At 72.1% G+C, this 112,659-nt stretch carries 97 protein-coding genes and 31 pseudogenes (2 of these 128 only partly in view); 74 read left to right on the forward strand and 54 right to left on the reverse strand.

Translation table 11 applies throughout. The annotated features are described in order from the left end of the window. The 3 genes in view from WKH84_RS14030 to WKH84_RS14040 are tightly spaced (at most 5 nt apart) and all read right to left on the reverse strand, a layout consistent with a single transcriptional unit that may run on beyond the window. Positions 1-393: the 5' portion of an ABC transporter ATP-binding protein gene (locus tag WKH84_RS14030; RefSeq protein ID WP_341854101.1), read on the reverse strand. 360 nt of this gene lie to the left of the window's left edge; 393 of the gene's 753 nt are visible here — the first part of the coding sequence; it begins with the start codon at positions 391-393; its stop codon lies off the left edge, out of view. 5 nt (positions 394-398) lie between these two features. Beyond that, complete coding sequence (locus WKH84_RS14035; protein WP_341854102.1) at positions 399-821, reverse strand: ABC transporter permease; 423 nt, start codon at positions 819-821, stop codon at positions 399-401. Continuing rightward, positions 818-1,423: a hypothetical protein gene (locus WKH84_RS14040; RefSeq protein ID WP_341854103.1), complete on the reverse strand. Its 606-nt coding sequence runs from the start codon at positions 1,421-1,423 to the stop codon at positions 818-820. The genes WKH84_RS14035 and WKH84_RS14040 overlap by 4 nt, the downstream gene beginning before the upstream one ends. A gap of 395 nt (positions 1,424-1,818) precedes the next feature. Between WKH84_RS14040 and WKH84_RS14045 the strand changes: the two genes are divergently transcribed. The 3 genes and pseudogenes from WKH84_RS14045 to WKH84_RS14055 all read left to right on the forward strand — a co-directional run bounded on the left by WKH84_RS14045 (position 1,819) and on the right by WKH84_RS14055 (position 3,722). Further along, entirely contained in the window at positions 1,819-2,598 is a 780-nt protein-coding gene (locus WKH84_RS14045; RefSeq protein WP_341854104.1) for a histidine kinase, read from the forward strand. Beyond that, positions 2,595-3,008 carry a hypothetical protein gene (locus WKH84_RS14050; RefSeq protein ID WP_341854105.1) on the forward strand — a complete coding sequence of 138 codons (414 nt, stop codon included), beginning with the start codon at positions 2,595-2,597 and terminating at the stop codon, positions 3,006-3,008. The genes WKH84_RS14045 and WKH84_RS14050 overlap by 4 nt, the downstream gene beginning before the upstream one ends. Positions 3,009-3,081: 73 nt before the next feature. Beyond that, a pseudogene (locus tag WKH84_RS14055) lies at positions 3,082-3,722 on the forward strand (response regulator transcription factor). A gap of 84 nt (positions 3,723-3,806) precedes the next feature. On the opposite strand, the gene WKH84_RS14060 reads toward WKH84_RS14055, so the two are convergent. After that, positions 3,807-4,355 (reverse strand): hypothetical protein, encoded by a 549-nt coding sequence (locus tag WKH84_RS14060; protein ID WP_341854106.1) that lies wholly within the window; start codon positions 4,353-4,355, stop codon positions 3,807-3,809. Between the two features lie 274 nt (positions 4,356-4,629). Here WKH84_RS14060 and WKH84_RS14065 point away from each other — a divergent pair, with 274 nt between their 5' ends. Next, positions 4,630-5,034, forward strand: coding sequence for a flavodoxin domain-containing protein (locus WKH84_RS14065; RefSeq protein ID WP_341854107.1), 405 nt, complete (start codon positions 4,630-4,632; stop codon positions 5,032-5,034). Positions 5,035-5,445: 411 nt separating this feature from the next. After that, complete coding sequence (locus WKH84_RS14070; protein WP_341854108.1) at positions 5,446-5,847, forward strand: PIN domain-containing protein; 402 nt, start codon at positions 5,446-5,448, stop codon at positions 5,845-5,847. 25 nt (positions 5,848-5,872) lie between these two features. Here WKH84_RS14070 and pdxT read toward each other — a convergent pair whose 3' ends face one another. Together pdxT and pdxS are read right to left on the reverse strand one after the other, a co-directional pair. Then, positions 5,873-6,493, reverse strand: coding sequence for a pyridoxal 5'-phosphate synthase glutaminase subunit PdxT (gene pdxT, locus WKH84_RS14075; protein WP_341854109.1), 621 nt, complete (start codon positions 6,491-6,493; stop codon positions 5,873-5,875). Then, positions 6,490-7,410: pseudogene (gene pdxS / locus WKH84_RS14080) on the reverse strand (pyridoxal 5'-phosphate synthase lyase subunit PdxS). The gene pdxT and the pseudogene pdxS overlap by 4 nt, the downstream one beginning before the upstream one ends. Before the next feature lie 288 nt (positions 7,411-7,698). Between pdxS and WKH84_RS14085 the strand changes: the two are divergent. Beyond that, positions 7,699-9,202, forward strand: a pseudogene (locus tag WKH84_RS14085) (aminotransferase class I/II-fold pyridoxal phosphate-dependent enzyme). 113 nt (positions 9,203-9,315) lie between these two features. Here WKH84_RS14085 and WKH84_RS14090 read toward each other — a convergent pair. From WKH84_RS14090 to WKH84_RS14100, 3 genes are all read right to left on the reverse strand, one after another. Next, complete coding sequence (locus tag WKH84_RS14090) at positions 9,316-9,756, reverse strand: hypothetical protein (RefSeq protein ID WP_341854110.1); 441 nt, start codon at positions 9,754-9,756, stop codon at positions 9,316-9,318. 263 nt (positions 9,757-10,019) lie between these two features. Continuing rightward, positions 10,020-10,487, reverse strand: coding sequence for a MarR family transcriptional regulator (locus tag WKH84_RS14095; protein WP_341854111.1), 468 nt, complete (start codon positions 10,485-10,487; stop codon positions 10,020-10,022). A gap of 77 nt (positions 10,488-10,564) precedes the next feature. Further along, positions 10,565-10,864: a hypothetical protein gene (locus WKH84_RS14100; protein ID WP_341854112.1), complete on the reverse strand. Its 300-nt coding sequence runs from the start codon at positions 10,862-10,864 to the stop codon at positions 10,565-10,567. Positions 10,865-11,792: 928 nt separating this feature from the next. Between WKH84_RS14100 and WKH84_RS14105 the strand changes: the two genes are divergently transcribed. From WKH84_RS14105 to WKH84_RS14120, 4 genes are all read left to right on the forward strand, one after another. Continuing rightward, positions 11,793-12,356 carry a Gfo/Idh/MocA family oxidoreductase gene (locus WKH84_RS14105; protein ID WP_341854113.1) on the forward strand — a complete coding sequence of 188 codons (564 nt, stop codon included), beginning with the start codon at positions 11,793-11,795 and terminating at the stop codon, positions 12,354-12,356. After that, positions 12,350-12,832 (forward strand): hypothetical protein, encoded by a 483-nt coding sequence (locus tag WKH84_RS14110; RefSeq protein ID WP_341856897.1) that lies wholly within the window; start codon positions 12,350-12,352, stop codon positions 12,830-12,832. Before WKH84_RS14105 ends, WKH84_RS14110 begins: the two co-directional genes overlap by 7 nt. Next, positions 12,826-13,854: a Gfo/Idh/MocA family oxidoreductase gene (locus WKH84_RS14115; RefSeq protein WP_341854114.1), complete on the forward strand. Its 1,029-nt coding sequence runs from the start codon at positions 12,826-12,828 to the stop codon at positions 13,852-13,854. Before WKH84_RS14110 ends, WKH84_RS14115 begins: the two co-directional genes overlap by 7 nt. A gap of 244 nt (positions 13,855-14,098) precedes the next feature. Then, positions 14,099-14,812, forward strand: coding sequence for a GntR family transcriptional regulator (locus WKH84_RS14120; protein WP_341854115.1), 714 nt, complete (start codon positions 14,099-14,101; stop codon positions 14,810-14,812). Positions 14,813-14,955: 143 nt separating this feature from the next. Here WKH84_RS14120 and WKH84_RS14125 read toward each other — a convergent pair whose 3' ends face one another. Further along, positions 14,956-15,489: a hypothetical protein gene (locus WKH84_RS14125; RefSeq protein ID WP_341854116.1), complete on the reverse strand. Its 534-nt coding sequence runs from the start codon at positions 15,487-15,489 to the stop codon at positions 14,956-14,958. A 59-nt stretch (positions 15,490-15,548) separates the two neighbouring features. Between WKH84_RS14125 and WKH84_RS14130 the strand changes: the two genes are divergently transcribed. Further along, positions 15,549-16,037 (forward strand): hypothetical protein, encoded by a 489-nt coding sequence (locus tag WKH84_RS14130; protein ID WP_341854117.1) that lies wholly within the window; start codon positions 15,549-15,551, stop codon positions 16,035-16,037. A 96-nt stretch (positions 16,038-16,133) separates the two neighbouring features. Here WKH84_RS14130 and WKH84_RS14135 read toward each other — a convergent pair whose 3' ends face one another. The 5 genes and pseudogenes from WKH84_RS14135 to WKH84_RS14155 all read right to left on the reverse strand — a co-directional run bounded on the left by WKH84_RS14135 (position 16,134) and on the right by WKH84_RS14155 (position 19,806). Continuing rightward, positions 16,134-16,700, reverse strand: coding sequence for a triose-phosphate isomerase (locus WKH84_RS14135; protein ID WP_341854118.1), 567 nt, complete (start codon positions 16,698-16,700; stop codon positions 16,134-16,136). A 430-nt stretch (positions 16,701-17,130) separates the two neighbouring features. Beyond that, positions 17,131-17,598: a ribose-5-phosphate isomerase gene (locus tag WKH84_RS14140; protein ID WP_341856898.1), complete on the reverse strand. Its 468-nt coding sequence runs from the start codon at positions 17,596-17,598 to the stop codon at positions 17,131-17,133. Between the two features lie 283 nt (positions 17,599-17,881). Next, positions 17,882-19,117 (reverse strand): annotated as a pseudogene (locus tag WKH84_RS14145) (dihydroxyacetone kinase subunit DhaK); the annotation flags it as partial. Between the two features lie 70 nt (positions 19,118-19,187). Next, positions 19,188-19,490 (reverse strand): annotated as a pseudogene (locus WKH84_RS14150) (dihydroxyacetone kinase subunit DhaK); the annotation flags it as partial. Positions 19,491-19,587: 97 nt separating this feature from the next. Beyond that, positions 19,588-19,806, reverse strand: a complete 219-nt coding sequence (locus tag WKH84_RS14155; RefSeq protein WP_341854119.1) for a hypothetical protein — start codon at positions 19,804-19,806, stop codon at positions 19,588-19,590. Between the two features lie 719 nt (positions 19,807-20,525). Here WKH84_RS14155 and WKH84_RS14160 point away from each other — a divergent pair. The 3 genes and pseudogenes from WKH84_RS14160 (at position 20,526) to WKH84_RS14170 (ending at position 22,080) form a co-directional block, all read left to right on the forward strand. Continuing rightward, positions 20,526-20,657: a hypothetical protein gene (locus WKH84_RS14160; RefSeq protein ID WP_341854120.1), complete on the forward strand. Its 132-nt coding sequence runs from the start codon at positions 20,526-20,528 to the stop codon at positions 20,655-20,657. Next, a complete protein-coding gene (locus tag WKH84_RS14165) occupies positions 20,654-21,241 on the forward strand; it encodes a TIM barrel protein (protein ID WP_341854121.1) in 588 nt (195 codons plus the stop codon). The genes WKH84_RS14160 and WKH84_RS14165 overlap by 4 nt, the downstream gene beginning before the upstream one ends. A 35-nt stretch (positions 21,242-21,276) precedes the next feature. After that, positions 21,277-22,080: pseudogene (locus WKH84_RS14170) on the forward strand (SDR family NAD(P)-dependent oxidoreductase). A gap of 82 nt (positions 22,081-22,162) precedes the next feature. Here the strand turns inward: WKH84_RS14170 and WKH84_RS14175 are convergent. Then, the gene (locus tag WKH84_RS14175; protein ID WP_341857027.1) at positions 22,163-22,408 is read right to left on the reverse strand and encodes a hypothetical protein; all 246 of its coding nucleotides are present in this window, start codon (positions 22,406-22,408) and stop codon (positions 22,163-22,165) included. Between WKH84_RS14175 and WKH84_RS14180 the strand changes: the two are divergent. The 8 genes and pseudogenes from WKH84_RS14180 (at position 22,296) to WKH84_RS14215 (ending at position 29,727) form a co-directional block, all read left to right on the forward strand. Beyond that, a pseudogene (locus tag WKH84_RS14180) lies at positions 22,296-23,268 on the forward strand (3-hydroxyacyl-CoA dehydrogenase family protein). The gene WKH84_RS14175 and the pseudogene WKH84_RS14180 sit on opposite strands and share 113 nt — an antisense overlap. 251 nt (positions 23,269-23,519) lie before the next feature. Then, positions 23,520-24,921, forward strand: a pseudogene (locus WKH84_RS14185) (GntP family permease). A 224-nt stretch (positions 24,922-25,145) separates the two neighbouring features. Continuing rightward, a pseudogene (locus tag WKH84_RS14190) lies at positions 25,146-25,745 on the forward strand (four-carbon acid sugar kinase family protein); the annotation flags it as partial. After that, a complete protein-coding gene (locus WKH84_RS14195; RefSeq protein ID WP_341856899.1) occupies positions 25,675-26,418 on the forward strand; it encodes a nucleotide-binding domain containing protein in 744 nt (247 codons plus the stop codon). The pseudogene WKH84_RS14190 and the gene WKH84_RS14195, both read left to right, overlap by 71 nt. A 49-nt stretch (positions 26,419-26,467) precedes the next feature. After that, positions 26,468-27,361 (forward strand): NAD(P)-dependent oxidoreductase, encoded by an 894-nt coding sequence (locus tag WKH84_RS14200; RefSeq protein ID WP_341854122.1) that lies wholly within the window; start codon positions 26,468-26,470, stop codon positions 27,359-27,361. A gap of 64 nt (positions 27,362-27,425) precedes the next feature. Next, on the forward strand, positions 27,426-28,727 hold the full coding sequence (locus tag WKH84_RS14205; RefSeq protein ID WP_341854123.1) for an alpha-hydroxy acid oxidase: 1,302 nt from the start codon (positions 27,426-27,428) through the stop codon (positions 28,725-28,727). Continuing rightward, positions 28,724-29,329, forward strand: coding sequence for a hypothetical protein (locus WKH84_RS14210; protein WP_341854124.1), 606 nt, complete (start codon positions 28,724-28,726; stop codon positions 29,327-29,329). The genes WKH84_RS14205 and WKH84_RS14210 overlap by 4 nt, the downstream gene beginning before the upstream one ends. After that, complete coding sequence (locus WKH84_RS14215; RefSeq protein ID WP_341856900.1) at positions 29,254-29,727, forward strand: NAD(P)-dependent oxidoreductase; 474 nt, start codon at positions 29,254-29,256, stop codon at positions 29,725-29,727. The genes WKH84_RS14210 and WKH84_RS14215 overlap by 76 nt, the downstream gene beginning before the upstream one ends. A gap of 8 nt (positions 29,728-29,735) precedes the next feature. Here the strand turns inward: WKH84_RS14215 and WKH84_RS14220 are convergent, their stop codons facing one another. Then, on the reverse strand, positions 29,736-30,029 hold the full coding sequence (locus WKH84_RS14220; protein ID WP_341854125.1) for a hypothetical protein: 294 nt from the start codon (positions 30,027-30,029) through the stop codon (positions 29,736-29,738). A gap of 118 nt (positions 30,030-30,147) precedes the next feature. Between WKH84_RS14220 and WKH84_RS14225 the strand changes: the two genes are divergently transcribed. Then, positions 30,148-30,519 (forward strand): SDR family oxidoreductase, encoded by a 372-nt coding sequence (locus WKH84_RS14225; protein WP_341854126.1) that lies wholly within the window; start codon positions 30,148-30,150, stop codon positions 30,517-30,519. 55 nt (positions 30,520-30,574) lie between these two features. On the opposite strand, the gene WKH84_RS14230 is transcribed toward WKH84_RS14225, so the two are convergent. Beyond that, positions 30,575-30,907, reverse strand: coding sequence for an FCD domain-containing protein (locus WKH84_RS14230; protein WP_341856901.1), 333 nt, complete (start codon positions 30,905-30,907; stop codon positions 30,575-30,577). A gap of 6 nt (positions 30,908-30,913) precedes the next feature. Here WKH84_RS14230 and WKH84_RS14235 point away from each other — a divergent pair, with 6 nt between their 5' ends. After that, on the forward strand, positions 30,914-31,198 hold the full coding sequence (locus WKH84_RS14235) for a hypothetical protein (protein WP_341857028.1): 285 nt from the start codon (positions 30,914-30,916) through the stop codon (positions 31,196-31,198). A 195-nt stretch (positions 31,199-31,393) separates the two neighbouring features. Here the strand turns inward: WKH84_RS14235 and WKH84_RS14240 are convergent, their stop codons facing one another. From WKH84_RS14240 to WKH84_RS14275, 8 genes and pseudogenes are all read right to left on the reverse strand, one after another. After that, entirely contained in the window at positions 31,394-31,837 is a 444-nt protein-coding gene (locus WKH84_RS14240; protein WP_341856902.1) for a TRAP transporter large permease subunit, read from the reverse strand. Between the two features lie 70 nt (positions 31,838-31,907). Further along, positions 31,908-32,615 (reverse strand): annotated as a pseudogene (locus tag WKH84_RS14245) (TRAP transporter large permease subunit); the annotation flags it as partial. A gap of 62 nt (positions 32,616-32,677) precedes the next feature. Next, complete coding sequence (locus tag WKH84_RS14250; protein ID WP_341854127.1) at positions 32,678-33,283, reverse strand: TRAP transporter small permease; 606 nt, start codon at positions 33,281-33,283, stop codon at positions 32,678-32,680. After that, complete coding sequence (locus WKH84_RS14255; protein WP_341854128.1) at positions 33,280-34,314, reverse strand: DctP family TRAP transporter solute-binding subunit; 1,035 nt, start codon at positions 34,312-34,314, stop codon at positions 33,280-33,282. The genes WKH84_RS14250 and WKH84_RS14255 overlap by 4 nt, the downstream gene beginning before the upstream one ends. Continuing rightward, on the reverse strand, positions 34,311-34,820 hold the full coding sequence (locus WKH84_RS14260; protein ID WP_341854129.1) for an Ldh family oxidoreductase: 510 nt from the start codon (positions 34,818-34,820) through the stop codon (positions 34,311-34,313). The genes WKH84_RS14255 and WKH84_RS14260 overlap by 4 nt, the downstream gene beginning before the upstream one ends. Continuing rightward, positions 34,756-36,474 (reverse strand): annotated as a pseudogene (locus tag WKH84_RS14265) (Ldh family oxidoreductase); the annotation flags it as partial. The gene WKH84_RS14260 and the pseudogene WKH84_RS14265, both read right to left, overlap by 65 nt. A 287-nt stretch (positions 36,475-36,761) precedes the next feature. Further along, a complete protein-coding gene (locus WKH84_RS14270) occupies positions 36,762-37,838 on the reverse strand; it encodes a 2-keto-3-deoxygluconate permease (protein WP_341854130.1) in 1,077 nt (358 codons plus the stop codon). Positions 37,839-37,963: 125 nt separating this feature from the next. Then, entirely contained in the window at positions 37,964-38,695 is a 732-nt protein-coding gene (locus WKH84_RS14275) for a LysR family transcriptional regulator substrate-binding protein (protein WP_341854131.1), read from the reverse strand. Positions 38,696-39,244: 549 nt separating this feature from the next. On the opposite strand from WKH84_RS14275, the gene WKH84_RS14280 reads away from it, so the two are divergent. From WKH84_RS14280 to WKH84_RS14305, 6 genes and pseudogenes are all read left to right on the forward strand, one after another. Then, positions 39,245-40,351 (forward strand): tripartite tricarboxylate transporter substrate binding protein, encoded by a 1,107-nt coding sequence (locus WKH84_RS14280; protein ID WP_341854132.1) that lies wholly within the window; start codon positions 39,245-39,247, stop codon positions 40,349-40,351. A gap of 71 nt (positions 40,352-40,422) precedes the next feature. After that, on the forward strand, positions 40,423-40,974 hold the full coding sequence (locus WKH84_RS14285) for a hypothetical protein (RefSeq protein ID WP_341854133.1): 552 nt from the start codon (positions 40,423-40,425) through the stop codon (positions 40,972-40,974). A gap of 15 nt (positions 40,975-40,989) precedes the next feature. After that, positions 40,990-41,322: pseudogene (locus WKH84_RS14290) on the forward strand (tripartite tricarboxylate transporter permease); the annotation flags it as partial. A gap of 64 nt (positions 41,323-41,386) precedes the next feature. Continuing rightward, positions 41,387-41,593 (forward strand): annotated as a pseudogene (locus WKH84_RS14295) (tripartite tricarboxylate transporter permease); the annotation flags it as partial. Positions 41,594-41,675: 82 nt separating this feature from the next. Next, a pseudogene (locus WKH84_RS14300) lies at positions 41,676-41,816 on the forward strand (hypothetical protein); the annotation flags it as partial. Positions 41,817-41,901: 85 nt separating this feature from the next. Continuing rightward, entirely contained in the window at positions 41,902-42,546 is a 645-nt protein-coding gene (locus WKH84_RS14305; protein WP_341856903.1) for a tripartite tricarboxylate transporter permease, read from the forward strand. Between the two features lie 177 nt (positions 42,547-42,723). Here WKH84_RS14305 and WKH84_RS14310 read toward each other — a convergent pair. Then, positions 42,724-43,484, reverse strand: a pseudogene (locus tag WKH84_RS14310) (SDR family oxidoreductase). Positions 43,485-43,898: 414 nt separating this feature from the next. On the opposite strand from WKH84_RS14310, the gene WKH84_RS14315 reads away from it, so the two are divergent. The 4 genes and pseudogenes from WKH84_RS14315 (at position 43,899) to WKH84_RS14330 (ending at position 47,088) form a co-directional block, all read left to right on the forward strand. Next, positions 43,899-44,948: a zinc-binding dehydrogenase gene (locus tag WKH84_RS14315; protein ID WP_341854134.1), complete on the forward strand. Its 1,050-nt coding sequence runs from the start codon at positions 43,899-43,901 to the stop codon at positions 44,946-44,948. After that, positions 44,945-45,601: a hypothetical protein gene (locus WKH84_RS14320; protein WP_341854135.1), complete on the forward strand. Its 657-nt coding sequence runs from the start codon at positions 44,945-44,947 to the stop codon at positions 45,599-45,601. Before WKH84_RS14315 ends, WKH84_RS14320 begins: the two co-directional genes overlap by 4 nt. Before the next feature lie 108 nt (positions 45,602-45,709). Beyond that, entirely contained in the window at positions 45,710-46,129 is a 420-nt protein-coding gene (locus WKH84_RS14325) for an enolase C-terminal domain-like protein (RefSeq protein ID WP_341856904.1), read from the forward strand. A 108-nt stretch (positions 46,130-46,237) separates the two neighbouring features. Next, a pseudogene (locus tag WKH84_RS14330) lies at positions 46,238-47,088 on the forward strand (fumarylacetoacetate hydrolase family protein). 81 nt (positions 47,089-47,169) lie between these two features. Here WKH84_RS14330 and WKH84_RS14335 read toward each other — a convergent pair. The 3 genes from WKH84_RS14335 to WKH84_RS14345 all read right to left on the reverse strand — a co-directional run bounded on the left by WKH84_RS14335 (position 47,170) and on the right by WKH84_RS14345 (position 49,128). Further along, positions 47,170-47,301 (reverse strand): hypothetical protein, encoded by a 132-nt coding sequence (locus tag WKH84_RS14335; RefSeq protein WP_341854136.1) that lies wholly within the window; start codon positions 47,299-47,301, stop codon positions 47,170-47,172. Positions 47,302-47,647: 346 nt separating this feature from the next. Beyond that, positions 47,648-48,625: an Nramp family divalent metal transporter gene (locus WKH84_RS14340; RefSeq protein ID WP_341854137.1), complete on the reverse strand. Its 978-nt coding sequence runs from the start codon at positions 48,623-48,625 to the stop codon at positions 47,648-47,650. Further along, positions 48,592-49,128 (reverse strand): hypothetical protein, encoded by a 537-nt coding sequence (locus WKH84_RS14345; protein ID WP_341854138.1) that lies wholly within the window; start codon positions 49,126-49,128, stop codon positions 48,592-48,594. The genes WKH84_RS14340 and WKH84_RS14345 overlap by 34 nt, the downstream gene beginning before the upstream one ends. 471 nt (positions 49,129-49,599) lie before the next feature. Between WKH84_RS14345 and WKH84_RS14350 the strand changes: the two genes are divergently transcribed. Further along, positions 49,600-50,568, forward strand: coding sequence for a C-terminal binding protein (locus WKH84_RS14350; RefSeq protein WP_341854139.1), 969 nt, complete (start codon positions 49,600-49,602; stop codon positions 50,566-50,568). 13 nt (positions 50,569-50,581) lie between these two features. On the opposite strand, the pseudogene WKH84_RS14355 reads toward WKH84_RS14350, so the two are convergent. Further along, a pseudogene (locus tag WKH84_RS14355) lies at positions 50,582-52,164 on the reverse strand (SDR family NAD(P)-dependent oxidoreductase). A 130-nt stretch (positions 52,165-52,294) separates the two neighbouring features. On the opposite strand from WKH84_RS14355, the gene WKH84_RS14360 reads away from it, so the two are divergent. From WKH84_RS14360 to WKH84_RS14390, 7 genes and pseudogenes are all read left to right on the forward strand, one after another. Further along, complete coding sequence (locus tag WKH84_RS14360; RefSeq protein WP_341854140.1) at positions 52,295-52,462, forward strand: hypothetical protein; 168 nt, start codon at positions 52,295-52,297, stop codon at positions 52,460-52,462. A gap of 249 nt (positions 52,463-52,711) precedes the next feature. After that, positions 52,712-54,034, forward strand: a pseudogene (locus WKH84_RS14365) (dihydroxy-acid dehydratase); the annotation flags it as partial. Between the two features lie 91 nt (positions 54,035-54,125). Then, a complete protein-coding gene (locus WKH84_RS14370; protein WP_341856905.1) occupies positions 54,126-54,362 on the forward strand; it encodes a dihydroxy-acid dehydratase in 237 nt (78 codons plus the stop codon). Positions 54,363-54,701: 339 nt separating this feature from the next. Beyond that, entirely contained in the window at positions 54,702-56,102 is a 1,401-nt protein-coding gene (locus WKH84_RS14375; RefSeq protein WP_341854141.1) for an enolase C-terminal domain-like protein, read from the forward strand. 27 nt (positions 56,103-56,129) lie between these two features. Then, on the forward strand, positions 56,130-56,468 hold the full coding sequence (locus WKH84_RS14380; protein ID WP_341854142.1) for an L-rhamnose mutarotase: 339 nt from the start codon (positions 56,130-56,132) through the stop codon (positions 56,466-56,468). A 133-nt stretch (positions 56,469-56,601) separates the two neighbouring features. Then, positions 56,602-57,462: an aldo/keto reductase gene (locus WKH84_RS14385; protein WP_341856906.1), complete on the forward strand. Its 861-nt coding sequence runs from the start codon at positions 56,602-56,604 to the stop codon at positions 57,460-57,462. A 39-nt stretch (positions 57,463-57,501) separates the two neighbouring features. Continuing rightward, positions 57,502-58,338, forward strand: a pseudogene (locus WKH84_RS14390) (amidohydrolase family protein); the annotation flags it as partial. Between the two features lie 19 nt (positions 58,339-58,357). On the opposite strand, the gene WKH84_RS14395 reads toward WKH84_RS14390, so the two are convergent. Together WKH84_RS14395 and WKH84_RS14400 are read right to left on the reverse strand one after the other, a co-directional pair. After that, entirely contained in the window at positions 58,358-58,804 is a 447-nt protein-coding gene (locus WKH84_RS14395; protein ID WP_341854143.1) for an FCD domain-containing protein, read from the reverse strand. 103 nt (positions 58,805-58,907) lie between these two features. After that, a pseudogene (locus WKH84_RS14400) lies at positions 58,908-59,051 on the reverse strand (GntR family transcriptional regulator); the annotation flags it as partial. Between the two features lie 355 nt (positions 59,052-59,406). Here WKH84_RS14400 and WKH84_RS14405 point away from each other — a divergent pair. The 4 genes and pseudogenes from WKH84_RS14405 to WKH84_RS14420 form a co-directional block, all read left to right on the forward strand. Further along, on the forward strand, positions 59,407-60,666 hold the full coding sequence (locus WKH84_RS14405; RefSeq protein ID WP_341854144.1) for a sugar ABC transporter substrate-binding protein: 1,260 nt from the start codon (positions 59,407-59,409) through the stop codon (positions 60,664-60,666). Continuing rightward, positions 60,663-61,613, forward strand: coding sequence for a sugar ABC transporter permease (locus WKH84_RS14410; RefSeq protein WP_341854145.1), 951 nt, complete (start codon positions 60,663-60,665; stop codon positions 61,611-61,613). The genes WKH84_RS14405 and WKH84_RS14410 overlap by 4 nt, the downstream gene beginning before the upstream one ends. Continuing rightward, the gene (locus WKH84_RS14415) at positions 61,603-62,466 is read left to right on the forward strand and encodes a carbohydrate ABC transporter permease (RefSeq protein ID WP_341854146.1); all 864 of its coding nucleotides are present in this window, start codon (positions 61,603-61,605) and stop codon (positions 62,464-62,466) included. Before WKH84_RS14410 ends, WKH84_RS14415 begins: the two co-directional genes overlap by 11 nt. Before the next feature lie 125 nt (positions 62,467-62,591). Then, positions 62,592-63,488: pseudogene (locus WKH84_RS14420) on the forward strand (alpha-L-fucosidase); the annotation flags it as partial. A 467-nt stretch (positions 63,489-63,955) separates the two neighbouring features. On the opposite strand, the gene WKH84_RS14425 reads toward WKH84_RS14420, so the two are convergent. The 5 genes and pseudogenes from WKH84_RS14425 to iolD form a co-directional block, all read right to left on the reverse strand. Continuing rightward, a complete protein-coding gene (locus WKH84_RS14425; RefSeq protein ID WP_341854147.1) occupies positions 63,956-65,131 on the reverse strand; it encodes a Gfo/Idh/MocA family oxidoreductase in 1,176 nt (391 codons plus the stop codon). Further along, entirely contained in the window at positions 65,124-66,005 is an 882-nt protein-coding gene (locus WKH84_RS14430) for a sugar phosphate isomerase/epimerase (RefSeq protein WP_341854148.1), read from the reverse strand. Before WKH84_RS14430 ends, WKH84_RS14425 begins: the two co-directional genes overlap by 8 nt. Before the next feature lie 66 nt (positions 66,006-66,071). Beyond that, entirely contained in the window at positions 66,072-67,028 is a 957-nt protein-coding gene (locus WKH84_RS14435) for a TIM barrel protein (protein ID WP_341854149.1), read from the reverse strand. 371 nt (positions 67,029-67,399) lie between these two features. Continuing rightward, on the reverse strand, positions 67,400-68,896 hold the full coding sequence (locus WKH84_RS14440) for a CoA-acylating methylmalonate-semialdehyde dehydrogenase (protein WP_341854150.1): 1,497 nt from the start codon (positions 68,894-68,896) through the stop codon (positions 67,400-67,402). Positions 68,897-69,051: 155 nt separating this feature from the next. After that, positions 69,052-71,035, reverse strand: a pseudogene (gene iolD, locus WKH84_RS14445) (3D-(3,5/4)-trihydroxycyclohexane-1,2-dione acylhydrolase (decyclizing)). A 458-nt stretch (positions 71,036-71,493) separates the two neighbouring features. Between iolD and WKH84_RS14450 the strand changes: the two are divergent. The 13 genes and pseudogenes from WKH84_RS14450 (at position 71,494) to WKH84_RS14510 (ending at position 81,261) form a co-directional block, all read left to right on the forward strand. Next, on the forward strand, positions 71,494-71,979 hold the full coding sequence (locus WKH84_RS14450) for an MFS transporter (protein ID WP_341854151.1): 486 nt from the start codon (positions 71,494-71,496) through the stop codon (positions 71,977-71,979). Beyond that, on the forward strand, positions 71,973-72,659 hold the full coding sequence (locus WKH84_RS14455) for an MFS transporter (RefSeq protein ID WP_341854152.1): 687 nt from the start codon (positions 71,973-71,975) through the stop codon (positions 72,657-72,659). The genes WKH84_RS14450 and WKH84_RS14455 overlap by 7 nt, the downstream gene beginning before the upstream one ends. Continuing rightward, the gene (locus WKH84_RS14460) at positions 72,647-73,108 is read left to right on the forward strand and encodes an MFS transporter (protein ID WP_341854153.1); all 462 of its coding nucleotides are present in this window, start codon (positions 72,647-72,649) and stop codon (positions 73,106-73,108) included. Before WKH84_RS14455 ends, WKH84_RS14460 begins: the two co-directional genes overlap by 13 nt. Before the next feature lie 199 nt (positions 73,109-73,307). After that, complete coding sequence (locus WKH84_RS14465) at positions 73,308-74,618, forward strand: Gfo/Idh/MocA family oxidoreductase (protein WP_341854154.1); 1,311 nt, start codon at positions 73,308-73,310, stop codon at positions 74,616-74,618. Beyond that, positions 74,531-74,743: a hypothetical protein gene (locus WKH84_RS14470; protein ID WP_341854155.1), complete on the forward strand. Its 213-nt coding sequence runs from the start codon at positions 74,531-74,533 to the stop codon at positions 74,741-74,743. The genes WKH84_RS14465 and WKH84_RS14470 overlap by 88 nt, the downstream gene beginning before the upstream one ends. After that, the gene (locus WKH84_RS14475) at positions 74,734-75,564 is read left to right on the forward strand and encodes a sugar phosphate isomerase/epimerase (protein ID WP_341854156.1); all 831 of its coding nucleotides are present in this window, start codon (positions 74,734-74,736) and stop codon (positions 75,562-75,564) included. The genes WKH84_RS14470 and WKH84_RS14475 overlap by 10 nt, the downstream gene beginning before the upstream one ends. A gap of 120 nt (positions 75,565-75,684) precedes the next feature. Then, positions 75,685-76,074 carry a tautomerase family protein gene (locus WKH84_RS14480; protein WP_341854157.1) on the forward strand — a complete coding sequence of 130 codons (390 nt, stop codon included), beginning with the start codon at positions 75,685-75,687 and terminating at the stop codon, positions 76,072-76,074. A 253-nt stretch (positions 76,075-76,327) separates the two neighbouring features. Continuing rightward, positions 76,328-77,366: pseudogene (iolC, locus tag WKH84_RS14485) on the forward strand (5-dehydro-2-deoxygluconokinase). Beyond that, positions 77,363-78,298 (forward strand): deoxyribose-phosphate aldolase, encoded by a 936-nt coding sequence (locus WKH84_RS14490; protein WP_341854158.1) that lies wholly within the window; start codon positions 77,363-77,365, stop codon positions 78,296-78,298. The pseudogene iolC and the gene WKH84_RS14490 overlap by 4 nt, the downstream one beginning before the upstream one ends. A gap of 37 nt (positions 78,299-78,335) precedes the next feature. Beyond that, positions 78,336-78,518, forward strand: a complete 183-nt coding sequence (locus WKH84_RS14495) for a hypothetical protein (RefSeq protein WP_341854159.1) — start codon at positions 78,336-78,338, stop codon at positions 78,516-78,518. Next, positions 78,509-79,228 (forward strand): 5-deoxy-glucuronate isomerase, encoded by a 720-nt coding sequence (iolB, locus tag WKH84_RS14500; RefSeq protein WP_341854160.1) that lies wholly within the window; start codon positions 78,509-78,511, stop codon positions 79,226-79,228. The genes WKH84_RS14495 and iolB overlap by 10 nt, the downstream gene beginning before the upstream one ends. Then, positions 79,225-80,274 carry a Gfo/Idh/MocA family oxidoreductase gene (locus tag WKH84_RS14505; RefSeq protein WP_341854161.1) on the forward strand — a complete coding sequence of 350 codons (1,050 nt, stop codon included), beginning with the start codon at positions 79,225-79,227 and terminating at the stop codon, positions 80,272-80,274. The genes iolB and WKH84_RS14505 overlap by 4 nt, the downstream gene beginning before the upstream one ends. Before the next feature lie 402 nt (positions 80,275-80,676). Further along, complete coding sequence (locus WKH84_RS14510; RefSeq protein ID WP_341856907.1) at positions 80,677-81,261, forward strand: GntR family transcriptional regulator; 585 nt, start codon at positions 80,677-80,679, stop codon at positions 81,259-81,261. 64 nt (positions 81,262-81,325) lie between these two features. Here the strand turns inward: WKH84_RS14510 and WKH84_RS14515 are convergent, their stop codons facing one another. The 3 genes from WKH84_RS14515 to WKH84_RS14525 all read right to left on the reverse strand — a co-directional run bounded on the left by WKH84_RS14515 (position 81,326) and on the right by WKH84_RS14525 (position 84,076). Further along, the gene (locus WKH84_RS14515; RefSeq protein WP_341854162.1) at positions 81,326-82,372 is read right to left on the reverse strand and encodes a hypothetical protein; all 1,047 of its coding nucleotides are present in this window, start codon (positions 82,370-82,372) and stop codon (positions 81,326-81,328) included. A gap of 187 nt (positions 82,373-82,559) precedes the next feature. Continuing rightward, complete coding sequence (locus WKH84_RS14520) at positions 82,560-82,874, reverse strand: MlrC C-terminal domain-containing protein (protein ID WP_341854163.1); 315 nt, start codon at positions 82,872-82,874, stop codon at positions 82,560-82,562. Beyond that, positions 82,844-84,076 carry a M81 family metallopeptidase gene (locus WKH84_RS14525; RefSeq protein ID WP_341854164.1) on the reverse strand — a complete coding sequence of 411 codons (1,233 nt, stop codon included), beginning with the start codon at positions 84,074-84,076 and terminating at the stop codon, positions 82,844-82,846. The genes WKH84_RS14520 and WKH84_RS14525 overlap by 31 nt, the downstream gene beginning before the upstream one ends. A gap of 180 nt (positions 84,077-84,256) precedes the next feature. On the opposite strand from WKH84_RS14525, the gene WKH84_RS14530 reads away from it, so the two are divergent. Then, complete coding sequence (locus WKH84_RS14530) at positions 84,257-85,669, forward strand: alpha-L-fucosidase (protein ID WP_341854165.1); 1,413 nt, start codon at positions 84,257-84,259, stop codon at positions 85,667-85,669. Positions 85,670-85,795: 126 nt separating this feature from the next. On the opposite strand, the gene WKH84_RS14535 is transcribed toward WKH84_RS14530, so the two are convergent. Beyond that, positions 85,796-86,305, reverse strand: coding sequence for a hypothetical protein (locus WKH84_RS14535; RefSeq protein WP_341854166.1), 510 nt, complete (start codon positions 86,303-86,305; stop codon positions 85,796-85,798). Positions 86,306-87,014: 709 nt separating this feature from the next. Between WKH84_RS14535 and WKH84_RS14540 the strand changes: the two are divergent. Beyond that, positions 87,015-87,847 (forward strand): annotated as a pseudogene (locus WKH84_RS14540) (aldo/keto reductase). 332 nt (positions 87,848-88,179) lie between these two features. On the opposite strand, the gene WKH84_RS14545 reads toward WKH84_RS14540, so the two are convergent. The 3 genes and pseudogenes from WKH84_RS14545 to WKH84_RS14555 form a co-directional block, all read right to left on the reverse strand. Next, a complete protein-coding gene (locus WKH84_RS14545) occupies positions 88,180-88,446 on the reverse strand; it encodes a hypothetical protein (RefSeq protein WP_341854167.1) in 267 nt (88 codons plus the stop codon). Continuing rightward, complete coding sequence (locus WKH84_RS14550; protein WP_341856908.1) at positions 88,362-89,171, reverse strand: hypothetical protein; 810 nt, start codon at positions 89,169-89,171, stop codon at positions 88,362-88,364. Before WKH84_RS14550 ends, WKH84_RS14545 begins: the two co-directional genes overlap by 85 nt. Before the next feature lie 39 nt (positions 89,172-89,210). Continuing rightward, positions 89,211-90,538 (reverse strand): annotated as a pseudogene (locus WKH84_RS14555) (DeoR family transcriptional regulator); the annotation flags it as partial. An 85-nt stretch (positions 90,539-90,623) separates the two neighbouring features. Between WKH84_RS14555 and WKH84_RS14560 the strand changes: the two are divergent. From WKH84_RS14560 to WKH84_RS14585, 6 genes and pseudogenes are all read left to right on the forward strand, one after another. Continuing rightward, positions 90,624-91,568, forward strand: a complete 945-nt coding sequence (locus tag WKH84_RS14560) for an extracellular solute-binding protein (RefSeq protein ID WP_341854168.1) — start codon at positions 90,624-90,626, stop codon at positions 91,566-91,568. Continuing rightward, positions 91,568-91,990: a hypothetical protein gene (locus WKH84_RS14565; protein ID WP_341854169.1), complete on the forward strand. Its 423-nt coding sequence runs from the start codon at positions 91,568-91,570 to the stop codon at positions 91,988-91,990. Before WKH84_RS14560 ends, WKH84_RS14565 begins: the two co-directional genes overlap by 1 nt. Before the next feature lie 193 nt (positions 91,991-92,183). Continuing rightward, positions 92,184-93,049: pseudogene (locus WKH84_RS14570) on the forward strand (sugar ABC transporter permease). Continuing rightward, positions 93,046-93,847, forward strand: a pseudogene (locus WKH84_RS14575) (carbohydrate ABC transporter permease). The pseudogenes WKH84_RS14570 and WKH84_RS14575 overlap by 4 nt, the downstream one beginning before the upstream one ends. Then, positions 93,847-95,105 (forward strand): annotated as a pseudogene (locus tag WKH84_RS14580) (PfkB family carbohydrate kinase). The pseudogenes WKH84_RS14575 and WKH84_RS14580 overlap by 1 nt, the downstream one beginning before the upstream one ends. A 235-nt stretch (positions 95,106-95,340) precedes the next feature. Beyond that, positions 95,341-97,962 (forward strand): sugar-binding protein, encoded by a 2,622-nt coding sequence (locus tag WKH84_RS14585; RefSeq protein WP_341856909.1) that lies wholly within the window; start codon positions 95,341-95,343, stop codon positions 97,960-97,962. A gap of 15 nt (positions 97,963-97,977) precedes the next feature. Here the strand turns inward: WKH84_RS14585 and WKH84_RS14590 are convergent, their stop codons facing one another. From WKH84_RS14590 to WKH84_RS14600, 3 genes are all read right to left on the reverse strand, one after another. Then, the gene (locus WKH84_RS14590) at positions 97,978-99,372 is read right to left on the reverse strand and encodes a toxic anion resistance protein (protein WP_341854170.1); all 1,395 of its coding nucleotides are present in this window, start codon (positions 99,370-99,372) and stop codon (positions 97,978-97,980) included. A 136-nt stretch (positions 99,373-99,508) separates the two neighbouring features. Continuing rightward, positions 99,509-99,808: a hypothetical protein gene (locus WKH84_RS14595; RefSeq protein WP_341854171.1), complete on the reverse strand. Its 300-nt coding sequence runs from the start codon at positions 99,806-99,808 to the stop codon at positions 99,509-99,511. Further along, a complete protein-coding gene (locus WKH84_RS14600) occupies positions 99,784-100,218 on the reverse strand; it encodes a hypothetical protein (protein ID WP_341854172.1) in 435 nt (144 codons plus the stop codon). Before WKH84_RS14600 ends, WKH84_RS14595 begins: the two co-directional genes overlap by 25 nt. 1,051 nt (positions 100,219-101,269) lie before the next feature. Between WKH84_RS14600 and WKH84_RS14605 the strand changes: the two genes are divergently transcribed. From WKH84_RS14605 to WKH84_RS14625, 5 genes and pseudogenes are all read left to right on the forward strand, one after another. Further along, on the forward strand, positions 101,270-101,452 hold the full coding sequence (locus WKH84_RS14605) for a hypothetical protein (protein WP_341854173.1): 183 nt from the start codon (positions 101,270-101,272) through the stop codon (positions 101,450-101,452). 113 nt (positions 101,453-101,565) lie between these two features. Continuing rightward, positions 101,566-102,362 (forward strand): annotated as a pseudogene (locus WKH84_RS14610) (SDR family oxidoreductase). A 338-nt stretch (positions 102,363-102,700) separates the two neighbouring features. Next, positions 102,701-103,648 (forward strand): annotated as a pseudogene (locus WKH84_RS14615) (NINE protein); the annotation flags it as partial. Between the two features lie 350 nt (positions 103,649-103,998). Beyond that, positions 103,999-104,067 carry an excalibur calcium-binding domain-containing protein gene (locus WKH84_RS14620; protein ID WP_341856910.1) on the forward strand — a complete coding sequence of 23 codons (69 nt, stop codon included), beginning with the start codon at positions 103,999-104,001 and terminating at the stop codon, positions 104,065-104,067. Positions 104,068-104,305: 238 nt separating this feature from the next. After that, complete coding sequence (locus WKH84_RS14625; protein ID WP_341854174.1) at positions 104,306-105,244, forward strand: hypothetical protein; 939 nt, start codon at positions 104,306-104,308, stop codon at positions 105,242-105,244. Positions 105,245-105,529: 285 nt separating this feature from the next. Here WKH84_RS14625 and WKH84_RS14630 read toward each other — a convergent pair whose 3' ends face one another. Beyond that, positions 105,530-106,096, reverse strand: coding sequence for a class I SAM-dependent methyltransferase (locus tag WKH84_RS14630; protein ID WP_341854175.1), 567 nt, complete (start codon positions 106,094-106,096; stop codon positions 105,530-105,532). Between the two features lie 151 nt (positions 106,097-106,247). Here WKH84_RS14630 and WKH84_RS14635 point away from each other — a divergent pair. Continuing rightward, positions 106,248-106,835, forward strand: a pseudogene (locus WKH84_RS14635) (acyltransferase family protein); the annotation flags it as partial. Positions 106,836-106,914: 79 nt separating this feature from the next. Continuing rightward, positions 106,915-107,559, forward strand: coding sequence for a hypothetical protein (locus tag WKH84_RS14640; RefSeq protein WP_341857029.1), 645 nt, complete (start codon positions 106,915-106,917; stop codon positions 107,557-107,559). 27 nt (positions 107,560-107,586) lie between these two features. On the opposite strand, the gene WKH84_RS14645 is transcribed toward WKH84_RS14640, so the two are convergent. The 5 genes in view from WKH84_RS14645 to WKH84_RS14665 are tightly spaced (at most 33 nt apart) and all read right to left on the reverse strand, a layout consistent with a single transcriptional unit that may run on beyond the window. Beyond that, a complete protein-coding gene (locus WKH84_RS14645) occupies positions 107,587-107,835 on the reverse strand; it encodes a hypothetical protein (RefSeq protein ID WP_341854176.1) in 249 nt (82 codons plus the stop codon). A 33-nt stretch (positions 107,836-107,868) separates the two neighbouring features. Beyond that, positions 107,869-109,509, reverse strand: a complete 1,641-nt coding sequence (locus tag WKH84_RS14650; RefSeq protein WP_341854177.1) for a hypothetical protein — start codon at positions 109,507-109,509, stop codon at positions 107,869-107,871. Next, positions 109,437-111,401 (reverse strand): hypothetical protein, encoded by a 1,965-nt coding sequence (locus tag WKH84_RS14655; RefSeq protein ID WP_341854178.1) that lies wholly within the window; start codon positions 111,399-111,401, stop codon positions 109,437-109,439. Before WKH84_RS14655 ends, WKH84_RS14650 begins: the two co-directional genes overlap by 73 nt. Positions 111,402-111,411: 10 nt before the next feature. After that, positions 111,412-112,386, reverse strand: coding sequence for a PD-(D/E)XK motif protein (locus WKH84_RS14660; protein WP_341854179.1), 975 nt, complete (start codon positions 112,384-112,386; stop codon positions 111,412-111,414). Then, positions 112,386-112,659: the 3' end of a hypothetical protein gene (locus WKH84_RS14665; RefSeq protein ID WP_341854180.1), read on the reverse strand. The gene runs 2,441 nt beyond the window's last position; the window shows 274 of its 2,715 coding nt (coding positions 2,442-2,715); the start codon falls outside the window, past its right edge; the stop codon is at positions 112,386-112,388. Before WKH84_RS14665 ends, WKH84_RS14660 begins: the two co-directional genes overlap by 1 nt.

A 112,659-nucleotide genomic window follows, 5' to 3' on the forward strand; every position in this document is an offset into this window, starting at 1 on the left:
CTTCGTGACCAGCGGCTGGTCGCGCACGGTGAGGGCGGGCAGCAGGTTCGGTCGCTGGAAGACCACGCTGATCCGATCCCGGCGCATCGCGGTGCGGCGCTTCTCGTCCAGCGCGGTGAGGTCCGTGCCCTCGATCAGGACCCTGCCGGAGCCCGGGACGACGAGCCCCGCGGCGACGCTGAGCAGGGTGGACTTGCCCGAGCCAGAGGGGCCGAGGATCACCGCGAACTCGCCGCGGGCCACGTCGAGGCTCGCCTGGTGCAGGACGGTGTTCAGGCGCTCGCTGCCGTCGGGGTTCCTGCCGTCGGGGTAGGGGACGGTGACGTCCCGCGCGGAGAGCGCGGGGGCGGTCGTCGTGGTGTCGGGGGCGGTGATGGTGGCGGTGGTGGTCATGGGGTTCAGTTCCCTCCGAGGGCGAGCAGCGGATCGACACGGGTGACGCGCCGGGTGGCGAGGACGGAGCCGAGCGGCCCGATCACGAGCACCCCGGCGACGGGCAGCAGCACGGTCACCGCCGAGGACTCGAACGGGGCGACGGTCGCGAGCGCCGCACCGCCGGCCCCGCCGACGACCCCGCCGACCGCCGCGCCGACGGCGAGCAGGATCGCGGCCTGGCCGACGGTGTCGCGCAGGACGTAGCGGGCGGTCGCGCCGAGGGCGCGCGCGACGGCGATGTCGCGGGTGCGCTGGATCGTCCAGACGGACAGGAAGGCGATCGTGACCAGCGCGGAGATGCCGTAGAGGAAGCCCTGGATGAGGGTCAGCGAGCCGTTCTCCGAGGAGTAGGAGGGCAGGGCGGCGAGTGAGTCGGAGACGCTCACTGCGCGGGTGCCGGAGTCCCAGGCGGCCTGCTCGACGACGGCGTCGTCCGGTCCGGCGCCGTGGACCAGCAGGGCGGAGCCCGCGGTGTCCTCAGCCTGATGGGCGAGGTCCTTGAAGGTGGTGACGTCGACGTAGCCGACGGGGGAGTGGGAGTACCAGGAGGTCGGGGCGGTGCCGACGACGGTGAGGTCCTGGCCGTTGACCTGCACGGTGTCCCCGGGTGTGACGCCGAGGTCCGCGGCGACGTCCTCGGGCAGCAGCGCCTCGCCCGGGGCGGGCGCCGAGGGCGCGCCTGCGCGGCCTCGCCGTCGGGGGCGATGCCGAACAGGGCCAGCGAGGTCACCGCCTCGCCGGCCTCGATGCGCATCTGGCCGACGGACAGCGGCTCGGCGGTGATCCCGTCGGCCGCCTTCCAGGTCGCGGCCTGCTCGGTCGAGACCTGCGAGTCGGACCAGGAGATCTCGTCGCCGAGGGTGGGGGTGAGCACGACCGCGTCGGCCGGCAGGTCCTCGATGGCGGAGATGTTCTGGTGGGCGAGACCGCGGGTGAGGCCGGTCAGCGGCACCAGCAGCAGCGTGAGCAGGGCGATCACCCCGATCATGAGGGTGAATCGACCCTTGGCGTGGACGATGTCTTTCAGCGCGACGAACATGGCTCCATGCCATCGCGGATCCCGCCCGGCGACATCGCCTGTGCGGGATGGTCCCCGCTGACCCGAAGGACGAGCGCGGAGTCGTCCTTTCGGACGATGCCGTGAGCGGGGGTGCGCGGCGGGCCTGCCCCTAGAGTGTCGAGGGTGAACGCAGAGCCAGTCCCGGAGCAGGAGTCGGACCGTCCCCGGATCGGGGAGGACCGGGCGCCGACCGGCACGCCCGTGTCGTCGGCCCGGCCCGCGCCTGCGGTCGAGCCCGCACCGGGGGCCTCGCACCGGCCGGCGGACGATCCCACGCCGACGGGCGACACCTCCACCGCGCTCGCCGCGACGCGCGCGGCGCGATGCACGTCGCGTTCCTGGTGTCGCCGGTGGTGGGCGCGGTCCGCGCGGTCACGGCCGACGGGGTCCCCGCGCCGCTCGCGATCCTGTGCGCCGCCGTGCTCGCCGTGATCTACCTGCTCGGCTCGCAGCGGGCCCTGCGCCGCGGCGAGGCCGGACGCGCGGACACCACCGACCTGTTGCTCCCGTCGGCGCCGTGGGTGCTCGCGCTGACCGCCGCCTGGATGGCGACCACCTTCGTCTCCCCGTCGTTCGTGTGGATCGCGTTCACGCTGTTCTTCCTGGTCCTGTTCGCGCTGGGACCCGTCGGCGGGCCCCTCGCGCTCGCGCTGGTGACCCTGTGGGCGATCGTCTCCCCGGTGCTCGGGCGGGACGAGGCCCTGCTGGGCGTCGGCGAGATCCTCGGACCGCTGATCGGCGCCGTGTTCTCCCTGGTCGCGCACGCCGTCTACCGGCGCCTCTCGCGCGAGACGGATCGCAGCCGGGTGCTGGTCGCGCATCTCCGCGCCGCCCAGGCCGAGCTCGCCGACTCCGAGCGGCGGAAGGGCGTGGCCGAGGAGCGGCGGCGCCTGGCCAGCGACATCCACGACTCCCTCGCCCAGGGCCTGAACTCGATCGTGATGCTCTCCCGCGCCGCGGGCGCCGCTCACCCGTCGGCCGCCGAGGAGTTCTCCCGCATCGAGCGCACCGCCCGCGAGAACCTCGCCGACGCACGCGGCCTGGTCCGCGATCTCGCGGACCGCGCCCCGCGCACCACCCTCGAGCAGGCGCGCGCGAGGTGATCGCCCGTGTCGAGGCGCTCGGCGGGCCCACCCGCTGGGAGCCGCGGATCGACGGGACCCCGATGGAGCTCGCGCCCGAGCAGGTCGAGACGCCGCACCGGGCCGCGCAGTCCCTGGTCGCGAACGTGCAGCGGCATGCCCAGGCGCGGCGCTGCGTGCTCACGCTGGCCTGGTGGCCGGACCGGGTGAGCCTCGACGTGGTCGACGACGGGCGCGGCTTCGACCCGTCGGCCGTGGGTCGGGCGGCCGACGGCGCCGCCGCCGGCGACGCCGCGCGCACCAGTGGTGGCGCGCGCATCGCCCCCGCCGCCGGGCCGGCCGTCGACGCCCCTGCCCTCGATCGTGCCGAGGGCGGCGACGGGTCTGCGTCTCGTCGCGCGCCCGGATGGACCGGGCCGGGGGTACCGTGACGATCGACTCGACCCCGGGGGAGGGCACCGCCGTCGGCTTGACCCTTCGGCTGCGCGACCAGGAGGTCCGATCGTGAGCATCCGACTGATGATGGTCGACGACCACCCCGTCGTCCGCGCCGGCGCGCGCCCTGCTCGAGGCCGATGCGGAGGTCGAGGTCGTCGCCGACGTCGGCTCGGGCGACGAGGCGCCGCAGGCGCTGGACCGGCTGGTGACCACCGGCGAGGGCGCCCCCGACCTGGTGCTGATGGACCTGAACCTCGGCGACGGGATCGGCGGGATCGAGACCACGCGGAGACTTCGCGCGCAAGACCCGGGCGTGCAGGTCCTGGCCGTGACCACCTTCGACGCCGAGGCCGACGTGGTCGGTGCGCTCGAGGCCGGCGCGACCGGCTATGTGCTCAAGGACGCGCCCACCGAGGCGCCGCTGGACGCCGTGCGCGAGGCCGTCGCCGGACGCTCGGTGCTCTCCCCGAGGTGCAGCAGAGCTGCTGGTGCGGCGCATGGCCGAGCCCCGCACCGCCCTGTCGCCGCGCGAGACCGAGATCCTCGAGGTGCTCGCGACCGGTGCGACGAACCGCGAGGCGGCCAAGCGCCTGTTCATCTCCGAGTCGACGGTGAAGACCCACCTCGTCCACCTCTACGAGAAGCTCGGCGTCGAGAGCCGCACCGCGGCGGCGCGGGTGGCGCGGGAGCGCCGGCTGATCCGCTGAGAGGGCGGACGCACGGCGCCGGCGCCCCCGAGGACGGGGACGCCGGCGCGCAGGAGGCCGACGGCGCGGGCGAGGACCCGGCGCTCACCACCGATGGGCGACGTCGATGACCAGGCGGGACCCGTCGCCCGGGCCGTCGAGCACGAAGGCCCGCATCGGGAGCCGGGCGCGGACGCCGAGCCCGATCAGGGTCTGTCCCTCGAAGGCGCCGGTGAAGGCGACCTGGCGGAAGGTGCGATAGCCGGTCACGTCCACCGCGCGCGACGGGGTGCGCGGCGAGTAGGTCGCCTCGCCGCGGTCGTCGTAGGCCGCGGCCTCGATGAGGACCTGCAGGTCCGCCGCGCCCGAGAGCGGGACGACCTGCCCTGAGCCGAGCCGCTCCACACGGCTCACGTAGGAGACGGAGTACCCGGTCACGGTGCCGTCCAGGTCCACGACGAGCCGGTCGAAGCAGTCGTGGCGGCCGGAGCGGAGGTTCTCGACCTGGGCCGAGGTGGTGGCGGTGATCGACTCGGGGAGCGATCCCCAGCGGATCCCGCAGTACGGCGCGGCCGACGCGGTGGCCGGGGCGACGGCGCCCAGTCCCACCATCAGCGCGCCCGAGGCGAGGACGGACAGGATTCTCTTCTTCACGGTCGCCTCCTCCAGGCGACGGCGAAGGCCACGGCGGCCAGGGCCGTATGATGGGATTCTCCGCTCCCGCGCGAGCGCGTTCCAGTGACCGGCAGGTCATGACGACCGAATCGTGATCTAGGGATGACCTGCGGGAGCGGAACTCTCCGCAGCCATCGCGTCGGCCGGTGCCGAGGGTGATCGACACCTGATGCCCGATGGACGGCACGAGCGGGCGCAGGCGGCGGACCTCGGTCCCGCATGTCGCGGCCGTGGGGCTGGCACGATGCCTCGTATGACAGCGCTCGTCGCCTATGCGACCCACTCCGGAGCCACCCGCACCCTCGCCGAGACCCTCGCCGACGCCCTGCGCGGGGCAGGTCTCGACTGCGAGCTCGTCGACATCGAGGACGCGCCGGACCCGGCCGGCTACGACGCCGTGGTGCTCGGCTCGGGCGTGCGCGTCGAGTCCATCGAGAAGAGCGCCGCGGCCTGGGCGAAGCAGTACGCCGACGCCCTCTCGACCAGGCCCTTCGCCTTCTTCTCCTGCTCCGGCTCCGCCTCCGACCCCGCCAAGGGCGGGAAGCAGAAGGCGACCGACGCCTTCCTCGCGACCCTCGATCACACCCCCGTCGCGACCGCGAACTTCCCCGGCTGGGTGCTCATGGACCGCATCCCGCGCACGAGCGCGTCTCGCTGAAGTCCATGCGCACCCCCACCGGGGACTTCCGCGACCTGCCCGCCGTCGCGGCGTGGGGGAGGGAGATAGCGCCGCTGCTGCAGGGCTGACCTGCAGTGACGATGTCCTACGCCGGTAATACCATGCGGTCATGGCGACGATCAGCAAGCGCGAGCTCAACCAGCAGACCGCCGCGGTGCTCGCTCGTGTCACCGACACGGAGGATGCGGTCGTGACGGAGCGGGGCGTGCCGCGGTGGCGAGTCAGCGCGCCCGAGAACCCGAAGGCGTGCTGGCGAGGCTCGAGCGGCAGGGGAGATTCACCCCTGCGCGGTCGACGCCGTCCCCGTGGCCGTCGCGGGTCGACGTGCCCGTCTACACCACGAGTGAGGCGGATGCGTTCCTCGCCGAGATGCGCGGCGATCACTGAGTCATGAGCAGTGACCTCGTCTATCTCGACTCCTCTGTTGCTCTCCGCGCGATCCTCGATGTTCCGGAGCGCACGCACGTCCAGCCCTGGATGGACCGGGCCGGGACTCTCGTCTCCTCCCGCCTGCTCCGCACCGAGGTGGTGCGCGTCCTCCGCCGTGAGGGACGCTCCCTCGTCGACGGGACGCCACTCCTGGATCGGGTGGGACTGCTCGAGATCGGGCGCGACACGCATGCCGTGGCCGAGTCCATCGAGCGCCACGTGAAGACCCTCGATGCGCGCACCTCGCCACTGCGGCCGCTCCTGGGCGAGCCGGTCGTCGTCGCCACCCACGAGAGGACGATGAAAGACGTCGCGGCGCATCTCGGGCTGGAGGTCCTGGACCCTGTCGATCGCGTCGGATGAGGCCGAATCGACCGTTCCGTCTTGCTCATCCTTCCCGCACGACCCGCAGGAACAGCCCATGGAAGCGTGTCTCGCCGGTGGACTCGGGGTGGAACGCGAGCCCCATGACCCGGCCCTGCCGCGCCGCGACCGCCCGCCCGTCCGGCGGCGCGGCGAGCGGCTCCGCGGCCGGCCCGATCTCCTCGATCAGCGGGGCGCGGATGAACGCGGCCCGCACCGGCGCCCCGTCGGCCCGCGGCCCCTCGAGCGCGGGGACCACGAGATCCGTCTCGAAGGACTCCGTCTGCCGGCCGAAGGCGTTGCGGCGCACGGTCACGTCCAGCCCGCCGAAGGTCTCCTGACCGGGGCCGCCGTCCCGCGCCCGCTCGGCCAGCAGGATCAGCCCCGCGCAGGTGCCGAGCACCGGCAGGCCGTCCGCGATCGCGTCCCGCGGCGGCTCGCGCGCCCCGGTGATCCGGGCGAGGCGATCGATGACCGTCGACTCCCCGCCAGGGATCACCAGGCCGTCGACCACTGCGAGCTCGGCGGGTCGCCGCACCGCGGTGACGTGCGCACCGAGTCGCTCGAGCATGCGCGCGTGCTCGCGCACGTCGCCCTGCAGGGCGAGCACCCCGATGCGCGGGCCGGAGGTCGCGCCCCCGCTCACCACCCGCGCTCGGCGAGGCGGTGCGGGGCGGGGAGGTCGGCGACGTTGATGCCCACCATCGCCTCGCCGAGGCCCCGCGAGACCTCCGCGATCACGGCGGCGTCGTCGTAGGAGACCGTCGCGCGCACGACGGCGGCCGCGCGCTTCGCCGGCTCGCCGGACTTGAAGATCCCGGAGCCGACGAACACCCCGTCGGCCCCGAGCCGCATCATCATCGCGGCGTCCGCCGGGGTCGCGACCCCGCCCGCGGTGAACATCGGCACGGGTAGCGCACCGGCCTCCGCGACCTCCTTGACCAGCGCGTACGGAGCCTGGAGCTCCTTCGCGGCGAGGTAGAGCTCGTCCTCCGAGCGGGCGGACAGGGCCCGGATCTCGGCGTTGATGGTGCGGATGTGCTTCGTCGCCTCGGAGACGTCGCCGGTGCCGGCCTCGCCCTTGGAGCGGATCATCGCCGCGCCCTCGGTGATGCGACGCGCGCCTCGCCGAGGTTCGTCGCCCCGCACACGAAGGGCACGGTGAAGCGGTGCTTGTCGATGTGGTGGACGTAGTCGGCGGGGGAGAGCACCTCGGACTCATCGATGAAGTCCACGCCCAGCCGCTGCAAAGACCTGCGCTTCGACGAAGTGGCCGATCCGGGCCTTGGCCATCACCGGGATGGAGACCGCCTCGATGATCCCGTCGATCATGTCGGGGTCGGACATGCGCGAGACGCCGCCCTGGGCGCGGATGTCGGCAGGCACTCGCTCGAGCGCCATGACGGCGACCGCGCCGGCGTCCTCGGCGATCCTCGCCTGCTCGGGGGTGACGACATCCATGATCACGCCTCCCTTGAGCATCTCGGCGAGGCCGCGCTTGACGGTGCCGGTGCCGGTGGAGGGGGCGGCGCTGGTGGACGGAGTGGGGGCAGGGGCGCTCATGGGAGCTCCTTCGCAGCTCGCGCGGCGCGGGCCGACGGCTCCTGACGCCGCGACCCTCCCTGCACCACTTTGATCTAGGCCAAAACGTAGCACGGGGTCGCGAGAGCGTCCTCGGGGGTCCACAGGGCGGCGCGGATCTGGGCGGCCATCGCGAGAAGTGGCGCTAAGCGCGCAGCGAGGCACGAATTCGGGGATGGATGCGGGCTGAGCGCCACCATTCGCGACCGCCCTTCCGAGAGGGCCGTCTCCACCCGGCCGCCCACCGACGCTCGCCCTAGACTCAGGCGCGTGGAGACCCCCTCGACCGCGCAGATCACCGGCACCACCGCCGCGGAGATCGCCGGCGGCGTGCGCGACCTGGTCGACCGCGGCGAGCTGGTCCCCGGTGACCTGCTCCCGCCGGTGCGCACCCTCGCCGAGCAGCTGGGCGTCAACCGCAACACCGCCGTCGCCGCGTACCGGAAGCTCGCCCGCGACGGCGCCGTCATCGCGCAGGGCCGGGCCGGCACCCGCATCGCCGGCCCGCAGGCGGTGGCGCAGGAGGGTTACGCCGCCCCAGAGGCGCTCAGGGACCTCACCGGTCGCGCAGGCTCCGCAGGTCCCGGCGGACTCGCCGGGCCCGAGGCTCTGGGCGGACTCGGCGGGTCCGACGCTCCCGGGGGACCCGAAGCTCTCGGCGACGCCGCGAGAGCAGGCCGCGGCACAGGAGGCGTTCCCGCGGGAACGCTCCGCGACCTCGGCGGCGGCAACCCCGACCCCGCCCTCATCCCGGACCTCGCGCCCGCGCTCGCCGGTGCCGTCGGCCGCCCGGTGCTCTACGGCGAGCCGGTGATCGATCGAGGCTTCGAGGCCTGGGCGCGGGACTGGGTCGCGCCCGACGTGCCCGGCGGCGCCGATGTCGATCTGACGCTGACCAGCGGTGCCGTCGACGCGATCGAGCGTCTGCTGGCTCAGGCGCTCGTGCGCGGCGACGCCGTGGCGCTGGAGGACCCGTGCTTCCTGGCGAGCATCCAGACCGTCCGCCACGCGGGCTACCGCGCGGTGTCCGTCCCCGTCGACGACGAGGGCATGACGCCGGACGGGGGCGCGCGCCGCGCTCGAGCTGGGCGCCCGCGCCGTGGTCCTCACTCCTCGAGCCCAGAACCCCACGGGCGCCTCGCTCAGCCCACGCCGGGCCGAGGAGCTGCGAGTCGTGCTCGCCGACCATCCCTACGTGCTCGTCGTCGTCGACGACTACTTCTCGTTCCTGTCCCGTCGGCCCTTCCGCTCGCCGGCGCCGCCCGGGCACCGCCGCTGGGCGCTCGTGCGGTCGGTCTCGAAGTTCCTCGGCCCCGACCTGTGCCTCGCGGTCGCCGCGACCGACCCCGAGACCGCCGCCCGGCTCGCGCCGCGGCTCAGCCCCGGCACCACCTGGGTCAGCCACCTCCTGCGGCGGCTCGCCCACGGGGTGCTCGCCGACGACGCCGCCCGCGCCCTGATCGAGCGGGCCGGCGAGCACTACTCAGCCCGGAACGCGCAGGTCGCCGCGCTGCTCACGGCGCAGGGGCTCCCCGTCGAGGCGGCCGACGGGATGAGCCTGTGGGTCCCCGTCCCGCGCCCCGCCCGGGAGATCGCGGCGGAGCTTGCCCGTCGAGGGTGGCGGGTGCGCACCGGGGACGATTTCAACCTCGCCCCGGGCGCACCGGGGGTCGCCGGGGCCGAGCCCTCCCGGCATCTGCGTCTGACCGTGCACGACCTGACCGACGAGAAGTCCGCGCGGCTGGTGCAGGACCTGTCGGCGGCCTGCCGCTGAGGTGACGGGCGGGCGGCCCGGGGAGCCCGAGGCCGCCCGCCGATCGTCGGCACGAGGCCGCCCGCCCCATGCCCGCCCGGCCGCGCGGCCGGGATCAGCTCGCGCGGCGGGGATCAGCTCGCGCGGTGGACGGCCGCCGAGGCGCGTCGGCGGGAGCGCCCCGCGGAGACGACGATCAGCACGGCGCCGAACACGGCCCAGATCGCCAGGACCAGCGCGGGTGTCGTCGCGCCGCCGCCGTCGAAGAAGGCCACGGAGCGCAGCAGAGAACCGGCCGCGCCGAGCGGGAGGCCCTGACCGATCTCGCCCCACGGGGCCGGCGACCACTGCCAGCCGGTGGACAGGCCCGAGAGCGGGTTCGCCACGAACATCATCAGCACCGCGCCGAGGCCGAGACCGGCCGGCCCGAGCAGGGACTGGAGACCGAGGACCGTCAGCGACACCGCGGCCACACCCAGGGAGAGCGCGAGCGAGGTCGCGAGGTAGTCGCTGTCGAGCTCCGAGGGGCTCGTCCAGGGCGGGGCGGAGCGGCGCATGAGGGCTCTGCGCATCATGACGCCGGTGGTACGTCGGGCGAAGGCCGCCGGAGTGCTGGCCAAGGGCGTCCGCACCGTGCAGGTGTTCCTCGGTCTCGCCGCGATCACGCGGCCGGCGCCCCGCGGCCTCGAGGGGGCAGCTGCCCGGTCAGCGGGACTGGATCGTGGACGTCTACCTCAAGGGGTCGCGGCCCTGAGGCTCGGGGCTCCTGAGGCTCAGGGCCCGGAGGGGCTCAGCGTCCGGGGCGGCCGCAGCGAGGACCGGGGTGGGGCGCCGGGCCCTAGCGCGTCTCCTCGATCGTCCCGACGATCCGCTCGGCGACCTCCCGCAGTCGGCGGAGCCGCTCGGGATCGAGCGGATCGATCGCGAGGTCGAGCACCTCGGCGGCATGACCCGGCGCGGTCGCCACGACCTTCTCGAAGCCGGCATCGGTGAGCACGGCGAGCGTGGTGCGGCCGTCGGCCGGGTCGGGGACGCGCTCCACCCAGCCCTTCGTCTCCAGCCGGGTGACCACCTGGGAGAGGCGCTGGAGGCTCGAGTCCACGAGCGTCGCGAGCTCGCGCAGGCGCAGGCGACGGCCCGGTCGCTCGGAGAGCTGCGAGAGCACCTGGTAGTCGAAGTGGGTGATCCCGGCATCGCGACGCGGCTGGGCATCGAGCGCCGCGGGCAGGCGCACGAGGAGGCTCGTGAGAGCCCGCCAGGTGGCCTGCTCCTCGGGCGTCAGCCAGCGCGGGTCCTCGGTGGTCACCCGGGAGATCCTACCTGTGGCGGCGGTGGCGGCCCCGAGCCGCGGAGACCGCAATCGCGCGGTTCCCTGCGGTGGGGTCAGACTTCTTCTTCAGGAGGAAGATCGAACCATGCAATGTGCCCGGGGCCGGGGCGGCGCCCGCCGAGTGCCTCCCACACGGTTCCTACGTGCTCAACGACTGCCTCGACCGGCTCTGGCGCAGGGTGGAATCCCGTGTCATCGATCGACCCGGCCACAAGGTCCCCGCGCACCAGCAGTCGTCCCAGGACCTCGATCCCGCGCCGTTCGAGCTCTTGATCATCGCTCACGCCGGAGCGCAGTAGTGCCGAGACGACGTCGCCGGGATTCACCCAGTCGTCGACAGCGGCATCGAGCACGGCCTTCTCGACCTCGTCAGGCGAGGAAGCCGCCCACTCGGCCAGGGCTCGGGGTGTCGCGAACCTCGGCCCGGTCGCCGGACGATGACCTACCTGTCCGTCTGCGCGCGCAGCGATGACAGCGCCGAGCGGGAGCTCTAGCGCCCATGGCGCGCGAGTCGCGACGAGCAGTGTGCTGTCTTCGCCAGGACGGGTGAGAGCGAGGGTCAGCACACCGCCGGGGACAAGAGTTGATGCGGTGATCACAGCGCCGAGCGCCGGGCATCGTCCGTGACCAGTGCATCCCCAGACGTTGGAGTCTCTCCGTGAAGAACTGCTCCACGGCTGGTGACCAGTCGGGTCTGTTCGGTGTCGATGTCCAGCGCTTCGACCCACTGCCCTCAAACGGTCTCGAGTGCCTCGCGGAGCGCATCCTCGTGCAGGGTCATCGGATGTGCACCTTCTCAATCGTTCCATCAGGGTGGAGTACGTCGATCGTGCGACCACCGCAGCGTGAACTCTCGCGCGGCCCGATCTCGGTCCCGTCCGGTTGCCTGACCCATTCTCCACGGCACCCGGGACGGCGGATCACCTCGCCTCCGCGCGCCATCTGGCCGTAGGAAGCCTGAAGCTCGGCATCGCTGCCCACGGTTCGGACCCCTGGATTCTTGCCAGTTGGCATCTTTCCGAGTACCTCCCCGGGCGGTCTCGGGGCGCCGCCCCCGGACGAAGGCTGGTGAGTCTCCGGCTGGCGAGGTGACCCTGGGGACTGGGGATTGTTCGCCGCCTCAGCGAGAAGAATCCCGCCCCCGGCGACCGTGACGGCGGCGCCCGCAGCGATGAGCTCTGCCGATCCGACCATGACGACGCCACCAGCGACCGTTCCGCCACCGAAGGTGACCAGCCCGGGCGCCGGCGCCTGTGCACCGCTGGTCCGCATCGCGGCGCCGTGACTAGGATCGACGGCGACCGTGACCGCTCCGACGACGGAGAGCACCCATGTCCCTGCAGGACCCGCCGGCCGCGCGCGCGTCGGCATCGTCGGCACCGGGGGATCTCCCGGGCCCATCTGCCCGGCTGGCAGGCGCTCGGCGCCGAGCCGCACTGCACCAGCCCGGAGGGCGCCGAGGCGTTCGCCGCCGAGGCCGGGGCGCGCGTGCACCCGGACCTCGACGCACTGCTCGCGGCGGTGGACGTCGTGGACGTCTGCACCCCCACCCCCTCGCACCCCGGCATCGTCCGCGCCGCCCTCGATGCGGGGAAGGACGTGCTCTGCGAGAAGCCGCTCGCGCTGACCGGCGAGGAGGCGCGAGAGCTGGCCCGGCACGCCGAGAACGTCGGCCGCCTGCTCTTCCCCGCGCACGTCGTGCGCTACTTCCCGCAGTACGCCGCCGCGAAACGCGCCGTCGACACCGGCGCGATCGGCACCCCCGCCGTGCGCGCTTCGAGCGCACCGGCGCCCTGCCGGACCGGGACTGGTACGCCGACGAGGAGCGCTCCGGCGGCATCGTGATGGACCAGATGATCCACGACATCGACCAGGCGCTCTGGCTCGCCGGCGACGCGGAGTCGGTCCACGCCCGCCAGCGGGTCGCCGCCTCCGACCCGGCCGTGCGCACCGCCCACGTGGTCCTCACCCACCGCTCCGGCGCGCTCAGCCACTGCCGCGGCTTCTGGGGCCCCGAGGGCACCCGGTTCCGCTACACCTTCGACCTCGCCAGCGACCGCGGCCGCCTACGGTACGACAGCGCCGGCGACGCAGGCATCACCTTCGACGACGTCGCCTCCGCCCGGCAGGCGAGCGGCGACGGCTTCCTGCCCGACGTCTCCACCATGGAGGACCCCTACGCCGCCGAGATCGCCGAGTTCGCCCGCGCGGTCACCGTCGGCGGCGCCACCCGCGTCGAGGCGGCCGACGGCGCCCGCGCCGTGGAGGTCTCCCGCGCCGCCCTCGACTCCCTGCGCACCGGACGGAGCATCCCATGCTGAACGCCCCAGGTCAGGATCCCGCGAACGCGCCGACCGACGCCCCCGCCCCGCTGCGCGTGGCGCTGATGAGCCGCGCCCACACCCACGCCTCCTCCTACGCGGCGCCGCTCGAGGCCCGAGCCGACGTGGACCTCGTCGTCGCCGACCCCGACGGCTACGGGGACGTGCGCGGCGTGCGTGTGGCCGGCGGCTACCAGGACGCCTGGGAGGCCTGGCCGGAAGGCCCCGACGCCATCGTCGTCACCAGCGCGAACGCGCACCACCGGGAGCTCGTGCTCGAGGCCGCCCGCCGCGGCGTGCACGTGCTGTGCGAGAAGCCGCTCGCGACCACCGTGGCGGACGCCGAGGAGATGGTCTCCGCGTGCCGCGAGGCAGGCGTGGTGCTGATGACCGCCTTCCCCGTCCACTTCTCGCCCGCCGTCCAGGCGCTGCGCGGCGCGATCGCCGACGGCACCCTCGGCGAGATCGTCGGCCTGACCGGCACGAACAACGGCAAGCTCCCCGCCGGTCGCGAGTGGTTCACCGACGTCGAGCTCGCCGGCGGCGGCTCCCTCGTCGATCACACCGTGCACCTCGCCGAGATCCTCGACTCCGTGCTCGGGGAGCCCGAGAGCGTCCACGCCGTCTCCAACCGGATCCTGTACGCCGACCGCGCGGGTGAGGGTGCCGAGACCGGCGGGCTCGTCACCCTCACCTATGCCTCCGGCGTCGTCGCCACCATCGACTGCTCCTGGTCGATGCCGGCCGACGCCCCGACCTGGGGCGGGCTCACCCTCCAGGCCCTCGGCACCGGCGGCCAGCTCCAGATCGACGCCTTCGCCCAGCACGTGGGCGGCCCCGGCCAGTGGCTTCCCTACGGCACCGACCTCGACGCCCCTGTCGCTGGACGCCTTCCTCGACGCGGTCCGCGCGGGCGAGGCGGCCACGCCGACGGGGGAGGTGGGGGCGCGCGGACCGTCCGCGTCGTCGCCGCCGCACAGGAGTCGGTGCGCACCGGGCGACCGGTGGCGCTCGCGGGATGAGGGGAGCGGCGCCGGGGAACGTGCGGTGCTGCGAGACCAGCGGTGCCGAGGGCCGCACGGCGCCGGGGTGTGAGGTGCCGGGGCGTGAGGTGCCGGTCCGCAGCGATCCGTCGGCCCCGCAGCCACACTTCCTATAGGGTGCCGGTCGAGCGGGTGCGTCGCCGGGAGCGTCCCGCCCGTGCGACGAGCGACGCCGCCGGGACGGGCGATGACGCCGGGCCCGGGAAGAGAGAGGAGTGCCGTGATGGCTGTGCGACGGCAGGTGCCGCGTGCCGAGGTCGAGGAGCTGATCCTGCGGCGGCCGCTGGAGGCACGCTGGCCCCCGGGGGCGCGGCTGAGCATCGACGGGCTGGCCCGCGACCTCGAGGTCTCCCCGACCCCGGTGCGGGAGGCGATGGTGTCCCTCGAGCGCTCCGGGCTGGTGGAGTACGTGGCGCCGCGCGGGTACGTCGTCGCGCCGATGCTCGACGCCGAGCAGATGACCGAGGCGCTCGATGCCCGACGCGTCGTCGAGACCGCCGCGCTCGGCCGGGCCTTCGAGGACGTGGACGCGCCGCTCGCCGCCCTCGAGGAGGCGCACGCCGCCCACGGCGCCGTCATCGCCCGGATCGAGGCCGCCGGCGAGGTGAGCATCGAGCCGCTCCAGGAGCACTTCCACGCCGACTGGTCCTTCCACCAGGCCCTCTTCGACCACTCCGGGAACCGCTACCTCTCCACGATGGTCGAGACGGTCCGCGCCCACACCCACCGCATGCGGCAGACCTGGGTGGGCGGCCCCGCCGCGCTCGACGTCCACGAGGCCTACACGGAGCACGGAAGGATCCTCGAGAAGGTGCGCCGCCACCACCACGACGGGGCCCTGCATGCCCTGGATGAGCACCTCGCCGCCGTTCTCGAGCGCTCCCACGTCGTCGCGGAGGCGGCGGCGGCGAAACAGAACGCGGACGCGGCGACCTGAGACGCGGCGCGAGCCGGGAGGTCCGCACGCCCGGGCGCGCGCCGATATGAACTGTCCTGCGCGACGGCCGTCGCCTCCCGTCGGGCGGCGGCGCTCGACGGAGAGTCCGGGGACCTGGTGCGCGTCGCTGTCTCGGCCGGGGCTCAGCGGTCGGCGTGCGGATCCGCCGACGGCTCGGAGAAGCGGGCGCGCAGGAACTCCGAGTGCACGTCGAGGGTGCGCGAGACACCGGAGACGACCTCGTGCTCGAGCCGGTCCAGACGACCGTCCAGCACCGCGAGTCGCTCGTCGATGCGCCGCAGGTTCCCCGCCGCGCGGGCGCGGGTGTCCTCCGTGGATCCGGGGGTCAGGAAGCCGACCGTGTCCTCGAGCGCGCCCACCAGCTCGGGGACGTAGCGCTCGGTCATCCCCTCCAGCAAGATCACATCGGGGTCCGAGGCGCGACGGGACTGCAACGCCGCCGAGCCCAGCGGCGCGTCGACCCGCAGCAGGAGGGTCTCGGCGCGGTCCAGCAGGCGCTTCTCCGTCGGCCCCTGGATCCGGCGCCGCATCCGATGGATGCGTCGACGCCGCTGAGTGGAGTCCTTGACGATCTTCTCCAGCATCGCCCGGGTGCCGGAGGAGATCTCCTCCGTGGAGCGGCCCAGGCGCGTCGGCCTCGGTCGACGATTGCGCAAGAGGAAGGGCAGCGCCGCCGCCCGCGACCGCGGCGATGCCGAGGCTCGCCAGGAACGGGGTGAGCAGACCGGCCCCGCCCACCAGGGCGCTCACGCCGAGGAGCATGAAGTCGCTGATCCCGAGCACTCCCGCGAGCACCACCGGCACGCCGACGGTCAGCCAGCGCCCGCGCCTGCGGGGCAGCGAGACCGAGCGGGAGCGCGGGGCATGGACCGTGCCCTCGAGGGGTGCGGTGCCGGCGGCCCACGACCCTGGCGCGGGCGGCGCCGGGGCGCGCAGGCCGGGATGCGCCCCCGGGCCGGGGCGCGAGGGCGTCCCGCCGGGACGTGCCGGGTGCCGGCGGGGCGAGGGGCTCTGGGGGCTCATGGGAACCGCGGACCTCTCTGTGGACGGAGCTGAGGTCTCGACGGGGAGGGCCCTGCGGTCGGGCCTCGAGGCGATCGCGGGAGGCGACCTGCGCGGCCGCAGACCCGGCGTGGGCCCTCGTCGTCGACGGCTCCCAGGCTATCGCGGCACCGTGAGGATCCCCTGGGGGATGTCCCCCTGATCCTGGGAGGGAGGCCCGGGGCAGGCGGCGTCCTCGGGGAGGGCGGAGGAGGTGTCCATGCCCCCACCGCAGCACATCCCGGCGCGGGGTGAGGGATCAGGCGGCCGCGTGCGCCTCGGCGATCCGCAGCAGCTCGAGATAGCCCTCCAGCTTCCACGCGGTGCGGCCGACGAAAAGGCCGGTCACGTGCTCGATCCCGAGCAGGCCCGCGGCGTTGTCGAGGTTGACCGATCCGCCGTAGAGCGGCCCCGAGACCTTCCCCGAGTACCGCCCTCCGAGCGCGGCGAAGGGCTCGACGAGCTCATCGACCGTCGCGGGGCGGCCCTTCTCGCCGATCGCCCAGATCGGCTCGTAGGCGATCACCACGCGGGCGAGCTCTTCGGCGGAGAGCCCCTCGAGCGCGCCCGCGGCCTGCTCGAGGATGAACGCGCTCGAGTCGCCGGCCTCCTTCACCTCGGCGCTCTCGCCGATGCACAGCGACGGGGTGAGGCCGTGACGGAGCGCCGCGGCGACCTTGAGGCGCGTGGTCTCCACGGTCTCGCCGAAGTGCTCGCGACGCTCCGAGTGCCCGATCTCGACGACCTGGGCGCCGGCGTCCTTCGCCTGCGGCACGGAGACCTCGCCGGTCCACGCGCCCTCGTCCTCCCAGTGCGCGTTCTGCACGCCGAGCGGCGACGGGGGAGTCCTCGCCGAGGACCTCCCGCACCGTCGTGGTGGCGGTGAAGGAGGGGATCACGAAGGGCTGGACGCCGGCAGGGGCCTGCCGGCTGTGCTCGCTCGCGAGGTGATCGCGAAGGCCCTCGGCCCAGGCGCGGCCCTCGGCGAGAGTCTTGGTCATCTTCCAGCTGGTGCCGATCCAGAGGGGGGACATCTTCGCTCCTTCGACGAGACGTGCCATGGGGGTGTTCGACGTCCGGTACCAGTTTCCTGGTACCGGACGTCGAACAACTGGTCGGGTCCTGGTACCGGACGTCGAACAACTGGCCTGTGGGGGCGCGCTCGGGGTGAGAGTGCGCCGCCGGCCCGGGTGCCCAGCCCGAGCCGGTCATCCCGAGCCCGAGCCCGGGGTTCTGAGCCGGGGCCCGGGCTCAGCTCACTTCTCGAGGGAGCCGTCGTAGGCGCAGATCGCGTCGACCTTCGCCGCCGAGGACGACTCCGGATCGAACTCGAGGTCGAGCCACACCTTCACCAGCTCCTTCGCGAGCTCCAGCCCGATCACGCGCTCGCCCATGCACAGCACCTGCGCATTGTTCGACAGCACCGAGCGCCGCACCGAATAGAGGTCGTGCGCGGTCACGGCGCGGATACCGGAGACCTTGTTCGCCGAGATCGCGACGCCCAGACCGGTGCCGCAGATCAGCGCCGCACGATCCGCCTCGCCCGCGGCGATCTTCTCCGCCGCCTCGACGGCGACGTTGGGGTAGTAGGTGCCGTCCTCGCGGCCGGTCACGCCCACGTCGATGACCTTCTCGACGCGGGGGTCCTGCTCGAGCGGCTCCTTGAGCGCGGACTTGTGGCCGTAGCCGGCGTTGTCGGAACCGGTGACGATGGTCAGAGCCATGATGTTCTCCTTCGGAGTCGAGGGGTAGGGGTCGGTGGAGCTGTTCCAGGGGTGATGGAACGCGGTCACGTGGCAAAGCAGGCCGGGGGCGGGTCGAGTCGGGTGCGATTCTGAACCGCTTCCGGGCCCGAACTGGTTCAGAGTCGCACACTTCCGAGGGTAGGCCTCTGCCCGGGTCAGGACAGGTGCTGGCCGAGCTCGCGCATGAGGATCGAGAAGGAGATCGCCCCGGATCGGGGGTGCCGACCGACTTCTCGCCGAGCACGCGGGCGCGGCCCAGGGTCGCGGTGATCTCGGCGGTCGCGTCTGCCGCCTCGCGGGCCACGTCCGCGGCCTGCAGGATCGCCTCGGCCGCGTTCTCGCCGGTGAAGGCCTTCGCGAGTTCCTCGCGGAAGGGCGCGGCGGCGTCGACCATGGTCTTGTCGCCCACCTGCGCGCCGCCGAGGCGCTGGATCGCGTCGATCCCGGCGTCGACCGCGTCGACGACGGTGCGCGGCTCGGCGCCTGCCTGGTCGTCGTAGACGGCGCCGGCCGCGATGAGTGCCGCGCCCCAGAGCGCGCCGGAGGTGCCGCCGGCGGACTCGGACCAGGCCTCACCGGCGCGGACCAGCAGGGTGCGGGCCCCGGCCCCGTCCTCGAGCGCCTGGCGCGCGACGGCCGCGGCGCCCTTGGAGCCGTAGGCCATGCCCTGGCCGTGGTCGCCGTCGCCCGCGATCGCGTCGATCCGGCCGAGCTCGGCCTCCTCGCGCACGCACACGCCCGCGAACAGGTCCAGCACGCCGGCGACCTTCCCGGCGACCTCGCGGGACTCGCTGCTCGCCGCGGGGGTCTCGTCGGCCCCGGCCTCCCAGAAGGCGGTGCGGCGCGGGCGCTCCGCCGCGCCGGTCATCGCGCCGCGGTGGAAGGCGGGGGTGTCGACCGGAGCGAGCCAGTGTCGCTCGAGCTCCTCGTCGAGGAACACCAGGGTCAGCGACAGTCCGGCCATGTCGAGGCTGGTCACGAGCTCGCCGACCTCGGAACGGACCGGCGTGATGCCGGCGTCCTCGAGCGGCTCGGCGACCTTCGCGTAGACGACGAACAGCTCCTCGTACTTCACGGTGCCCAGGCCGTTGACGAGGACCGCGGCGCGGCCCTGGTAGCCGCCCTCCGCGCGCTCGGGCCGCTCGGCGAGCACGCCCTCGACCAGCATCGTCGCGATCTCGTCGGCGGTGCCGATCGGCTCGTCGCGCACGCCGGGCTCGCCGTGGATGCCCAGGCCCACACCCATCTGCCCCTCGGGCACGTGGAAGAGGGCGCCGGCGGCACCGGGGAGGGTCGGGCCGTCGAAGGCGACGCCGAAGGAACGCGTCGCGTCGTTGGCCTTCCACGCCAGGCGCTCGGCCTCGTCGAGGTCCGCGCCGGCCTCGATCGCGGCGCCGGCGATCTTGAAGACGGGCAGGTCTCCGGCGATGCCGCGGCGGTCGCGGTGGTTCTCGGGAGTGTTGGAGACGATGTCGTCGCTGACCTTGATGATCCGCACGTCGATGCCCTCGGCGCGGCTTCTCGGCCGCGGCGCCGAAGTGGAGCACGTCGCCGGCGTAGTTGCCGAAGCCGAGGATCACGCCGCCGCCGTTCTCGGCGTTGCGCGCCACGGAGTACACCTGGGAGGCCGACGGGGAGGCGAACACGTTGCCGCAGGGGGCGCCGTGGCCCATGCCGGGGCCCACCCAACCGGCGAAGGCGGGGTAGTGGCCGGAGCCGCCGCCGATCACCAGGGCGGGCTGGCCCTTCGGGGTCTCGGTCGCGCGGACCACGCCGCCGTGGACCACGGCCACGTGGTCGGGGTGGGCCAGGGCCAGGCCCTGGACCGCGTCGGCGGCGAAGGCGGCCGGGTCGTTGAAGAGGTACGTCATCGTGGATTCCTCCGGGAGCCGCCGTGCGGGGGTCGACGGCGCAGGGTCGTGGGGGGCCGGGCGCGCGGCGCCGCGGCAGATTGATCCTATAGGAAAACTACGCGATAGGGCAGGGGGTGCCGATCGGCAGGAGAGGCCCGTCGGCCGCTGAGCCGTCAAACGCACCGACGGCCGCCCTGACGGCGGCGCGGCGACCGTGCCCACCGCTGCCGAGCTCGGCGGCGCCGGTGCCGGCGTACTTCTCCCCGATCTCCGGGGAGGGCGCGAAGCCCTTCGAGGTCGCGCGCTTGCCGACGAGGCGGACGAGCAGACACATCGGGATCGCGAGCACGATGCGGAGAGGGTCACCAGGGCGGGGTCGGGCGCCCGCTGATCATCAGCCCCAGCTGAAGGACTGGAGGAGCGGCTCGCTCGCTCGGCCTCGCAGTGAGGTGCCCGAGCCGCGGCGCACGGCGAGGATCCCGAGGATCTCGAACACCGCGAGCTCCCCGCTCACCGCCGAGCGGCCCACGCCGAGCGCGCTCGCAAGCTTCCGCTCCGGGGAAGGCGGGTACCCGGCTCAAGGCCCCCGCCCGTGAACTGCTCGAGCATCCGGCCCGTGACGCCGGAGATCGGTGAACCCGCGGGGACGGCCGACAGCGCCTCGGCGAAGGTGTCGGAGGCGTCGTCGGAGAGAGCGGGCATGCCAGAAGAGGTGCCGAGCGGACGGGGCTCCCGATCCGCGGACGGCGCGGGTCCGCCGGCGCCCCTCCCTTCGCTCTTCCCATCGGTCGTAAGTTCCTATAGGATCGATGGCACGAGTAACCCCCGTGAAAGGACGACGATGTTCACCGCAGAGACCTGGCCGATCGGCGCCAACATGCTCTCGTTCGGCGCACCACGCCGGACGGCACTCCCACCCTTGAGGCCTCCTCGAGCGTCTGGGCCTCGCAGCTGCGACAGGTCAAGGAGCTCGGCGTCGACCAGATCGACCCCACCGACGCCTGGCCGCCGCTGGCGAAGCTCAGCGACGATCGCGTCGAGGAGTTCCGTCGGGTGCTCGACGGCGAGGGGCTGACCCTCTCCTCGATCTCCATGACCCGCAACTCCGTCGTCGACGTCGAGAACGGCGAGGAGAACCTCGCCGACGCGCGCGCTTCATCGAGCTGGCCCCGAGCTTCGGCGTGACCGTCGTGAACACCGGCTTCATGCAGGCACTCACCGAGGAGCAGTCCCGCGCCATCTGGTTCTGGCTCGCCGACGGGCACGTCGACGACCCGGCGCCGCGCGACCTCGCGATCGAGCGGATCCGCACCCTCGGCGACGCTGCGAAGGCGCAGGGCATCGAGGTCAGCCTCGAGATGTACGAGGACACTTACATCGGCACCGCCGACGAGGCCGTCGCCTTCCTGCGCGACGTCGACCACGACGCCGTGGGCCTGAACCCGGACCTCGGCAACCTGGTGCGCCTGCACCGCGAGGTCGAGCCGTGGCCGGACATGTTCGAGAAGGTGCCGCCGCACTCGAACTTCTGGCACATCAAGAACTACACCCGCGACTTGGACCCGGTCACCGGCGCCTACTCGAGCGCGCCCATGCCGCTGAAGTACGGCTACATCAACTACCGCCAGGTCATCCGCCGAGCCCTCGACCTCGGCTACACCGGCCCTTTCTGCTGCGAGCACTACGGCTCCGACTCCCTCGGCGTGATCGCCGAGAACGTCCAGTACATCCGGCAGGTGCTGAGCTCGGCGCTGGCCGAGACCGCCTGAGCCCCTACCGCACCCGTTCGAAGGAGAACCCCCAGATGACCATCGAGACCCGCACCATCCAGTCCTTCCCCGCCCGCCGCACCGCGGTCGTCACCGGCGCCGGCGCGCCCCGCGGCATCGGCCGACGCGTCGTCCGCAAGCCGCTGGCCGAGGGCTGGAGCGTCGCCGCGGCCGACATCGACGGCACGGCCGTCGAGGAGTTCGCGGCCGAGCTGAGCGCCGAGCCGCCCGCCCAGTCGGAGCAGAAGGTGATCGGCGTCGGCGTCGACATCTCCGACCAGGCCTCGGTCGACGCCGCCTTCGCACGCATCGACGCGGAGTCGCCGCAGGTGGTGGGCCTGGTGAACCTCGCCGGGATCCCCAGCCCCCACTCCTTCTTCGAGCTCACCTCGGAGATCTGGGACCGCGTCATGGACGTCAACGCCAAGGGCACGCGCGCTGATGACCCAGGCGGCGGCGACGCGCATGGTCGACGGCGGCGTGGGCGGGCGCATCGTCAACACCGCCTCGATCACCGCCCTCGACGGCGGCGGCACCTTCTCCAAGACCGGCTACGCCGCCGCGAAAGCCGCCGTGCAGGGCCTGACCCGCGGCTTCGCGCGCGAGCTCGGCCAGTACGGGATCACCGCGAACGTCATCCTCCCCGGCCCGATCGACACCGACATCATGGGCGGCACCCTGACCGACGAGCGCAAGGAGGGCATGAGCTCGAACATCCCGCTGCGCGCGTGGGGCGACCCGAGGAGGTCGCGGGCCTCATCGCGTTCCTCGTCGGCGAGGACTCGAGCTTCGTCAGCGGCACGTCGATCAACGTCGACGGCGGCAAGCACATGCACTGACCTTCGCGACAGGCAGGGGCAAGGCGCCCATAAGGCGCCTCGGTCCTCGGTTCTGCGGCTGTATCGCGTCGCAGGACCACCCCTAGTCAATATCCAATAGGATAGCTACCATGGCTGTCACGAGCCCACGGAACGTCTCCACGAAGGCGGCGTCGGGCGTGGCGGCGCCGGCGCCCTCGTCCGAGAGGCGCCCCCGGACGAAGGAGTTCCCCCGAATGACCATCTCGACCGTCACCATCGTCGGCGCCGGATACATGGGCGGCGGCATCGCCCAGGTCCTCGCGATCGCCGGCTTCGACGTCACCATCGCCGACGTCAGCGTCGACACCGCGAACGCCTCCCTCGAGCGCCTGCGGCCGCGAGGCGCGCGAGTTCGAGGAGCAGGGCCTGTTCTCGCCCGGCTCCGCGGACCTCGTCGCGAAGAACATCTCCGCGGGCAAGAGCCTCGAGGAGGCCGTCGCGGACGTCGACTTCATCGAGGAGGCCGTCTTCGAGCGCCTCGACGTCAAGCGCGACGTGCTCGGCACGATCTCGCAGCACGCCCGCCCCGACGCGATCATCGGCACCAACACCTCGACCATCCCGGTCAAGGAGCTGGTCAGCGCGGTGAAGAACCCCGAGCGCTTCCTCACCGTCCACTTCTCCAACCCCGCCCCCTTCATCCCCGGCGTCGAGCTCGTCGCCGGCGAGGCCACGACGCCCGAGACCGTCGCTGCGGTCAAGGATCTGCTCGAGAAGTCGGGGAACGAGGGCGCCCAGGTCGCCGACACCCCCGGCATGGTGCTGAACCGCCTCCAGTACGCGCCGCTGAAGGAGGCGACCTCCATCGTCGAGGAGGGCGTCGCCACCGCCGAGGACGTCGACACCATCGTCCGCACCACCTTCGGCTTCCGCCTGGGCTTCTTCGGCCCCTTCGCGATCGCCGACCAGGCGGGCCTGGACGTCTACGCGAACTGCTTCGTGACCTTCGAGGACGCCTTCGGCGACCGCCTCGCCACCCCGACGATCCTCACCGACGCCGTCGCCGCGGACCGCAAGGGCGTCAAGAACGGCAAGGGCCTGCTCGGCGACTACGACGAGAAGACCGCCGCTGAGCTCATCGCCTACCGCAACAAGGCCTACGCGAAGATGTCGCAGCTCCTGGCCGAGCTCGGTCCCGCGCCGAAGGCGACGCCGAAGGACTCCTGACGACGGGGGCCGGCCGACGCCACATCGGCCGGGCCCGCGCCGCACCTCTTCGATCAGTCCTGCGGGCTCTGCCCATCGGACGGGATCACGCCCTAACCCACCCATCCATCCTGCGGGCTCCGCCCGTCGGCCGGGCATCGACGCCCGGGACTCGAGCGAGCGCTCGGGACCCGCGCGTCGACCCGGGTCCCGAGCGCTCCGGCGTGACGGCACCCGACGAGCACCGCCACCACACCCCTGGAGACCCTCCCGTGGAAGAACTCGTCCTCGCGGAGCGGCCTGTCTGGTCGCTCCTGACTATCGCCGTCGTCGCGATCGCCTTCCTGCTGTTCCTGATCATCAAGACCCGCCTGCACGCCTTCTTCTCGCTGCTGATCGTCGCCGTTCTGACCGGCCTCGCCGCCGGCATCGGCGTCGCCGACGTGATCGACGTGGTCATCGCCGGCTTCAGCAAGCACCGTGGGCACAGTCGCCCTGCTCGTGGGCTTCGGTGCGGTCCTCGGACGCATCATCGAGGTCACCGGCGGCGCGCAGGTGCTCGCCGACAAGATGCTCGACACCTTCGGGGAGAAGCGGGCGCCGCTCGCCCTCTCGGTCGCCTCGCTGTTCTACGCGTTCCCGATCTTCCTGGACGCCGGCTTCATCGTGATGTCGCCGGTCATCTACACGGTCGCCCGACGCCTCGGCGGCTCGTTCATGCTCTACGTGCTCCCCTCGATCGCGTCGTTCATGATGATGCACGCGCTGCCGCCGCCCCACCCCGGGCCCACGGCCGCCGCGACGGTGATGGGCGCGGACATCGGTCTCGTGATCCTCGTCGGGCTTCTGATCGGGCTTCCCACCTGGTACTTCGGCGGCTACCTGGTCGCCCGGGCGATCTCGAAGCGCTTCCCGGACACCCCGGTGCCGGCCCTGCTCGGCGAGCCGCGCGAGGTCCCGGTCGAGGAACGGCCCGCCTTCGGGGCGATCCTGCTGGTCCTCCTCATGCCGCTGGTGCTGATCTTCTTCAACACCGGGCTCTCGACCATGGAGGCCTCCGGCTCCGTCTCCGACCAGAACGTCCTCTACCAGCTCTCCCGACTCGTGGGCGCGACCCCGGTCGCGATGGCCCTGTCCGCGCTGACCGCGATGGTGTCGCTCTATGTGATCCCGCGCCGTCGCTCCGGTCAGCAGGTGGGCGGACTTCTCGAGGAGCTCGTGGACGACGCGCTCGCCCCCGTCTGCTCGATCATCCTGATCACCGGCGCCGGCGGCGCCTTCGGCCGCGTCCTCACCGAGACCGGCATCGGCGGCGAGGTCGCCGAGGGCCTGGATGCGATGGGGCTCCCGCTGATCATCGCCGCGTACCTGGTGACCATGGCGATGCGCATCGCCCAGGGCTCGGCGACCGTCGCCGCGACCACCGGCGCCTCGATCATGGCGCCGGCGATCATGGCCGGCGACTTCGGGACCATCGCGGTCGCCGCCGTCGTCATCGCGATCGGCGCCGCGTCCATCGGTTGGTCCCATGTCAACGACTCCGGCTTCTGGCTGATCGGCAAGTTCTGCGGCTTCGACACCGTGACCACGTTCAAGACCTGGTCGCTGGTCGGCACGACGATCTCGCTGCTCGGTTTCGCCCTGTCCTCGGTCGTGTTCGTGATCGCCGCGTAGACGACCGGTGCAGATCTGACAAGGTGGGAGCAGGGGCGCTCGTCGTCCCTGCTCCGCCTCGTCCCGGCCCTGCTCGTGAAGCGGCATCTGCCCCGTCTTCGCCCGCCTCGTCCCGCCTCCTGGAAGAAGGACCCGTGACCGCCACCGCGCCCACCGACCGTCGCCTGCTGATCCTCGACGACGATCCCACCGGCTCGCAGTGCGTCGCCGGGATCGATGTCGCCTTCGACCTCGACCCGGCGATCCCCGTCGGCGTCCTCGAGGAGCCCGGCGCCGCCTGCTTCGTCCTGACGAACACGCGCGCGCTCGACGAGCAGGAGGCGGTCGCGCTGAACCGGCGCGTCCTCGCCGGGGTGCTCGACGGGGGAGTGCCGGCCGCCGGGTCGCACGTCGTCTCCCGCTCCGACTCGACCCTGCGCGGTCACGTCATCGCCGAACCGGTCGCGATCGCCGACGAGCTCGGCGCGCGCGGCATCGACGTCGACGCGTTCGTGCTCTGCCCGGCGATGCTCGAGGCCGGACGGTTCACCGAGGGCGACATCCATTACGCCCGCGTGGACGGGACGGCCGTCGAGGTCGCCGAGACCGACTTCGCCCGCGACGCCACCTTCGGCTACACCAGCTCCGACCTGCGGGAATTCCTCGAGGAGCGCTCCGGCGGCGCCGTGCGCGCGAGCGAGGTCCTCTCGCTCTCGCTCGAGGACATCCGTGAGGGCGGCACCGCGCGGGTGCGGACGCTCCTCGCCGGCGCCCGTGAGCGGACCTGGGTCGTCGTCAACGCGACCGAGTACGAGGACCTCGAGGTCGTCGCCGGGGCGATGGCGGCGCTCGAGGCGGAGGGACGCACCTTCGTCACCCGCTGCGCGCCCTCCTTCGTGCGGCCCCTCGTCGGGCGGCAGGGCGCACGCGTCGTCGACCCCGACTCGATCACGATCCCCGAGGGACGGCTCGACCACGGCCTCGTCGTCGTCGGCTCCCACGTCGGGCTCACCACCACGCAGCTGCGCGCCGTCCAGCGGCGCGGCACCCTCGCCGAGCTCGAGATCCACGTCCCCTCCGTGCTCGACGAGCGCCGCGAGCGAAGACCTCGCGGGCGTCTCCGCGCAGGCGGCGGAGACCCTCCGCAGCTCCGACTGCGTCGTCTTCACCAGCCGCGACCTGGTGCGCACCGACGATCCCGCCGAGTCCCTCGCCATCGCCCGCGGCGTCTCCGACGCCGTGGTCGAGGTGGTCCGCCGGGTGCGCGAGGCGAAGCCCGCCTGGGTGGTCGCCAAGGGCGGGATCACCTCCCACGAGGTCGCCGAGAACGGCCTCGGGATCCGCCGCGCCCGCGTCGAGGGGCAGTTCTGGCCCGGGCAGGTCTCGCTGTTCTCCGCCCAGGAGGCGCCCGACGAGGTCTTGGGTGCGCCCTACGTCGTCTTCCCCGGCAACGTCGGCGGCGAGCAGGCGCTCGCCGACGTGGTCGACGTGCTCACCGCCTCCGTCGCCGCCCGCTGACGCCGCCCCCCGCCCTGCCGTCTCCTGCCCCCGACCCGAGGAGCCCCCGATGACCACCACCCCCGCCGTCGCCTGGATCGGACTGGGCGCGATCGGCGCCCCCATGGCCCGCGCCCTCGCCGGCGCCGACCTGCCCGTGACCGCCTACGACCTCTTCCCCGCCGCCCGCGAGGCCATCGCCGACCAGGTCGCCACCGCCGCGACCGCCCGCGAGGCCGTGCCCGGCGCCGACGTCGTCGCCGTCATGGTCGCGACCCCCGAGCGCCTGGACTCGGTCCTGTTCGGGGCCGAGGACGGGATCGCCGGCGAGCTGGCCGCCGGGACCGTCCTGCTGATCATGTCGACCGTCGGCCCCGCCGCCCTCGATGCGGGCGCGGAGCGGCTGGACGGCTCCGGCCTGCGGATCGTGGACGCGCCCGTCTCCGGCGGCGTCGCCCGCGCCGCCGACGGCGACCTGCTGGTCATGGTCGGCGGCGCCGAGGCCGACGTCGCCGCCGTGCGCCCGGTGCTGGACGCCCTCGCCTCGAACGCCCCCGTCGTCGGCTCCCGCCCCGGCGACGGCCAGCGCTTCAAGATCGTCAACCAGCCGCTGTGCGGCGTGCATATCGCCGCCGCCGGCGAGGCGCTCGCGCTCGCCGACGCGATGGGCCTGGACCTGCGCCAGGTCCACGAGGTGCTAGGCACCGGCGCGGCCGCCTCCTTCATGTTCTCCGACCGCGGCCGGAGGATGGTCGACGGCGCCTTCGACGACGTCCGCTCCGCCCTGACGATCTTCGTCAAGGACATGGGCCTGGTCGCCGAGGCCGCCGACGAGGTGGGCCAGCAGGTCCCCCTCGCCGCCTCCGCCCAGCGGCTCTACCGCCGCGGCAGCGAGCTCGGCTGGGACCGCCGCGACGACTCGATCGTCTACCGGGTGCCGCGCGACGGCGACGCGACCACCTGACCCCGCCCCGCGGCCCGAGCGGCCGCGACCCGACCATCCACCACGCTCGAAGGAGAGACAGACCATGGCACAATCCCGACTCAGCGGAGCCGTCGAATTCGCGAAGATGCTCGCGGCCGGCGGCTTCGCCCTCGACCCGGTGGCCTCCGCACCCTCGATCGAGGACCTCCGGCAGGTCGCGAAGCGGCGCCTGCCCACGATGGCCTTCGACATCGTCGACGGCGCCTCCAACCACGAGATCACCCGTGCGTCGAACGAGGAGGACCTGCGCGAGGTCCGCTTCCGCCCCCGCTGGCTGACCGACATCTCCCACATCGACATCAGCACGAGCGTGGACGGCATGGACCTCCAGCGCCCCTACGTGCTGGGCCCCCTCGGACTGCGGCGCATGATCGGCGGCGAGGGCGAGATGGGCGCGGTGCGTGCCGCGGGCCGCGCGAACATCCCCTTCACCATCTCCACCGCCTCGAACTGGACGATGGAGGAGCTCGCCGAGCAGGCCACCGGCCCGCTCTGGTACCAGCTGTACATGTACAAGTCCGACGCGATCGTCGAGAACCTCATCTCCCGCGCCGAGGAGATCGGCGCCGAGGCGCTCGTGGTCACCGTCGACGTGCCGCTGAACGGCAAGCGCTACCGCGACCACCGCAACGGCATGTCCATCCCCCCGAAGATCACCCCGCAGAACGCCCTGCAGGCCGTGCGGCACCTGGACTGGACCCGCTCGATCATGCGTCCGCCGACGATCGGCTTCCGCAACCTCAAGGACCAGATCCAGGGCGACAACGCCGTCTCCCACCAGGAGTTCGTCGCGAAGTACCTCGCGAACCTCACCCTGACCTGGGAGAACCTCGAGGAGGTGCGGCGTCGCTGGACGGGCCCGCTCTACATCAAGGGCATCCTCACCCCCGAGGACGCCCGCCGCGCCCGCCGCGTCGGCGCCGACGGCATCTACGTCTCCAACCACGGCGGACGCCAGCTCGACTCCTCACCCTCCAGCATCAGCGCCCTGCCGCGGATCGTGGACGAGGTCGGCGACGAGATGACCGTCGTCTTCGACTCCGGGGTGCGCACCGGCGACGACATCGCCAAGGCCCTCGCCGTCGGCGCGGACCTCGTCTCCGTGGGCCGCGCCTGGGGCTACGGGAACGCCGCCGCGGGGGAGAAGGGCGTGTCGCGCGCGATCGACATCCTCGACGAGGAGCTCGAGCTCGCCATGGGCCAGCTCGGCGCGACCAGCATCGACGCCCTGGACCGCGGCTTCGTGGAGTACCCCGAGGCCTGGCACGGCGCCGGCATGCACCGCGAGCCCGAGACGGCCCGCCCCGGCGACCCCACCGCGACCCGCGAGGAGGCCCGTGAATGAGCACCCACTGGAAACTGGCGGTCACCGCCGACTACGCCGAGGCCGACGGCTCGACCATCTACGGCGACATCGGGCTCGGCGCCCTCGCCGCGGACGGCATCGAGTGGTCCCTCGTCGAGACCCCGATCCGCCCTGGCGCGCTCGAGGGCTTCGACGCGGTGCTCGCTGCTCAGCGGCACTCCGTTCGGGGCCGAGCGGCTCGAGGGCGTCACCACGCTCAAGCACGTCGCCCGCTTCGGCGCCGGCTTCGACGCCGTGGACCTCACCGCCTGCGAGGAGCGCGGCATCCCCGTCACCAACGCCCCCACGGGGCCGCGGGTCCCCATGGCGCACACGGCGCTGACCTTCCTGTTCGCCCTCGCGCACTCCCCTGCTCGCCCAAGGACCGCCTGGTCCGCGAGGCGGCCTGGGACCGCAAGGCCGAGCACCGCGGCCCGGGCCTCGGCTCGGCGACCATCGGGATGGTCGGCCTGGGCGGGATCGGGCAGGAGACGGTGCGCCAGCGCGCGCCCTCGACCTCGACGTCATCGCCTGGAACCGCTCCCCGCGCCCCGAGTTCTGCGCCGAGGTCGGGATCGAGCAGCTCGAGCTCGACGAGGTGATCGCCCGCAGCGACTACCTGATCCTCACCGTCGCCGCGAACTCCGGCACCCGCCACCTCATCGGTGAGCGGGAGCTGGCGATGATGAGGGAGTCCGCCTTCCTCATCAACATCGCCCGCGGCGCCGTGGTCGACGAGGCCGCGCTGATCACCGCCCTGCAGGAGCGCACCATCGCGGGGGCGGGCCTGGACGTCTTCGAGGTCGAGCCGCTCCCGGCCGACAGCCCCCTGATCGCCCTGGACAACGTCGTGCTCTCCCCGCACGCGCTGTGCTGGACCGCGGACTTCGCGGCCGCGACCGGGGCGGAGGCCCTCGCCGAGGTGCGGACCGTCGCCGCCGGGCGCGGCTCCCAGCACGTGGTGAACTCTCCCCGCGGCGGGACGGACGGCGCGCGGTGACCGAGCGCTCAGCCGCCGACGAGGCCCGCATCGAGGGCCTCACCTGCGTGATCACCGGCGCCGCCTCCGAGCGCGGCATCGGCCGGGGTGTCGCGCTCGCCCTCGCCCGGCACGGCCGGCCGCTCGCCGTGCTCGACCTCGACGAGGGCGGGCTCGCCGCCGCGGCCGAGCAGGCCCGGGCGGCCGGGGCGCCGCATGTGGTCACCGCCCGCGTCGACGTGGCCGACGAGGCCTCGGTCGACGCCGCGCTCGGCGTCGTGGAGCAGGATGCGGACGCCCCCGCCGTCGGCGCCCTCGTCCACTGCGCCGGGATCGCGAACCCGACCCCGTTCCTGGAGATGACCAGCGACGCCTTCGAGCGCACGCCGCGCATCAACACGCTGGGCGCCTTCCACCTCGCCCGCCGGGTGCTCGCCCGGCATGCTCGAGCAGGGGCTCGGACGGATCCTCGCGATCGGCTCCACGGCCGCGCAGGACGGCGGCGGGAACTTCTCCACCAGCGCCTACGCCGCCTCCAAGGCGGGGGTCGAGGGGTCGCTGCGGGGACTGGCGAAGGAGACCGCCGGCACCGGCGTCACCACCGCCGTGATCGCCCCGGCGAACATCGACACCGACATCATGGGCGGACGCCTGGAGGGGGAGCGACGGGAGCAGTTCGTGGCCCGCACCCCCGTGGGACGGCTCGGCACCACCGAGGAGCTCGGCGAGCTCGTCGCCTATCTCGTCGGCGCCCACGGCGGCTTCACCACCGGCGCGACCTACAACCTCAACGGCGGCCTGCGGGTCGGCTGAGCGGAGGGTGGGCCGAAGCCCGCCGACGAGACCCACGCGGCTTCGTCGGCGGGGCTCAGCGCAGGTGCGAGCGGGCCTCGCGCGGCGTGATCCCGGCGGAACCAGTAGTCCCCGCGGCTCTGTCGGCTCCGTCGCTCCCCCCGTCCGCCCCGCCGGGTGTCGTGTGGGCGGGCGCGGAGAGGCGTGCGAAGGCCCCGTGCAGGTGCGCCCGCATCGCCTCCTCCGCGGCCGTCGGATCGCAGGCCTCGACGGCGGCGAGGATCGCGGCATGCTCGCGGTACGTCTCCCGGCCCTCGGCATCGATCTGATGGAGGCGGAAGACGTGCACGTGCGCATGCAGGCGATCCACGGCGGTTGCGAGGAAGACGTTTCCCGCGGCGTCGAGGATCGCCTCATGGAAGCGCTGGTCGCTGAGCGCCCGCGCGCCTGGACGGACTGCTCCGTCCCGTGCAAGCGCTCCAGCACCTCGAGCTCCTCCCGCAGGGTGCGGGCGGGATTGCGCGACCGGGACGTGGCCGCCTCGCCCGTCGCCCACGGCTCGAGCAGGAGCCGCGGCTCGAACAGCTCCACCAGCCGCTCCCTGTCGATCAGCGGCGTGACCGCGTACCCGCGCGAGGCGGTGCGCACCACGAGCTCGTCGCCCTCGAGCCGGTTCAGCGCCTCCCTCACCGGAGTCTGAGAGACGCCGAGGCGCCGCGCCTCCGCGCTGATGGAGATCCGCGCCCCCGGCTCGAGCTGGTGCTCGAGGATGCGGGTGCGCAGGGCCTGGTACACCCGGTCCTGTCCGGTGCCGCCGCGGGTCACGCCATGTTCCTTCCTGCCTGCCGGGCGCCCCCGGGCGCCGCGGCGCCCCGCCCGACGGGACACCCTGCGCTCAGGGTCCGACGAGGGACGGCGGCCCGGTGCTCACCAGCGGGACGAAGGTGATCACCCCCAGCACCAAGAGCATCGGGACGAAGAACGGCAGTACGCCCTTGATGACCTGAGTGACCGGGATCTTCGTGACCGAGGAGAGGACGAAGAGCACGAGCCCCACCGGCGGGGTGAGCAGGCCGATCATCAGGTTGAAGATCATCATCACCGCGAAGTGGGTGGGGTCGATCCCGTAGACGTCGGCGATCGGCGCCAGCACAGGCACCAGGATCAGGATCGCGGCCGTCGGCTCCAGGATCGCGCCGACGATCAGCAGCAGGATGTTCACCAGCAGCAGGAATACCAGCGGGCGGTCCGTGATCTGGAGGATCATCTCGCTCATCACCTGCGGCGCCTGCTCGCGGGCGAGCACCCAGCCGAACAGTGCTGCGCTGGTGACGATCACGAGGACAGCCGCCGGTGGTCTCGACGGTCGAGGCCGCGATCCGACCGAGGGCGCGCCGGTTGAGGGTGCGGTAGCACAGCGCGAGGATCGCCACGTAGGCGACGCCGAGCGCCGAGGCCTCCGTCGGGGTGACGATCCCCGAAAGGATCCCTCCGAGGATGATCACCGCGGCGCCGGCCACGGGCGCCGCCTTCACCACGTCCCCCACCCGCTTCGCTGCGGGCGGCTTGGGCGACCGCAGGTCGTCCCGTCCGCGGGTCTGCAGGAAGACCATCAGGCACAGCGCGAGGACGAGCACGAGCGCCGGCACGATGCCGGCCATGAACATCGAGCTCACCGAGAGCCCGGCGGTCACCGCGTAGATGATCGCGGGGATCGATGGTGGGATCATCGGGGCGATCAGCGAGGAGGCGCCGGTGATGCCGAGCGCGAAGCCCTCGGGATAGCCGCGCTTCTTCATCGCGGGCACCTGGATCCGTCCCATCGCCGCGGCATCGGAGATCGCCGCCCCGCTCATCCAGGAGAACCCGAAGGAGGTGGCGATGTTGACGTAGCCGAGCGAGCCGCGGACGTGCCCGATCGCGCTGGTCGCGGCGTCGAACAGTCGGTCCGTCGCCCCGGAGACGTTGGCGAGGTTCCCAAGCAGGATGAACATCGGCACCGCGAGGATCGCGAAGTCGAAGACGCCCGAGGCCGTCTGCTGGGCGGCGAGGGCCGCGGTGGCGGTCTCGTCCAGCACGATGTAGACGAGTGAGGGGATGAGCGGCGCGATCCACACGGGGACGCGCAGGGCGAGCGAGCACCAGCAGGGCTGCGAACATGATCAGCAGGACCACGGGATCACAGGCCTTCCATCGAGGCGGCCTTCTCGACCGCGTCCGGGATCTCTTCGGGGTGGCGCAGGTGCGGCGCGATGTTCAGCGGCGTGTGGCCGAGGATCATCAGGTAGCCCACCAGTACGGCGCCGTACAGCAACGGCATCGGCAGGGAGCTGGCGGTCATCTCCAGTGGACTGGTCAGCACCATCAGCGAGAGAGCCGCCCACACCATGTAGCTCGCGGCCGCGACCACCAGCAGCAGGGCGAAGATCTGGCTCGCGGAGGCGATCCGGCGCGGGAGGTAGACGGCGAGGATGTCCACGGCGATGTGGGCGTTGCGGGAGGAGACGAAGCCGGCTCCCACGAAGGTCAGCCACACCACCAGCGACCGGGCGATCTCCTCGGTCCAGGGCAGCGGTGACGCGAGTACATAGCGAGTGAACACCTGGAAGATGATCATCGCGAAGACGGCGATGAGCGGCGCTCCAGCGAGCAGGCGCTCGGCGTCCACGAGCAGGGCGTAGAGCCGCCACTTGCGCTCGTAGTGGTCGCGTTCGATGTACGTGTCGAGGTCGGGGACCTGGCCGTCGCGGCCCCCGGGGATGGGCTTGGGCGACTGCATGCTCATCGGACGGACTCCTGCGGCTCGAGGTAGAGATCTCCCCAGGCCACCTTCGACGGGAACTCGTCGGCGATCAGTCGCTGGAAGGCATCGACGTCGACGTCGTCATTGATGGTGATCGCGTCCTCCTGCGCCCATTGCCGGAGGGTCTCCTCCTCCGCCTCGACGATGCAGTCCCGGGTGGCGATGCGCGCCTTCTCCAGGGCGTCCTCCATGCCCTCGCGCTCGCTCGGCGTGAGGGACTCCATGAACCGATCCGAGGTGACGATGTTGACGGCCTGGACCATGTGCGCGGTGAGGTTGAGGTACTCCTGGACCTCGTAGAACTTCTGCACGTCGATCGTGGGAATCGGGTTCTCCTGGGCGTCGATGGCGCCCTGCTGGAGGCCGAGGTAGGCCTCGGACAGCGCCATCGGCGTCGCGGCGCCGTGCATGATCGCGAAGCTCGTGATGTACAGCGGCGCGTCGGGGGTGCGGATCTTCAGCCCGACGAGGTCGTCCGGCTCGTCGATCTCGACGTTCGAGGTGATGTGGCGAGTGCCGTAGTACCAGGTGGAGGTGACCCGCGGCCCGGTCTCCTCGGCCATCTTGTCGTAGACCTCAGCCATGATCGGTCCGTTGGTCGCCTCGTCGAACTGGTCGACGTCGGAGAACAGGTAGGGGGCGTCGAGCACGGCCGCATCCGGGTACCAGATGCCCAGGAAGGACGGGCCCACCACGCCGAGCTCGAGGCCACCGGTGGCGATCTGCTCAGTGGTCTCGCCCTCTCCGCCGATCTGGCCGGAGGGGTAGGTCTCCACCGCTATGCCGTCGTCGGCCAGCTCCTGCCGCGGCGTCGCGGCGCCGCAGGCCTCGACGGGATGGGCAGGGTCGTACTGGTGGGCGAAGCGGACGACGCGGGCGTCGGGATCGATCGTGTGCTTCTCGATCTGGCTGACATCCACGGGCTCCCAGAGCGAGCATCCGGCCAGGGCGAGCGCCGAGAAGGCAGCGAGGAGGAGGGTGCCGGGGCCGCGGCGTCGGGCGGTGCGGGTCATCGTGAGATCCCATCTGGACGGGGGTCGGGGAAGGGAAGGTCATGAGCGCGGGCGAGCGCGCGCAGCCGCTCCGCGGTCGAGGCGGCGAGCTCCACCCCGTCGTCCGCGGCGGCGCGGTCGTGCTCGAGATCGCCGGGGGCGACGACGGTGCCTCCGGGGTGCGAGGAGCGCACCTCCGCCTGGAGCTCCGCGACCCGGTCGCGGATCTGCGCCGGATCCCCGAACGCAGCGAGGTCCAGGGCGATCAACAGGTGACCGGTGTTCATCCGGGAGGAGCGGTCCTCCCAGATGTCCACGGTTCGGGCGGCGAGGGAGGCGCTGGTCAGCACCGTGGCGAGTCCTTCGAGGAGCACTGAGATGCCTGAGCCTTTGTGCCCCCCGAAGGGGGCGCAGCGCACCGCCGTCGAGCACGGCCGACGGATCCGTCGTCGGCCGCGCCTCGGCGTCCACGCCCCACCCCTCGGGGATCGAGGTGTCCTCGTTCCGGGCGGAGACGACCTTGCCATAGGCGCCGGCCGTAGTGGCGAGGTCCGCGACGAGCGGACCCGGACCCGAGGACGGCAGCGACAGGGTCAGCGGGTTCGTGCCGAGGACCGGACGGGAGCCGCCGAAGGGCACGGCGACGGGACCGGTCGAGGAGGTGAGCACGCCGGCCAGGCCCCGCTCGGCGAGCTGGTCCGTCCAGAATCGGCCGGCGCCGAAGTGCGTCGATCCCTGGACGGCGACGGCCGCGATCCCGTGCTCGTGCGCGGTCTCGGTGGCGAGGTCCACGGCGCGCCGCATCACCACCTGGCCGAAGGCGCCCTGACCGTCCAGCACCGCGGTGCCGCCGACGCGGCGCAAGACGGACGGTCGAGAGGTCGGATCAATGCCGCCGGCATTAACGGCCTCGAGGTAGAGCGGGAGGCGGAGCAGGCCGTGGGAATAGATGCCCGCTCGGTCCGCCGCGAGCAGGGAACGGGCGACCAAGGAGGCGTCGTCGGCGCGAACGCCAGAGCGTTCGAGCAGTTCGGAGGTGAGGGAGAGGAGGTCGTCGACCGGGAGGCGCGGTGACGTCATCGTCACGGTCCTTTCTGTACGAAGTGGGCCCAACGTATAGAAGGTGATCGGTGAACACAAGAGGGGTGGGGCGAAAGGGTCCGATGTGTCGGCGGGAATCTGTTCAGCGTTGCGTCGGAGCGGCTCCTGACGAGGGGGAGGAGTCGACCCCGGTGCGCCCCGTGAGGAGCGCGACCCGAGAGCGACGGCGGCCATGAGCACGCCCGTCGAGGCGAAGGCCGCGCGGTAGTCCGCGAGACTCGCCGCCCCGTCGGGCGCGCGCAGGTCGAGCACCACGCCGATCAGCGGCACCGCGAGCAGCGAGGTGGAGTAGCCGCCGATGTTCACCATCCCGGTCGCGGTGCCGATCGCGCGCGGCGCCACCCCGGTGCGTGCCAGGTCGAAGCCGACGGAGCAGGTCGCCGATCCGACCGCGAGCGCGACCATCAGCGGCACCAGCCGCCAGGCCGTGAGCGGCGTGGGGATGAGCAGGATCGCGGTCCAGGCTGCGACGAGGATCGCTCCCGCGATCCCGCCGAGCATCACCCGGTGCCGCGGGAAGCGCCCGGTGAGGAGACCGATGAGGGGACCGAGCGCCACCATCACCACGACGTTCAGGGTCAGCGGCGCCCCCACCTCGGCCGCGCCCAGCCCGTGCCCCTCGGTGAGGAACGGGACGCCCCACAGGAACAGGAAGGCGTTGACCGTCGCGAGGGTGAGCGCGTGGAGGAAGAACCCCGACCACGCCGGGCGCGAAGTGAACACGGCGCGCAGGAGCGCCCCCGCCCGGACTCGCGGCGGCACCGCGGCGCCCGGCTCCTCGGGTGGCACGTCCTGCACGAGGGCGAGCACGAGCAAGACGCTGAGCAGCAGCAGGAACGCGAGACCGGACCAGGCCGCAGTCCATCCCGCGCCGAGCAGCAGGGCGAGGAAGGGCACCGCGGCGACCGCCTGACCGAACTGGCCGATCATGGTCGCGAGCCGCGTGAACACCGGCACCTGCCCGGTGGGGAACCAGCTCGCGATCAGCCGGACCACGCTGATCAGGGTCGCAGCATCGCCCATGCCGGTCAGCGACCGCCCCAGCAGCGCCACCGGCACCCCGGTCGCGAAGGCGAGCAGCGAGCCGCCCCGCCGCCATCGTCACCGCCCCGAGGACCAGCATCCGGCGCGGCCCGATCCGGTCCAGCAGCAGACCGGCCGGGATCTGCGCCGCGGCATAGGTGCCCAGCCGCACCGCGCCGAACAGGCTCAGCACCGTCCCGTCCACGCCGAAGCGCGCGGAGGCCTCGACGCCGGCGACGCCGAACGCCGCACGCCCGGAGACGGCGCAGAGGTAGGCGAATACCCCGACAGCCCAGACCAGATGGGCGCGGGTGAGGCGGGGACGCGGAGCGGTCATCGACAGATCAGCGGTGTTCAGAGGCGGGGTCGAGGGCCTCGTCGCGGCGCTGTCCCGCCGCGGCGGGGAGCGGCTCACCGCCCTCGTCGAGGCCGTCCTCGTCCGGGGTGGTCAGCGCGCCGTGGCGCCGCAGGAACCAGGCGGCGATGAGCGGGGCGGTGATCGCCGAGATCAGCACCGCGGTCGCGACCTGGACGGTCGCGACGTCCACGTACCGCTCGAAGCGGGGGTCGGCGGCCGCGATGATCGCGGGGGTCACGATGGAGTTGCCCGCCGTGGTGCCGGCGACGAAGCCGATGCCGGCGCGCTTGCCGCGCCGCGCGAGGAAGCGATAGGCGAGATAGGTGGTGCCGCCGGTGAACGGCGTGACCACCAGCCCCAGGACGATGCCGGTCATCCCCCCGGTGAGGATCGCGCCGATGTCGATGCCGGTGCCCAGCCCGAAGGCGAAGAAGGGGATCACGATGGTAGGCACGGGGCGCAGGATCTCGGTCCAGCGATGGTCGATGTTGCCCACCAGGATGCCCAACAGCAGCGGGATGACCGCCGCGGCGAAGGACTCCAGCGGGATCTCGCCGAGCCCGGCCGCGCCGATGAACAGCATGGTGAAGAAGGGGCCGTCGTTCACGGCGGAAGCGACATAGGCGCCGCGGTCCGTGCGCGTGCCGTACTTGCCGGTGAACGCGAGCCAGATCCCGCCGTTGGAGTTGTCGAAGGTCGCGAGCATCGCGACGATCGAGATCCCGAGGACGCCGTCCAGGCCCACCAGGAAGCCCAGCGCCACCACGAGCAGGCCGGGGACGATCGTCTTGCCCAGCAGGAGCGCGCCGGTGGTGCCGGCTACGGGGCCGATCGACCTCGGCGTGATCTGCATGCCGGTGGCGAAGATGACCAGCGCCATCAGCGGCATCGGCGTGGCGAAGAGGGCGGTGGTGAAGTCGCCGAGCTCGAGGAAGCCGGGAGCCAGGGTGCCGACGACCGCGCCGAGCACGAGCGGGATCACCATCGTCCCGCCGGGGATGCGGTCCATCGTCCCGTACAGGGGCGAGCGCGGCGTGGAGAGATCGGGAGAGCGGTCGGTCACGGGGACTCCTTCTGGCCTCATCACGAGAAGGGCGGTGCGGGGGACGCCGACGGCGTCGCCGGCGTGCGGCGGGTCGGGGTGACCCGCGCAACAGGGCTATAGGATCTATGGCCGATGCTCGGGCGTCAACCACCTGCGATCCGTGGGCTGTCGCAGCGTGGACCGACGGGGCCAGGCCGCCGGGCTTGGACCGCCGGGGCACTCAGCGCGCGGGGCGGACCCCCGGCGGCGGCGTGGCCGCGACGATCGCGCGGAAGACGACGTCGACGCTCGGCGAGGGTGCGGAGCGGCGGTCCCGCGTCACCGCCACGTCCCGTCCCTCCGCGAGGGAGCCGACGGGTGCGACCACCATCCCCGTGGTGTCGCTGATGCTCGCGGCCAGCGCGTTCAGCACCCCGACGCCGAGGCCCGCCCGGGCAAGGTTCACCACCGACTGCGGTCGCTCGGACTGCCAGGCCAGCGGGATCTCGAGCCCCCAGGCCCGCGGCGCGCGCGCCGGTGTCGGGGTCGACCGCGGCGCCGGGCCGGGCGATCGCGATCAGCGGATGCTCTGTGAGCCCCGCGGGCTCCAGCGGCTCGCGCACCTGCCCGTCCTCGGGCGCGAGGGGATGGCCCGGCGGCACCACCGCCACGAAGTGCTCGGTCCACAGGTGCACGCTGAGCAGGTCGGAGGAGGGCGGGTCCGAGGCCAGCGAGTGGATCGCGATGTCGAAGCGGCCGGCGGCGATGCCCGAGACCAGGTCGGGGGTGGTGTGCTCGGTCAGCTGGATGCGCAGCAGCGGGTGCTCGGCGTGGACCCCCGCGATCACGCCCGGCAGGAAGCCCGCGCTCACGCTCGGGTGGCGACCGATCACCACGCGGCCGCGCGCGGCTGCCGGTGTGCTCGTCGACCGCCTCGACGCCGCGCTCGAGCGCGGCGAGCACGGCCCGGGCGTGGGGGAGGAAAGCGAGCCCCAGCTCCGTGGGGCGCACCGGGCGATGGCTGCGGTCCACGAGGGATCCGCCGAGGGTGCGCTCGAGCGCGGCCACGTGGGTGCTCACGCGCGACTGCGCCCGGTGCAGGACGAGGGCGGCGGCGGAGAAGTCGCCGTGGTCCACGACCGCCACGAAGGTCTCCAACCAGTCGGTCTGCTCGATGCGCGGCACGGGGTCCTCCTTCGGCGGGGCCGGGTTGCAGCGGATCCGGGGCGGATCACGGTCTGGTCTCGGCGCGCGCGCGGGGTGTTCCGTCGCTGGTCAGCGCACTGCAGTGACCCATCTTACCAATCTCGGATATAGGATTTCGCGTTCGCGGATCGCGGGCGGAGCCCTCCTCCGTCCCCTCGTTGGTAGCTTTCCAAGCACCTCGACGACGAGACCCGGGCCGAGCCCCCGCACGATGCCGTGCGGACCGGAGCGAGCTCGTCGTGACCATCCCCGACCTGCACGAGTCCCGATCTGCACGACGAAGTGGAGCCCGCCATGACCCGCACCTCCCGTCCCCGCACCCGCGGCCTGCTCTCCGGCATCGCCGGAGCCGCGGCCCTCGCCCTGGTCGCCGCCGGTCGCCAGGCGGGGCCGGCGGCGGCGAGGGCGCGGACACCGACGCGATCCAGGCCTGCAACGACATCGCCCCCGACTACCCCAGCGGCCCCGTCGAGATGATCGTCCCCTGGGCCGCCGGCGGCGGCACCGACGGCGTCGCCCGCCTCATCGGCGACCAGCTCTCCGGCCAGCTCGGCTCCAACGTCAACGTCGTCAACCGCACCGGCGGCTCCGGCGTCGTCGGCCACCAGGCGATGGTCGACGCCGAGCCCGACGGCCAGACGATCGGCCTGGTCACCGTCGAGATCGGCATGATGCACCACCAGGGCCTGACCGACATCAGCGGCGAGGACCTCACCGCCATCTCGCAGATGAACGAGGACGGCGCCGGGATCACCGTCGCCGCCGATGCGGAGTGGGAGAACGCCGAGGACCTGCTCACCTACATCGAGGAGCACCCCGGCGAGGTGACCGCCTCCGGCACCGGCCAGGGCGGCATCTGGCACCTCGCGCCGCTGGGCATGCCGCTGGACAACGATCTGCCTGTCGACTCGGTGAACTTCGTGCCCTCCGAGGGTGCGGCGCCGGCGCCGCAGGAGCTCGTCGCCGGTGGCATCGACATGACCACCAACGCGCTCGGAGAATCCAAGACCATGCTCGACTCCGAGCGGGCCAAGGCGCTCGGCGTCATGGGCTCCGAACGCGACCCGAACTTCCCCGATGTCGAGACCCTCGAGGAGCGGCTCGGCTCGGACTACTCGATGTCCGTCTGGCGCGGCATCGCCGGTCCCAAGGATATGGACCCGAAGGTCGTCGAGGAGCTCGAGTGCCACCTCGGCCTGATCGCGGAGTCCGGGGAGTTCACCGAGTTCATGGCCGACTCCGGCCTCGGCGTGAAGTACGCGGGCGCCGAGGATTTCCAGACCCTCATGCGCGAGGACGACGTGAAGAAGGGCGAGGTCATGGAGGAAGCGGGGCTCGCGAAGTGACGGCCTCCGCGACGGCCGCGGTGCCCCCGCGCGGGGTGTCGCGGCAGAACCTTCTGATCGGGGGACTATCCGTGCTCGGCGGGGCGATCGTGATCCCCTACGGCGCCTCGATGCCGTACATCCGCGAGGGCGTCCCCGGCCCCGGCCTGTTCCCGATGATGATCGGCGGCCTGCTGATCCTCTTCGGCGCGCCGCTGCCGCTGACCACGTGGCTCTCCGAGCGCCGGATGCGGGCGGAGGGGAGCACGTCCGCTCCCGCCGGGGGCGAGATCGCCCCGGCCGAGGCCGATCCCTTCGCCCTGTCCGGCGCGGCGGCCCCGGACTCCGACGGGGACGTCCCCCTCGAGGAGCTCGAGACCGCCGGCGTGATGGACACCGACGTCGGCTCCGACGGGGCCCGCCGCTGGATCAACGGCGCTATCCTCATGGGCGGCATCGTCGCCTATGTGCTTGCTCGCCCCGGTGCTGGGCTTCCCGATCACGATGGCGCCGCTGGTCATCGCCATCGTGCGCTCCCTGCGAGCCTCGTGGCTCACGGCCGTTCTCACCGGCGTCATCGCCGCGCTGGCGCTGTGGGGCCTCTTCGAGCAGGTGCTCGCTGGTGCGACTCCCCGACGGCCTGATCGAGGGGTTCTGACATGGTCCACGACATCGAGAGCGCCCTCTCGCTGGTCGCCGATCCCACCACGCTCCTCGTGGTCTTGCTCTCGGCGGTGTTCGGTCTGGTCATCGGCGCACTGCCGGGGATGACCGCGACCCTCGCGGCGGCACTGCTGGTGCCCTTCACCTTCTTCCTCGACCCGGTCCCCGCCATCGCCGCGATCATCACGATGTCCGCGATGGCGATCTTCGCCGGCGACATCCCCAGCGCCCTGCTGCGGATCCCCGGCACGCCCTCGTCGGCGGCGTACACCGAGGACGCTTTCGCCCTGACCCGCAACGGGAAGGGCCCGATCGGCCTGGGGGTCTCCCTCGTCGGCTCGGTCCTCGGCGGTCTCTTCGGCTCAGTCTTCGCTGATTTTCGTCTCCCCGGTCCTGGGGGAGTTCGCGCCGCGCTTCACCAGCTACGAGTACTTCTGGGTGGCCGTCCTGGGGCTGACCGCCGCGGTCATCGTCTCCAAAGGCTCGCAGCTCAAGGGCGGGATCGCGCTCATGGTGGGTCTGCTGGTCTCGACCGTCGGCCTCGACGTGACCCTCGGGCACCCGCGCTTCACCTTCGGTCAGGAGCGGCTGTACCGGGGCGTGGACTTCATCGCCGCGATGATCGGGCTGTTCGGCCTTTCCGAGGTGCTTGCGCGCGGTTACCGCCCGGCGCGGGGCTTCGATGCCGATCCCGAAGCTGGAGTCCGGCGGCACCGTCCGCCCCACCCTGCGCAAGATCTGGCGGAACAAGGGGCGGGTCGGCTCGGGCGCTGTCATCGGCGGCGTCGCCGGCGCGCCGCCGGGCGCGGGAGCCGACATCGCGGCCTGGATTTCCTACGCCGTAACCCGCTCCACGAGTCGGATCCGTCCCGGCAAGGGCGGCAAGGGCACCGCCGACGAGCGGCCGCATCGAGGCGATCAGCGGCGCCTCCAGCGCGAACAACGCCGGTATCGCCTCCGCATACGTGCCGACCCTCGCCTTCGGCATCCCCGGGGACACCATCACCGCGATCCTTATCGGGGTGTCGCTGGTGAAGGGCATCACGCCGGGGCCGGACCTGTTCCTCTACCAGACCGACACGCTGTACTCCCTCTACATCATCTTCATCGTCGCGAACCTGCTGCTGCTCCCGCTCGGCTTCCTGCTCATCCGGGCCTCCGGCACGGTGTCGCGGATCCCGCGCTCGATCCTGATGGGCATCATCGTGTCCATCTCGATCTGCGGGGCCTTCGCGATCAACAACGGCTACCTCGAGGTGGGCCTGATGGTGGTCTTCGGCGTGATGGGCTATCTCTTCGAGAAGGGCGGCATCCCGCTGGCCCCCGTGGTGCTGGGGATCGTGCTCGGCCCGATCGTCGAGCGGAACTTCATGCAGTCGGTGATCAAGACGAACTGGGACCTCACCCAGTTCTTCACCCGGCCGATCAGCGCGGTGCTCATCGTGCTGGTCGTCCTCGCGATCGCCGCCGTGCCGATGATGAACCTGCTGGGCGGCCGCGCCGAGCGCGCCGCGGCCAAGGCGGCGGGCAAGGGCGTCCGGGCGGACGCCTGATGCCCGGCGGCGTCGTCGCCGAGGCCTGATCCGCTCGCCGACGAGGCCGCCCGGTCCCTCGAGGGGACCACGAGAGAGGCGGCCCGCCGGAGGAACTCCTCCGGCGGGCCGCCTCTGTCGTGCGCGGCACACCCGGGCGCCGCCGCGCGGTGCGCGCGGGTCGCCCGGGCGGTGCGCTCAGGAGCGGGCGCGCAGGTTCGTCATGCCGCCGTCGATGGGCAGCAGCACGCCGGTCGTGGACCGGTTGCGCGGGGAGGCGAGGTAGCAGTGCGCCTCGGCGACCTCTTCGGGCTCGACCAGGCGGCCGTGGGGCTGGCGGGCGTTCAGCGCGGCGCGCTCGGCCTCCGGGTCCTCGGCCTTCTCGAGCAGGCGACCGATCCACGGGGTGTTCGCGGTGCCGGGCACCACGGCGTTCACGCGGATCCCCTCGCGGACCCAGTCCGTGGCCATCGCGAGGGTCAGCGCCTGCACCGCGCCCTTGGACGCCGAGTACAGCGCGCGCTCGGGCAGGCCGAGCATCGAGGCGATCGAGGCCGTGTTCACCACGACCGCGGCGTCGGAGCGGCGCAGGTGGGGAGGGCCGCCGAGGTCACGCGCGCGACCGAGATGACGTTGACGTCCAGCACGCGCGCCCACTCGGCGTCGTCGTTGGCGTCGACCTGGCCCTGGGCGCCGATGCCGGCGTTGTTGATGACGATGTCGAGGCCGCCGAGCTCCTCCGCGGCCTGGTCCACCGCCGCCTTCACGGCGGCGGAGTCGGTGACGTCGACCTGGATCCGCGGCGCGCCCTCGGGCGCGCCGGAGGGATCGAGGTCGAGCGCGGCGGCGGTCGCGCCGCGGGACTGGAGGGCACGGATGGTGGCGGCGCCGATGCCGGCACCGCCGCCCGTGACGATGGCCTTCAGGCCGGCGAACTCGAGCTCTGCTGCAGAAGTCATGGGGTGTTCTCCTCATCGAGTGGTGGCTCATGCAGGATATGGGATCTGCCCGGCGGGCGGCAGGGAGGGTCGTCGTCCGGACCTCCGGGCCCGCAGGGACCGAGCGTCACCCCGCCCTGCGAGCCCCGCATCACCCCTGGTCGCACGCGCAATGCTGCATGTGCCGATCCACGGATACGGGATTGTGGAAACGCGGATGATGCAGCAGGTCCTCCCCGGCGGGAGCGCTGGTAGCGTCGTGGACGCGACCTCGGCCACGACGCAGCAACGGTGCTCAGCGCACCCCCGCCCCGGCGTACATCCGATGTCTCCTCGACCCCGTCCCGGTGCGCCCTGTGCCCGCCGGTCGGTCCAGCACGGGCCGGCACCCGGGGCGCGAGGCCCGCGACCGCCCCGACCGTGCTGGAGACCCTCGTGAGAGCACTCGTCCTGACCGACTTCCACCAGCTCGACCTCGTCGACGTCGAGCGCCCCGAGCCCGGAGCGGGGGAGGTGTCGCTGCGGATCTGCGCGACCGGCATCTGCGGCTCCGACTTCCACGGCTTCACCGGGGAGAACGGGCGGCGCGTCCCCGGGCAGATCATGGGCCACGAGTCCTCCGGCAGGATCGCCGCGCTCGGCGAGGGGGTCGACGCCGCCGCCCTCCCTCTCGGCGCCCCGGCGACCTTCAACCCCGTCGTCGTGCCGCCCGAGCAGGCCGAGGAGTACCGCGGCAGGGAGCAAGACGCCCCCGGCAAGCAGGTCATCGGCGTCGCCGCCGCCCGCGCCGCCTCCTTCGCGGACTACGTCGTGGTCCCGGCCCGCAACGTCCTGCTGCTCGACCCCGCGATGCCGCCGCACCTCGGCGCGCTCATCGAGCCTCTCGCCGTCGCCGTGCACGCCGTGGGCCTGGCCGCGCCGAGCCCAGAGGAGCGCGCCCTCGTCGTCGGCGGCGGTCCCATCGGCCAGAGCGTCGTCCTCGCCCTCCAGCGGGCGGGCCTCACCGCGATCGCGGTCTCCGAGCCCGATCCCCGCCGCCGCGAGCTCCTCGCCTCCCTCGGCGCGAGCGCGCTGGATCCCGCCGCGGGACCGATGGCCGATCAGCTCGCCGAGGTCCTCGGCGGCCCGGCGGACCTCGCGGTCGACGCCGTCGGCGTCACCCCCACCCTCGCCGACGGCCTCACCGCCACCCGGCTCGGCGCCCGCATCGTCCTGGTGGGCATGGGCTCGCCGCGCCTGGAGCTCGCGGCCTTCGCCGTCAGCACCGAGGAGCGCACGATCCACGGCTCCTTCACCTACACCGCCCAGGACTTCGCCGACGCGACCGCCTGGATCGGCGAGCACGCCGAGCAGGCCGCCGCGCTGGTCAGCGAGGTGGTCCCGCCCGAGCAGGCGCACGACGCCTTCACCGCCCTGGCCGCCGGGAAGGGCCCGGCCGGCAAGATCCTGGTCCGCTTCGACGCCGAGGAGGTCAGCGCCGCATGAGCGCCTCGCACCGCACCATCGCCCACGTCCGCGCCTTCACCGTCACCGGCGGCGGCGCCGATTACCACGGCCAGGGCGAGGACCACTGGATCGACGACCACATCGCCACCCCGATGTCCGTCTACCCCGAGTACCGCGAATCGAGGCAGTCCTTCGGCATAAACGTGCTCGGCACGCTCATGGTCGAGATCGAGGCCGACGACGGCACCGTAGGCTTCGCCGTCTCCACCGGCGGCGAGATCGGCGCCTGGATCGTCGAGAAGCACCTCGCCCGCTTCCTCGAGGGCGCCCGCGTCACCGACATAGAGCGTATCTGGGACCAGATGTACCGCTCCACCCTCTTCTACGGCCGACGCGGCATCGTGCTGAACACGATCAGCGCCGTCGACCTCGCCCTCTACGACCTGCTCGGACGCCTCCGCGAGGAGCCCGTGTACGCGCCGCTCGGCGGTCCGGTGCGGGACGAGCTGACCATGTACGCCACCGGCGCCCGGCCGGACGTCGCGAAGCGCTGGGCTTCATCGGCGGCAAGATGCCGCCGCACCACGGCCCGGCCGAGGGGGAAGAGGGCCTGGAGAAGAACATCGCCCTGCTCGCCGAGATGCGCGAGAAGGTCGGCGACGACTTCTGGCTCATGTACGACTGCTGGATGAGCCTGGACGTCGACTACGCGACGCGGCTCGCCCACCGCGCCCACGAGCACGGGCCGCGCTGGCTCGAGGAGGCCCTGATCCCCGACGACTACTGGGGCTACCAGCAGGCTGCGCCGAAACGCCCCCAAGGGCATGCTCATCACCACCGGCGAGCACGAGGCCACCCGCTGGGGCTTCCGCCAGTCGCTCGAGATGGGTCGCGCGGACATCATCCAGCCCGACGTGGGCTGGTGCGGCGGCGTCACCGAGCTGGCGAGGATCTCCGCGCTCGCCGACGCGCACGGCGCGATGGTCGTCCCCCACGGCTCCTCGGTGTACTCCTACCACTTCGTCATCACCCGCACGAACAGCCCGTTCAGCGAGTTCCTGATGATGCACCCGAGCGCCGAGGAGATCGTGCCGATGTTCTCGCCGATGTCGCTCGGGGAGCCGGTGCCCGAGAACGGACGGATCCGCGTCCCGGACACCCCCGGCTTCGGCGTCGAGTTCAACCCCGAGATCCCGACCCGTCGGCCGTTCACCCACTGAGGCCCCACCCCGCACAGACCTCGGATGTATCGGCGTTCGGGCCGTCCTGCACGGACGCCCCGGGAGCTGGCACAGTGAGGCCGAGCCCGACCCCTTCGAAGGAGAATCATGGAACTGCGACGACTCGGCCCGATCGGCCAGGAGAAGCCCGCCCTGGTGGCGGACGGCGTCACCTACCGCCTGGACTCGTTCACCGGCGACATCGACGGCGACTTCCTCGCCGGCGACGGCATCGCCACGGTGCGCGAGAAGCTCGCCGCCGGCGAGTCGCCCGTGTGGGAGGGGGCGGAGTCCGAGCGCATCGGCGCCCCGATCGCTCGCCCGCAGGCCGTGGTCTGCATCGGCCAGAACTACGCCGAGCACGCCGCTGAGTCCGGCGCCGAGCCGCCGAGCGTGCCGATCATCTTCTTCAAGCACCCGAACACCGTCGTCGGCCCGCACGACGAGATCGAGATCCCGCCGGGCGCCGAGAAGGTCGACTGGGAGGTCGAGCTCGGCATCGTCATCGGGAAGAAGGCGTCCTACCTCTCCGACGAGAAGGCCGCCGCCGACGTCATCGCCGGCTATGTCACCAGCCACGACGTCTCCGAGCGCGACTACCAGCTGAACGAGTCCGGCGGCCAGTGGTCCAAGGGCAAGAACGCCAAGGGCTTCAACCCCGTCGGCCCCTCGCTCGTGCCGGCCGACGAGGTCGAGCCGCAGGCGCGCGCCTGTGGTCGAGCGTGAACGGCGAGGCGCGTCAGGACTCGAGCACCTCGGACATGATCTTCTCCGCCGCGCAGATCGTGCACCACCTCAGCCAGTACATGGTGCTCGAGCCCGGGGACCTCATCAACACCGGCACCCCGCAGGGCGTGGCCCTCTCCGGCCGCTTCCCCTATCTCGCCGTCGGCGACGTGGTACGGCTCGGCATCGAGGGCCTCGGCGAGCAGGAGCAGACCTTCATCGCCCACGCCTAAGGTCCCCGCGAGGGAGCCCATGCACCGGACCCCCGGCACTCCGCGAGGAGCGCCGGGGGTCCGGTGCATAGGCCGACGGGGTCAGCGGGCCCGGGCCAGCCCGTCGTCGATCTTGCGCACTGCCTTGGCGTTCTTCCACGCGAGCACCAGCGGCGGGATCGCGAAGAGCACCAGCGCGAGCGCGAAGGCCGGGTTCCATCCCCAGGCGACCACCGCCAGACCTCCGATGACCACGGCGAGGAGCGAGCATGCCGCGACGGTTGCGCTCGTACGCCGCGCGCATGTCGCGCGGCTCGGACTTCAGTCGCTCCTGCTCCGCCGAGGTGGCGGCGACGGGGCCGCGAGCGGTTTCCGCCTGCACCCTCGCCTCGGCGCGGGAGAGCGAGCATCAGGCGCACCGAGTACGCGATCGCGGCGCCCAGCACCAGCACCGTCCCCAGCCAGTTCTCGCGGCTCGCGAGCGGCCCCGAGAGCACGAGGCAGGACGCGATGGCGATGAGGTAGACGGGGGTGCGCATGGCACCGGATCCTCTCACGGGCGCGGGAGCCGTCATCGTGCTCATCCCAGCAGGTCCACGAAGAACTGGACCAGGGCAAGCGACCCGGCCGCGGTGAGGAAGATCGAGCTGATCAGCACCACGATCCGCAGCCAGCGGCGCATCCGGAAGGGGGCGGGCGGCGCCTTGTGCTCCGTCCAGAGCTGGGCGAAGCCCCAGATGCCGAGCGACAGCACACCGCCCAGCACGCCCGCGAAGGAGATCACGGTGGTGTAACTGACCCCCGTGAACAGCAGCAAGATCGCGCCGCCGAAGGTGTACACGTTCACCCAGATCCGCGGCTTCTGGAACCTCGACTCGTCGCGCGACCCGCGGAACGAGGGGGCGAAGGCCTCGCGCACCGTGTACGGGTAGATCGTGGACAGCGCCTGCAGCGAGCCGAAGAACGCGGCCCAGATCGCCAGCTGGTAGAGGTACACGAGCACGGGGCTGATCACGGAGAAGAACTGCGCCTGGGCCTGGAGGATGTTGTCGTTCTCGGGGACCTGCTGGGCGGCGCCCGTCCCGAGGATCACGTCGCCGAGCATCACGAAGGTGATCGCCAGGATGCTTACCGAGACGAAGGAGGCGAGGACGTCGAGCTTGGCCGCGCGGAGCCAGGCGCGGCCGTTGCCGACGTTCTCCTCGTCCGTGGCGAGCGGGATCTGCGCCCGGTCGGTGTCCAGACGGTCGAGCTTGGCCTCGAGCTCGGCGTGGTTCGGGGCGCCGAGCATCCCCCAGCGCTTGGCGCGCAGGGTGCCGACGTAGCCGATGTAGTCGTAGCCGCCGCCGCCGAGCGCGCCGAGGTAGGCGATGATCTCGAGCGGGATCGGGCGGGAGGCGACGTCGGGGTAGGACTCCTGGACCCAGCCGGGATACTCGGACGGCACGTTGGGGAGCAGGCCGGCGAGGGCCTCGAGCCACGGCGGGTTCGAGACGAACAGCGCCACGAAGGAGAACAGGATCATCAGGCCGACGATGACGGTCTGGAAGTTCTCCACGACCTTGAAGCGCGCAGAAAGATCGTCGCGAAGGCGAGGAGGCCCCAGGCCAGACCCCACAGCTTGGGGTCGACGTCGGTGTGGAAGGTCCAGTTGGACCACTGGCCGAGGCCCTGCATGAACGCGACCGCCCAGGAGGGGAAGCAGATCACGGCGAGCACGCCGAGCAGCAGGGCCAGCCAGTTGCGCGGGCCCGGGATGATCTGCGCCCAGCGCTGGAAGGGGTGCTCGCCGGTGAGGGTGATGTATCGGGCGCCCGAGTAGACGATCGAGGCCTTCATGATCGCGCAGAACACGAAGGTCCACAGGATCGTGAGGCCGAAGACGGCGCCGCCGCGGGAGGCGGAGAAGACCTCGCCGTTCCCGATGGTGACGGAGGCGAGGATCATGCCGGGACCGGTGAAGGCCAGGAGATTCGTGAAGCTCCACTTCTTCAGCCGTGGGTCCGCCTCGGGGAAGCGGAGCTCCTCGAGACCGAGCTCCTCAGGTCGTGCTGTGGTCATGTCAGCTGGTCCTCCTTCGGGCCGAGCGTGGCCCCGGCACGGCCGACGACGACGTCGGTGTCGGGGGAGCGAGGCGCCGGCCGCGGGCGGCAGGCGAATCTCCGTGCGCACGGCGGCCTTGCCGGGCGACGGCCGCACGAGACCTACGTCACGAGCGGCATCGAAGAGTAGGCATGCGGATCCGACAGAGTCAAGACTTTCCTACAGGATCGATGTCGCGCCGAGCGGCGACCGGCCCAGCAGGGCGTCGGGGCCCTCGGGGCTGGCGCTGTGCTGTCCTTACCTGGGGCAAAGACTCACTCGGTGCGGCGGCACGTGCTGGCGTCGGGGAGTCCGGTGGGGTGCGGAGGCGTGCATGCCGACGGACTTCCGCCCGTCGGCGGGGCTTATCCAATAGGATGGAGCGGTCACGGCGTCGTGTCCCGCGCGCCGCACCCGGACGGCAGAGCACGCGAGGAAGCAGGCAGAACGATGCGCATCACCATCGTCGACAGCGACAACGAGAGCTTCGAGCAGGAGCAGGAGGTCGCGGACCGCCACGGCCTCGAGCTCACCCGGCACCGCGCGGTCACCGAGCAGGAGACGATCGAGGCCGCCCGCGGCGCCGACGGGATCCTCGTCCAGTACGCCCCGCTCACCGCTGCCGTGATGGACGCCCTTCCTGATCTGCGCGTCATCGGCCGTTACGGCGTGGGCGTGGACACCGTGGACGTCCCCGCCGCCACGGCGCGCGGCATCGCGGTGTGCAACGTGCCCGACTACGGCGTGCAGGACGTCAGCGACCACGCGATCGCGCTGACGATGTCGGTGGTGCGCGGCACCGCTCAGCTGGACCGCCTGGTCCGGGCCGGGGAGTACGGGCTCGTGCCCGTCAAGCCGCTCCACCGCGTCTCGAGCCTCCGCTTCGGCGTGGTGGGGCTCGGCCGGATCGGCGCCGCGACCGCGGTGAAGGCCCGCGCGCTCGGCTTCACCGTGGTCGGCTCCGATCCGATGCTCGAGGTCGGTGCGCGCACGGCCGACGGGATCGAGGTCGTGGAGTTCGAGGACGTGCTCGCCACCTGCGACGTGATCAGCCTGCACGTGCCCCTCATGGAGTCCACCCACCACCTGATCGGCGAGGACGCGCTCGCACGCATGAAGCCCGGTGCCGTGCTCGTGAACACCTGCCGCGGCGGCGTCGTGGACACGCAGGCCGTCGCCCGTGCGCCGCAGGACGGACGGCTGAAGGGGGCGGGCCTGGACGTCTTCGAAGAGGAGCCGGCGCCCGCCGACAGCCCCCTGCTGGACTGCCCGAGTGCCGTCCTCACCCCGCACGCCTCCTGGTACTCCGAGGAGTCCTACGCCGAGCTCAAGCGCCGTGTCGCCGAGGAGGTCGCCGCCGTCGCGCGCGGCGAGCGGCCGCGCGAGGTCCTCAACCCCGAGGTGCTCGGGGGCGCCTGACCGGGGGAGACGGTCACAGGCGGCGCCGCGCAGGGAGAGTCCTGCGCGGCGCCGTTCTCGTGTCGAGCAGGTGCGGGCCGGCGGGCGGGTGCGTTCCTGCGGGTACGCGGTTACGCGGGCCCGTCGGCCGCGGATCAGTGGATGTGCGAACCGCCGTTGATGTCCAGGGTGACGCCGGTGAGATAGCCGCCGTCGCGGCCGAGCAGGTAGGCGATGCCGCCCGCGACGTCCTCGACGGTGCCGACCCGTCCCACCGGCGGCTCCTGCAAAGCAGGAACTCCTTGCGCTCGTCGGTCAGGCGCCCGCCCATGATGTCGGTGTCGATCGAGCCCGGCGCCACGGAGTTCGCGGTGATGCCGTACTCGCCGAGCTCCCGGGCCCAGGTCTTCGCCATGCCCAGCGCCGCCGCCTTCGAGCCCGAGTACGCGGCGCGGCCGTACACGCCGCCGCCGCGCTCGGCGGAGGCGGAGGAGACGTTCACGATGCGGCCCAGGCTGTGGCGGCGGAACACCTTCACCGCCTCGCGGGTGACGAAGAAGGTGCCGTGGACGTTCACGTCGAAGACGCGCTTCCACTCCTCGGTGCTGACCTCGGTGAACGGGGTGGGGGAGGAGATCCCGGCGTTGTTCACGACGCCGACGAGCCGCGGCGCTCGGCGTCGATGCGGGCCACGGCCCGGGCCACGGCCTGCTCGTCGGAGATGTCCACGCCGAGCCCGAGTGCGGGGGTGCCGTGGTCGCGGGTGAGCTTGTCGGCGACCTCGGCCGAGGCGGCCTCGTCGAGGTCGAGCACGGCCACCGCCCAGCCGTCGCGGGCCAGGCGGTCCGCGGTCGCGCGGCCGATCCCGCGCTCCGAGGCGGCGCCGGTGACGATCGCGGTGGGGGTCTCGGGGAAGTCGGAGGCCGGGTACGGGGTGAGCGCCATGGTCAGGGGCTCCTTCGCGGTGAAAGGGCGGCGTTGCTGTCGCCCCAGCATACGTCGGATGTCTGGAGCGCGACCGGGCCGTCCCCGGGCTGGGATTGGGGCCGGGCCGCGGTCCGCGTCCGCCGGATCCAGCGCCCGGCGGAGCCCGCGCCCGACGGCTCCTGCGGCCGACGGATACTGTGGCGCGCAGTCCCGCCGACCCGAGGAGGCCCCGTGCCCGCACCCGTGCCGCACAGCGAGGTCGTGCGCGTGCTGGGCGAGGAGATCGCCGGCGGTGCGCTCGCCCCCGGGCACGTCGTGAACCTCGCCGAGCTCGCCGAGCGCTTCTCCTGCTCCCGCACCGTCGTGCGCGAGGCGGTGCGGGTGCTCGAGTCGCTGGGCCTGGTGGTCTCCCAGCGCCGCGTGGGCGTCGCCGTGCGCCCGAGCGCCGCCTGGTCCGTGCTGTCCCCGCAGGTCATCGCCTGGCGTCTCGCCTCCGAGGCCCGGGACGAGCAGCTGCGCGACCTCACCGAGCTGCGCCGGGCGATCGAGCCCGCCGCCGCCCGTGCCGCCGCCCTGCGGAGCACCGGAGGCGGGGGTGCGGCGGCGCATGCCGCCTTCGAGGCCGCGCCGGCGCGGGACGGCGAGGCGGACCCGGTCGCCGGGCTCCTCGCCGCGGCGCGGCGGATGCATGCCCTCGGCCTGCGCGGGGCGGGCGCCGAGGCCGAGTACGTCGAGGCCGACGTCGCCGTCCACGCCCTGCTCCTGCGCGCGAGCGGGAACGAGATGTTCGCGGCGCTGGAATCCACCGTCTCCGAGGTCTTTGCGCGGCCGGGCACGGCTCGGCCGGAACCCGCACCGTCCCGACGCCCGCACTCTGGACCTGCACCTCGAGCTCGCCGAGGCCGTCGCCGAGGGGCGGCCCAAGGCGGCCGAGAGCGCCGCCCGCGAGATCGTCGGCGGCGCCCTGCGCGACTTCGGCGGCGACTGAACTTCCCGCTTTCGGCGGCGACCGACCACCCCGCTTCCCGCCTGCCGTCAATGGTGTTACCTTTCTGGGGAGGGTCGCTCGCTCCACCGCCGCGCGCCCGTCGGCCCGCCCGGTGCCCGATGCGCTCCCGGCCGGAGCGGACCCCCGCCCCCGCGGCCCCCAGCCCCGTGAGGACCTCGCCATGTCGACCCTGCGCGCGCCGAGTGGTACGTCGGCGACGACCGCAACGCCTACATCCACCGCGCCTGGATGCGGCGCGGCCTGCCCGCCTCCGCCTTCGACGGTACCCGCCCCCACATCGCGATCGCGAACACCGCGAGCGACCTCGTGCCCTGCAACATGCACCTGACCGAGGTGGCCCGCTCCGTCGCGAACGGCATCCACGAGGCGGGCGGCATTCCGCTCGAGTCGCCCGTGATGGGCCTCGGGGAGACCCTCGTGCGCCCGACCGCGATGCTCTGGCGGAACCTCGCCGCGATGCAGATGGAGGAGATGTTCCGCGCCAATCCCGTCGACGGCGTGGTCCGCTCGGCGGCCGCGACAAGACGATCCCCTCGCTGCTCATGGCCGCCGCGTCCGTCGGGATCCCCGCGCTGGTCGTGCCCGGCGGGCCGATGCTCTCGGGCACCTTCCGCGGCAAGCCGCTGGGTCCGCGGCACCGACGTGTGGAAGCTCAGCGAGGACGTGCGCGGCGGAGGCCTGTCCGAGCAGGACTTCCTCGCCTCGGAGTCCTCGATGATCCGCTCCAAGGGCCACTGCAACACCATGGGCACCGCCTCCACCATGGGCCTGGTTGCCGAGGCGCTCGGGATGGTGTCGCCCGGCCTCGCGGGCACCCCCGCCCCCGACGCCCGACTGCTCGAGGGCGCCCACGCCAGCGGCCGACGCATCGTGGAGATGGTCGGCGAGGAGCTCGCCCCGCGCCGCGTGATCACCGAGGCCTCAGTGCGCAACGCGATCGTCGCGCTCGCCGCGATCGGCGGCTCCACCAATGCCGTCGTGCACCTGCTCGCGATCGCGGGCCGGCTGGGCCTGGACATCTCCCTGGACGACTTCGACTCCGTCGGCGCCGACGTCCCGCCGCTGGTGAACCTCCAGCCCTCCGGCGAGAACCTGATGGACGACCTCTTCCGCGCCGGCGGCTTTCTCGCCGTGCTGAAGGAGGTCCGCGACCTGCTGGATCCGGGAGCGCTCACTGTCTCGGGTCGGCCTCTCGTCGACCATCTCGAGGACGCCCGCGCCTGGGACCCCGACGTGATCGCCGCCCGCGAGGATCCCCTCCAGGAGAAGGCCGGCATCGCCGTGTCGCGGGGCGACCTCGCGCCCGGCGGCGCGATCGTGAAGCCCTCCGCCGCGACCCCCGCGGCGCTGCGGCACCGCGGCCCCGCCGTCGTCTTCGACTCGATCGAGGACTTCCGCGCCCGCATCGACGACCCCGACCTCGAGGTCGAGGAGGACTCCGTGCTGGTTCTGCGCGGTCGCGGCCCGAAGGGCTATCCCGGCATGCCCGAGGTCTCCAACATGCCCCTGCCGCGCAAGCCGCTCGAGCGCGGCGTGCGGGACATGGTGCGGATCTGCGACGGCCGCATGAGCGGCACCGCCTACGGCACCGTCGTCGTCGCACGTGACCCCGGAGGCGGCCGACGGCGGGCCGCTGGCCCTCGTGCGCACCGGCGACACCATCGCCCTGGACGTCGCCGCGCGCCGCCTCGACGTCGAGGTCGACCCCGAGGAGCTCGCCGCCCGCACGCCGAACGAGGCGACCCTCGCCGGCTTCGCCGCCCCCGAGAGGGGCTGGCAGAAGCTCTACGTCGAGCACGTCACCCAGGCGGACACCGGCGCCGACCTCGACTTCCTCGTCGGATCCAGCGGCTCCGAGGTGTCGCGCGAGTCGCACTGAGCCCTCGCGACGCCCCGACCTCGGGCGCTCCTGCCCCCTGACGCCCCGGCCCTCCCGGCCGGGGCGTCGTGCGTCGGTCGGACCCGTCGGCCGGACGGCGGCCGGGCGTCGGCGGGACGTCGACCGGTCCCGTCGGCCAGCCGCCCACTGCTCCGACGGGTGCCCGCTCTCCCGTCGGCCGCCGCGATGCTGTCCTGCGCACTTGACGTGGTGCGGTGCGCGGATGAAGATGGAGCCCGATCAAAGATCCGATGTCTAGGGGCTCCTGTCCCCGGCGCCGGGACCGCATCGCTGCGGTCCGACGGCGGGCCTCGGAGTGACCCAGGAGAGACGCCGCCGATGAGCACCTTCACCGCCCTCGACGTCCAGGACGTCCGCTTCCCCACCAGCCGGGACCTCTCGGGCTCCGACGCGATGAATCCCGACCCCGACTACTCCGCCGCGTATCTCACCGTGCGCACGGATGCGGGCGATGCCGGCACCTCGCTGGTCTTCACCATCGGGCGCGGCAACGACGTGCAGGGCGCCGCGATCGCCGCCCTCGCCCCGCACGTGGTCGGCCGGGACGTCGAGGAGGTTCTCGCAGACCTCGGAGGTCTCCACCGGCGACTCACCTACGACTCCCAGCTGCGCTGGCTGGGCCCGGAGAAGGGCGTGATGACCATGGCGATCGGCGCCGTGGTCAACGCGCTGTGGGACCTGCGCGCGCGCCGGGAGGGCAGGCCCCTGTGGCTCACTCTCGCCTCGCTGACCCCCGAGGAGCCGCTGGACCTGGTGGACCTGCGCTACCTCGAGGACGCGCTCACCCGCGAGGAGGCGCTCGAGATCCTCCGCCGCGGGGCCGAGGGCAAGCAGGAGCGGATCGACACGGCGCGCGAGCGCGGGGTCGCCGCCTACACCACCACCCCCGGCTGGCTCGGCTACAGCGACGAGAAGCTCACCCGCCTCCTGCACGAGGCGCGCGAGGACGGCTTCGAGATGGTCAAGCTCAAGGTCGGGGCCGACCCCGCCGACGACGAGCGGCGCATGCGCATCGCCCGCGAGGTCATGGGCCCGGGCTTCCCCATCGCGGTGGATGCGAACCAGCGCTGGGATGCGCCCAGCGCGATCGAGGCGATCCGGGCGCTGGCCCCGCACGACCCGTACTGGATCGAGGAGCCCACCTATCCCGACGACGTCCTCGCCCACGCCGCGATCCGCGAGGCCGTCGCCCCCGTCCGCATCGCGACCGGCGAGCAGGGCGCGAACCGGGTCCTGTTCAAGCAGCTGCTCCAGGCGGGCGCGATCGACGTGCTCCAGGCTGACGCCACCCGCGTCGCCGGGATCAGCGAGAACCTCGCGATCCTCCTGCTCGCGGCCAAGTTCGACGTGCCCGTCTGTCCTCATGCCGGCGGGGTGGGGCTGTGCGAGATGGTCCAGCACCTCGCCTTCCTCGACGCCGTCGCGATCGCGGGGGAGGATTCGCGGCGCCGGATCGAGTTCGTCGACCACCTCCACGAGCACTTCGAGGTCCCGGTGCGGATCGAGCGCGGCGCGTACATGCCCCCCGAGGAGCCCGGCGGCGGCGCGCGGATGCACGAGGCCTCGGTGCGCGACCACCTCTTCCCGGTCGGCCCCGTCTGGCGGGAGCTCGCCGCGCAGGACGCCCGCGTCGTCGCGCCGTCGGACGCGGCGACCGGCGCGTCGGCGGACACGGTCGCCCGGTCGACCGCCGACGAGACCGCCACCGCCGCCCGCTGACCGCCCGCCCCCAGGAGGAGACCCCGCATGGACCGCATCGCCCTGCATACCCGGATCGCCGAGGGACACGAGGCCGACTACGACCGAGAGCACGCCCGCATCCCCGACGAGCTCGATGCCGCGCCGCGCGCCGCCGGGGTGCACGCCTGGCGGATCTGGCGGGACGGCCGCGACATCTTCCACCTCGTCGAGGTCGAGGACTACGGCGCCATGCGCCGCCGGCTCGCGGGCGACCCCGCGAATCAGCGCTGGCAGGACCACATCAACCAGTTCCTCGAGGTCGTCGACGACTACGGCGGCGAGGACACGGGCATCCGCCCCGTCTGGTCCCTGCCCGCCCAGCCTGCCGAGAGCGGCGCCTCATGACAGGGCCGATGGGTCCCCGCTCGCCGCTCGAGCTCCCGCCGCTGGGATTCGGCGCCGCGCAGCTCGGGAACCTCTATCGCGTCACCACCGACGAGGAGGCCGCCGGGGCGATCGCGGCGCGTGGGAGGGCGGGATCCGATACTTCGACACCGCGCCGCACTACGGGCTCGGCACCTCCGAGCGGCGCCTCGGCGCTCTGCTCGCGCCGTACCCGCGCGAGGAGTACCTGCTGTCCACGAAGGTCGGACGTCTGCTGCGTCCCGGGCCCGGCACCGGGGACGACATGGCGAACGCCTTCGCCGTCCCCGACCGCCACGTGCGCGAATGGGACTTCTCCGAGGCGGGGGTGCGCCGCTCGCACGAGGAGTCCCTCGAGCGCCTGGGGCTGGACCGCGCGGACATCCTCCTCGCCCACGACCCCGAGGAAGGACCCACGGAGCAGGCCTTCGCCGAAGGCCTCCCGGCGCTCGCCCGGATGCGGGAGGAGGGCCTCGCGCGCGCCGTCGGCGTCGGCTCGAAGGACGCCCGCCTGCTCACCCGCGCGGTGCGGACGGGACTGTTGGACCTGGTCATGCTCTCGGGGCGGTACACCCTGCTCGAGCAGGCCGGTGCCCGCGAGCCGCTCGCGGAGTGCGAGGCGCGCGGCGTCGGCGTCATCGCCGTGTCCGTGTTCAACTCCGGCCTGCTCGCCCGGCACCAGGTCCCCGAGGACGCCACCTACGAGTACGCGCAGGCCCCAGGGGAGCCGCTGGAGCGGGCGCGGGAGCTCGCCGACCTCGCCGAGCACCATGGCGTGACCCTGCCCGATCTCGCCGTGCAGTACCCGCTGCGCCACCCTGCGGTGCGCTCGGTCGCCCTCGGCATGCGCACCGCCGCACAGGTCAGCTCCAACGTCGCCCGGATGTCGGCACCGATCCCGGAGGCGGCGTGGGAGGACGTGGCCCGGCTCGAGGCCGACGCCGAGGGCGGGGAGGCCGCCGATGTCGCCCGCTGACTCCGCCGCGCCCCCGGACCGGTCACCGACGCCCATCTCCACCTCTGGGACCTCGCCGCGAGCCCCTACTCCTGGCTCGCCGGCGCGCCCGCACCGCTGCGCCGCACCGTGACGATCGACGACGTCCGCGGGGACCTGCAGGCCCTGGGGGTGGCCCGTGTGGTCCTCGTCCAGGCCGACGACACCGCAGAGGACACCGCCCACCTCCAGCGCACCGCCGCCGCGATCGAGGCCGACGGACGGATCGCCCGCGCGGACGTCGTCGGCTGGCTCCCGCTGACCGATCCCGCCGCGGTCGCGGACGCGCTCGCGGACCCTTCCCGCACCGAGCGCCTCGTCGGCGTGCGCCACCTCGTCCACGACGAGCCCGACCCCGGATTCCTCGACCGCCCCGATGTGGCCCGCTCCCTGGACTTGCTGTCCGAGGCGGGCCTCCCGCTCGACGTGCCCGATGCCTTCGAGCGCCACATGGACCAGGTGGTGCGTGTGGCCGCCCGGCATCCCGACCTCACCGTGGTCCTCGACCACCTCGGCAAGCCGCCGCTCGGCGACGTCGCCGCGATGGGGCGATGGCGCGAGCAGATCGCCGCGATCGCCGCGGCGCCGAACACCGTCGCAAAGCTCTCCGGCCTCGCCACCAGCGGGGACGGCGACTTCATGGGGGCGGCGGACCATGCGCTCGCCCTCTTCGGCCCTGAGCGGCTGATGATCGGCTCGGACTGGCCGATCGCACCGCGCGCCCTCGACCTCGGCTCCGGCTTCGCGCCCCTGCTCGCGCACGCGCGCACCTGGACGGAGGGTGCCGTCGCCGCCGTCACCCACGGGACCGCCGCTCGCATCTACCGACGGCTCGGCGCGCCCCTGGTCGACGGCTGACCGCCCGACCGACGGCGCTTCACTCCGTCGGCGGTTCGCCCTCCTGCAGCAGCCAGGACTCGACCCCGGCCACGTGCGCCGCGGCATAGGTGCGGGCGAGATCCGGGCGGCGGGCCCTCAGCGCATCGAGGATGCGGCGATGCTCGGACAGCGTCCGCTCCACCGCCGAGTCGTCCGTCAGCCCGCGCCAGATCCGCGCCCGCGCCGTGGAGCCGCCCAGGCTCTCCAGCGGCGTGCTGAGGTAGTCGTTGGGGCAGCGGTCGTTGATCAGGCGATGGAAGGCGACGTCGGCGTCGACCAGCTCCTCGATGCCCGAGCTCTCGTCGATGTCCTCCATGATCTGCTCGAGCGCGGAGAAGTCCTCGTCGGTCAGGTGCAGGCACGCCTGCTCGACCGCGACCGGCTCCAGGAGGCGACGGATCTCCAGGATCTCGACGTAGCTCGCGTCCTGGTGCAGGTCCAGCACGAAGGCGAGGGACTCCAGCAGGCTGCTCGGGCTCGAGCGCAGTGACGTAGGTGCCGTCGCCCTGGCGCACGTCGAGCACGCGGATCACGGACAGCGCCTTGACCGCCTCGCGCAGGGAGTTGCGGGAAACGCCGATCCGCTCGGACAGCTCCTTCTCCGGAGGGAGCCGGTCCCCGGGCTTCAGCTCGCCGTCGACCACCATCTGCTTGATGGCGGTGATGGCGCGGTCGGTGACTGCGGAGGCCATGGCGTCCTCTCCTTCAGGTCGGTCGGTGCGGGGCGACGAGGCCGTGCTGGTCCGGTTCGGGGCGGGTCGGTGGTCGGGGGAATCGTCCTGGACGAGTCGACGCGGTGCGGGGCCGGGGGAGCGGCACGCCCCATGGTCGGATGTCTCTCCGGGATGATTCAAGCACGACTGCGTCCCGGCCAGGCAGGATCACGGATTCGTCCAGGGAATTCGGACAGACGCCCCGATGCGGCTGTTGACACCTCCGATGTTCTGCGGGATGGTTGCTCCCGATGCAGTAGACATCCGATGTATCGGGTGTCCCCAGGGTACCGCCTGAAGGTCATCGAGGACCTTCGCCCCTCGAGGAGATGACATGAATGCTTCGACGAAACGACTGCCCGCGCTGTCCCGCCGCTCGCTGATTGCCGCGCTCGGCGCCGCGGCCCCGCTGGCCCTGCTGACCGGTCGCGGAGGGTCGTCGGGCTCCGGCTCCGACCCCAGCACCACGCTCTACACCTGGATCTCCAACGAGAACGACCGGGCGCAGTGGCAGGCCTTCATCGATGCCGCGAAGGAGGCCGACCCGGAGTTCGCACTGACCCTCGAGGGGCCGAGCTTCGAGGACTACTGGACCAAGGTCAAGACCCGGATGTCCTCCGGCGACGCCCCTGCGCCGCTGACCACGCAGGCGGCCCGTGCTCAGGAGCTCGACGCGCCGCTGGCCCCGCTCGACGACCTCGCCGAGGGAGCCGGCGTCGACCTTTCTCAGTACAACGAGGCGATGATCGGAGGCATGACCGTCGACGGCACCGTCCGCGCGATCCCCTACGACGCCGAGCCGATGGTGCTCTTCTACAACAAGGCGCTCTTCACCGACGCGGGCCTGGAGCCGCCCGGGACCACCTACACGATGGACCAGTTCCTCGACAACGCGAAGTCCCTGACCTCCGGCGACTCCTACGGCCTCGCGATCTCCGCCGGCCTCGTGCACCTGGGCATGTCGATCGGGTTCGCCAACGGCGGCACCCCCGTCACCGACGGCGCGCTCACGCTCACCGACCCGAAGATCGTCGAGGGACTCCAGTTCGGCTTCGACCTCGTCACCGAGCACCAGGTCGCCAAGGCGCCCGCCGCCGTCGACTCCGAGCCCGCCGCCCAGCAGGAGCTCATGAACGGCAACGTCGCGATGTACCTCGACGGTCCCTGGATGTACCAGGCCTACGCCGACGCCCTCGGAGAGGACCTCGGCGTCGCGATCGTCCCCTCGGAGTCCGGGGAGGCCAAGGGCCTCATCCAGGGCTCCGGCTTCGGGATCGCCTCGAACGCGAAGGACCCCGAGGCGGCGTTCGCCTCGATCATGGCGATCACGACCCCGGAGGTCATCGGAGCGGTCGCCAACTCCCGCGGCACCTTCCCCTCGATCGTCTCCCAGGAGGAGAAGTGGGCGGAGGGCAAGCCGGAGGACAACGTCGCCGCAATGACCGCCCTCGCCCAGAACGGTGCCCCGCTGATCACCACCCCGACCTGGAACGAGGTCGGCTCCCAGTTCGCACAGTTCGCCACCGAGGGCTTCCAGGGCAACCGCAGCGCCGAGGAGATCCTCGGCGAGATCCAGACGGCGGTGGGCGGATGACCGCCTCCGTCGCCCCGGCCCCCGTGGACGCGGCGCCGGCGCCCCGCACGGGCCCGGCCGGCGGCGTTCCCGGACGCCGTCGCGGGGGAGCGCTCGCCGCGCTCTACCTCAGCCCCGGCATGCTCGGCTTCGCCGTCTTCATCGTCGTCCCGCTGCTCGTCTCCCTGGTCATCAGCGTCTACGACTGGCCGCTGTTCGGAGCCCCCGAGTTCGTCGGGCTCGAGAACTACCGCTACATGCTCGCGGGGGACCCCGCCTTCTGGATCAGCCTGCGCAACACGCTGATCTTCGCGGTGCTCTACACCGCCGTGAACCTCGTCGTCGCGCTGGGCCTGAGCTACTGGCTGATGAACCTCGGCGGGCGGTGGGCGGCGTTCTTCCGGGTGCTGTTCTTCATCCCCGTCGTCACGCCGATGATCGGCAACGCGCTGATCTTCCGCCTCATGCTCAACGACGACGGCGTGATCAACCAGATGCTCGCCGCAGTCGGGATCCAGGGCCCGCAGTGGCTCAACACTCCCGGCTGGGCGATGCTCTCCCTGGTCATGATGTCGCTGTGGCAGGGCATGGGCTACAACATCATCGTGCTCGGCGCCGGCATCGCAGGGATCAACCCCAGCGTGCTGGAGGCCTCCAGGATCGACGGCGCAGGACCTGTGAACCGCTTCTTCCGGGTGGTCTTCCCGATGCTGTCGCCGACCATCTTCTTCTGCACGATCATGACCGTGATCGGCGCCTTCAAGGTGTTCGCCCAGCCCTACGCGCTCACCGAGGGCGGTCCCGGCAACGCGACCAACACCCTCGTCTCGCACCTGTACCGCAACGGCTTCTCCTTCGATCGGCTCGGCTACGCCTCCGCCCTCGCCTGGGTGCTGTTCGTCCTGGTCATGCTGATCACCGCCCTCCAGTTCAGCCAACAGAAGAGGTGGGTCAGCTATGACAGCTGAGACCGTCACCCCCGTCCGCCGCGGCCGGAGCGGGCCCCGCCCCGGCGACGTGGTCTCCCGCGTCCTGATCTGCGTGGTCGGCGCCGTCTTCCTGTTCCCGTTCGTGTGGATGCTGGCCACCTCGCTGAAGCCCACCGACGAGGTCTTCGCGACCGGCACGAGCTTCTTCGGCTCGCGGATCGAATGGAGCAACTACACGGTCGCGTGGACGGCGATCCCCTTCGGCCGGATCCTCGTCAACAGCTTCCTCGTCGCCCTCGCCGGGGCGGCGCTGACCGTCACGGTGTCGGTGCTCAGCGCCTACGCCTTCAGCCGGTCGCGCTTCCGGGGCCGAGCCACCCTGTTCGGGGCGTTCCTGGCCACGATGGTGCCGCCGCAGGAGGTGCTGATCATCCCGCTCTACCTCATGATGCAGAAGGCGGGCCTGGTCAACTCGTACCCCGCGCTGATCCTGCCCTTCGCCTTCGGAGCCTTCGGCACCTTCCTGATCCGACAGTTCCTGCTCTCGCTCCCCGCCGACTACGAGGAGGCCGCCACGATCGATGGCGCGAGCCGTCTGCGCACCTTGGTCAGTGTGATCGTCCCGCCGCTGCGGGCACCGATCTCCGTGGTGTTCGTGTTCGCGTTCATCGAGTACTGGGGGAGCTTCCTCTGGCCGCTCATCGTGGTCAACGACGCCTCGATGGCGACGGTGCCGATCGGCCTGCAGATGTTCTCGGGCGAGCGCGGGACGGACTGGGGACCGCTCATGGCCGCGGTGACACTCGTGGTCCTCCCGAGCCTGCTCATCGTGGTCCTGCTCCAGAAGCGGCTGCAGCAGGGGGTGTCGATGGGTGGCTTCGGCGGCCGCTGATCCGCCCCACCCGCCGGCCCCTCCGTGCCGATGCCCTGCTCGATCATGCCGACCCTCCAAGCGGCCGACACCCGTCGGCCGACCGACTCGCCCGCACCGCTCACCAGGAAAGAGAGACACCTGCCATGCGTGACCCCGAGAAGTGGGATTCCCTCCCGCAGCGACTGCCCGACTGGTTCCGCGACGCCCCGCTGGGCATCTTCATCCACTGGGGCCCGTACTCCGTGCCCGCCTGGGCCGAGCCCACCGCAGAGCTCGGCGCGATCGACAGCGATCTCGGGTGGTTCGCCCACAACCCCTACGCCGAGTGGTACTTCAACACGATCCGCATCGAGGGCTCCCCGGCGGCCGAGCACCACCGCGAGGTCCACGGCGACGCGCCCTACGACGACTTCCTGGACCAGTGGGACACCTCCGACTTCGACCCCGCGGCCTGGGCCGACCTGTTCCGCCGCGCGGGCGCGGACTACGTCGTGCCCACCACCAAGCACCACGACGGCGTGACCCTGTGGGACGCACCCGGCACCGGGGACCGCAACACCGTCCGCCGTGGCCCGCAGCGGGACCTCGTCGGCGAGATCGCGAGCGCGGTGACCGAGGCGGGCATGCGCTTCGGCGTCTACTACTCCGGCGGTCTGGACTGGCACGTCCGGCCGACGGAGCCGCTGGTCAGCGGTGAGGACGTGCACGACCTGAAGCGTCCGCGGGACGACGAGTACGGGAAGTACTGCGCCTCCCACGTCCGCGACCTCATCGACCGCTACTCCCCCGACGTCTTCTGGAACGACATCGGCTGGCCCGACGAGAACTTCCACTTCGAGGAGGGCGGGCTCGGCCAGTCGCTCGAGCACTTCTACGCGGAGCGTCCCGAGGGCCTGATCAACGACCGCTTCGCCGGCGCGCACCAGGACTTCGTGACCACCGAGTACCAGGCCGGCGAGATCCCCGACGGCCAGCCGTGGGAGAACTGCCGCGGCGTGGGGCTCTCCTTCGGCTACAACCAGGTCGAGGACGCCTCCCAGTACATGTCCGGGGCGCAGGCCGTGCGCCATGTCGTCGACGCGGTCTCGAAGGGCGGGCGGGTCTTCGCTGAACGTCGGCCCGCGCGCCGACGGCGCGCTCCACGAGCCGCAGGTCGCGGCGCTCGAGTCGCTCGGCGAGTTCATGGCCGAGCACAAGGCGCACCTGGCCGGCTCCCGCGGCCTCGGCGAGCTGGAGCTCGACGGGGTCGACTGGGCGCGGGCGGTCGAGAAGGACGGGGTGTGCCACGTCTTCCTCAGCGGCCCGGCCGGCTCGTTGCGGCTCGACCCGTCGGCGCCGCCCGCCGGCTTCGACTGGCCGACGGGCGGGGTCGAGGTGACCCTCGCCGGCGAGGACGCCGCACCGGTCGCGGTGTCCGCGGCGCGAGTGGGCTGACCAGAGCACGGACGGGGCGGTGCCGCACTGCGGCCCCGCCCCGTTCCCGTCGGGCGCCTCCGCCCGTCGATCCTCACCCCTGGACGACGCCCTCCCAGCCGCGGGAGGCGGCCGAGCGCACGATCGCCTCGCAGATCTCGGCGGCGCTGAGCCCGTCCTCGGCGCTCGGAGCGCGGTGCGTGCCGCCCACGACGTCGGAGAGGAAGGCGGCGCCCTCGATGGTCTTGAGGTCGTCGAAGCTCATGGGGATGCCGGGGCCGGGCTGGAAATGCTCGTAGTCGCCGTGGCCGGGACCGGCGAGCACGGTGGTGTAGCCGTGCTCGGTGCCGCCCTCGCCGATCATCACCTCGAACTCGTTCATGCGGGTGAAGGACCAGCGGGCCGAGCCCTCGGTGCCGAACACCTCCAGCGCGTAGTCGCTGCGATGGCCGCGGCCGACGCGGGAGGACTCCAGCGTCGCGTGCGCCCCGCCGTCGAGCCGGGCGAGCGCCGCGACCCAGTCCTCGTTCTCGACCTCTCCGCGCTCCTCGCCCACCTCGAAGCCGCCGTGGCCCACGCCGAGCTTCGTCGGGATCGGCCGGTCGCGGACGAAGATGTCGGTGGTCGCGGAGACCTCGGCGATCCGCTGCCCGGTGACGTGCTGGACCAGGTCCGCGCCGTGCGAGAGCAGGTCGCCGATCACGCCGCCGCCGCCCTTGGAACGGTCGTAGCGCCAGGTCAGAGGCCCCTCGGGGGAGGAGGCGTAGTCGGCGATCAGCCAGCAGCGCACGTTCGTGATCCGCCCCAGCCGCCCGCCCTGGACCAGCTCGCGCAGGTGCGCGATCGCGGGGGCGTGGCGGTAGTTGAAGCCCACCGCGGTCGCGATGCCGGCGCCGTCCCGGGCCGCGGCCGCGGCGTCGCGGATCTCGCGGGCCTGCTCGGCGGAGACGCCCATCGGCTTCTCGATCCAGAAGGGCTTGCCCGCCGCGGCCGCCTTCACCGCGAAGTCGCGGTGGAGGAAGTTCGGGGAGCAGATCGAGATCGCCTCGACCTCGGGATCGGCGAGGACCTCGTCGATCGAGGCGACGGCCTTCTCGAAGCCGAACTGCTCGACGGCGGCCTTCTGGTTCTCCTCGATCGGATCCGCCGCGACCACGAGCCGCGGGCGGATGCCCAGCTCCGCGAAGCGGGAGGGGATCCGCTGGTAGGACGCGGAATGCGACCGCCCCATCCAGCCGAGGCTCACCACACCGATGCTGATCTCACGCATGGGGGCCTCCCTGCCCGAGCTCCTTCTGGATCCGCTCGCGCATCCGCACGTTGATCGCGTCGGCCTCCTCCTCCCAGCCGAACACGCACACGGACACGGGCCCGTCGTACTCGCGCTCGCGCAGGTAGCCGAAGGCGGCGTCCCAGTCGATCTCGCCGTTGCCGATCTCGTTGTGCTGGTGGATCCGGGCGTCGGCCCCGGGCGGGTTCATGATGTAGCGGTTGCCGACGTTCGCGGTGTGGTCGAAGACGTCCGCGATGTGCAGGTGCTTCAGCCGGTCACCGGCGTAGTCCATCATCTCGCGCGGATCCCGGGCGCCCTGGCCCAGGTGATAGGCGTGGGGGAAGCAGAACTCGTAGTTCAGCCAGTCGCGGTCCACGCCGCGGATGATCTGCACGGCCCGGTCGTTCTCCTCGACGAAGTCGTAGGGGTGCGCCTCGATCGTGCACTCCAGACCGTACTTCTCGAAGACGGGGATCAGCTCCTCCATCGACCTGTAGAACTGGCCCTCGCTCTGCCGGGGACGGTTCGGGTCGCCGGAGAACTCGGTCGCGATCAGCGGCACCTCGAGGGCGTCCGCGATCTCCAGCGACCGCCTCCAGTTGCGCACCTGCGCCTGGCGCTCCTGCTCGTCGGGGCTCGCCCAGTCGAAGACGGGGTTCATGGTCCAGATCTTCACCCCCGTGTCCTTCATCGCCTGCTTCACCTCGGCTATCTGGTGACGGTCCACCTTGGGGTAGTGGTGCCACTCGTGGAAGTCCGCGCGCGGGGAGAGCTCGAGGTACTCGAAGCCGAGCTCGGCGGCCTTCGCGAGCTCCTCCGCGACGCTGAGGTGCGGGTGGTACATGGACGGGTCCAGCAGGATCTTCACCATGGAGGTCCTCCTTCGGGGGGCGGGAGCCCACGCGGTGCGCGGCGCGGCGGGGCCAGCGGGGACGGGTCACTTCACGCCCAGGCCGCACTCGGCCAGGAACTCACGGGTCGCGATGGCATTGGGCGGCGGGAGCGACGGATCGCAGGGGTAGAGGTCCTGCTCGCAGATCACGTACAGCTCCTTGTCGAGGGTCGCCAGCTTCTGGACCAGGTCCTTCATGTCCGGCAGGCCCGCCGGCGGCTTCACCGAGGCGCCCTTGGCGACGGCCTCGCCGAAGGGCCAGTCCTTCTCGTGCGCCTCGCGGGTGATGTCCGGGTCGAAGGCCTTGATGTGCACGTAGCCGATCCGCTCGGGGTACTCGTCGATCATCGAGACCGGGTCGCCGCCGCCGTAGACGATGTGGCCCGTGTCCAGGCAGAACGAGACCAGCTCCGGGTCGGTCGCCTCGAACACGCGGGCGATCTCCTCCGGCGTCTCGATGTGGGAGTCGCCGTGGGGGTGCGACACCATCGTCAGGCCGTAGTCCTGCTTCATGATGCGGCCCAGCTCGTTCGCGTTCTCGACGTAGCGTCGCCACGCCTCGCCGGTCAGCTCACGGTCGTCGGTGAACTCCCAGGTCTTCTCGTCGCGGTACATCGGCGGCAGGTGCACCATGTGCTCCGCGCCGACGGCGGCGTGGGTCTCGGCGATCGCGCGGAAGGTCCTCTCCGTTTCCGGCCAGGCCTCCTCCTTGTGCAGGATGCCCCAGCCGGTCCCGGCCACGACACGGAAGCCGTGCTCGTCCATCACGGACTTCAGCTCCTTCGCGTCCTTCGGGAAGTAGCCCCACGGCCCGGTCTCCATCACGGAGAAGCCGGCCTCGGCCATCTCGCCGAGCGCGGTGCGCCACGGGATCTGCTTCTCGTCCTCGGGGAACCACACGCCCCACTGGTCGGGGCACACGCCGATCGTGAGCTTGTCGTAGGGCGCCTCGGGATTGCGCGACTTGTCGCCGGCGGCGGGGGAGGGCGAGGTGGTGGTCAAGACTCTGCTCCTTCGGAGGTCATGCGGGGCGTGAGGCCGGGGGTGCCGGCCATGGAGCCGGCGGCGGCGCGGGCGCGGATGAGGTTTTGCTGTCGCTACGACTCATGCGGGTGCTCGCTATGAGTCGTAGCGGACGTAAAACCTGCGGGGCCGGGAACCCGGGGGCCGACGGGACGGGCCATGCGGCTGAAGCGCCGGACTGAGCGGCCAGCGAGACGGTCCAGGCGGCTGACGGGACGGGCCAGGCGGCAGACGGGACGGGCAAGGAGGCCGACGGGCTGGGCGGGCGGCTGACAGGACAGGTCGGATGGCCGACGGGCCGGGCGGCCGACGGAGGCCGCCCGGCCCCGTCGGCCGCCCGTGCGGTCTGCTCAGTCGTGGGTCGGGAAGCTCATCGAGGACTCGACCGACTCGTTCTGCGAGGGCCAGCGGGTGGTGACGGCCTTCTGGCGGGTGTAGAAGGAGACGCCCTCGGGGCCGTGGGCGTGGTGCTCGCCGAACAGCGAGTCCTTCCAGCCGCCGAAGGAGTAGTAGCCCACCGGGGTCGGGATCGGGACGTTGATGCCGATCATGCCCACCTGGATCTCGTCCTCGAAGCGGCGCGCGTAGTGGCCGGAGTCGGTGAAGATCGCGGTCCCGTTGCCGAACGGCGAGGCGTTGACCAGGTCGATCGCCTCGTCGAAGTTGTTCACGTGCATCACCACGAGCACCGGGCCGAAGACCTCCTCGGTGTAGGTCGGGTGGTCGGCGGCCAGATCGGTGATGATCGTCGGCCCCACGAAGTTGCCGTTCTCGTGGCCCTCGACCACGAGCCCGCGGCCGTCGACGACGATGGTGGCGCCGGCCTGCTCGGCCTCGTCGGTCATGCGGATCACGCGCGCCTTCGCGTCGGGCGTGATGACCGGCGGCATGTCGGTCCTCTCGTCATCGCCCGGGCCGACCACGAGCTTCTCGGCCTCGGCCTTGATCGCGGCGAGGAACTCCTCGTGCACGTCGCCCACGGTCACCGCGACCGGGACGGCCATGCGGCGCTCGCCGGCGGAGCCGAAGGCGCCCGAGGCGACCTGCGCGGCGGCGAACTCGACGTTCGCATCCGGCATCACCACGGCGTGGTTGTTCGCGCCGCCGAGGGCCTGGACGCGCTTGCCGGCCGCGGAGGCGGTGGCGTGGACGTGCTTGGCGATCGGGGTGGAGCCGACGAAGGAAACGGCCGCGACGCCGTCATGCTCGCACAGCGCGTCGACGACGGTCTTGCCGCCGTGGACCACCTGGAACACACCGTCGGGCAGGCCGGCCTCCTGGTAGAGGCGGGCGACGATGTTCGAGGCGGAGGGGTCGCGCTCGGAGGGCTTGAGGATGAAGGCGTTGCCGGTCGCGATCGCGATCGGGTGCATCCAGAAGGGCACCATCGCCGGGAAGTTGAAGGGGGTGATGCCGGCGACGACGCCGAGCGGCTGGCGCAGGGTGTGGCCGTCCACGCCGGTGGAGATGTTCTGGGAGAAGCCGCCCTTGAGGTCCTGCGTGATGGAGGTGGCGAACTCGAGGGTCTCCAGGCCGCGGGCGATCTCGCCCTTCGCGTCGCCGACGGTCTTGCCGTGCTCGCGGGAGATCACGACGGCGATCTCGTCGGTGTTCTCGATCATCAGCCGCCGCATGCGGTAGAGGATCTGGGTGCGCTTGGAGAGCGAGACCTTCGCCCACTCCTTCTGCGCGCGCCGGGCGACCTCGACGGCCTGGTCGACGGTGGAGGCGTCGCCGAGCCGCAGCGTGCCGACCTCGCCGCCGGTGGCGGGGTTCATGATCGGCTGGGTGGAGCCGGCGCCGGCGACCTCGCGGCCGTCGATCCAGTGAGTGATCTCGTATCCCATGGTGTCTCTCCTCGGAGGTGGGGTGTCGGGGGTGGTCTGCAGTGGGTCAGAGGTAGTGGCGGCGCGCGAACTTCTGCGCTCCAGGCGTGACCTCAGGACGTATATGGAGTTGAGGTCACGCACAGGACGCAGAATCGTGCGCGGCCTGGAACGGGTCAGAGGTAGTGGCGGCGCGGGACGAGGTCCTGCTCGTACTGGGCGCGGGCCTGCTGGGTGGACTCCAGGCGGGAGACGGCGCTGACCGGCACGTCCCACCAGCCGATCCCGGGCGGGTTCGGGCCGTACAGGTTCGTGTTGACCACGATCGCGGTCGCCTCCTCGGACTGCTCCGCGCGGCGGTACGCCTCGCGGAAGGACTCGGTGTCGGAGACCTCCTGCACCTCGAGGCCGTAGGAGCGGATGTTCGCGGGGATGTCGAAGGGGAGCTTGTCGCCGTCGAGCATCCCGCTGTTCTCGTCGCGCATGCGGTACTTGGTGCCGAAGCGCTGGGCGCCGTGGGACTCCGAGAGGGAGCCGATCGAGGACCAGCCGTGGTTCTGCAGGATCACCAGGATGACCTTGATCCGCTCGGCGACGATGGTCGCGATCTCCTGCGGCGCCATCTGGAAGGTGCCGTCGCCGATGATCGCGACGACCTCCGACTCCGGCGCGGCCATCTTCGCGCCGAGCGAGGCCGGCGACTCGTAGCCCATGCAGGAGTAGCCGTACTCGAGGTGGTACTGCTGCGGGGAGCGGGCCTTCCACAGCGCCTGCAGGTCGCCGGGCATGGACCCGGCGGCGTTGATGATGATGTCGGTGTCGCCCATCAGCTCGTTCAGCGCGCCGAAGATCTCGGTCTGGGCGGGCGGCTCCTGGTCGTGGGGCTGGAAGCAGGGCTCGACGAGTCGCTCCCAGTCGGCGCGGAGTCGCCTGGCGCGCTCGCCGTGCTCGGCCGGTGCTTGCCAGCCCTCGAGCCCGGCCTGCGGCGCGCCGAGGCCCTCGCGGGCGTCGGCCACCAGCATGGTCGCGGCGTGCTTCGCGGCGTCGAAGGCCTTGACGTTGAGGTTCACGAAGCGCACGTCGGGGTTGCGGAAGGCGGTGTGGGAGGCGGTGGTGAAGTCGGTGTAGCGGGTGCCCACGCCGATCACCACGTCGGCCTCGGCCGCGAGCGTGTTCGCCGCGTCGTTGCCGGTCGCGCCGACGCCGCCGAGGCACAGCGGGTGGTCGGCGCTCAGCGCGCCCTTGCCGGCCTGGGTGTCCAGCACCGGGATGCCGGTCGCGTCGGTGAAGGCCGCGAGCGCCTCGCTCGCCTCGGAGTAGATCGCGCCGCCGCCGGCGATGACGACGGGGCGCTCCGCCCCGCGGATCACCTCGAGCGCGCGGTCGAGCGCCGCGGGCTCCGGCACGGGGCGGCCGACGTGCCAGGTGCGCTCGGCGAACAGCTCCACGGGCCAGTCGTGCGCCTCGGCCTGCACGTCCTGGGGGAGGCAGATCGTCGCGGCGCCGGTCTCGGCGGGGTCGGTGAGCACGCGCATCGCGGCCAGCAGCGAGGGGATCAGGCCGCTCGGGCCGCCAGATGCGGTCGAAGTAGCGGGAGACGGGGCGGAAGGCGTCGTTGACGGTGACGTCCATGGCCCGCTCGTCCTCGAGCCGCTGCGCGACGGGGTCCACGGCGCGGTTGGCGAAGACGTCGCTGGGCAGGATCAGCACGGGGATCCGGTCGATGGTCGCAAGCGCCGCGCCGGTGACCATGTTCGTCGAGCCCGGGCCGATCGAGGCGGTGCATGCCATGGCCTGCAGACGGTTCTTCGTGCGCGCGTAGGCCACGGCCGTGTGGACCATGTTCTGCTCGTTGCGCGCCTGGTAGTAGGGCATCTCCGCCTCGGCGGGGATAGCGACCTCGACGGGCGCGCCGGCCTCGGCGGGGGCGGGAGCCAGCGCGTTCTGCAGGAGCGCCTGGCCGACGCCCGCGACGTTGCCGTGGCCGAAGATGCCGAAGGCGCCGGGGATCAGACGGCGCCGCACGCCGTCGCGCTCGCTGTGCTGAGCGGCGAGGAAGCGCACCAGGGCCTGGGCGACGGTGAGCCGGATCGTGCCGGCGGGGGCCGACGATGCGCCGGCGGCCGACGCCGCGGCGGGGGCCGAAGGGTTCTCGCTCATCTTCGCCTCCGTGATGCAGGCCCGCCGCACGATGGGGCGGGAAGGTCGGACCCGCCGTGCATGCCGGCGGGAGGTCGTCGTCACTGCCGGTGACCGCGCGGGGTCCACTCGACGGTGAGCTCGTGGGACAAGCATGGCCCGCGAGACCGAACCTGTCAACACTTTGTCATGACAAGATTCCCCGCAGATGCCTGTGGTAAAGCTCCAGGTAGGCGCGATCTGCGCTCGCTTGCTCGGGTCGAACGACCCTTCCTCGGGTCAGGATCCTGTGTTAGCTTGCCATCTCGTCAGTATTGTTCGGTCATTAAGACAGGACAATCAAGCCTCTCCAGCGCTCCTCCGCCCTGACATATCGGGACGCCGCGGATCGACGGGGGGCGACCCCGCACAGCGCGCAGGTGCCCGGCGGCACCGCGCACCGGCGCCCCGGCGTCGGTCTCAGGTTCCAAGGAGGGAACATGAGCCTCACCCCGTCGCAATCCACCGAGAGATTACGCGAGCTGGTCGCGAAGACCCCCGCCTCCGGGAAGAAGCGCTCGATCGGATTCCTCGCCGTCGTCGCCTGCCTCGGCGGCTTCCTCTTCGGCTACGACACCGGCGTGATCTCCGGCGCCCTGCCCTACATGCACCTGCCCTCCGAGGCGGGCGGCCTCGCCCTGACCTCCCTCGAGGAGGGTCTGATCGGCGGCTTCCTGCTGTTCGGTTCGCGCGCCGTCGGCGCGATCGTCGGCGGCCGCCTCTCGGACCGCTACGGCCGACGCCACAACATCCTGCCGCTCGCGGTGCTCTTCTTCGTCGGCGCCGTCGGGCTGCGCCCTCGCCCCGAACATCGTCCTGATGTACATCGCCCGCTTCGTGCTGGGCCTCGCCGTCGGCGGCGCCTCCACCACCGTGCCGGTCTACCTCTCCGAGTCCGCGCCCAAGGAGCGGCCGCGGCATGCTAGTCGCGGTCGACCAGCTCATGATCGTCACCGGCCAGCTCGCCGCCTTCGCCTTCAACGCCGTGATCGCCTCGCTGCAGGGCGGGCCCCAGGCCGTCGTCGAGAACGACCCCTCCGGCACCTACCAGGCAGGGGAGACGGTCTCCTGGGACCTGCTCGCCGGCATCGCCGGGGTCAGCGTCTCCGAGGGCAACGGCCACGCCTGGCGCTACATGCTCGTGCTCTGCTCGATCCCCGCGATCGCGCTGTGGATCGGGATCCGTCTGATGCCGGAGTCCGCCCGCTGGCACGTCAGCCGCGGCGAGCTCAAGGAGGCGATCGGCTCCCTCAAGCGGTCGCGCATCGAGGGCAGGCACGACGTCCTCACCGAGGTCGCCGAGATGGAGGAGGCCCGCCGCCTCGAGGCCAAACGGGAGAAGCTCAGCCTGCGCGCCGGCTTCAGGGTCCCGTGGGCGCGCTCGATCATCATCTTCGGCGGCACCTTCGCGATCCTGCAGCAGCTCACCGGCGTGAACACGATGATGTACTACGCCCCGAAGGTGCTGATGGCGGCCGGCTTCGACTCGCAGGCCTCGATCATCCTCAACGTCTTCACCGGCGTCGCCTCCGTGATCGGCTCCGCCGCGGGCCTGCTCGCGCGCGCCGCTTCGGCCGACGCCAGGTGTCGCTCGTGGGACAGGTGATCCTCACCCTGTCCCTCATCGCGATGACCGCGATCTTCCTGATCGGCATCAACCCGTACATCAACCTCGACGGCACCGTCTCGCCGGACATCCCCGGATTCGTCCCGTATCTCGTCGTGGTCGTGATCGTGCTGTTCATGCTCGGCATGCAGTCGGGCCCCGGCCCGGTCATGTGGGTGATGCTCTCGGAGATCTTCCCGGCCTCGATCCGCGGCGCCGCCAACGGCTTCGCCGTCATGCTCCTGTGGCTGGCGAACATGCTGGTCACGGTCACCTTCCCGGTCCTGATGGACGGGGTCGGCCCGGTGTTCACCTACGGCCTGTTCGCCGCGATCAACATCTTCGCCGTCACCTGGTACTACCTGCGGGTGCCGGAGACGCGGAAGTTCACCCTCGAGCGCATCGAGTGGGAGTTCCGCGAGGCCGGCGGCGTCATCCGCCTGCGCTGACGGCGTGACGGGCCGCGCGCACGTCGGTCGCGCCCGGGCCGGTGGCACGTCCCACCCGACCGGCCGCGCGGCATTCCGTCCGATCCACCCCGGCGCCGCACCTGCCCCACCAGCCCCCTGCTCGTCACCCGACCCGCAGGTCCCGCACGTCATCCGTCCCGCCGACCCCGTCGGTCGCTCGACCCGAGAGGACCATCCCATGACCACCGCACCGCTCTCCGTCGCCGTGATCGGAGCCGGCATGGCCGGCAAGACCCACGCCAACGCCTGGCGCCAGGCCGGCACCGTCTACGACCTCGGCCTCCCGCCCGTGCGCCTGGCGACCATCGCCGACGCCCACCTGCCCTTCGCCGAGGACGCCGCGAAGCGCTACGGCTACGAGAAGGCCGTCGGCGACTGGCGCGAGGTCGCAGGCGACGACTCCATCGACATCGTCTCGATCGTGGTGGGCAACGCCCTGCACCGCGAGATCGCCGAGGCTATGGCCGCCGCCGGCAAGCACGTGCTCTGCGAGAAGCCCCTGGCCGGCACCCTCGAGGACGCGAAGGCCATGGCCGAGCTCGAGGCGAAGCACCCCGACCTGGTCCTTGCCACCGGCTACACCTTCCGCCGCAACGCCGGCATCGCCATGCTCGCCAAGCTCGCGCAGGAGGGCGCGCTCGGCGAGGTCACCCACCTCGACGCCCGCTACTGGTGCGACTACGGCGCCGACCCGAACGTGCCGATGGCCTGGCGCTACAAGGGCCCGATGGGCTCCGGCGCCCTCGGCGACGTCGGCTCGCACCTGGTGGACTCCGCCGAGCTGATCATGGGCCCGGTCATCGAGGTCTCCGGTGCGCGACTGGTCCGCACCATCGCCGAGCGCCCGGTCGTGACCGGCGCCGTCGCGGGCGGCCGCGGGGTCACCGCCGCGACCGACGCCCCGAAGGAGGAGGTGGAGAACGACGACGTCGCGACCTTCACCGCCCGCTTCGCCTCCGGCGCGGCCGGCACCTTCTCCGTCTCCCGCGTCGCCCACGGCCTGCCCAACTACAAGAACCTCGCCGTGCTCGGCACCGGCGGCTCCGCCACCTGGTCCCTGGACCGCACCGGCGAGATCCAGCTGGCCGACGGCTCCTCGCCCGCGGGCCTCGGCGGCCTGCGTCAGGTGCTGGTCAACCCCGACTTCCCCTACTTCAAGAACGGCTCCTCCATGGCCTTCGGCGGCGTGGGCCTGAACCAGATCGAGCAGTTCACCTACCAGGCCCACGCCTTCCTCCAGCAGGTCGCGGGCATCGAGGACGGCGCCCTGCCGCGCGCGCGAGCTTCTCCGACGGCTACCGCCAGATGCGGATCCTCGGCGCGGTCGCCGAGTCCGCAGAGCGCGGCGGCGCGGCGATCCAGATCGACTGATCCCGTCCACGACCACCGAAAGGACCCGACATGGCCTTCACCTACGGCGCCTACACCGCCTGCCTGCAGGACCGCTCCCTCTCCGAGGCCCTCGACGTGCTCGCCGCGGCGGGCCTGAAGGGCGCCGAGCTCAACACCGGCGGCTTCATCCCCTCCCCGCACGCCCACGTCGACGCGCCGCTGGCCAGCGAGAAGGAGCGCGGCGCGCGCGCGCCCTCTTCGCCGACAAGGGCATGGAGCTGACGGGCCTGACCGTCTCCGGCAACCCCCTCTCCCCGTTGCCCACCGAGGGCCTCCCGCACGCCCACGACCTGCGCCGCACCATCGAGCTCGCCGGCGGCCTCGGCGTGCGCGACGTGGTCGCGATGTCCGGCACGCCCGGCACCGACCCCGGCGCCCGCTACCCGGCCTGGATCGTGAACCCCTGGAACGGGATCGACCTGGAGATCCTCGAGCACCAGTGGTCCGTCGCGGTGCCCTTCTGGAAGGAGATCGACGCCCTCGCCCGGGAGCGCGACGTGCGGCTCGCCTTCGAGATGCACCCGCGCAACCTCGTCTTCTCCCCGCTCACCTTCGAGCAGTTCCTCGACCGCGTGGAGCCGACGAACATCGGTGTGAACCTCGATCCCTCGCACCTGTTCTGGCAAGCAGATGGAGCCGATCGACTGCATCGAGCGGCTCGGCGGGCACATCACCCACGTGCACGCCAAGGACACCGCGGTGTCGCCCGGCGCGACCGTGCGCGGCGTGCTCGACACCGTCTTCGGCCCGGTGCCCGAGGACCCCGCCCAGCGCACCCCCACCGGCATCGGCCACTACTGAAGCACCTGGCCGGAGGACCCGGCCTGGCGCTTCGTGGCCCTCGGCGAGGGGCACGACGTGGACTACTGGACCCGGTTCCTCACGGCGCTCGCCGCGGTGAACCCGAACCTCAGCGTCAACATCGAGCACGAGGACGCGGCCTTCGGCAAGGTCGAGGGCCTCGAGCGCGGCGCCCGCACCCTCCTCGCCGCCGCCGAGGCCGCCGGGGTCTGAGCCCGGCGGCGGCCCCGTCGATCCCATGAGAAGTGTCGTTATCGGGCCTGATTCCCGCACTTCTCATGGGATGGGCCGCCGAGACCGCTTCGATCCGCCCCTTTCGCTCTGATCTCTCCGCAGTCCCATCCCCATCGAAGGAGCACCTCATGCCGCTCGTCCGCGTCACCCAGCAGGATGTCCGCACCCCCGAAGAGTCCCGGCGGCTGGCCGACATCGTCCAGGACGTCATGCTCGAGCTGTTCGCCGCCCCGCCCGGGGACCGCTACCAGATCCTCGAGACCCTGCCCGTCGGCTCGATCATCGCCGAGGACACCGGTCTCGGCCTCGAGCGCAGCGACGGCGTGGTGATCATCCACATCACCCAGCAGGGCCGTGGCGAGGAGCAGAAGAAGGCGATCTATGCGGCGCTGTCGGAGCGCCTCGCCGCCGCAGGTCTCGTGCGCGAGGACGACCTGATCGTCTCCGTCGTGGAGAACGGCCACGAGGACTGGTCCTTCGGCCGGGGCCGCGCGCAGTTCCTCACCGGCGAGCTCTGAGCGGGGCCGCCGGGCGACCGGGCACCCGCCCCGGTCCCGGGAGATCGAGTGGCGGATCTCGACCGCTTCGAGAGAGGTGAAGCGCTCGAGATCCGCCACTCGATCCGGCGGGCCGTCGGCCGCCCGACAATCACCTATATTTGTATGGACAAACACCGTCCCCCATGTGATCATGGGTGGTGACCGGAGGGTCGTGGGGCAGAGCGGCCCGCGACACCGCACCAGGTTCTGACGCAGGGAGGCATGGAGAGCCATGGCATCTGATCTCGACATCATCACGTTCGGCCGCAGCGGCGTGGACATCTACCCCTTGGAGATCGAGAAGGGTCTCGAGGACATCCACAGCTTCGGCAAGTTCCTCGGCGGCGCCCCCACCAACGTCGCCGTCGCGGCGGCCCGCCTCGGGCACGCACCCGCCGTGATCACGGGCGTGGGCGACGACCCCTTCGGCCGCTACGTGGTCAAGGAGATGGAACGCCTGGGCGTCTCCGGCCGCTACGTCGTGAAGAACGACCAGCTGAACACCCCGATCACGCTGTGCGAGATCTTCCCGCCGGACGACTTCCCGCTGTACTTCTACCGCAAGCCCAGCGCCCCCGACCTGCAGGTCGCGCCCGAGCACCTCGACTTCGCCGCGATCCGCAGGGTGCCGCTGTTCTGGTTCTCCGGCACCGGCCTGTCCGAGGAGCCCAGCCGCTCCGCCCACCACGCGGCGCTCGAGGCGCGCGGCAAGGACGGCGGCCCCGAGGGCGGTCACACCGTCTTCGACCTCGACTACCGGCCCATGTTCTGGTCTTCGATCGAGGAGGCCCGGGAACAGTACCGCGAGGCGCTGAAGTTTACGACGGTCGCGGTCGGCAACAAGGAGGAGTGCGAGGTCGCCGTCGGCGAGACCGAGCCCGAGCGCGCGGCCGACGCGGCCGCTCGAGGCCGGCGTGAAGGTCGCCATCGTCAAGCAGGGCCCCAAGGGCGTGCTCGGGAAGACCGCCGACGAGCGCGTGGTCGTCGCCCCGAACATGATCCAGGTGATCAACGGCCTCGGCGCCGGCGACAGCTTCGGCGGCTCGCTCTGCCACGGCCTGCTCACCGGCCAGTCCCTCGAGGAGACGCTGACCCGCTGCAACGCGGCCGGCGCCATCGTGACCTCCCGCCTCGAGTGCTCCACCGCCATGCCCACCACCGAGGAGATCGACCTGCTCATCGCGGGCGGCGATCCCAACAAGGGGCAGACGGTCGACGAGATGCTCGGGGCCCTGCGGGGTCGCGGCGCCGTCGGGGCGGAGCAGCGATGACCACCAGCCCCACCGCCGTCGGAGCCGGCGCCTTCGTCTCGACCTACGACGAGGTCACGCGCGTGCGGATCGAGGATCCGGGCCGCTTCGCCCGCCTCGCCGCCGCGCGGAAGCGCCGCACCGTCGCCGACACCGACGGCACGATGATGATCATCGCCGCCGACCACCCGGCACGCGGCGCCCTCGGCGTCGGCTCCCGCGACCAGGCCATGGCCTCCCGCACCGAGTCGCTGGACCGCATGCGCGAGGCGCTGGCCGTGCCCGGCGTGGACGGGGTGCTCGGCACCGCCGACATCCTCGAGGACCTGCTGGTCATGGGTGCGCTCGAGGACAAGGTCGTGTTCGCCTCGATGAACCGCGGCGGACTGCAGGGCGGGTCCTGGGAGATCGAGGACCGCTTCACCGCCTACGACGCCGCCTCGATCAAGCAGGCCGGCTTCGACGGCGGGAAGATGCTCACCCGCATCGACCTGGACGACGACCGCACCTCCTTCATCCTCGAGGCGAGCGCGAACGCCGTCACCGACCTCGCCCGCCACGAGCTGATCGCCATGGTCGAGCCGTTCATGTCCTCCCGCCCCGGCGGGCCGGGCACGAAGGTCGTCAACGACCTCTCCCCGGAGGCGGTCATCAAGTCCATCCACATCGCCCAGGGCCTCGGCGCCACCAGCGCCTACACCTGGCTGAAGCTCCCGGCGGTCGAGGACATGGAGCGGGTCATGGACGCGACCACCATGCCCACCCTGATCCTCGGCGGCGACCCGGTGGACGACGATCCCGAGACGATCCGCGCCTCGTGGGGGAGGGCGCTGGCCCGTCCGAACGTGCGCGGCCTCGTCGTCGGCCGGACCCTGCTGTACCCGGCGGGGGACGACGTCTCCGCGGCGGTCTCCGCCTCGGTCGACATGATCCGCTCCGCGAGCGCGTCCTGACGATCCCGCTCCCAGCATCGAGAACAGGAGAGCATCCATGAGCACCAGCGAGCGGCTCCACCTGCCGGCCGGGTCCACCGGCCGCGGCAACTACGAGACGATCATCGATCCCGGCGCCCGCGAGGGCTGGGTCCACACGGGCCTGCGCGTCCTCGCCCTCGCCCCGGGCGGCGCGAGCTGGTCACCGCGGGCGGCGTCGAGGCGATGGTCGTGCCGCTGAACGGGGCGTGCGACGTCACCGTGGCCGGCGAGACCCATCGCCTGCGCGGCCGCGAGGACGTCTTCGCCTCCGCGACCGACGTGCTCTACGTCCCCGTCGGCTCCCAGCTGACGATCTCCTCCGAGGAGGGCGGCCGCTTCGCGCTCGCCACCGCCGTCGCCACCGGCGCCCACCCCGTCGCGCTGATCCGCGCCGAGGACGTGCCCGTCGAGATCCGCGGCGGCGGGAACATGACCCGCAAGGTGCGCAACTTCGGCACCGTCGGCGCCTTCGACCAGATGGACTCCCTCATCGCCTGCGAGGTCATCACCCCCGGCGGGAACTGGTCCAGCTACCCCGCGCACAAGCACGACGAGACGGTCGACGACGGCGAGCACCTGGAGTCGGAGCTCGAGGAGATCTACTACTACGAGATCCAGGACGGCCCGGCCGGTCCCGGGTTCGGCTTCCACCAGACCACCTCCAGCGGCGACGACAAGCCGATCGACGTGCTCACCGAGGTGCGCAGCGGCGACACGGTCCTGGTCCCGCACGGCTGGCACGGCCCCTGCGCCGCCGCGCCCGGCCACGACATGTACTACCTCAACGTCATGGCCGGCCCCGAGGCGGAGCGGGCCTGGAACATCACCGACCATCCCGAGCAGGGCTGGGTGCGCGACACCTGGGCCGACGCCGGGATCGACCCCCGACTCGAAGGAGAGGCCCGATGACCGCAGAGCATGCGGCCCCGGTGCGGCAGAACGCGGCGCCGCAGACCGCACCCCCGCAGGACGTCCGCGTCGGCGTGATCGGCGTGGGTCGCATGGGCGCCGACCACGTCGAGCGCATCACGCGCCGCATCAAGGGCGCGCGCGTCAGCGTGCTCAGCGACTACCTGCGCGAGACCGCCGAGAAGGTCTCCCAGGCCGCACCCGGCTCCCGCGTCGTCGACACCTGGCAGGAGGTCGTCGCGGCCGAGGACGTCGACGCCGTGCTCATCGCCAGCCCCGGCGAGTTCCATCGCGAGCAGGTCCTGGCCTGCATCGAGGCGGGCAAGCCGGTGCTCTGCGAGAAGCCGCTGGCGATGAACCCCTCCGACGCCTACGACGTGGTCCGCGCCGAGGCCGAGGCCGGCACCCCGCTGGTCTCCCTCGGCTTCATGCGCCGCTTCGACGTCGGCTACGGCGAGCTGAAGGACGCCCTCGAGGCCGGCGAGCTCGGCACGCCGATGTCGCTGAACTGCAAGCACCGCAACGCCTCGGTGCCGCCCGGCTTCACCGACACCCACATGGTCTACGACTCGGCCGTGCACGAGATCGATGCGATCTCCTTCTTCCTCGAGGAGCCGGTGGTCTCGGTGCAGACGGTCATGCCGCGCGGCACCGAGAAGGCGCCCGAGGGGCCGCACGACCCGCGCTGTTCCTGTTCCGCACCGCCTCCGGCACCGTCGTCACCGACGAGCTGTGGGTCAGCACCGACGCCGGCTACGAGGTGCGCACCGAGCTGGTCGGCTCGAAGGGCGCGGCGACCGTGGGCCAGGAGTCCGGGATCGTCACCACCCAGCAGGCCGGCTCCCGCTGGGGCGGGCAGGTGCCGCTGGACTTCCGCCCCCGCTTCATCGCCGCCTACGACGCGGAGGTGCAGGCATGGGTCGCCGCGGTGGCCGACGGCAGCAACATCGCGCCCCGCTCGGCGACCGCCTGGGACGGCTACGCGGCCGCCGCCGTGTGCGAGGCCGCAGAGCGGTCGCTCACGGCCGAGGGCGCCGTGGACGTGACCCTGCAGGAGCGCCCGGCCTGAAGCGGCGCGCCTGAAGAGCCCCGACCGCGGTCCTACGGCTCAGCCCGCCCCGTATCCTGCGGGGCGGGTCCGCGCCGCGGCGGGGGAGGACCCGGAACTCCCTGGGGAGACCCGGAGGACGAGGAGACAGACGTGGACAGCGAGAGCACGAGCGACGCCATCGGGAGCACGACGGAGCACGCGGCGCCGGGGAACGGCGCGGCGGGCGGCGCCGCGCCGGAGAACGGCGCGATCACCCTGGACCTCACGATCGAGCGCGATACCAGCACCCCGCTGTACCTGCGGCTCGCCGGCGGCATCGAGGACGCGATCCGCTCCGGCGTGCCGCGCCCCGGGCGACCGCCTCGAGAACGAGCTGGCCCTCTCCAAGCGGCTGAAGCTGTCGCGGCCCACGGTGCGCCAGGGCATCCAGGAGCTCGTGGACAAGGGGATGCTGGTGCGCAAGCGCGGCGTCGGCACCCAGGTGGTGCAGGCCCCCGTGAACCGACAGGTCGCGCTGACCTCGCTGTACGACGACCTGCGCACCGCCGGCAAGGCCCCGCGCACCGAGATCATCGAGTACCGCATCGGCCGGCCCTCCCCGGAGGCGCTGGACCGCCTGCGGCTCTCCCCGGGCGAGCAGGTGCTGGACCTGATCCGCGTCCGCTACGCCGACGGGGAGCCCCTCGCCGTCATGCGCAACACGATCCCCGAGCGGATCGCGCCCTCGCGCGAGGCGCTCGCCGCCTCCGGCCTGTATGCCTGCCTGCGCGAGCGCGGCATCACGACCGTCCTCGCCCATGAGCGGATCGGCGCGACCGTCGCCGACGAGGAGCACGCCGAGCCGCTCGAGGAGGAGCTCGGCGCGCCGCCGCTGACCATGGAACGCAAGTCCTTCGCGAACGACGGCGGCGTGATCGAGTTCGGGTACCACGTCTACCGCGCGTCCCGGTACTCCTTCGAGGTCACGCTCGTCGACTCCTGAAGCACGCGTCGCCGGTCGCGGCCCGGCATGCGGGACCGGGCCCGATGCCGAGCGTCCGGAGCGCTCAGCGCCCGAACAGGTCGCCGAGGCCGAGATCGGAGATCTGGTCGCCGAAGCCGGTGAGCCGCTCGCCGAGGTCGGTGACGCCGCCGCCGATCCCGTCGGCCGCGCCGTCGAGGGCCTCGACGCCGGCGAGATCGCCCATGCCCTCGATCCCTTCGATGCCTTCGAAGCCCTCGGTGAAGCCCGCCAGCCGCTCGGAGAGGTCGGGGGCGAGGGCGTCGACGTCGATCCCGTCGCCGATCGCCGACTCGAGCAGCGAGCCGCCGACGGAGCTCAGCACCGCGCCGCCCGCGACCGCCGCGAGTAGGCCCGCCGCGCCGACGCCCGCCGTCCCGAGGTCGACGGCCCCGGCGCCGAGCGCGGCCTTCCCGATCCCGCCGGAGCGGCCGCTCCCGCCGCCGCCGCCGACGCGACCCAGCAGACGCGTGAGCCGCCGCGGATCCAGCACGCCGAGGCGGGTCGCGGAACGGGCCAGGTCCTGCGGGTCCTCGGAGCGCGGCCGCTCGCCCTCGGGCGACTCGCTGCGCATCGTCGTGCCCAGTCGCTCCCGCTGCGCCGGGGTGAGGCGCTCGAACGCCTCGCGGTGCACGCGCTCGAGCTGGTCCGGCTCCGCGGTGCGCACCAGGTAGTCGTAGCGGGCGATCGCCCGACGGTCCTCCGCGGTGAGCTCCGCCCCGACTGCTCCGGCCGCTCCGGCCGCTCCGGAGAAGCCGGCCGACCCGGAGGATCCGCGGGTGCCCGGGTGTGCGCCGCCGGCGGCGCTGTGGGCGGACCGGTCGCCGGCGAGCGATGGCATGGACGTCGTCGGGATGCCCACGCCCTTTCCGCGCGAGGAGTCCGCCGCCCGGTGGTCCCGACGCGGGCCGTCGGCCCGGGGCGACGAGGAGCCGTGGGCGGAGCGCTGCGAGTCGCCGTCCCCGGTGAGGGCGTCGGCGGCGCCCCGCACGAGGGAGCGCCAGTCCGAGCCCCCTCCCGAGCGGGAGCGGCCCGAGCCCTGCTGGTCCAGCGCCTTCTGGGCGGTGCCGATCAGGCGGCGGAACGTGCTCATGAGGGTCCTTCCGGTGGGACGCGCCCGGGGCTCCGGGCAGGGGACGAGAGTGACGGCGCCGCCTCCGTGCCGGCCGGGATGTCCCTGGACCGCGCCTGGGAGCGGGAGTGCTCCGCCGACGGCGCTCCGCCGGCGGCGATGCCCCGTTCGTCGAGGCGCCCTCGCCCTGATCTCGTCGTGCCGGGGCTCAGGCGCCGCCGCCGGTCCGCACGTCCGCCGCGGCCGGGGCAGGGATCTCCGGATCGAAGGGGATCATCGGCCGGTCGATGCGGGTGTGACCCAGCCGCAGCAGGTCCTGGTCCACGCCGCCCGGGGTGAGCGCCAGCGACCAGTCCGCGGCGGCCTCGTACTGGTCCGGCTCGAGATAGCCCATCTTCACGGTGACCACGTCGAATCCGGTCATCGTCAGCCCCTGCCGGGCGAACATCTCGCGCGTCGCCCACTGGGAGCGGCGCGTGGTGACCACGACGGTCAGCCCGGTCCGGGCGGCGCCGTCCAGCACCCGCGCGCCGCGGCGCGGCCCGGCGGCCCCGAGTCGTCCAGAGCCTCCACCTCCACCGTGACCGGGACCGGCCCCGGGTCGCGCGAGTCGATCCGCCCTCCCACCTGCACGTCCAGGCGTCCGCCGATACCCGCCGCCCAGGCGGCGTCGGCCGATGCCGGATCCACGAGCGAGACCATCAGCGCGCTCACCTCCCCGTTGCGGATCTCCGGCCGCGCCGCGAGGCGGGCGAGGCAGTGGGTGGTGTCGTCGGCACCGCCGGCGCCGGGGTTGTCGCCGGAGTCGGAGATCCAGAACGGCCGGGCCGACGAGGCGATCGCCCGGTCCAGGCAGTCGTCGAAGCCGCCGGTCGGTGCGACGAACTCGAACTCGTGCCGCACCTCCCACAGCGCGGTCGCGAGCTCGAGCGCCGCCTGCTGGACCGCTTCCGCGCCGTCGCCGTGCGCGACGATCGCCGCCTTGCAGCGGGGCTGGTCCGCCCAGGCGAAGCCGATCCAGCAGGAGACGTCGGTGACGCCGTCGCGGCGGGCCAGCTCCGGGATCCGCGCGTACAGCGACCTCGCCGGCTCGATGCGGGTGGAGGTCTTCTCGCCGGGCGACAGGATCGGCACGTGCACGAGGGCCTTGTGCGGCCGGGCCCCGCCGTCCCGCACCCGCGCCGCCGCCTCGACGAGGTCGCGCAGGCCGCGCTCGCGGGTCTCCCAGGCGTCGATGTGCGGGGCGTGGCGGTAGCAGGTCATGAGGTCGCATCCCTCGAACAGGTCCTCCGATACGTTGCCGTGCAGGTCCATCGCGGTGCCGACCACCACGTCCGGACCGATCACGGCGCGGAGCGCGGCGAGCAGATCGCCCTCGGCGTCCTCGAGCCCCACCACGCTCATCGCGCCGTGGACGTCGAAGAAGAACCCGTCCAGAGGCGCCTCGGCGTGCGCGGCGGCGAGCCCGCCCGTGATCTCCGCCTTCCAGCCCTCGTAGACCTCGCGCTCCAGCTCCCCGCCGGGCAGGGCGCGGGCGTGGAGGACGCCGACGTACTCCGCCTCCGGCACCTCGAAGGGATAGCGGTCCAGGATCTCCGCGGTGCCGCGCCGCACCTCGAAGTCCGCCGCGCCCGAGCGGTAGGGGGTGAAGGTCGAGGACTCGATCGCGATCCCGGCGATCGCGATCCGGGGCGGCGGGGGTGGGGTCTGCGTCGTCGCAGGCATGGAGGCTCCGAACGGCTCAAGCGGTTGATAGCGTGGCGTTCATCCTCGCACCCTGTCGGAGCGGGCCGCCAGGGCCCGTTGGGCGCCGTCGCCCGTCGGCTCGCCGCGCGCCCGCCTACCCGTCGGCTGACCGCCCGCGAGGACCGCTCCCCACGATCGCCCCGAGGACGAGGACGCCCCATGATCAGCTTCGACCGCCGCCACGGCCCCTCGGACGCCGCCCCCGCCTCCGCCTATCCGGATCTCGCCGTCCCGGACTGGTACCGCGACGCGAAGCTCGGGATCTTCGTGCACTGGGGCCTGTACTCGGTGCCGGCCTGGGCCGACGTGCTGGACCGCAGCGACGTCACCGCCGAGACCGCCTACGCTCGCCACCAGTACGCCGAGTGGTACGCGAACACCGTCCGCATCGAGGGCGACCCCACCCGCGCACGGCACCAGCGGCTGGACGGCGTGGGCCACGTCTACGAGGACTTCGCCGAGGACTGGCGCCCCGCCCCGGACGCCGTCGCCGGCATCGTCGACCTCGCCCGTCGCGCGGGCGCGGCCTATCTCGTGCCCACCGCCAAGCACCACGACGGCTTCTGCCTCTGGGACAGCGCCACCACCTCCTTCACCGCCGCCCGACGCGGCCCCGGTCGGGACCTCGTCGCCGAGTTCGCGCGCGAGACCCGCGAGGCCGGGATGCGGCTCGGGCTGTACTACTCCGGCGCCCTGGACTGGCACGTCACCGACTTCCCGCCGATGACCTCGCACGAGGACCTCTTCGCGCCGCGCCGCAACGACCCCGCCTTCGCTGCCTTCGCCGCCGCACAGCTGCGCGAGCTGATCGACCGCTTCGTCCCGGACATCCTCTGGAACGACATCGACTGGCCCGACGCCGGCAAGCACCCCGGACCCGACTCCCTCGCCCAGCTCTTCGCCGAGCACCTCGCCGCCGTCCCGGACGGCCTGGTCGACGACCGCTGGGGCGTGCCCGCCCACGGAGTCCTCACCCGCGAGTACCAGGACATCGACGCCGTCCAGGACGAGGTCTTCGAGGCGACGCGCGGGCTCGGCCTCTCCTTCGGGTACAACGCCGACGAGTCCGCCGAGCACGCCCTGGACGGCCCCGCGCTGATCCGTCTGCTCGTCGACGTCGTCTCCAAGAACGGGAACCTGCTGATCAACGTGGGCCCCCGCGCCGACGGATCCGTGCCCGCACTGCAGACCCGCGCGCTCGAGCGCCTGGGGGAGTGGCTCGCTGTGCACGGTGCGGCGATCCACGGCACCCGTCCCTGGTTCCACGAGGCGGTGCGGGTGCCGCCTGCGGAAGTGCGTTTCACGCTCGGGCACGCGGCCGACGGGGGAGGGGTGCTGAACATCCTCCTGCTGGACCCCGCGACAGGGCCGGTGACTCTGGACGCGCAGGTCAGCGACGCGGTGCGGGAGATCGCCGTGATGCCGGAGGGGGCGGAGGCATCGGGCGGAGCGGGAGCACCGGTCGGAGCCCGGGAGGCCCGGCAGGCGGACGTCCCGGTCGTGCTGGACCCCGGAGCTCAGGACGGACCGGTGGCGGTGCTGTCCTTCCCGCCGCGTGGCGGCGAGGGCTGACCCCGGACCGATCCCGGTCCTCGCCCGGTCCTTCGCTCAGGCCGGTCGTGCTCCTGGTCCGGTGCGGGGGCGGCCCGGAGGCGGTGCGCTCGCCGCGGCCCCTGGGCGGGGTCCGCGACGGTGTGCTCAGCCCAGCAGCGCCGCGCGCCCGGTCCACAGCGACAGCGCCGCGCCGATGAAGCCGAGCACGATCACGAGCCGGTGGATGCCGAGCTCCCCGAGCTTCCTCTGCGGCGTCTCGCCGAGACCGACCGCGAGGACGAGGGAGCCGAGCATCGCCGCCCAGACCCAGATCGGCATGTGCGGCGGCTGGCCGTCGTCCCAGGCCAGCTTGCTGCCGAAGGACACGAACGAGACCAGGATCCACAGCGGTCGCAGCGTGGCGACCATCGGCAGGGCCGGCCACCGCGAGAGGACCGCGTACACGGTCGCGGCCGGTCCGCCGACGCCGCCGAGCACGGTGCCCAGACCGATCCCGACCCCGGTGCCGATCTGCACCGGGACGCCGTCGACAGTGGTGTGCACGCGGGCGAGGAGCACCGAGATCACCAGGCTCAGCAGCACCAGCGTGGAGACCACCAGATACAGCGGGGCGGGCGGGGAGATGGAGGACAGCCAGGCGGCGAAGGGCATCACCGCGATCGCCGGCAGTCCCAGCCGCGAAGACCGTGGCCCATTCGATCTGCGACCAGATCCGCGGCAAGATCACCACCGGCACGAGGCCGCCGAGCAGGTTCGCGAGCATGATCCCCTCGTGCGCCCCGATCAGCACCACCGCGTAGGGCGCGAAGACGATGCCGAGCCCCATCCCGGCCACGCGCTGGATGATCGCGCAGACCAGCACCAGGGCGATCAGGCTCAGGGACAGGGTGAGGGGCACGCGGCCACCGTAACGGGAAGCCCCGGCCGCCGCCGCCGCGCTCACGGGGCGCCGCCGCGTAGCCTGCCCCATGATGATGCCCGGGACGACAGAGGTGGGTACCGGGGATCCCGCCCGGATCCGGTCGCGCCCCGTGCGGAGCGCAGACGCGGACCTCTACCTCCGCCTGCGCTGCGAGCCCGCGCTGATGGCGGAGCTCGGCGGCGCGGCCGCCGGCGGAGCGGGTCCTCGCCAGCCTGCGACGCGAGGTGGAGGAGACCGAGCAGGGTCGCGCCCGTGTGGTCGTCGTCGAAGTGCGCGACGGGGCGACCTGGCACGGCGCGGGCGAGATCACGCTCGTGCCCGAGTCTGCCACCACAGGACGTGGTGAGCGCCGGCGGCGGCCGACCAGTCGGACGATCGTTGTCGACCCGGAGCCCGCAGTCATAGGCTGGGCCGGCAAACGCATACCGAGGAGGCTCCGCCATGACCGCTGTTCCCGCTCCGCCCTTCCACGACGGCAGGTCCGTCCCCCAGCTCGGCTACGGCGTCTGGCAGGTCGAGGACGAGGTCGCGGCCGACGTCGTCCGCCAGGCGATCGACGCCGGCTACCGGCACATCGACACCGCGGCCGGCTACCAGAACGAAGGCGGCGTGGGCCGCGCCGTGAAGGCCGCGGACGTCCCGCGCGAGGACCTGTTCATCACCACCAAGCTCGCCAACGAGGACCAGGGATTCGACTCCGCGAAGGCGGCTCTCGACGCCTCGCTCGAGAAGCTCGACATGGATTACGTGGACCTCTATCTCATCCACTGGGCCAGCCCCCAGCGCGGGAAGTACCTCGAGTCCTGGAAGGCCCTCATCGAGTCGCAGCAGGAGGGGAAGGCGAAGTCCATCGGCGTCTCGAACTTTCCGATCCCGCGGCTCGAGGAGATCATCGCCGAGACCGGAGTGGTTCCCGTGATGCACCAGATCGAGCCGCACCCGCAGTTCCAGCAGTCCGAGCCGCGTCGTTACCACGCCGAGAAGGGCATCCTCACCGAGGCGTGGTCGCCGCTGGGGCAGGGCGGCGACATCCTGAAGGATCCGGTGATCACCGCGATCGCCGAGGCCCACGGCGTCGACGCCGGCCAGGTGATCATCGCCTGGCACCTGGCGATCGGGAACGTCGTGATCCCGAAGACCGTCACGCCCGAGCGGATCGTCTCCAACCTCGCCGCCGCGCGCTCGTCCTCACCGAGGAGGAGGTCGAGCGCATCGACGGCCTGGACCGCGCGGACGGACGGATCGGCGCGGACCCCGCGAACCCCGGGTTCTGACTCGCCCGGTCCCGACCAGCTGGGCCGGGTGGGGTCAGAACCGCTGGGCCGGTCAGCTGGGTCCGGTGCCACTGTGCCGGGGAGCTGGATCCGGAGCTGTTGGGCGGGGCGGCCGGGTCCGGAGCTGTTCGTGTCCTTCGAAGGGACGTGAGGAGCAGGTGGCCTGTCATAGGCAGGCCGCGTGCCGCTGACGTCCCTTCGGTGGACACACCCTGCGGAGAGGCCGACGGCGGGGCCAGGACCGGGCGGACCTCTGCACCGCGGCCAGCCCGGGCAGGGCTCGGCAGAGGGTGCGGGCCACGGCCGGGCACCTGTGAGGGATCGGCCCGGGATCAGCGGCCGGAGAGCGCCGCCGCGATCTGCGGGTGTCCGGCCTCGTAGCCCTCGAGCAGCTTCCGGCCCAGCTCCGGGGAGCTGACCAGCGGATGCGTGGAGAAGCCCTGCCAGGCCGCCTCCCGCGAACCGGTCACCGCGGCCTCGAGGATCGCCCGCTCGGATGAGCGCAGCGCGCTCATCATCCCGAGCCGGCCCAGCTCCACCGGTGCCACGGGCAGAGGGCGGATCCCGTCGCCGTCCACCTCGCACAGCACCTCGAGCACGCAGTCTGCGGGCGCTCGGGCACGATCCGCTCGCTCGCAGGGGCGTCCTCGCGGCCGGCGCCGATGTTGCCGACGTCCAGGATCATCCGCTCGGGACGGCCGGTGGCGAGCGCGGTCATGAGTCGCATCGCGACCTCCTGGTAGCCGCCGCCGGCGACGTCCTCCTCGCGCCGCTCCTCGTCGCGGGACTCGGCCATGTAGGTCGCCTCCCGCTCGTGGAGGGTCTCGCGCCAGAGGTCCAGCGGCGAGGTGCAGCAGGCGCGCCCTCGGCGTCGTGCGTGCCGGCATCGTGCGGCCCGGCCGACCCGTCGTCGGTGCCCGTGCCGGCGCGCTCCGGCGGCGGATGTCGTGCCGCTCCCGCCCGGCCCGCGCCCGTCGGCCTCCGCGGCGGCGAGATAGAAGTCGCCCTGTCGCTTGGCGAGGAACTCCCCGCGCGTGGTCGCGGCGCCGGTGATCCGCTCGATCGCGTCGGCGGTGTGCAGGTAGTAGAAGAGGTACTCATTGGGCAGTGCCCCGTCGGCCCTCACCCAGTCCTTGCCGATCAGCCGCGCCTCCTCGATCTCCTCGAGGGCGGCGTCGTCGGCGAGCGACCCCGGGAGGCGCTCGGTCCCCTCCAGCCGCACCGAGCGCGACCAGCCGAGGTGGTTCAGGCCCACGTAGTCGACCTCCGCGCCGCGCTCGCCGGCGACGAGGTCCGCCCCCAGCGACCGGCCGACGCGACGCACCAGCCCGATCGGGGTGTCGCAGATCCCGACGACGCGGTCGCCGAGCACGGAGCGCATCGCCTCGGTGACGATCCCGGCGGGATTGGTGAAGTTGATGGTCCACGCCGTCGGCGCGAGCTCGGCGATGGTCCGCGCGATCTCGAGGGCCACGGGGATCGTGCGCGCGCATAGGCGAGTCCGCCCGGGCCGATCGTCTCCTGGCCCAGCAGACCGAGGCCGAGCGCGACCCGCTCGTCGACGGTGCGGGCCTCCGCCCCGCCCACGCGCACGGCGCTGAACACGAAGTCCGCGCCGGTCACGGCCTCGCGCAGGTCGGTGGTGGCGACCAGGCGGGGGAGGGCGACGGCTCGTCCCTCGGCGGCCAGGCGCGCACCCTGCTCCTCGATGACCGCGCTGATGGTCGCCAGACGCTCCGGGTCGACGTCGTGCGGCGCGACCTCGTCGACGGTGAGGCCGGTGGCGGTGGTGGCGACCGCCTCGTGGACGAGGGGGACGCGGAACCCTCCGCCTCCCAGGATGGTGAGCTTCATGGCAGCGAGGACCTCCACGGCCTCCCCCTCGGGGAGGTCGATCTCGATGGGCAGGGGACGGTCGGTGAGCAGGGCGGTGAAGCGCGGCAGGCGGGCGACCTCGAGGAAGCCGGAGCCGGGGAACTTCTCGTGGTCGGCCAGCAGATAGGAGCAGGTCGCGACCTCGAGCAGGCCCCGCTTGACGGGGACCTCGCTGGGGGTGGAGTCGAGCACCGCGCCGTCGGCCCGCACCCCGGCGGTGCCGAGGAAGGCGCGGTCCACGCGCGCCTGGCGCAGTGCCGATTCGGTGAGGGTGCCGACGAGGGAGTCGTAGTTGGGGCGCAGCGACCCGCCGAGCACGACGATGTCGATCGCGGGGGCGCTCGCGAGCGCCCGCACCACGGCGAGGGAGGCGGTGACCACGGTGAGGGAGCGCTCGGCCAGCAGCGGGCACATCGCGGCGACGGTGGTGCCGATGTCCAGCGCGATCACCTCGCCGTCGCGGATCTGGGTGCAGGCGAGCGCCGCGATCGCCTGCTTCGCGGCGGGGGCGGAGGCGGCGACGTCCGCGAAGGAGCGCGGATCGGCCTCGGGGCGCACGGAGCCGCGCGGATCGGTGGCGCCGCCGCGGACCCGGCGGACCAGGCCCTGCTCGGCGAGCGCGTCGAGGTCCCGACGGATCGTCGCCTCGGAGACCTGCAGGTCAGCGCTGAGAGCGGCGACGGTCGCCGCACCGCCGCGACGGATCGCCGACACGATCGCCCGGTGGCGCTCCTCGCTCAGCATGGCGATACCGTAGCACCGAGCACGCAACTTCACGCAGCTTCGAACAGGAACGTGCAGTCCCGCGCAGATCATGCCATCATGGTGCCGTGCACCACACCCGGGTGCTCGCACGGGCGGACGCGACGGAGCGGCACCGCCGACCCTTCAGGAGGACACCATGCGACGACGTCATTTCCTCGGGACCAGCGCAGCGCTCGGCGGCCTGGGGCTCCTCGCGGCCTGCGCCCCCGGCTCGGACGGCGGCGGCGGGGACGCCTCCGACGGCGGCGGCCCGGCGGCCGGCGAGGTCGAGACCGACATCGCCTCCCTCGGGGACGTGACCCTGACGGTCTGGGACCAGGAGGTCCGCGGCGCGCAGAACGACGCGATCGAAGCCCTGATCACCGCGTTCCAGGAGAAGTACCCCAACGTCACCGTGGACCGGCAGAGCCAGTCCTTCGACGACCTCCAGCAGCAGACGGGCCTGGCCCTGTCCGGCAACGACGTGCCCGACGTGCTCCAGGTCAACAACGCCCGCGGCGACATGGGCGCCTACGTCGCCGACCAGTCGCTCACCGACCTCACCGGCTACGCCGAGGCCTACGGCTGGGAGGACCGCTTCAGCGACAGCGTGCTGGCGAAGATGCGCTACTCGGCCGACGGGGTCACCCTCGGCGAGGGCGCCCTTTACGGCCTCGCCCAGACCGGCGAGATCTGCGGCATCTACTACTCCCAGAAGAAGCTCGACGAGCTCGGCCTCGAGGCCCCCACCACCTGGGACGAGCTCTTCGCCCTGGTCGACGCGGCGAAGGAGGCCGGGGAGCGACCGATCATGCTCGGCAACCTCGACCAGTGGCCGGCCCTGCACATCTTCGGCCCGGCGCAGGCGAACTTCGTGCCCGCCGAGGAGATCGTCACGCTCGGCATGGGCAACACCGGCGCCGACTGGACCAGCGAGCAGAATGTCGCCGCCCTCACCCAGCTCGCCGAGTGGGGCACCACCGGCGCGATGGGCGACTCCCCAACGGCCTCGCCTACGACGACGCCTGGCCGCTGTACACCAAGGGCACCGGCGTCCTCCTTATCGGCGGCTCCTGGCTCGCCCCCGACATGGAGGCCGTGATGGGTGAGGACCTGCGCTTCATGGCCCCGCCGCCCGGGGTCGACGGCGCGGTCGCCACCACCGGCGGCACCGGCATCCCCTTCTCGATCCCCGCCGCCGCCGAGAACAAGGACGTCGCCGCCGCCTACATCGACTTCCTCACCAGCGACGAGGCGATGCGGCTCATCGCCGACAACGGCGGCATGCCCGTGAACCGCACCGCCGAGCTCGCCCCCGAGTCCGGGGTGAACAAGGACGTCTACGAGGCCTTCGACGCGGTCTCCACCGACGGCACCCTACTGCCCTATCTCGACTACGCGACCCCGTCCTTCGCCGACACCGCCGGGGCCGCCCTGCAGCAGGTGATCGGCGGGCAGGTTGAGCCCCCGGCCGCCGCTGACGCGCCGCAGGAGGACTACGCCGCGTTCACCGAGGGGTCCTGACCACATGGCGTCAGCTCACGGGAGCACGGCCCGGGCAGGAGGAGGGGCCGGCGGGTCGGGTGCGCGCGCGTCGGCCGACGGGACGGGTGCGCGCGCGTCGGCCGACGGGACGGCCGCCCGCGCGTCGGCCGACGGGACGCGGGTGACACGACGTGGCACATATGCCACGTCGCGCCGCCCGCGTCCCTCGGCCGTGGCCCGCTCGTGGGCCACGCCGTCGCTGTTCCTGTCGCCCGCCTTCGCGGTCTACGCCGCGTTCGCGCTCTACCCGCTGGGCCGCGCCGCGCAGTTCTCCCTCTTCGAGTGGCGCGGCTTCGGGGCCTCCACCTTCGTGGGCCTCCAGAACTACGTCGACCTCGCCGGGGATGCCGCCTTCCGCGCCGCGATCGGGAACGCCCTGGTCCTGATCGTGTTCTACGCGGTGATCCCGCTGGTCGTCGGCCTCGTGCTCGCCGCGATCCTGCGCCGCGGCCAGGTGCGCGGGATGGGCTTCTTCCGCACCGTGATCTTCCTGCCGCAGGTGATCGCGCTGGTCGTCGTCGCGGTCGCGTGGCGGCAGATCTACTCGCCCGTCGGCCCGCTGAACCAGGTGCTGGAGGCCGTCGGGCTCGGAGGCCTCACCCGCGGCTGGCTCGGCGACCCGGGCACGGCGCTCGCGTCCGTCGGCTTCATCGGCACCTGGGTCGAGATGGGGCTGGTGATGCTTCGCTGATGCTGTCCGGGATGAGCCGCATCCCCGCCGAGCTGTTCGAGGCGGCGCGGCTGGACGGCGCCGGACCCGTGAAGGAGTTCTTCGCGATCACCCTGCCCGCGGTGCGCGGCGAGATCACCGTCGCGCTCGTGCTGACCATCATCGCGGCGCTGAAGACCTTCGACCTCGTCTACATGACCACCTCCGGCGGCCCCGGCAACTCCACCACCGTGCCCAGCTACGAGGTGTACTTCCGCGCCTTCGACCTGCGCGAGGTCGGCTCCGCGAGCGCCGTCGCGATCGTGCTGACTCTGCTGATCTTCGCGATCAACGTGGGCGTCACCCGCATCGGGGAGCGTGAGTCATGAGGGTCTCCCGCGGCGAGGTCGTGATGAACTACGTCCTCCTGGTCGCTTTCGCGCTGTTCGCGCTCGCGCCCGTGCTGACGATCCTGATCGGCTCCGTCTCGGCGCCGCTGGGGAGCCGGCCGGCTTCTACCCCGGCAACTACCTCGAGGCATGGACGGTGGGCGGCTTCGGCGGCTCGCTCGGGAACTCCGTCGTGGTCGCCGCGATCGTGGTGGGCCTGGCGACCGTGCTCTCGATCGGCTCCGGCTATGCGCTGGGCACCATGCGCTTCCCCGGCGCGACGGTGCTCTTCTACCTGTTCCTGCTGGGCATGATGATCCCCGCCGAGGCGACGATCATCCCGCTGTTCTTCGACCTGCGCACCCTGGGCCTGACTGACACCTATCTCGCGATCGCCCTGCCGCAGGTCGCCCAGTCCATCGCCTTCGGCACCTTCTGGCCGCGGGCGCAGTTCCGTTCGATGCCGACGAGCCTGCTCGAGGCCGCCGCGCTCGACGGCGCAGGCCCCCTGCGCGCGCGCGCAAGATCCTCGTGCCCGCCTCCCGGCCGGCGATCGTGACGCTCGTGGTGCTGGTGTTCATGTGGACGTGGAACGAGTTCCTCATCGCCCTGATCATGACCCCGAGCGGCGCTCGACGCACCGCCCCGCTGGGCCTGGCGACCTTCCAGGGCCAGTACACCTCCGAGACCGCGCCGCTCGCCGCGGCCGCCGTGATCATCGCCCTGCCCACCGTGATCCTGTTCCTGTTCCTCCAACGCCACTTCATCCGCGGGATGCTCGAAGGAGTCGCCAAGTGATGACCGAACGCCCCGACGCCCTGACCGATGGGCCCGCCGCCGACGGAGCGACCGCCGACCGCATCGCCCCCGCCGCCGACGGGCCCGCCGTCGGCCGTGCCGCCCGAGACGCGGCCGCCTCGCACGCCCCGGGCGCCGCGACCCCGGCCCCGCCCGAGGCCGCCGAGCGGCAGGACTGGGACCCGCTGGCCTCGCTGCGCACCCCGTCGGACCCGCCGCTGGACGTGCTTCTCTCCGGCACCGTGTTCTTCGACATCGTCTTCACCGGCATGGACCGCCTGCCCCAGCCCGGCGAGGAGCTGTGGTCCAAGGGGATGGGCTCGAGCCCCGGCGGGATCGCGAACCTCGCCACCGCCGCCGCCCGGCTCGGCCTGCGCACCGGCCTCGTCGCCGGCTTCGGCGACGACGCCTACGGCGACTGGATGTGGCAGACCCTCTCCGAGGAGGAGGGCATCGACCTCTCCGCCTCACGACGCTTCGACGACTTCCACTCGGCGCTGACCGTCTCCATCGCCGCCCACGGCGACCGGGCCATGGCCACCCACGGCCACGACCTGCCCGAGCCGCTGTCGGCCATGATCGCCCGCGCCCCCGCCGCCCGCGCCGCCGTCGTGGACCTCGCGGGGGAGACCTCCTGGTGGGCGGAGCTCGCCCGCGGCGGCGCACTGATCTTCGCCGACATCGGCTTCGATGCGACCGGCCGCTGGGACCCCGCGGACCTCGCCCCGCTCGCCCACTGCCACGCCTTCACCCCCAACGCCCTGGAGGCCACGGCCTACACCCGCACCGACAGCCCCGGCCGCGCCGTGCGGGCGCTCGCCGAGAAGGTGCCGCTGGCAGTGGTGACCGACGGGGTCGACGGCGCCTACGCGATCGACGCCTCCACCGGCGAGGAGGCGTTCTGCCCCGCCGTGCCCGTCCACGCCATCGACACCACCGGCGCCGGGGACGTGTTCGCCGCCGGAATGGTGCTGGGCACCCTGGCCGAGTGGCCGCTCGAGCAGCGGCGCGCTTCGCCTCCCTGTGCTCGGCGCTGGCCGTGCAGCAGTTCGGCGGCTCCCTCGCGGCGCCCGGCTGGGGCGACATCACCGACTGGTGGCGTCACCTCAGCGACGGCGCGGCCGACGGCGACCTCCGCGCCGCCTACACCCGCGGCGGCTACGAGTTCCTCGACGGCATCGTCCCCGACCGCCCCGTGCTCGGCCGACGCCGCGCCCAGGGCACCTTCGCGCTCCGCTCCGACGCCGGCCGGCACTGACCCCGGCCGGTTCCGTACGACCCCGACGCATCCACCGGTGCATCGACGCACCGCCGCACGAGAGAAGTCAGGAACCATGCCGCGCCCTCCCCTCCCCGCCCGCCCCGCCTCTGCCGCACCCGTCCCCGACGCCCCCGCCGCCCGCGGGCTCTCCCGCCGGCGCCTCCTGCAGGGCTCGGCAGTGCTCGGACTCGCCGCCGGCGCCACCGCGCTGGACCTCAGCGGGTCGCCGCCCATGGAGCGCGCCCTCGCCGACGGCGGCGTCGACCTGGACATCCTCTACATCGGCGCCCACCCCGATGACGAGGCCTGGACGCTGGCCGCCTTCGGGCAGTGGAACGAGTACGAGGACCAGCGGGCCGGGGTCATCACGATCACCCGCGGCGAGGGCGGCGGGAACGCCGTCGGCCTCGAGGAGGGCCCTGCGCTGGGGCTGATCCGCGAGGGCGAGGAGCGCACCGCCGTCGGCTTCGCCGGGATCGAGCACGTCTTCAACCTCGACGCGGTCGACTTCTTCTACACCCTCTCCGCCCCGCTCAGCCACGAGGTGTGGGGCGGGCGGGACGTGCTCAGCCGCGTGATCCGCGTCGTGCGCGCGACGCGGCCGGACGTGATCGTGACGATGAACCCCTCGGCCGTGCAGGGCAACCACGGCAACCACCAGCAGGCCGCGATGTTCGCCGTCGAGGCGTACCTCCTCGCCGGCCGCGAGGACGTCTTCCCCGAGCACTTCGACGAAGGCCTGAAGCCCTTCGCCCCGACGCGGTCGCTGCGCTCCGGCTCCGACGGGCAGGCGCCGACCGGGCCCGACGCCGTCGCGACCGGGTTCACGCCGCTGGTGGCGAGCGACGTGGTGTTCGGGGCGTGGAACGGCACCGAGTCCGAGAAGCACGGCAAGCGCTGGTCGGCCGTGCGTGACGACTCGATCCACGCCTACCGCACCCAGGGCTGGCACGTCTTCCCGCCCACTACCACGGACCCCGAGAAGATCCCCGCCGCCTGGTTCACCCTGATCGACTCCCGCACCCCGTTCCCGGATCCGACCAGCGGCGACACCGCGGCGCTCGGCGGGGCGAGCCTCCCGGTCGAGGGCGGGTCGCCGCTCGGCACCACGCTCGAGCGCGCAGCGAGCAGTTCGCCGTGCAGACCGGCGGCGCTGTCGAGGTCGAGGTGGAGATCGGCTCCCCGGGCGCCGCCCTGCCCGGCGTGCAGGTCGAGCTCGAGGTTCCGGACGGATGGGACGCCGGGCGCCGGCAGGTCCTCGGCACGATCCCCGCGAAGCAGTCCCGCACCGCGACCTTCACCGTCGAGGTGCCGGTCAGCGCGACCCCCGGCGAGCACGTGCCGCTGCGCGCCCGCGTCACCTCCCGCAAGGGCAGCGGCGAGAACGTGCTCCCGCGCGCACCGCCGGCGTGGTCGAGGCCGGGATCGCCGACCGCGCCGAGATCGCCGCCTTCCTCGAGTGGACCGAGGAGCTCGGCATGCGCCGCCTCGACGCGCTCGTGCCCACCCGGCGCTCGCTGGGTCAGGGCCGCGCCGAGGAGTTCGAGATCGTGGTGCGCAACCGCTCCGAGCAGGTGCAGGACGCCGAGGTCACCCTCACCCTGCCCGACGGCTTCACGGCCGAGCCGGCCCAGGCGCTGGTGGAGGGCGTGCCCGCGCTCGGCGAGTCGACGGCCACGGTGCGGATCGAGAACACCGACCCCTCGCGCCGACGGCGAACCGCGCTCCGGACGGCGGGGTCTACGCCGTCACGGTCACCGCGTCGGCCGGAGGCGTCGCCGCCGCGACCGCGCAGGGCCTCCACCTCGTGCCGCGGCTGGTCGCCTCCCGCACCGAGGGCGTCGAGGTCGACGCGGTGCGCGGCACCGGGGAGTACCCCGGCGAGCCGATCGACATCGGCACCCTGTGGGAGGGCTCGGCGGTCACCGCCGAGGACGCCTCCGGCTCCACCTGGGTCACCTACGACGACGCGGCGCTGCACGTGTTCGTGCAGGTCATCGACGATGTGCTCGGCACGCTGCCGCCGCCGGAGGACAACAAGCGGCGCTTCCGCACCGACTCGGTCGAGATCATGATCGATCCGCGCGGCACCTCCGACCACACCGCCACCACCTTCATCCTCGGGGCGCCGCCCGGCACGGACGACGGCGCGGGCGGCGTGGGCGGGCCGGTCGCCGGACGCGACCACGACAACCGCCAGGGCCCGATCGAGGAGGTCGCGCCCTCGGTGAGGATCGCCGCCGAGATCTCCGAGCCCTACCAGGGCTACGTGCTCGAGACGACGATCCCCTTCGCGGAGGCGCCCGACGGCATCGACCCCACCCGCATGGGCTTCAACGTGGTCGTCTACGACTCCGACACCCAGGACCGCACCGGCCAGTCCCGCATCGGCTGGTCCACCTTCCCCGGCGTGCAGGCCGACCCCTTCCGCTGGGGCGTGCTCGAGCCGCCGGACCTGGAGGCCCAGCCGTCGGCGCCGGTCGAGGCGCGGATCCCGAACACCTCGGCCCGCTCCGTGGCCTCGCCCCAGTCGATCCTGCAGTCCGCGGCCGACGGGGTGGGACTCGGCGGCTTCCCCTCGCTCGGCGCGGACGCGGTGCGGGTGGACAAGGCGACCCGCCGACGCCGCGAGATCAGCGCCGTGGTGCGCACCGCGGCGCCCGGCACCCGGCGCGTGTTCGTCTGGGACGGGGAGCGGACCGTCGGCGAGCTCGAGGCGACCGACGTCCGCTCCGCCCGCGAGGTCGTGACGATCCCGCTGGTCGGGGACGTGCCGGCCGATGCGACGCTGACCGTGGCCGTGTCGCTGGAGAACGAGGACGGCGCCGGCGCGGGTGCCGCGACGGTGCGCTGAGCGGGCGGGCGGCGGCTACTGCGCAGTCACCGCTCGCTCGAGCGCGGCGAGGGACTCCTCGAGGAAGCGCGGCGGGAACGGCGGCAGGCCGAACTCCTCCCGGAGCGGGTCGGGCACAGTGCTCCAGTCGTAGGTCAGCGTGACCTCCGTGGCAGGCCCCGGTGCGGCCGAGACGGCCGCCAGCGGCCCGATCAGCGGTCCTCGATCTCCAGCAGGCTCGCCGCGCTCTCGATCTCCTCGTGCTCGGGGCGCTCCTTCTGCATCCGCTCCATGTACGGCCGCGCCCGCTCGACCTCTTTGCTCCAGGTTCGTCACCGTGGTGAGGAAGTTCTGGTTGGCCTGGGTGCGGAAGGAGTCGATGCCGTCCATCGTGGTGAACAGGTTGTCGAAGGCCTTCTGCGGCGTCTCGGCGGAGACGCCGGAGTTCGCGGCCTGCTGCCGCACCTTCACCGAGTTGTCGGCGAGCATCTTCGAGGTGGAGGAGATGAGGTTGTCGGTGGTGGCGTTGACCGCGTCGATCTGGTCGAGCACGAGCTTCTGGTTCTCGAGCGCCTGCGCGGTGATCACGGCGGTGCGCAGGGCGGTGACGGTGGTGGTGCGGGCCCGCTCGACGCCCTGCTGGAGCTTGGTGTTGTTGTCCTCGATGACGCCCATCGAGAGGTAGGCCTGCACGGTCACCGCGATCTGGGTGGCGACGTCCTGGCGGCGCTGGCGCACGGCGAAGAGCACGTCCCGCTCGAGCGCATCGGCGTCGGCCTGCTTGCCGGAGGCGCGCATCTCCTCGGCCTTGCGCACGGCCCGATCATCCAGCGGCCCCAGCAGGTGGGAGGCCTTCTGGAGGGCGCCGAGGTCCTCCCAGAGGGCGCGGCGCTCCACGGCGAGCTCGGCGTTGTCGCGCTGGAGCCCCTCCTGGCCGCGGGAGAGCGCGCCGAGGACGTGGTCGAGCTGGTCCTGGTTCGACTCGAAGTCGCGGAAGTAGCGCTTGGCGCGGTTGCGGCCGGGCAGGAAGCCCAGCGCCTTGTCGGCGAAGGTCTCCTCCTTCGGCGCGAGCTCCTCCATGGTGGTGCGCGACTCGGTGAGCGACTTCGCGACGTTCTCCTGGGCGCGCCCTTCTTGTCCTTCGCGTCCCGCGGCGCCTGCTCCATGAAGCGCGAGGAGGTCTGCGAGGTGCGCTCGAAGGTGCGCCGCGCGACCGCGCCGAGGGCGTTGACCTGCGCGGTGAACTCCTGGGAGTGGGGGTTCAGCTGGGAGACCTGGTCGACCCAGGCGTCGGCCCGCCGCTCGAGCTCCTGCCGCTTCTCGGCGGGGAGGTCGGGCGGCGACGGAGACCGCGTCGTCGTCGCTGATCTCCTCGACCGGGTCGGCGGGGGTGATCTCCTGGGCGGGGGTGGGCGGCTGGAGCTTGTCCATCGGTGCCTCCTGGGCGGGTCGCGGGTGATGGCTGGTGGTCGATGCCGGCGGGGCCGGGCATCTCTCGGGCGGATGGTCGGTGAGTGCGGGTCGGTCGGCGGTGGTGGAGGGGCGGCGGTGCGGCCGGCGGGGCGGGTCAGACGTCGATGATCGGGTCCAGGTGCTGGTCGGCGAAGCGCTGTCGCAGGAACTCGGAGTGCACCTCGAGCGAACGGGAGACTCCGCCGACGAGGTCGCTCTCGATCCGCTCGACGCCCTCGGCGAGCACGTCGAGCCGCCGGTCGATCGAGGCGAGGTTCGCCAGCGCCTCCTCGCGGGCGGAGCCGGCGAAGGTGCGCAGGAAGCCGATGATCTCCGCGGCGGCGTCGACCAGGTCGGGCACGTAGCGGGTGGCGATGCCCTCCAGCATCGTCACCTCGCCCACGGAGGGGCGCATCTGCTGCGCAGCCGCTCCGCACCGACGAGCGCGTCGATTCTGGTCAGCAGCGAGTCGACGTCGTCGAGCACCTGCATCGCAGGAGCCGCGGCGGCCTGCGGGCGCGGCTCCCGCACGCGACTGCGGGTGGTCTCGTCGGCCTCGAGGATCCGTTCGAGCACCTCACGGGTGCCGCCGGTGACGCTCGCATCGATCACGGGACGCTCGGCGGATCCCGACCGGGGACGGTTCACGGCCACGCCGACCCCGCCGAGGGCGACGGCGCCGACGCCGACCGCGGCGCCGAGGGCCAGCACGGGCCCGCCGAGGCCGGTGCCGAGCACGACCAGCAAGGTTGCGAGGCCGGCCAGACCGCCGAGGACGACGGGAGCGCCGAGCCGCACCATCCAGGAGGGACGCGGCGCGGACACCTCGCGGGAGGCGGGGCCGCGGACCGTGCCCTCGAGCGCTGTCTGCTTCGGCCCCCACAGGTCGCGCCGCTCCGCGGTCGCCTTCCACGGCAGGTCCTGGGCGCCGGGGGCGACCGGCCTGTCGGCCGACGGGTCGGTGGGTCGTGTATCGGCCGACGCGGTGGCCGGGTGGAGAGGAGGCGCCGAGGCGCCGACCGACGGGACAGCCGCTGGTGGGCGGAGCCGCTCGTCGCGGGCAGCGGGGCCGACGGCCGGGTCGGCGACCTGCGGGCCGGACTGCTGGGCCGGAGAGCCGGACTGCTGCGCCGGGGGCCGGGCTGGTGGGCCAGCGGAGGCGGCGAGTCGGGCGCGAAGGGGTCCGGGAACCGGTCGCTCCCGCTGCTCGGCCGCTCGGCCGAGGGTGTCTCTCCTGCGCTCACTGCGATTCGCTGTCCTCCCCGGGACGGTGACGAGGCCCGAGCGTCGGCCCGTGCAGGCGGGGGGACCGCCTCGAGGGCCGTGCGCACGCCTCGTCCTGGACGTGCTGGAAGGCTACCGCGAGCGGCTGGACCGCAGGTGGGCGCGGGCTGGATCCGGGGGATGGCCGGGGGAGGGCATGGGGAGTTCTCCCCAGGCAGTTCGCCCCATCGCGCATTCCCAGCACCCGTCATAGATTCCAGGCACTGGGTGCGGGACCTCGGGGGAGAGGGATGGTGGCCCTCCGCGGGGGCGGAGGCCGGCGCCGGGCCCGTGGCCCAGCGGAGGCGGGAGACGGATCGGGGGATCCGCTCCCGCCTTCATGCCGTCCGCGCTGTGCAGGTCCTCGCACAGCGGCGGCGCCACTCGGCGGCATCGTCGAGGGCGCCGTGCGGGAAGGGCGCAGGACGGGCCGACGAGCAGTGCGCCCGGGGCGGTGTGATCCCGCTGACGGGTGGTGGACAGCTCTTTCGCGCGCGCCCGCGAGGACCCTAGTCTTGACCGGTGCGCCGAGGCGCACGATTTCCCCGACTGACCTGGCAGGACGCGTCTTGCACCAGGCGCGTCCCACACACCGCTGAAGGAGGCCTCCGGCATGGATCCTCGCCCTGACATCCACCTCGGTCACGAGATGACCCCGACGACCCATACCGGGCCCATCCCGGCCGTGTCCGCGAGTGCGGACGCCGGGCGCCGTGACTCCTCCGCGCGCACCACCGCCGCCGTGATCATCGCGCTCGTTCTCGCCTTCATCGGCATCGTGCTGATGGGTCTCTGAGCGGTCGACCCCTCGCCGGGAACGACACGGGAAGGATCCGTCGGCCCGCGGCGTTGCTCCCTCGCAGCCCGGGGTGTGAGGCCCGCGAGGCACGAGGAGAGGACCTTCCCATGATCGACCTGGACCTGACCGGCAGGACGGCCTTCGTCAGCGGCTCCACGCAGGGCATCGGCCTCGCGATCGCGCAGCGGCTCGCGCTCGCCGGAGCGCGCGTGGCGGTCAACGGCCGCAGTGCAGAGCGGGTGCAGGAGGCGCTCGATGCCCTGGTCGGCGCAGGGGTCGACCCGTCGCAGCTGATCGCGGCGCCCGGCGACGTCACTGCGGAGGACGGTCTCGCCGCCGCGCTCGAGGCCGCCGGCGAGGTGGACGTGCTGGTGAACAACCTCGGCATCTTCGGCGCCGCGCCCGCGCTCGAGATCACCGACGCCGAGTGGAAGCGCTACTGGGACGTGAACGTGATGGCCGCGGTGCGGCTGATCCGCACGACCCTGCCCGGCATGAAGGAGCGCGGCTGGGGGAGGGTGCTGAACATCGCCAGCGACTCCGCGATCGTCACCCCGGCCGAGATGATCCACTACGGCGTCTCCAAGACGGCGCCGCTGGCCGTCTCCCGCGGCTTCGCGAAGGACGCCGCCGGCACCGGCGTCACCGTGAACTCCGTGATCGCCGGGCCCACGTACACCGAGGGCGTGCAGGACTTCGTCTACGAGCTGGTGGATCCGTCCCTGCCCTGGGAAAGGGCGGAGGCCGAGTTCATGCGCCTGCACCGCCCGCAGTCGCTGCTGCAGCGCCTGATCCGGCCCGAGGAGATCGCCAACATGGTCGTCTACCTCGCCTCGCCGCTCGCGTCGGCCACGACCGGCGGGGCGCGCGCGTGGACGGCGGGTACACGGACGCGATCCTGCCGTGAACGACGGGCGGCGATACCGCCCACCCGTTTTCTGCACAACTGTGTGATGTCGGCGGCATCGGACGAAAGTCCTGCTCATTCGTGGTCGTTGAATCGTAATCTTCAAGGGTCTCCGGTGGGGAGACACGGGGGACGGGCGACTGCCGCCGACGCCCCGGTCCGTGCCGTGCACGGACATCGGTGACGATCACGAAGGATGGGCATGAACGCTCAGAACCCGACTCCGCCGCGCCCGGACGGGAGCCAGAACTGGCCCACGGCGCCTACGTACGGCCAGAGCCCGCGGGGCGGCCTGCCCTTCGAGCCGGCCGCTTCGGCGCGGCGACCCGCGGCGCCCCGTGCAGGCCCCGGCCAAGAGCTTCCCGATCGCCTGGGTGCTCTCGCTGTTCCTGGGGGTGTGTGGAGTGGACCGCTTCTACCTCGGGAAGTGGAAGACCGGCCTGCTGAAATTCTTCACTCTCGGCGGGCTGTTCATCTGGTGGCTGGTCGACCTGGTGTCGCTGAGCATCGGCCGGGTCAAGGATGCCAAGGGCCGGCCTCTGCGTCAGTTCGAGACGATGAAGTGGCCCGCGCGTGCCATCTCCGGCGTGGTCGCGCTCGGATTCGTCGCGATCATCGCGGGTGGAGGCACGGTCGAGACGCCCCCGGCCGACGAGGTGGTCGCGGGTGAGACCGCCCTCGAGGAGACCGCCGTCCTGGCGGACGAGGCGACAACGGAGACGCCGACGACGGCCACTCCCACGACGGAGGCGCCGAGCACCCCGGCGCCCACCACCACGGCCGCCCCGACGCCCTCTCCGACCCCGGAGCCCGTCGCCGCCGAGGGCACGGCGCTCGCCGTCCTCGCCGGACTCGACGAGAAGGGCCGCGCCCCGAAGACGGACTACGACCGCGAGCTGTTCGGCTGGCGCGACGACATGGACCGCAACGGTCGCGACACCCGCAACGACATCCTGCGCCGCGACCTCACCCAGATCACCCTCAAGGGCGGCACGAACGGTCGCGTCGTCCAGCGCGGCACCCTCGACTCCCCGTACAGCGGCGACACCGTCGACTTCGATCGCGAGAACAGCACGATCGACATCGACCACGTCGTGGCGCTCTCCGACGCCTGGCAGACCGGCGCCGCGAGCTGGGACGAGCAGACCCGCCGCGAGTTCGCCAACGACCCGCTGAACCTGCTCGCGGTCGAGTCGAGCCTGAACCGGCAGAAGAGCGACGGCGACGCCGCCACCTGGCTCCCGCCGCTCAAGGACTACCGGTGCGAGTACGTCGCCCGGCAGATCGCCGTGAAGGACAAGTACGACCTCTGGGTCAAGCCCGCCGAGGCCGACGCCATGCGCCGCGTCCTCGGCGACTGCGAGGGCTTCCTCGCGATCGAGGACGACGACCAGTGGCCGGCGACCGGCGAGGGCGACGTCGTCGCCACCGAGGAGGAACCCGCGCCGGAACCGGCGCCCGCGCCCGAGCCCGCCCCGGAGCCCGCGCCCGAGCCGGAACCCGCGCCCGAGCCGGCGCCGGCCACCACTCCGGTGTACGAGCCCGCGCCGAAGGAGGAGTCGAACGACAGCGGCTCCGGCGGCGGCGCGCCTATTACAAGAACTGCGACGCCGCGCGCGCCGCCGGCGCGGCTCCCGTGCACGCCGGCGACCCTGGCTACAGCAGGAAGCTGGACCGCGACGGCGACGGAGTGGGTTGCGAGTAGTTCATTCCCAGTCCGCCATGGCGGCGACAAATTGGCTTTGTGCGTATAGGATCTTAGTATTTCGTCATGTAGATGCAGGCGCTCTCGCGGGGGAGTAGGCCCCAGGTGCCCAGGGAAGGGTGTCCGGCAGTAGTAGGGTGGCTCCGATCGCTATCGCGTTCATTTTGATGAACAGGGTTTGACGATGGGCGGGGATGTGAGCCTGCCTTCTGGAACGATACTTAAAGGGAGTCATGGGATGAACTACGATGCAACTTATCATCGCAATGAACGCCTTCGAGCGCTGGCGCGGTGGTCTGAGGCGGGCGTTCTGGAGCCTCGCCGTCAACTGCCCATCGAGAAGGCATTCGCCGATCGAGTGCGGGAGAAATCCGACATCTTCTTTCGACCGATGGCTGTGGCGGACCAGAGTTCTATTGAGTATCATCGCCAGTTGAGCTATTTGATCGACGCATTCGACGCACTTCCGGGTCGCGTGGATATCGCCTTCGATTCGACCTGGAAAGCTTTAGAGCTGGCCTCAAAGGAACTATGCTCGGGACATATTACCGACCGTCTGAAAGGCCTCTCCGAGAGGCTTGAGCCGGGGGTAGTTAATTTGATCAGCGAGAAGTATCCTGCGCAGTCTTGTGAGTACTTGTATCAAAGATTCGTTGTGGACGCACTGCAAGGCTCGGCCGACCCGCGACTCGAGAAGCGTCTTGACGGCCTAGGCGAGCCCCTCGTTTCTCAATTGGTTGACTATCTCAAGTCGGAGTATGGGGACGAGACGGACGAGCGCCGCAGGAAAGGCGCCATGCTCTTAAGGCGGGCATTAAGGGGGGATACCCTTAGGTTGGGAGATGTTGAAGGGTTTGCGCTAACCACAGTGCCGCGCGCAAAAATGCTGCTTTCGTTGTTCCTTTACACGGCGCGCAATGATCGATTCCATGGAGAATCCTTTTCTCCGTTTGTCAGCAGTAAGGCGACAATGCGCACGTATACGCATCCATACTTTGCATTCCTCGCTTCATACTACGCCCTTGTGGGCACTTGGAAGATTGTGTATCCAAGTGTGGTGGAGGGGGTGCCGCCGAAGCGGAAGCGTCGCTCCGTGAAAATATGGAAGCATGCCAGCGGCTTTTCGGACATCACTGGTCTCGGTGATGGACTTGCGGTCAGGTCGAGGTGCCGATAGGCGGAGAGCGATGCAGTCTGGATTCATCTTTTAACTCGAGCGCGATCTGGTTCTGTCTTCGTACTGTGTACTCGAGGAGCCCTTGGCGTTCCAGGTGACGCCGCCGAGGCGGCCGACTATCGCATTGAACTGTCCCGGCAAGCCCGTATCTTCTGCTGGTACCTCAGGACTGCTCTGCAGATGACTCAGCCGCTCACCGTCGCCGCAGGACCAGCACTGCGTCGAGGTGCTCGCCCGTCGACCCATCGGGGGCGGTCGCGGCGCGCGGTCGCTCCTCGGCGAGCTCTACCTCCCACTCCTCGGTACTGCCGGCGAGTCGCCCTGCCTCGTCCTGCACGGACACCATCGTCGCCGGGTGGTCCTTCGCCCAGGACGGCGGAGCGGCGTGCGAGACCGTGACCAGGCGCCCATCGGGGCGCGCGCGGTCATGGCCCGTCGCAGAATCGCGGTGCGATCCAGGGCCACCTTGGACTGGAAGAAGTTCGCGGTGACGAGGTCGACCGTTGCCGGCTTCGGTTCCCAGGCGTCGAGGTCGACGGCCTCGAAGCTCGCGCCGTCGAGCCCCCGCGCGGCGGCCTCCCCGCGGGCACGGCCGACGGCCGTCGCGGATATGTCCAGGCCGTGCGCGGTCCAGCCCTGTTCAGCCAGCCACAGGACGTCTCCGCCCTCACCGCGGCCGAGGTCGATCGCCCGGCCCGGAGCCAGGTGCGAGACGACCTCGGACATCGTGAGGTTCACCTTCCCCGACCAGACCCGCTCGCTGGCGGAGTAGCGCCGCTCCCAGTGCTCAGCGGGGGAGAGGTCGGGGTCCGGCTCGGCGTGCGCGTGCGGGGCGTGGTGGTGTGCGGTCATGGGGCGAGCCTCGCAGACCTGGCGGTGGCGCGGAAGCGCTCTTGCGTCGTGCGCCAGAGCCGGCCGGTCCCACGTGCCGGTCGCGCGGACCGGGGTAGATTGTCGCCACATCCAGCGGCATCGCCGCGGATCGACAAGGGGAGGGGACCCGATGACGAACACGCGCCCGAGCCGCGCCGAGAAGATCGACGCCGCGACCCCTGCCTCCCGCAACCGGGTCGTCGACTTCTTGCGAGCCGCCGCGATCACCGTGGTGGTCCTCGGGCACTGGACGATCATCGCCATCGACCCCGACGGCGGGATCCTCCCGCACGGCGTGCTCGACGACGCGCGGTGGACCCATCCGCTGACCTGGCTGTTCCAGGTCATGCCGATCTTCTTCCTGGTCGGCGGGTACTCCAACGGCCTCTCCTGGCGCTCCGCGAGGCGCAAGGAGATCGCCTACGCCGAGTGGTCGCGCACGAGGCTCCGCCGCCTCGGCATCCCGTTGATCCCGCTGCTGCTGACCTGGCTCGTCATCGGCGTTGTCGCGGTCGCGCTCGGCGCCCCGCATGCGGCCGTGCGGCTCGCCTCGCAGATGGCGCTGATCCCCACCTGGTTCCTCGCCGCGTACCTGATGGTGATCCTCGTGGGGCCGCCGTGCCTGTGGCTGTGGGAGCGCTTCGGCTGGTGGTCGATCATCGGCGGCATCGCGCTCGCCGGGGTCGTCGACGCGATCAGCATCGCCGCGGACCAGCCGTTGCTCGGGTACCCGAACTACCTTCTCGTCTGGGCGGCGTTCCACCAGGTCGGCTACGCCTGGCTCGACGGCCGCCTCAGTGGGATCGGCAGACGGATGCTCGCTGGCCGGGATCGGTCTGGTCGGCCTGCTGCTGCTCGTGCTGGTGGGCCCGTATCCGGTCTCGATGATCACTGCCGGGGGAGACGCGATCTCCAACTCGAGCCCGACGCGCGTGACGATGGCCTTCCTCGGCATGCTCCAGGCCGGGCTCGTGCTCTCGCTGGAGAAGCCGCTCGAGGCGTCGCTGCGCCGGCCGAGGCTGTGGTTCGTCACCGTGCTCGTGAACCAGCGGATCATGACTTGGTTCCTGTGGCACCTCACCGTCATGGTGGGGCTCGCCCATCTGCTCCTGGCGCTCGATGCTCGGGTGGTGCCGCCCGAGCCGCTGACGGGGCTGTGGTGGGCGACCCGGCCGCTGTGGGCGCTCGTCTCGCTGGCGCTGACGGGCCTCGTGGTGCTGGCGATGGGCCGCTTCGAGGAAGCGCGGGCCGACGACCGGCCGGCCCCGCCGGTGTGGAAGCCGGTCTCTGCGGCGGTGTGCATCATCGCGGGACTCGCCGTGATGGCGTCCGTGGGCGTCGTGGGGGAGAGCGGCGTGACCTGGTGGTGGCCGCTCGTGCCGGTCGTGGGGTTGTGGGGCTTCGGGGTGTTGGGCCTGCGGCGTACGCCGAACCGCGCCTGAGACGAAGCGAACTCGCCGCGGCTGGCTTCAGCTTGCGTCGTGCTCGATCCCCGGGAACACGCGCTTGAGGATCCGAATCAGCTCGGCAAGACGCTCGCGATCGAGATGGATGGCTTGGCTCGGCTTCGGGCCGGACTTCCTCTCGGCGGAGCCGTACGTCCCGATGTATAGGAGGTTCTCCTCGCCGTAGGGCACGTTCGCCCATCCGGCGTCAGTCTCGGATCGATGGATCGAGCCCTGGCTATGGAGCTCGATGAAGCGCCGGATAAGTGCCACTGCTTTCCTCCTGATGAGTGAGCGTCGGAATGTTCAGCTCGGGAAATCCCCCGCAGAGCGGAAGATTCTTGCTGTCGCGTGCTCGAGCGCGGAGTCGTCGAGAGACGAGAGATCGGTGACCCGCGGCTCGTACTGGATCGCCTTGAGCCCGTTCCGGACGAGCTCCCGTCGGCTCTCGTGACCGGCAAGACCGCGAACCTGCTCGGCGATGGCCTGGGCGACGCGATGATCCGCGGAGAGATTGCGATCGACGAGGCCGACGAGGTCATCCTCGTAGAGGGGCGACTCCGGATCGTCGAGGAGGTCGCCGAGGATCCACGAGCGCAGGTACGCGCGATAGAACACGTTCCTGCGGCCGGACAGGTATCTGTCGCGGGGAAGCTTGCCGGAGCGGTCTGGGCCGAATCGACGCACTGCGAGATCGGGGAGCACGAGGATCGTGAGGTAGGGCCAGATCTCCGGGTCGGACGCCTGTCCTCTCCCGTCCACCTCGAACCAGTCGACGAGGAACCTTCCCGTGATCGCGTCGAACTTCCGATCGGCATCGCGGCCACGTTCGGGGACGGAGGAGAGCGCCTTCGTCAGCGAGCTGTGAAGCTCTCGCAGGCGTGACACGCCGACGGGTGCGCCTCCGAAGCTGGTGAACCTGGTCCTCGGGTCGAGAGTCCCATCGGGGAGAGAGCGGGGAGGCTCGCCCTGCTTCAGCCTCTCCTCGAGCTCGCTCAGCGCCGTGGCGGCGTCCTCGCGCGTCAGCTGGGGATAGATGCGGCTCATGCCTCTTCTCCTTCCGCGCCGAAACGGAGCGCTTCGCGAGAACGAGCGATGAGGTTCGCAGGCTCCTCCCGAGCCATCCTCATGGCCTCGCTGAGGGGCAGTCCGATGCTCTGCGCCAGCAAGCAGGCCCAATGCCGCCAGGGTCTCGTGGTCATGCTCCGCGAGGTCCTCCATCTGCCGGGGTGTCATCGTGTCTCTCCAGTTGGCGAGCTTGTGGAACACGACGAGGTGGATGTCGCTCTGGATGAGCGAGTAGATGTCCTCAGCCGCGGTGCCTTCCAGGATCTCCGCCGCGAGATGGGAGTCCACGTTCACATACAGGCGGATCGCGGTGCTCACCCTCCACGCAGGCTCGGCCTCTGGGGTGGCCTCGACGAGCCACGGCACATCACGGCGACTGGTCCGTGCGAAGGAGAGCGCCGTCGTCGGGAACGCCGCATCGTCGCTCTCGAGCCCGAGTCGCAGCGGCCTGGGCAGCCGCCAGAGCTTCGCGCCGAGATGCACGGCGTTCCTCGGGTCGGTGCCGCCGGTCCGCCCGGGACCGACTATCCAGATATCCGCGAGGACCTCGACGGCGATGACCCCGCCGTCGACCTCCACGAGGGCCTCAGCGCTCCAGACGCCGTCCTGCTCGGTGAATCGAGCCGTCTTGCGCCAGGTCGCGCGCGCCGGGAGGCACGTGGCGATCCCGACCATCGTGATCGCCTCGTCGGAGGGGATTCCGGTCTGCGCCCAGAAGTCCGGGGCGAGCTCGGCACGGCAGCGGAGGACGATGCGCTGTCCCGGCTCCCAGACATCGGCGAGCTCCTCCACAGCGGTCGCTGGTTCTAGCACGTCGATCGACGTGCTGACCGAAGCGCTGAACGGGGCGAGGAAGGGCTTCGACTCAAGGACGGCCATCGGGCGCTCCTGCCGTGATCTCGACCCTCAGGGCGCGCCGAGGTGCGCCGAGGAAGCGGACGCCGGCCTCCTCGCCGGTCCGTACGACTGCCATGTCCTTCCCCTCCGGTGCGGCGTCGTCGCCATCTGATCGCCAGGTCCTGCGGGGGGACCGGTTCGTGCAGGCCCTCGTCTCCCAGCAGGCTGACGCTCAGGCGGACTCGCCCGACAGGCCCATCGCCGGCGACGATGAATCGGACCTCCTGCTCCTGTGTCCCATCTGCCGCAGTGCGTACAAGCCGAGGAGCCCCGGCTTCGACCGTCCAGCGAGCTCGCCGTTCGGTGCGTCGCCGTCCTGTGCCGGACCGACCGGAGTCGTCGGAGACCTGTGGCGCAGGGCCGGGGAGGATGGCGCCGAGCCGGCGAGACAGAGCTCCCGTGGAACGGAAGAACTTCGGGGAAGTCGGGACCTGCTCCGCGACCGCGGGATGGATCGCCTCGATGATCCTGTCCCGGACCCGGGTCTTGGTGTGGCGGATGATCTTGGAGGACTCGCTGCTCGAGCCCTCCGTCACCCAGTTGTCGTGCGCAGGGGGCTCTGCCTCGGCGTAGTACTCGTCGAAGTCATCAGCCGACTTGAAGACAGCGAGCCAGTCCGTGCCCGCAGGAGCTTCGCGCCGAACCCAGTCCACGGTCGTGACGACGAGCTCGGCCTGCCCGCGCATCAGCGCGATGCGCATCATGCGCGACTCTTCCTCCCTCGCGGGATCGAGATCGTCGGAGGCCAGATACGGCTCGGCGGCTGGGATGCGGCGGACGAGGGCGAGGTGGCCGATGACTTTCCGGTACCTCAGGATCTCGATCACCTCGACCGCTACCCCCTGAGGAGTCCTGATCTCGGAAGAGTCCGAACGGGCGGCACGGATCGCGTTCAGACCGGAGCCCCAGAGAAGCAGCGAGCCGCCCTCGTCGATGCCGAGGTCGACGGGTCGGGAGTTCACCGTGAGCTCGAGAGCCATGGGTGACTCCACGTCCCCGGGCGCGGTGATCATCTTCGGCCAGAGGTTCGCGCGGATCGCGTGTCGTGCTCGGCGTTCGAAGTCCTGCTCCATCTCGGACGCATCGCTGCGCGGCCTGTGGAGCGGCTCGACGGAGGCGTCCTCAGAATCCTCCTCGTCCGCGATGAGCGGATCGAGGATGAGGAGGGACGTCCCCGTCTCTCCCGGTTCGAATCCTCTCTCGAAGAGCCTCGCCCCGAGCGCCGCCGCATCGTCTCCTACGACGGGGAGCACCGACTCGCCGTCCTCGGAGCGCTGGCCCCACCAGTGGCGCCCTGTGAACTGGACACCCTTCTCCTGGTAGGACTCGCCGAACGCCGAGACGATGAAACGATCCTCGATCTCACCCTCAGGATTGCGGCGGCGCGTCCAGTAGATGACCGTGCCGATGCCGCTGTACGCGAACGCCGCTGTCTTGCCGAATCCGTATGTCCCACCCGTGGTCCCGTTGTTGTGGGAGACGCCGAACTTGAGGATGAGGTCCTGGAAGCGAGCTGAGCGGCCCTTGCCGGCCGGCGACAGGTCGGACGGGCCGTCGAGCCCGCGGGTGCCTCTGTCGTAGATCTCCAGCATGCGGAAGTTCGCATGGCGGCGCATCGAGGAGAGGTCGCCGTGACGTCCTTCCGACAGGAGATCCGCGAGGTCATCGCGCAGACGGTAGTCGGTGCGACGGAGACTGATCCCGAAGAGCGGACGGCCGCGGTCGTTCCGAGCATCCCAGCTGTTCTGCGCAGTCTCGCGGATCAGCACGGCCAGACGGGAGAGCTCGGTCTTCCCCAGGAGCCGATCTCCGCCGGAGGCGTCCATGTCCCCGGGGGAGAAGCGCTTGGGGAACCACTGGAGGGTCTTGATCATGAGGTCCTGTTCAGAGATTCTCGAGGACGGCGTCGAGCTGGTCCGGATCGAGCCGGCCGGGGCAGGCGTCGAGGGACAGCTGGTAGGAGATGTTTGAGACGCCGCGCAGGGTCTCCGGGCTGAGCCTCGACGAGCGGAGGCCGGGGAAGTCACCGGTCACCTCATGGAGCCGGATCTCCTCGATGACGAAGCGTCGCTGACGGTCCTCGATGCCGGGGGCATCGTCTCCCAGAGTCCTCAGGACGTCCTCATAGGGGACTCCGTGCTCGGCGATCCGGGCGGTGAGCTCCTCCAGTGACTCGCCCTCGGTGCTGTCGGCGATGCGGAAGGCCACGAGATGGAGAGCGCCGCCGGAGGGAGGATCGAGCTGATGCTCGCCATGGATCGTCACTGCAGGGTCGCCGTCGCCGACGAGGGTCTTCACCTCGAGAGCGTTGGTGCGTGAGAAGTCGTGCACCGCTCCCTGCCGGCCCTTCCATGACGAGAGCGCGGCCTGGGGGTCTCGCGCGGCGAGACGCTCGAGCACTGTCAGCTCTCCGAAGAGCCCGACGAGTCGGTTCCTGTCCATCGCGGTGCGCTCTCGTGCGAGCGCGGCGCGCCACGACTCGAGGACCTCCGCCAGCTCGTCGATGCTGGGCCGCCCGCTCTCATCCGAGCGGTCGAGCATCTCGCCGATCAGAGAGAGGAACGTCCGCAGCAGTCGGGCATCGGTGCAGACGACGTCGAGCCAGTCGCGTCGCCCTCCGTCCTCGTTCGTCGCGATCCAGGCGGCGCGGAGAAGGCGGCCGAGCGGCACTTCGAACCTCTCGCGCTCCTCCGGAAGCCGTGTCATGAGATGGATGAGCCCGACGTGATCCTTCACGAGCAGAGCGTCCTGGAGCCGCCAAGGGCTTCCGAGGACCGTGGACACCGACTCGCCCTCCAGCACCCGCTCGGCACGGAGTCGCTCGTAGGCCTTCTGGACGCGGGTATGGCCCCGGCTCATCACGACTCCTCGTTCCTGACGTAGTCGCCCTCCTCGTCGCGTGCGACGGCGGCCTCCGCCTCTGCATCCTGCTCCTCCAGCTCGACGGACCAGTACTCCTCGGGATCCTCGTCCTCGGCGTGGGGGAAGACGACGCCGAGACCGATGATCGTCCCGTCGGCATCCATGCTGGTCCTCGTCTGCGAGTCCTTCGCGGGCTCCGACTGGCCGTCGACGGCATAGAGGAGGATCGCTCCCTGGCCGGGGCGGATCAGACTGCGAGCCGCCTTCACG

It is taken from the genome of Brachybacterium sp. GPGPB12 (genome assembly GCF_038396325.1).
Taxonomy (GTDB): domain Bacteria; phylum Actinomycetota; class Actinomycetes; order Actinomycetales; family Dermabacteraceae; genus Brachybacterium; species Brachybacterium conglomeratum.

What these genes read in the sequence shown, in the direction of transcription:
- WKH84_RS14515 (WP_341854162.1), bottom strand. Translation starts at nt 82,372, where the DNA reads ATGAGCACGTTCCGCCGCCTGATCGGCACCGCCCAGAAGGCGCTGGAC.
- WKH84_RS14350 (WP_341854139.1), top strand. Translation starts at nt 49,600, where the DNA reads ATGCGCATCACCATCGTCGACAGCGACAACGAGAGCTTCGAGCAGGAG.
- WKH84_RS14375 (WP_341854141.1), top strand. Translation starts at nt 54,702, where the DNA reads ATGAGCACCTTCACCGCCCTCGACGTCCAGGACGTCCGCTTCCCCACC.
- WKH84_RS14530 (WP_341854165.1), top strand. Translation starts at nt 84,257, where the DNA reads ATGATCAGCTTCGACCGCCGCCACGGCCCCTCGGACGCCGCCCCCGCC.
- WKH84_RS14630 (WP_341854175.1), bottom strand. Translation starts at nt 106,096, where the DNA reads ATGACCGCACACCACCACGCCCCGCACGCGCACGCCGAGCCGGACCCC.
- WKH84_RS14250 (WP_341854127.1), bottom strand. Translation starts at nt 33,283, where the DNA reads ATGAGCATGCAGTCGCCCAAGCCCATCCCCGGGGGCCGCGACGGCCAG.
- WKH84_RS14380 (WP_341854142.1), top strand. Translation starts at nt 56,130, where the DNA reads ATGGACCGCATCGCCCTGCATACCCGGATCGCCGAGGGACACGAGGCC.
- WKH84_RS14425 (WP_341854147.1), bottom strand. Translation starts at nt 65,131, where the DNA reads ATGCGTGAGATCAGCATCGGTGTGGTGAGCCTCGGCTGGATGGGGCGG.
- WKH84_RS14560 (WP_341854168.1), top strand. Translation starts at nt 90,624, where the DNA reads ATGCGACGACGTCATTTCCTCGGGACCAGCGCAGCGCTCGGCGGCCTG.
- WKH84_RS14090 (WP_341854110.1), bottom strand. Translation starts at nt 9,756, where the DNA reads ATGATGCGCAGAGCCCTCATGCGCCGCTCCGCCCCGCCCTGGACGAGC.
- WKH84_RS14040 (WP_341854103.1), bottom strand. Translation starts at nt 1,423, where the DNA reads ATGATCGGGGTGATCGCCCTGCTCACGCTGCTGCTGGTGCCGCTGACC.
- WKH84_RS14605 (WP_341854173.1), top strand. Translation starts at nt 101,270, where the DNA reads ATGGATCCTCGCCCTGACATCCACCTCGGTCACGAGATGACCCCGACG.
- WKH84_RS14590 (WP_341854170.1), bottom strand. Translation starts at nt 99,372, where the DNA reads ATGGACAAGCTCCAGCCGCCCACCCCCGCCCAGGAGATCACCCCCGCC.
- WKH84_RS14585 (WP_341856909.1), top strand. Translation starts at nt 95,341, where the DNA reads ATGGAGCGCGCCCTCGCCGACGGCGGCGTCGACCTGGACATCCTCTAC.
- WKH84_RS14210 (WP_341854124.1), top strand. Translation starts at nt 28,724, where the DNA reads ATGAGCACCCACTGGAAACTGGCGGTCACCGCCGACTACGCCGAGGCC.
- WKH84_RS14465 (WP_341854154.1), top strand. Translation starts at nt 73,308, where the DNA reads ATGACCACCGCACCGCTCTCCGTCGCCGTGATCGGAGCCGGCATGGCC.
- WKH84_RS14455 (WP_341854152.1), top strand. Translation starts at nt 71,973, where the DNA reads ATGCTAGTCGCGGTCGACCAGCTCATGATCGTCACCGGCCAGCTCGCC.
- WKH84_RS14205 (WP_341854123.1), top strand. Translation starts at nt 27,426, where the DNA reads ATGGCACAATCCCGACTCAGCGGAGCCGTCGAATTCGCGAAGATGCTC.
- WKH84_RS14225 (WP_341854126.1), top strand. Translation starts at nt 30,148, where the DNA reads ATGCTCGAGCAGGGGCTCGGACGGATCCTCGCGATCGGCTCCACGGCC.
- WKH84_RS14405 (WP_341854144.1), top strand. Translation starts at nt 59,407, where the DNA reads ATGAATGCTTCGACGAAACGACTGCCCGCGCTGTCCCGCCGCTCGCTG.
- WKH84_RS14660 (WP_341854179.1), bottom strand. Translation starts at nt 112,386, where the DNA reads ATGAGCCGGGGCCATACCCGCGTCCAGAAGGCCTACGAGCGACTCCGT.
- WKH84_RS14140 (WP_341856898.1), bottom strand. Translation starts at nt 17,598, where the DNA reads ATGGCTCTGACCATCGTCACCGGTTCCGACAACGCCGGCTACGGCCAC.
- WKH84_RS14625 (WP_341854174.1), top strand. Translation starts at nt 104,306, where the DNA reads ATGAACTACGATGCAACTTATCATCGCAATGAACGCCTTCGAGCGCTG.
- WKH84_RS14495 (WP_341854159.1), top strand. Translation starts at nt 78,336, where the DNA reads ATGAGCACCAGCGAGCGGCTCCACCTGCCGGCCGGGTCCACCGGCCGC.
- WKH84_RS14655 (WP_341854178.1), bottom strand. Translation starts at nt 111,401, where the DNA reads ATGATCAAGACCCTCCAGTGGTTCCCCAAGCGCTTCTCCCCCGGGGAC.
- WKH84_RS14430 (WP_341854148.1), bottom strand. Translation starts at nt 66,005, where the DNA reads ATGGTGAAGATCCTGCTGGACCCGTCCATGTACCACCCGCACCTCAGC.
- WKH84_RS14505 (WP_341854161.1), top strand. Translation starts at nt 79,225, where the DNA reads ATGACCGCAGAGCATGCGGCCCCGGTGCGGCAGAACGCGGCGCCGCAG.
- WKH84_RS14235 (WP_341857028.1), top strand. Translation starts at nt 30,914, where the DNA reads ATGGAAGCGCTGGTCGCTGAGCGCCCGCGCGCCTGGACGGACTGCTCC.
- WKH84_RS14440 (WP_341854150.1), bottom strand. Translation starts at nt 68,896, where the DNA reads ATGGGATACGAGATCACTCACTGGATCGACGGCCGCGAGGTCGCCGGC.
- WKH84_RS14565 (WP_341854169.1), top strand. Translation starts at nt 91,568, where the DNA reads ATGGGTGAGGACCTGCGCTTCATGGCCCCGCCGCCCGGGGTCGACGGC.
- WKH84_RS14480 (WP_341854157.1), top strand. Translation starts at nt 75,685, where the DNA reads ATGCCGCTCGTCCGCGTCACCCAGCAGGATGTCCGCACCCCCGAAGAG.
- WKH84_RS14155 (WP_341854119.1), bottom strand. Translation starts at nt 19,806, where the DNA reads ATGTGTCTGCTCGTCCGCCTCGTCGGCAAGCGCGCGACCTCGAAGGGC.
- WKH84_RS14070 (WP_341854108.1), top strand. Translation starts at nt 5,446, where the DNA reads ATGAGCAGTGACCTCGTCTATCTCGACTCCTCTGTTGCTCTCCGCGCG.
- WKH84_RS14115 (WP_341854114.1), top strand. Translation starts at nt 12,826, where the DNA reads ATGCTGAACGCCCCAGGTCAGGATCCCGCGAACGCGCCGACCGACGCC.
- WKH84_RS14595 (WP_341854171.1), bottom strand. Translation starts at nt 99,808, where the DNA reads ATGCGCCCCTCCGTGGGCGAGGTGACGATGCTGGAGGGCATCGCCACC.
- WKH84_RS14120 (WP_341854115.1), top strand. Translation starts at nt 14,099, where the DNA reads ATGGCTGTGCGACGGCAGGTGCCGCGTGCCGAGGTCGAGGAGCTGATC.
- WKH84_RS14200 (WP_341854122.1), top strand. Translation starts at nt 26,468, where the DNA reads ATGACCACCACCCCCGCCGTCGCCTGGATCGGACTGGGCGCGATCGGC.
- WKH84_RS14470 (WP_341854155.1), top strand. Translation starts at nt 74,531, where the DNA reads ATGGCCTTCACCTACGGCGCCTACACCGCCTGCCTGCAGGACCGCTCC.
- WKH84_RS14065 (WP_341854107.1), top strand. Translation starts at nt 4,630, where the DNA reads ATGACAGCGCTCGTCGCCTATGCGACCCACTCCGGAGCCACCCGCACC.
- WKH84_RS14650 (WP_341854177.1), bottom strand. Translation starts at nt 109,509, where the DNA reads ATGGCCGTCCTTGAGTCGAAGCCCTTCCTCGCCCCGTTCAGCGCTTCG.
- WKH84_RS14255 (WP_341854128.1), bottom strand. Translation starts at nt 34,314, where the DNA reads ATGACCCGCACCGCCCGACGCCGCGGCCCCGGCACCCTCCTCCTCGCT.
- WKH84_RS14410 (WP_341854145.1), top strand. Translation starts at nt 60,663, where the DNA reads ATGACCGCCTCCGTCGCCCCGGCCCCCGTGGACGCGGCGCCGGCGCCC.
- WKH84_RS14415 (WP_341854146.1), top strand. Translation starts at nt 61,603, where the DNA reads ATGACAGCTGAGACCGTCACCCCCGTCCGCCGCGGCCGGAGCGGGCCC.
- WKH84_RS14450 (WP_341854151.1), top strand. Translation starts at nt 71,494, where the DNA reads ATGAGCCTCACCCCGTCGCAATCCACCGAGAGATTACGCGAGCTGGTC.
- WKH84_RS14525 (WP_341854164.1), bottom strand. Translation starts at nt 84,076, where the DNA reads ATGCCTGCGACGACGCAGACCCCACCCCCGCCGCCCCGGATCGCGATC.
- WKH84_RS14345 (WP_341854138.1), bottom strand. Translation starts at nt 49,128, where the DNA reads ATGACCACAGCACGACCTGAGGAGCTCGGTCTCGAGGAGCTCCGCTTC.
- WKH84_RS14045 (WP_341854104.1), top strand. Translation starts at nt 1,819, where the DNA reads ATGCACGTCGCGTTCCTGGTGTCGCCGGTGGTGGGCGCGGTCCGCGCG.
- WKH84_RS14490 (WP_341854158.1), top strand. Translation starts at nt 77,363, where the DNA reads ATGACCACCAGCCCCACCGCCGTCGGAGCCGGCGCCTTCGTCTCGACC.
- WKH84_RS14320 (WP_341854135.1), top strand. Translation starts at nt 44,945, where the DNA reads ATGAGCGCCTCGCACCGCACCATCGCCCACGTCCGCGCCTTCACCGTC.
- WKH84_RS14475 (WP_341854156.1), top strand. Translation starts at nt 74,734, where the DNA reads ATGGAGCTGACGGGCCTGACCGTCTCCGGCAACCCCCTCTCCCCGTTG.
- WKH84_RS14260 (WP_341854129.1), bottom strand. Translation starts at nt 34,820, where the DNA reads ATGGCAAGGTCGTCTCCGCCCGGAACGAGGACACCTCGATCCCCGAGG.